This is a genomic window from Luteimonas granuli (assembly GCF_007795095.1).
Lineage (GTDB): Bacteria > Pseudomonadota > Gammaproteobacteria > Xanthomonadales > Xanthomonadaceae > Luteimonas > Luteimonas granuli.
Window position 1 is genome coordinate 283,665 of the sequence record NZ_CP042218.1, and the last position, 114,398, is coordinate 398,062.

The following is a 114,398-nucleotide window of genomic DNA, read 5'->3' on the forward strand; positions in this document are numbered from 1 at the left end:
AAGCCGCGGACCTCGATGCGCTCGCCGTTGGCCAGCGCGCCACCCATCATCTCCAGGAGGGACTTCACCGCAAGGTCGACGTCGTCGGCCTTCAGGTGGCCCTGGCGCTGGGCGAGGATCTCGATGAGTTCGGACTTGGTCATGTGCCCCCTGGCGCCCCCTTGAACAGGCCGGCGGCCCGGCTCCCAGCCGGGCCGCCGCCGGATACTGCGGTCTTACTCGGACTTGCTGTCCAGCTGTTCGCGCAGCAGCGCACCCAGCTTGGTGGTGCCGCTGGAGGCATCGGCCGAAGCACGGTTGTACTCGGCCAGGGTCTCGGCCACCTCGGCCTCGTCCTTCGCCTTGATCGACAGCTGCAGGGTGCGGCCCTTGCGGTCCATGCCCGTGAACTTGGCCTCGATCGAGTCGCCGACCTTCAGGTGCTGGGTGGCGTCGTCGACGCGCTCGTCGGCGATGTCGCGGGCCATGACATAGCCCTCGACGCCGTCGGCAAGCTCGATCACCGCGCCCTTGGCATCGACTTCCTTCACCGTGCCGGTGACCTTCGAGCCGCGCGGGTTGGCGGCCATGAACTGGCCGAAGGGATCCTGTTCCAGCTGCTTGACGCCCAGGCTGATGCGCTCGCGCTCCGGATCCACCGCCAGCACCACGGCCTGCAGGGTGTCGCCCTTCTTCAGTTCGCGGGCCACGTCCTCGCCGCTGGTGTTCCAGCTCATGTCGGACAGGTGGATCAGGCCGTCGATGCCGCCGTCCAGGCCGATGAAGATGCCAAAGTCGGTGATCGACTTGATCTGCCCCTCGACCTTGTCGCCCTTCTTGTGGATGGCCGCGAAGGTCTCCCACGGATTGGACGTGACCTGCTTGATGCCGAGCGAGATGCGGCGGCGCTCTTCGTCCACGTCGAGCACCATGACCTCGATCTCGTCGCCGACCTGCACGACCTTCTGCGGGTTGACGTTCTTGTTGGTCCAGTCCATCTCGGACACGTGCACCAGGCCTTCGACGCCCGGCTCGATCTCGACGAACGCGCCGTAGTCGGTGACGTTGGAGACCTTGCCGAACACGCGGGTGTTGGACGGGTAGCGGCGCGAGATGTTGTCCCACGGATCCTCGCCCAGCTGCTTCAGGCCGAGGCTGACGCGGTTGCGCTCGCGGTCGTACTTGAGCACGCGGACGTCGAGCTCCTGGCCCACTTCCACCACCTCGGACGGATGGCGCACGCGCTTCCAGGCCATGTCGGTGATGTGCAGCAGACCGTCGATGCCGCCGAGGTCCACGAACGCACCGTAGTCGGTGAGGTTCTTGACCACGCCCTTGAGCACCGCGCCCTCGACCAGCTTCTCCATCAGCTGCTCGCGCTCTTCCGAGTGCTCGCTCTCGACCACCGCGCGGCGGGAGACGACCACGTTGTTGCGCTTGCGGTCCAGCTTGATGAGCTTGAATTCCAGCTCCTTGCCTTCCAGGTACACCGGGTCGCGCACCGGGCGCACGTCGACCAGCGAGCCCGGCAGGAAGGCGCGGACGTCCTTGATGTCGACGGTGAAACCGCCCTTGACCTTGCCGCTGATGCGACCGGTGACGGTCTCGTTCTTCTCGAGGGCTTCCTCGAGTTCGTCCCACACCATGGCGCGCTTGGCCTTCTCGCGCGACAGCACGGTCTCGCCGAAGCCGTTCTCGAGCGAGTCGAGCGCGACCTTGACGACGTCGCCCTCGGCGACGTCGATCTCGCCGGCGTCGTTACGGAACTGTTCGATGGGCACGATGCCCTCGGACTTGAGGCCGGCGTTGATGACGACCACGTCGGTGCGCACCTGGACCACGGTGCCGGTGACGATCGCGCCGGGCTTGAGCTTGGCGAGGTCGGCCTGGCTCTGTTCGAACAGTTCTGCGAATGATTCGGTCATGTGAAGTTACTCGGTTGATGAAACAGACCGGGCCGCGCGGCGCGCGGGGGATCCGGTCCACCCGTTGTCGGCGTGCGCGGGATTGCGCCTTGCCGTGAGTGCTGGCTGGAAAGGAAGAATCCGCGCGGCTTGCGCCACGCGGGGCCATCTGCTGCCGGGCCTCAGGCCGCGCGGCCGGGCACCAGGGCCAGGACGCGCGCGACCACGTCGTCGATGCCCTGGCCGGTGGTGTCGATGCGGACGGCCTCGTCGGCCGGCCGCAGGGGCGCCACCGCGCGGCTGGCGTCGCGCGCGTCGCGGGCGAGAATCTCCCGCAGCAGACCGGCCAATGTAACGGAAACTCCCTTGTCCCTCAACTGTTTATAGCGCCTCTCCGCGCGCTCCTCGGCGCTTGCGGTGAGGAAGACCTTCGTCTCCGCGTCCGGAAAGATCACCGTCCCCATGTCGCGGCCATCGGCCACCAGGCCCGGAGCCCGCCGGAAGGCCCGCTGGCGATCCTTCAGCGCCGCGCGCACCTCCGGAATGGCCGCAATGGCCGAAGCGGCGGCGCCGGCGGTCTCGGTGCGCAGTTCGTCGGTGGCATCATGGCCATTGACCAGCACCCGCGGCTCGCCGTCATCGTCGTCGCGGAAGCCGATCCCGGTGTCGAAGGCGCAGCGCACCAGGGCACCGGCGTCGTCGAGGTCGATGCCGGCCCAGCCCGCGGCCACGCCCACCGCGCGGTACAGGGCTCCGGAGTCCAGGTAATGCCAGCCCAGGTGGCGCGCCACCGCGCGGCTGATGGTTCCCTTGCCAGAGCCGGAGGGGCCGTCGATGGTCAATACGGGGATGGCGGCTTCGGTCATGGCGGGCTCCGCGGCGGGGCGTGCATTCTAGCCCGCCGCCGCCCGCAGGCCCATGCAAACACTTGATCCGGAGAGGATTCGCCCGCTAGAATTGCCGGCTTGTTTGCCCCAACCCTTTCTCGAGGTCTGTCATGAAGGTCCTGTCCTCCCTGAAGTCGGCGAAGGCCCGTCACCGCGACTGCAAGGTCGTCCGTCGCCGTGGCAAGGTCTTCGTGATCTGCAAGTCCAACCCGCGCTTCAAGGCGCGCCAGCGCTGAGTCCGGCAGCCCGGAAGGTTGCGCGTGCGACGCACGCGGCAGCCCCCGGGGAACCGCCGCGAAGCCGTCGGAAGGCCGCAGCGATGCGGCCTTCCGCGTTCCGGCGTCCGGCCGCCACCGCGTGACGGCGCACCCGGTTCCGCGCGCCTCGCGCGCCGCTGCGGGCGCGATCTGTTAAAACGCTGCGGCTGCACCCCTGCAGCGACCCGGGGAGACCACGATGCGTCCGTTCCTTGCACTGACCGCCGCCGCCCTGCTCGCCGCCGCGGGAGGCACCAGCGCCGATACGCTGCTCATCGACCGCGTCCAGCAGGAGGCGGGCATGGCGATGCCCGCGCGCGGCCTGTCCATGTCCGAGGTCGAGGCCCGCTTCGGCGCCCCCTCCGAGCGCCTGGATCCGCGCGGCGGCCAGAAGCGCCAGTGGCCGACCATCCACCGCTGGGTCTATCCCGCGTTCACCGTCTACTTCGAGAACAGCCGCGTGATCGACGCGGTCGCCCACCAGGCCTCGCCGGGCGAGACCGGCCCGAAGCCGCCGATCCGCTGAGAACGATGACCCTGCAGAACCTGCGATTCCCCGCGGAGTGGGAACCACAGTCCGCGATCCTGCTGGCGTGGCCGCACGCCGGCACCGACTGGGCGGAGCGCCTGGACGAGGTCGAAGAGACCTACATCGCCCACGTCGCGGCCATCACCCGCTTCCAGCGCGTGCTCGTCTGCGTCGCCGACGACGACGTCGAGGCCTACGCGCGCGCGCGCCTGGCCTCGAACCGGATCGACATGGCGCGGGTCGGCTTCATCACCCTGCCCTACGACGACACCTGGCTGCGCGACACCGGCCCGATCACGCTGGCCGGGGACGGCGGCTTCGAACTGCTGGACTTCCGGTTCACCGGCTGGGGAGGGAAGTTCGAAGCCGGCGAGGACGACCTGCTGGTCCAGCGCCTGCATGACGCTGGAACTTTCCTCAAGAGTTCATTGCAATCCATTGATTTTGCGCTGGAAGGCGGTGCCATCGAAACCGATGGCCAGGGCAGCCTGCTGACCACCTGGCGCTGCCTTCGCGAACGCCACCCGGGCGTTGCCCGGGAGGAGCTCGACCGGCGGCTGCGCGGCTGGCTGCTCCAGGACCGCGTGCTGTGGCTGGAGCACGGCTACCTGCAGGGCGACGATACCGACGCCCACGTCGACACCCTCGCCCGCTTCGCTCCCGGGGACGCCATCGTCTTCCAGGCCTGCGACGACCCGGCCGACCCGCACCACGCCGAACTGGCGGCGATGGCGGCCGAGATCGCGGCGCTCCGCACGACGGATGGCCGGCCCTACCGGCTGTTCCCCCTGCCCTGGCCGGAGCCGATCCTCGATGGAGGCCGTCGGCTGGCCGCGAGCTACGCCAACTATCTCGTCATCAACCATGCGGTGCTGATGCCCTCCTACGACGATCCGGCCGACGACGCGGCCGCCGCCGTGCTGGCCGAAGCCCATCCGGGCCGCGAGATCGTTCAGGTGCCCTGCCGCGCGCTGATCTGGCAGAACGGCAGCCTGCACTGCATCTCCATGCAGCTGCCCGAAGGGCTCATCTGAAGGACAGCGCGAGCGGCCTACAATGGCCGGCTCACTTGCATCGCCGCCACAGGGGGCCCTGCCATGACCAAGAAGACCCTTCCCGTCGCGCTCGTCCAGGAGCGCAACCACGGCAGCGCCGCGGAGAACCTCGAGGTGATCGAGGCCCGCGTGGCCGAGGCCGCGCGCCAGGGCGCGAAGCTGGTCCTGCTGCAGGAGCTGCACAACGGCGCCTACTTCTGCCAGCACGAATGCGTGGACGAGTTCGACCTGGCCGAGACCATCCCCGGGCCGAGCACGGAGCGCCTGGGAGCACTGGCGAAGCAGCACGGCGTGGTCCTGGTCAGCTCGCTGTTCGAGAAGCGCGCCACGGGCCTGTACCACAACACCGCCGTGGTCTTCGACGCCGACGGCTCGACCGCCGGCAGGTACCGCAAGATGCACATCCCCGACGACCCGGGCTTCTACGAGAAGTTCTACTTCACTCCCGGCGACCTGGGCTTCGAGCCGATCGACACCTCGGTCGGTCGCCTCGGCGTGCTGGTGTGCTGGGACCAGTGGTATCCGGAGGCGGCGCGGCTGATGGCCCTGGCCGGCGCCGAGATGCTGCTCTACCCGACCGCCATCGGCTGGGATCCGGACGACGACCAGGCCGAGAAGGACCGCCAGCGCGACGCCTGGATCCTGAGCCACCGCGGCCACGCCGTCGCCAACGGCCTGCCCGTGCTCAGCTGCAACCGCGTCGGCCACGAGCCCTCGCCCCTGGGCGCCTCGGGCATCGACTTCTGGGGCAACAGCCACGTGCTCGGGCCGCAGGGCGAGTTCCTCGCCGAAGCCGGCGGCGACGCCACCGTACTGACCTGCGAAGTCGACCTGGGCCGCAGCGAGCACGTGCGCCGGATCTGGCCGTTCCTGCGCGACCGGCGGATCGATGCCTACGGCGACCTGTTGAGGCGCTATCGCGACTGAGCCCAGCTGACGAACGGTCGGAACGGATCGAACGGTCGTGCTATTTTCCGACCATGTCCAGTCCGACCGTCACCGCCAAGGGCGCCGCGACCCACGAAGCCATCCTCGACCGGGCGTACGAGATCGCCCGCGCCGACGGGCTGGAAGGCCTGTCGATCGCACCGCTGGCGCAGGCGGTGGGCATGTCCAAGAGCGGCGTGTTCGCCCACTTCGGTTCCCGTGAAGGCCTGCAGCTCGCGGTGCTGGAATGCGCCGCGGAGCGCTTCGGTACCGCCGTCCTGATACCCGCGCTCGCCCAGGCGCGCGGCCTTCCGCGGCTGCGCGCGATCATGCACAACTGGTTCGACCAGGTGCGAAGCGATGCCGGTGGCTGCGTGCTGCTGGGCGCCGCGATCGAATTCGACGACCGCGAGGGCTCCGTGCGGGACCGCGTGCTGGCCAACGACCGGCGCTGGCGCGCGGAGCTGCGACGCGCGATTGAACAGGCGGTCGACGCCGGGCACCTGCGCGCCGGCGACAGTGGCCTGTACGCCTTCGAGCTGTACGCCCTTGCGCTGGCCGTGCACCACGACGCCGGCCTCTACGGCTTCGACGCCGCGCAGCGCCAGGGCCTTGCCGCCGTCGAGCGCTGGTTCTCGGCGCACGCCCCCTGACCCACGACCACAGGTGCCCGCCATGGCTACAACCCGGTCAAAAAATAGCACGACCGTTCGTTTCAATGCTGGATTGACCCTGCTCCGCCTCTTGTTCCGCCTTGGCAGCATGGTCAGCCCCGAGCGGACCCTCGAACGCGCCAGCGACCTGTTCTGCACGCCACGACCCGGTTCGCGCCAGCGCGCTGTCCAGGCCCCGACCGGACAGGCGCAGGAAGACCGGCTGGAGCTCGATGGCCGGCGCATCCACACCTATGTCTGGGGCGACCCGCGCACCCGACCCTACGTCCTGTTCGCGCATGGCTGGTCCAGCCACGGCACCCGCTTCCTGCCCTGGGTCCCACACCTGCGCGCGGCCGGCTACGCAGTGGTGGCCTTCGATCAGCCCGCACACGGGCGCACCTGCGGCCAACGCACCAACCTGCCGGAGTTCATCGTTGCGCTGTCGCGGGTGGCGGCGGCGTTCGGGCCCGCGGCGGCGCTGGTCGGGCACTCGCTGGGGGGGCGCGGCAGCGGCGGCGGCCATGGCCCGTGGCCTGGCGGCCGAGCGAGCGGTCCTGATTGCGCCGGCGGCCGATCCGGCGGCCGCGATCGAACGCTTCGCCCGCATGGTCGGCCTGCCGCTGTGGCTGTGCGGACGGATGCTCACGAGGTTCGAGGCCAGGCTCGGCGTGTGCTTCTCGCGCATGCAGGCGCAGCACAACGCGCCGCGGATCGCGCGTCCGGCGCTGATCGTGCACGACCTGGAAGACCGCGAGGTGCCCTGGGAGGAAGGTGAGCGGTATGCACGCTTCTGGCCGGACTCGCGCCTGCTGAGCACGGTCGGGCTGGGGCACAACCGCATCGCCCAGGACGAGGCGGTGATCGCGGCGGTGTTGCGCTTCCTGCGCGGCGAAGCGGTCGGCGAACGCGTGGTGTCGACCCGGGAGCTGCCGTTCGGCATCGCCTGAGGCCACGGCGCGGACTTTTGCCGCGGGGTCGGCGAGCGACTATCCTGCGCCACCGTCGTGGCGCAGCCGTGGCGATCCCGTCCCCGCGCGCAACGAACAGATGACGACCCCACAGGTCCCCGCCCCCGCAAGTCACGAACACCTCGCAGGCCAACCCCACGCCATCGTCGAACGCGACGGCGTGCGCTACACGCTGCTCGGCACCGCCCACGTCTCGCGCGCCAGCGTCGACGCGGTGCAGGCGGCGATCGCCAGCGGGGGCTACGACGCGATCGCGGTCGAACTCGACGAGCAGCGCCTGCAGGCCATGACCGACCCGGACGCGCTCGGACGCCTGGACCTGGTCAAGGTCCTGCGCGAAGGCAAGACGCCCCTGTTCATGGCCAACCTGGCGCTGGCCGCGTACCAGCGCCGGCTGGCCGAGCAGATGGGCGTCGAGCCCGGCGCCGAGCTCAAGGCCGCGGCCGCCGACGCCGCCGCGGCCGGGCTGCCGCTGCAGCTGATCGACCGCGACGTCGGGCTGACCTTCCGTCGCGCCATGCAGCGCCTGGGCTGGTGGGGCCGGGCGAGGGTCAGTGCCAGCCTGCTGATGGGGCTGCTCTCCAGCGACGAGGTCGGAGCCGACGAGATCGAGCGGCTCAAGCAGGGCGACGTGCTGGAAGCGAGCTTCACCGAGTTCGCCGGCCAGACGCCGGAACTCTACGAGGCGATCATCGCCGAGCGCGACCGCTACATGGCGGCGCGCCTGCGCGAGCCGCCCGCCGGCGCGCGCAACGTGCTGGCGGTGGTCGGAGCCGGCCACCTGAAGGGCCTGGCCTCGCACCTGCGCGAAGATCGCGAGGCGCCGGCCGACGTGCGCGAGTCCCTCGAACGGGTGAAACCGAAATCGCGCGTGCCGTGGATGGAGCTGATCATCGGCACGGTGGTGGTCGGTGGCTTCGCCTGGGGCTTCTGGCGGGGCGGGGTCGACGTCGGTGCCGACCTGATGCTGCAGTGGGTGCTGGTCACCGGCGGATTCGGGGCGCTGGGCTGCGCGATCGCCGGCGGGCATCCGCTGAGCATCCTTGCCGCCTTCGTGGCCTCGCCGCTCACGCCGCTGCATCCGGCGCTGGCCTCCGGCACGGTCAGCGCTCTGGTCGAGGCCTGGCTGCGCAAACCGACCTACGCCGACTTCATGGCGCTGCGCGACGACGTCAACAGCGCCCGCGGCTGGTGGCGCAACCGCGTGGCGCGGGTGCTGCTCAATTTCTTCCTCACCAGCCTCGGCACCGCGATCGGCGTGTGGACCGGCGGCCTGAGGATGCTGGGGAAGATCTTCGGCTGAGGGCCGCCGCGTGCCTGTGGGAGCGGCTACAGCCGCGATCGCACTTGCGGGATCGCGCGTCATCGCGGCTGTCGCCGCTCCTGCAGTTTTCTTTGTCAGGCGGTGGCGGGACGCCCTCGCCGCGGCGGGCACGCGCCCTTCGCAGCAGCCGCGACGTGCCGTGCGCCAGGTCGTCGAGCATGGCGTAGATCGTCGGCAGGAACAGCAGGCTGACCGCGGTCGAGAAGGCCAGGCCGCCGGCTACCGCGCGCGCCATCGGCGAGTAGGCCAGGCCGCCCAGCACCACCGTCTGGCTCAGCGAGATCGGGACCATGGCCAGGATCGCCGTACCCATGGTCATCAGGATCGGGCGCAGGCGCTCGCGGCTGCCCTCGACCAGGGCGTCGGTGCGCGACAGCCCGCGGCGGCGCAGGTTGTTGATGTGCTCGACCATCACGATGCCGTTGTTCACCACGACGCCCATCAGCACCAGGATGCCGATGAAGGCCATGATCGTGAACGTCGTTCCGGTAAGCCAGAACAGCCAGAACACGCCGAGGATCGAGAACAGCACGCAGCTCATGATCGCAGACGGGAACAGCAGCGACTCGAACACCGCCGCCATCACGACATAGATCATCACCAGGGCCAGCAGGAAGTTGAACAGCATCTGCTGCATGGCCTGCTGCCCCTCTTCGAAGCCGCTGCCGGAGAAGCTGTGGCCGTAGCCGGCCGGCAGCGACACGGCGGCGAACACCTCCTCCATCGCCTTGCGTGCCTGCTCCATCGTCGCCTCGCCCTCGAGGTTGGCCTGGATGCCGATGGCCGTCTGCCGGTCGTGGCGCGTGATCCGGGTCGCCGAGGGCGACACTTCGAGGTCCACCATGGCCGACAGAGGGACCTGGCGCCCGTCGGGCGAGCGGACCATGAAGCCGGCGACGTCCGCCGGGCCGTACTGCTGGGCGCCGCTGAAGCGCACCCAGACCGGCACTTCCGAATCGCCTCGGCGGTACTCCCGCAGCTGGGTGCCGCGCAGCGCCATCGAGACGAAGGTCGACACCTGCTCGGCGCTGAAGCCGAACGCGGCCGCGCGCTCCCGGTCCACCCGCACCGCCAGCTCGTCGCCGCTGCTGCCCTCGTCCACGCGGACGTCGCGCAGCTCCGGGCGCGCTTCCAGCATCGGCACGACGTCGCCGGCCAGTTCGCGAAGCACCACGGCACTGTCGCCCACCAGCTGCACGCTGACGTTCTGCCCCATGCCGCCACCGCCGCCACCCTGCCCCCCTGAGCCGGAGACGCCGATCTCGGCGCGCGCCGAACGCGGGAGGTCCTTGCTGATCGCCTCGGACAGCGGCTTCAGGTCCGGGATTCCCTCCTCGAAGGTGATCATGGTTCCAGCGTCATTGCCTTCGCTGAAGTACGAATAGATCTGCGTGATGCGGAAGCGCTCGCGGTTCTCCTCGAGGAAGGACTCCACGCGCACGACTTCCTCCGACATCTGCGGCAGCGTGTAGCTGCCCTTCCACTTGTAGTAGAGCTGGATCTCGCCGGCGTCGCCGCCGCCGAACATGTCGAAGGTGGTGCCCTTCATAGGCACCAGGCTCACCGTGATCACCAGCAGGATTCCGGCCACGCTCCAGCCGCGGTTCTCCAGGGTCCAGCGCAGCAGCCGCGCGTAGCGGTCCTGCATGCGGCGGATCACGCCGCCCTTCTCGACCACGGCCGGCGGCGTACGCATGCGCGCCGAAAGCATCGGGATCAGGCTCACCGCCACCAGCCACGAAGCCAGCAGCGACACCGAGATCGTGATCGCGAGCTGGGCCATGAAAATGCTGATGTTGTTGACCTCGCCCAGCAGGTTGGGCAGGAACACGATGCAATGGCAGAGCGTGCCGGCGGACAGCGCGATGGCCACGTGCTTCGTGCCCACCAGCGAGGCCCTGACCGGGTTCCCGGGGTCGCGCTCGCGTTCCTGGTAGATGCTTTCCACCACCACCACCGCGTTGTCGACCAGCATGCCGACCGCAAGCAGCAGGCCCATGAGGCTCAGCACGTTCAGCGTGACGCCGAAGAAGTGCATGAAGCCCAGGGTCATGATGAAACAGATCGGGATCGCCAGGGTCACCATCAGCGTCGACGGCCAGTGGCGCAGGAAGAAGAACAGCACCGCGATCGACAGCAGCAGCCCGATCGCGCCCGCTTCCGCCAGCTCCAGCAGCGAGCTGGTCACCTGCTCGCCCATGTCCTGCAGGATCTTGAACTCGACGCCTTCCAGTCCCGGATCGCCCTTGGCCGCGTCCAGTTCCGCGTGGACGGCACGGGAGACCTCGACGAGGTTGGCATCGCGCTCCTTGAAGATCTCCAGGCCGACCGCGGCCCGGCCGTCCAGGCGGCGTGCGTAGTTGATCCGCTGGGGCTTCATCCTGACCTCGGCGATGTCGCCCACGCGCAGGCCCGAAGGAGCGATCACCAGCCCGCGCAGCTCGTCGAGCGTCGAGAGCTCGCCCTGCGGCTGCACCCTCAGGCGGATGCCGCCGTCCTCGATCATGCCCGCCGACACCGAGAAGTTGACCGTGCGCAGGCGCTCGGCCAGCGTGTTCAGGGCGACGCCATGGGCGTTGAGGCGATCGGGATCGATGGCGATCTCGACCTCGTTCGCCGGCGCGCCGTTGATCTCGACCCGCGCCACGCCAGGCACGCGCTCCAGCCGGCGCTTGAGCAGGCGATCGATCAGGTCGTAGGAGGAGGACATGTCGACGTTGCCGGCCAGGCGCACGCGCAGGATGGCCTCGTCGCTGCTCGACCACTTGAACACGAAGTAGCGCCGGAAGTCGTCGGGCAGCTCGTCGCGGATCGCGTCCAGGCGCTCGCGCGCGTCGGCCGCGGTGATGGCGATGTCGCGCTCCCAGTCGCGGAACTCGAGGAACACGCCCGCGCCGTCGGCCGAGGCCTGGCCGCGCATGCGCTTGATGCCGCTCATCGTGGCCAACGCCTCCTCCGCCGGCCGCAGCAGGTTGCGCTCCACTTCCTCGGGCGTCGAACCCTCGTAGGGGAGTTGCACGAACAGGAAGGGCGCCGAGACGTCCGGCAGCGCCTCCAGGGGCAGCCGGAACGCCGCGATCAGCCCCACCACGACCAGCGACACGAACAGCATCACCGTGGTGACGGGGCGCCGCAGGCTGAACTCGGCGACGGTCATGCCGGCAGGCCCTCGCCGTCACGGTCGCCGGCGGCGGCCAGCCGGGCCCGGCGGCCACGCTCCAGGTACCAGGCATCGCCGCGGCGGTCGAGCAGGTCGTAGACCACCGGGATCACCACCAGCGTGAGCAGGGTCGAGACCAGCAGTCCCCCGATCACGGTGATCGCCATCGGCGAGCGCACCTCCGCACCCTCGCCGAAGGCCAGCGCCAGCGGCATGAAGCCGAACAGGGTGGAGATCGTGGTCATCGCGATCGGCCGCAGGCGCGAGCGCGCGCCCTCGACCAGCGCCTCGCGCTTGGCCACGCCCGCCTCGCGCAGCTGGTTGACCTTGTCGATCAGGATGATCGCGTTCTTCACCACCAGTCCGACCATCAGGATCAGGCCGATGAACACCACCACCGAGATCGTGTTTCCGGTCAGCAACAGGCCCAGCACGGCGCCGACCATGGCCAGCGGGATGGTGAACAGGATCACGAAGGGATGCAGCAGGGACTCGAACTGCGAGGCCATTACCAGGTAGACCATGAAGATCGCCAGACCGAAGGCGAACAGCAGGGAGGACATCGATTCGGCCAGTTCCTCGCCCTGGCCGCCGACGTGCATGCCGATGTCGACCCCGAGCGGATTGGCCGCGACCAGCGCCCGCACCTCGTCGACGGCGGCACCCAGGTCGATCCCGCGCAGGTTGGCCGAAACCACGGCCACCCGGCCCAGGTCGGCGCGGTGGATCTCGCTCGGCCCGGTGGTGGCGACCACGTCGGCGACCGCCGACAGCCGCACCGGGCGCGCAGAGGCGGGGTTCACGATCAGGTCGCGGATGGCGCGCACCGAGTCGCGCTCGGACTCGCGCGCGCGCACCAGGACGTCGATCTTGCGGTCGCGGAAATCGTAGCGGGTGGCGACCTCGCCGCGCACCGAGTTGACCACCGCGTCGGCGATCTGGCGCGTGGTCAGACCCATGGCACCGGCGCGCTCCTGGTCGAACCGGATCCGGACCTCCGGTGCGCCCTGCTCCACCGTCGACTTGACGTCGGCGTAGTTGGGGCTGGAGCGCAGCAGTCCGGCCAGCCGGTTGCCGGCCGCGGCAAGCGCGTCCAGATCGTAGCCGCGCAGTTCGATCTCCAGCGGGCTGGAGAAGCTGAAGAGCGCCGGCCGGCTGAAATCGACCTGCACGCCCGGTTCGACTTCCATGCTGGCGCGCAGCCCCTCGGTCAGCCGCGCCTCGACCGCGTCGCTGCCACCGCCTTCCATCACGATCGAAAGCCGGCCGACGTTCTCGCCGCTGTCGGTCGGGTTCGCGTCCAGGCGCGTGCCGGTGCCGCTGACTCCGAACAGCACCGAGACACCGTCGTCCTCCATGTGCGCCTGCTGCACCCTGCGCATCAGCGCATCGGTCTCGCGCAGCGGCGTGCCCGGCGGCAGGCGCATGGTCATCTCGAAGCGGTCCTGCGCGAGCTGCGGGATCAGGTCGGTGCCGAGCGTCGGCACGATCGCCATGCTCGCGGCGAAGGCCGCCGTGGCCACGCCCAGCACCAGGCCCGGCCGCGCCAGCGCGTTGGGGAGCAGCCGCAGGTAGCCGCGCTCGGCGCGCTCGTAGGGCGCCATCGCCAGCCGGCTGGCAGCGCGCATCGGGCGTCCGACGACCGCCGCGAGCAGGCGCCAGGCCCGGATCGCCACCCAGGCGATCGCGAACACCACCGCACGAACGGCGGCGCCGGCGCCCCGCGCGATCCACGCGAACGGCTTCTGCCAGCGCGATTGCGGCGTCCACCGCGGGTGCGGGGGCTCCTCGGGGAACGCCATCGGCGCCTGGGATTTCAGCGCGCTCAGCATCGGGATGAGGGTCATCGCCACCACCAGCGAGATGCCGACGGCGATCGCGATGGTCAGGGCCTGGTCGCGGAACAGCTGGCCCGCGATGCCCTCGACGAACACCAGCGGCAGGAACACCGCGATGATGGTCAGCGTCGATGCCACCACCGCCATTCCCACCTCGCGGGTGCCGGCGATCGCGGCGTCGAGCACGCCCAGCCCGCGCTCGCGCGCCTTGGCGATGCTCTCCAGCACGACGATCGAGTCGTCCACGACCAGGCCCGTGGCCAGCGCCAGGCCGCCCAGCGACATGACGTTGAGGCTCAGCCCGATCTGGTCCATCACGAAGAAGGTGGTGACGATCGAGACCGGCAGCGAGATGCCGACCACGAAGGTGCTCCAGCCGTTGCGCAGGAACAGGAAGATGATCAGGATCGCCAGCGTGCCGCCGAGCAGCGCGTCGTTGCGCACGTCGGTGATCGCGGCGCGGATGAAGCGCGCCTGGTCGTCCACCATGTCCAGGCGCACGCCCGGCGGCAGCTCCTTCCGGATGCGCTGCAGGCGCGCCTCGACGGCGTCGGCCGTGGCGACGGTATTCGCGTCCCCTTCCTTGTAGATCGCGAGCTCCACCGCCTCGCGCCCGTCGAGGCGGATGATCGCCTCGCGCTCACGGTAGCCCTGGCGCACCTCGGCGACGTCGCCCAGACGCACCGCGCGACCATCGGCGACGGCGCGGTTGGAGGCCGCCGCCGCGCTCTGCGCCGACATCGCCGCGGCCAGCACCGAGGCGTCACCGGACGCGGCCGCGATGCGCGCGACCTCGTCGGCACCGCCGCCGCCCGCGCTCGCCGACTGCGTGGCCACCAGCATGCCGCGGATGTCGTCGATGCTCCCGAACTGGTTGACCGTGCGCACCAGGTAGCGCTGCGTGCCCTGCTCCAGACGGCCGCCGGACAGGTTGATGTTCTCTTCCTTCAGGCGCCGCACCACGGCCTCGCCCGACAGTCCGATGCGCGCCAGCGCCTGCAGGTCGAGGTCCACGTGGATCTCGTCCTCGAGGCCGCCGCCGACCTTGACCGCGGCCACGCCGGTCACCGGCTCCAGTTTCTTCTTGAGGTCGTCGTCGGCGTAGCGGCGCAGCAGCGTGAGCTGGCGGATCGCGTCGCCCCCGCCCTCCTCCGCGCTCAGCGCCAGGCGCATGATCGGCTCGGTGGACGGATTGAAGCGCAGCAGCACCGGCGGCGCGACCTCCAGCGGCAGCGCGAGCGTGTCGAGCTTGTCGCGCACCTCCAGGCCGGCCTGGTCCATGTCCGTGCCCCAGGCGAACTCCAGCACCACGTCGCTCTGGCCCGTGCGCGAGACCGAACGCAGTTTGCGCACGCCCTTGACCACACCCAGCGCCTCCTCGACCGGCTCGCTGACCAGGGTCTCGATTTCCTGCGGCGCGGCGCCGGTGTACTCGGTGCGAACGGTCAGCGTCGGATAGCTGATGTCGGGCAGCAGGCTGACCTTGAGGTTGCCCAGCGCGATCAGGCCGAACAGCAGCAGGCTGACCGTCACCATCGCCACCGTCACCCGGCGGCGCACCGAGAAGCCCACCAGGCCGTCGGCGCGCACGGTGCCATCGCCGTGCGGGAACACGTCGCCCGTTTCCCCCTGGCGGCCGCTCATTGCCGGCTACCGTCGGCCTTGTCGTCGGCCCCCGCATCCGCGACCTCGGCGGGCGCGTCGCCGATCACCTGCACCGCGCTGCCCTCGCGCAGCGCCGCCTTGCCGGCGGTGACCACGCGGTCGCCCTCCGCGAGTCCTTCGCGAACCTCGATGAAGCCGCCGTCCACATAGCCGGTGGTGATGCTGGTGCGCACCGCCGTGCCGTCGCGGACCACGTACACGGCGGCCTCTCCGTCGTCCTCGAGCAGCGCGGCCCGCGGGATCGCCAGCGCCGCGGCGCGACTGTCGTAGTCGATGCGGATGCGCGCGAACATGCCCGGCTGCAGCACGCCGGGCTGCGCCGCACCGCCGTCGGGATCGAAGGCGCAGACCACGCGGAAGGTGCCGCTGCCGGCGTCGACCACCGGCGCGATGCGGTCGACCGTGCCTTCGAACGTGCGTCCGGGCAGCGCGTCCACCTGCATCCGCACCGGCAATCCCTCGCGCAGCGTGGTCAGATCGCGCTCGGGCACGTTGAGCGTGGCCTCCAGGCGCGAGTTGTCGACGATGCGGATGATCGGGGTGTTGATCTGGACGAAGTTGCCGGCCTTGATCGAGCGCGAAGCGACGACCCCGGAGATCGGCGCGGTGACATTGGTGTAAGACAGCTCGAGCTGCGCCAGGCGCCAGGCGGCGCGCGCGTTCTCGAGGTCGTAGCGGAGCTGGTCGTGGTCACCCACGCTGACCATCTGCTGCTTCACCAGTTCGCTGGCGCGGCGGTAGTTGGCCTCGAGCTTCTTCACCTGGGCGTCGATCTGGGCGAGGTTCAGCCGCGCGCGGTCGGGGTCGATGCGTACCAGCACCTGGCCGGCGCGCACCACTTCGCCCTCGACGACCAGCACCTCGAGTGCGACGCCCGAGGTCTTGGCCACCACCTGCGACTCCGCTCGCGCCTCGAGCGAGGCAGTGCCGACGTAGCTGGCGGCCATGGGGCGCGGCTCCGCCGCCACGGCCTCCACGGTGACCGGCGGGGGGCCTTCGTCGCCCTTCTTGGCGGCGCCGTTGTCCGCGCGGCTGCCACAGCCGGCAAGCAGCAACGTGGCCGCAAGGAGTACAAGGGCGGAACCGGCGATGGAACGTCGGACAACAGGTCGGGGTACGGACATGGGAAGGGGGCCAAAATGGTGTGGTAGGAATGTATATCACCGGACCAGCTCGATGAATCCGCCGAAGGTCATGCATGCCAAGGGCAGGGGTGGCCAGACCGGGCCCACGCCCGGGTCCACGCCACGGCCGCCGGATGGCCGGCGGGGCGACCGTTAACAGCGCCCCGCTCCGTCGCTATACTCCGGCGGTGTCCGCGACGGGGAGAAAGTCGCCGGCATCCAGCCTTCCATTCAGATACAGGACGCGGAACACGACATGATGCGACCGTTGCCGATCGCCGCCTGCCTCGCGCTTGCCCTTGCAGCACACGCGCCCGCAGCAACCGCCCAGCAGACCATCACCGGCAACGCCGATACGGGTCGCGGACTCACCTACACCTGCGTGGGCTGCCACGGCATCGAAGGCTACAAGAACGCCTATCCGCACTACCACGTGCCCAAGATCGGCGGGCAGTCGAGCGAATACCTGGTCAACGCGCTCACCGAGTACCGCAACGGCACGCGCAAGCATCCGACCATGGAAGTCCAGGCGCAGAGCTTCTCCGACCAGGACATCGCCGACATCGCCGCCTTCCTCTCGGGCCTGACGCTGTGAGCCGCACCATGAAGACTTCCGTACTCGGCCTGGCCGTGGCGCTTGGCGCCGGCCTCCTCCTCTCCGCCTGCGGCGGCTCGACCACCGAGCCCGGCGTGGCACGCGCGACCACCGTGAACGCACTGCCCGAGGGGCGCATCGCCGAGGGCGAGGCCCGGGCCAACCTCAAGGGCGCGGCCACCGGCCAGTCCTGCATCGACTGCCACGGCGCCGACGGCAACGCCCCCCTCGATCCGACCTACCCCAGGATCGGCGGCCAGTATCGCGACTACCTCGCGCAGTCGCTGCAGTCCTACCGCAGCGGTGAGCGCGACCACGCGCTGATGTCCAACCAGGCGCGCGACCTCGACGACCAGCAGATCGCCGACCTCGCCGCGTACTTCGCGTCGCGCCCGGCGTTGATCCGCGACCTGCACGGCGCCCACAGCATCAACTGAGGCACGCGCCCGCCGGCCACGCCACGAAGCCCGCCCCGCGCGGGCTTCGTGCTTTCCGGCCCGGCACACCCATCCGTCCCTCGCTCAGGCACCCGGCGGTCGAAGGCTGTCCTGGTCCTCCTGCAGACCGGGCTTGAACGGCACGTCCGGCGGCGGACGCGCGCCCGGCGGCTGCTCCTGCAGGTTGGGATCGACGATGCCGCAGGCACCGCCCAGCGCCAGCACGACGGTGACGCAGCGGATCGTCTTGGTGGTCCCCGGGATCGGGATCCGGACCTCGGTAATGCTTCGCCGCACCCATTCTTCCAGCAGGGTTTCGCCAGGCATCCAGAAGCGGTCGAAGGCGGTCGGCTCGTAGTCGTACGGCGGCCGCTTGAGCCAGGTGCCATGGCGATCGATCTTCTCGAAGTCCTCGGTGATCGTCCCCGGCGGAAGGCCCCCGCCGACCGTGCCACCGCCGGCCAGGCGCGGGCTGCCGTCGGCGTTGAACAGACCGGATGCGCCCGGTGTGCCGGCCTGACGCCCGGGCGCGTTGCGCGTGGAATCGCCCCAGTCGTCGCCGGCGCGCGTGCTGGGCAGCGCACCTGGCGGCTGGCCCGGGCGTTCGCTGGCCCCCGGAGCCGCGGCCGCGCTTCGCGCGCCGCCGCCGGCGTCAGGGCGGCCGCCTGGCGTCGATCCGGCCGGCGCTGTCGTCCTTCCCTCGGCCAGCGGCCGGGGCGGAGGCATCGGCACCGCGCGTTCGGGAACCGGGGGCGCGGCGGTGGTCCCGCCGGTTTCGATCACCGGAGGGCTGCGCACCGGCCGGACCGCGACCTCCCCGGATCCGGCCAGTTCCACTCGTCGCGGCGCCACCTCCACGTCCAGCGGCGCGACCTGGGGCGCCGGCACCTCGACGTCGCGGGTTCCGGTCCGGACGGGCGCCCGGGCGGCGGCTGCGTCCTGCAGCTCGATGGCGCGTCGCTGCACCGCAACGTCGGGCGCGGCGGATGCGGGCACCTTCAACGCGGGTTCGCGCGGGGGCGGCACGACGAAGCGACTGTCCGGGACCTCGACTTCGGTGACCTGGAGCACGTCCGGCATCGGCACGGTCGCGGGCGCCGGCTCGGGGAGATCAAGGACCAGTTCGCGCTCGGGCACGGACGGCGGCAGCGCCACGGGCCGCTCGGGCGTGGCGGGAGTTTCGACAGCCACCGGCGGCGCCGGCACCAACCCGGGCCCCGGCGCCGGCGCGGGACTCGCCGTGGGCGTCGCCGGCGCCGCGGGGGCCGGTGGCCGCGGTGATTCCACCGGCGCCCCGGGCGCGCCGCCCCCGCATCGGCGGGCGTACCCTCGCCGATGTACTCGACCTGCAGCACGTGCTCCTCGCCGTCCCGCGCCTCGGCCTGCGGAGCCGGGAAATGGAAGCGTTGCAGCATCAACCACACCATCGCCCCCGCGAACAGCAGGTGCAGCAGCAGGCTGCCGGACGTGGCCGCGATGCGCGCCCAGCGTTCGTCGCTGCTGGCCGGCTGCCCCCCTGGCGCCAGAGGAGGACGAACGCGCGCCAGCGGCCCAGCTCCGCGACGATGCCCGCGGGTGGCGGCGGCATGCGCGCACCGGCGGCCGCGACCAGTTCCGCGGCAGTCGCGCCTGCCACCCCGCCCGGGCGCGCCGCCATGGCCGCGAACCAGTCCCGCCAGCCCGGCGGAAACTCGCCCGGAGGCGGCAGCGGGCGGATCGAACGCCGCCTCCGCCGGTGCAGTGCTTCGATCAGGTCGGCGGAAGAGAACATCCGTCGCGGTCGAAGCGCGCCGTGCGGTCAGGCCGACGCGCGCGGGATATAGGGCGCCGAACCGGTGTCGTGGTCGGTGGCGTCCCGCACCGCGGTCACGCCCGGCACCTGTTCGAGCAGGGTCTTCTCGATGCCCTGCTTGAGGGTGACGTCGGCCATGCCGCAGCCGTGGCAGCCGCCGCCGAAGCGCAGCACCACCACGCCGTCTGCGCTGACCTCCTGCACCGCGACGTGGCCGCCGTGCGAGGCGAGCTGCGGATTGACCACGTGCTCGATGGTCCAGCGCACGCGCTCGACGAGCGACGCCTCGTCATCCGGGCGCACGCCCTTGATGCGCGGTGCACGGATCTGCAGCTGGCCGCCGGTGGCGGCGGCCGCGTAATCGATTTCCGCGCCCTCGAGGAAAGGCACGCTCTCGGCGTCGAGCCAGAGCGTGAAACCCTGGCAGTCCACGGCCCATTCATCGCCGCGCAGCTCATCGGGCGCGGCGAACTCGAGGCGCACGTCTGCCTGCGGGGTGCCGGCGCGCGTCGCCGCGAGGCGCACGCCCATGCCGGGCACGGCCTCGCGTTCGACCAGTTTGCGGAAATGGGCCTGGGCGGAATCGGAGATCTGGATCATGGCGGGTATTCTATCCATCCCGCCCGCCTTTGCCGGCGATGGCCCCCGGCGCCACTGCGGACGACACGCAGCGTTCAGGCCGCCGATGCGCCCAGACCAGGAGCCGACCATGTCCGACCTCATCCCCCTCGCCCGCGCCCACTGCCTGCCGCGCCGGGGCTCGGAACACAGACTGCCCGAAGCGCGCGTGCGCGAGCTGCTGCCGGAGGTGCCGGACTGGACCCTGGCAGAAGAGGGCAAGGCCCTGGTGCGCACATTCCGCTTTCCGGACTACCGGCACACCATGTCGTTCGTGAACGCGCTCGCGCACATGGCCAACCGGGAGGATCACCATCCCGATCTCGGCGTGCACTACGACCGCTGCGAGGTGCGCTGGTCCACGCACGACGTCGGCGGGCTGAGCGAGAACGACTTCATCTGCGCCGCGCGCACCGACGAACTGGCGTCCTGACGGCGCGGACCTTCAGCCGAGCCGGTCCAGCGCGTCGACGAGTTCCGGCGCCAGCGGCGCATTGAGCACGTAAGGCGTGCGCCCGGCGTCGAGCGCGAATTCCAGCGACGCGGCGTGCAGGAACAGACGGCGCAGCCCGACCTTGTCGCGCAGCCGGCGGTTGGCCTCTGCATCCCCGTACTTGTCGTCGCCCGCCACCGCGTGGCCGATGTGCCGCGCATGGACGCGGATCTGGTGGGTGCGGCCGGTCTCGATCCGCACTTCGCAGTACGAATGCCCGCCGCGCCGCTCGAGCACGCGGAAATGGCTGGTGGACGGCTTGCCCCCCGGATCGACCTGCACATGGCGCTCGCCGCCCTGGCGCAGGCCCACGTGCAGCGGGGCCTGCACGGTCATCACGCCGTCGGGCATCCGGCCCAGCAGCAGCGCGAGGTAGCGCTTGCGCAGCCCGGCCCCGCCGTCCTCGCGCATCAGCGCCTGCAGCTCCGAGAGCGCCGAGCGCTTCTTGGCCACCACCATCAGGCCCGAGGTGTCGCGGTCGAGGCGGTGCACCAGCTCCAGCTCCTGGTTGGGCCGCAGCGCGCGCAGGGTCTCGATCACCCCGAAGCTGATCCCGCTGCCGCCGTGGCTGGCGATGCCCGAAGGCTTGTTGATGGCGAGCAGCCGCGCGTCCTCGAACACGACGCTGGCGGCCATGGCCTCCATCAGGCCCGGCGACGGGAGGCCCTTCGCCGCCGGATCCTCGATCTTCACCGGCGGGATACGCACCTCGTCCCCGCCTTCCAGCCGGCGGTCGGCGCGCACCCGGCCCCCGTTCACCCGGACCTGGCCGCTGCGCACGATCTTGTAGACCAGCGAACGCGGCGCACCCTTCAGGTAGCCGAGCAGGAAATTGTCGAGGCGCTGGCCGTCCCGGTCTTCGGCGATGCGGACCAGGCGTACGCCGCCGCCTGCGGGGTTCTTTCCTGGTTCGTTCACGCGGCACTCCTGGGGGCTGTGGCCGGTGCGACGGACGCATCCGGGCCAAATTCTTTTCTGCTACACTCGGCGGGCGAGCCAAGGTCCTGATTTCGCTGGAAGTTCCCCGGCCAAAAGCCGGCCCTCCGCGGGTCCCTCCAGAGCGCGGCCACTGCCCCCGGGGCAGACATGTTAGCGGCTGGACGGCAGGCCCTGTGATCGCCCGGTGCCATGGCACCGGCGCTGAACATGTCCCGCGCGGCGCACAGGCGGGTCCTTTCGAGGGCTCTCCGTGCGACTGCCGGCCCGAAACAACCGAGACACGGAACAAGCGCTCCCGCGGTCCGCCGTGGTGTGCAGCGCTGGAAGCAACCACCGCCGCCAGGCGCTCGCGCGCCGGCGGCAGGCCACATCCAGGCGAAACGCCCCGGCGTTCCGCGTGCGAGAGCGCGCGAGGACGCAACAATGAAGCGCATGCTGATCAATGCGACGCAGGCTGAAGAGCTGCGCGTCGCCATCGTCGATGGCCAGACCCTGTACGACATCGACATCGAGCAACCCTCGAAGGAACAGAAGAAGTCCAACATCTACAAGGGCCGCATCATCCGCATCGAGCCCTCGCTCGAGGCGGCCTTCATCGAATACGGCGCCGACCGCCATGGCTTCCTGCCGCTGAAGGAAATCTCCCGCGACTACTTCGCCGCAGGCGTCGACCACAACAAGGCCGGCATCAAGGAACTGCTGCGCGAGGGCCAGGAAGTCGTGGTCCAGGTGGACAAGGACGAGCGTGGCAACAAGGGCGCCGCCCTGACCACGTTCATCTCGCTGGCCGGCCGCTACATGGTGCTGATGCCGAACTCGCCCACCGCCGGCGGCGTCTCGCGCCGGATCGAGGGCGAGGACCGCGCCGAGCTGAAGAAGGCGATGGACTCGCTCACGATCCCCGACGACATGGGCGTGATCATCCGCACCGCCGGCGTCGGCCGGGACGCCGAAGAGCTGCAGTGGGACCTCGACTACCTGCTCTCGGTCTGGAAGGCCGTGGCCGAGGCCGCGCTCAGCAAGCCCGCGCCCTTCCTGATCTACCAGGAGTCGCGCCTGATCATCCGCGCGCTGCGCGACTACATGCGGGCCGATATCGGCGAGATCCTGGTCGACACCCCGGAGATGTACGCCGAGGCGCGCGAGTTCGTCGAACAGGTGATGCCGCACAACCTGCGCAAGCTCAAGCACTACACCGACGACGTCCCGCTGTTCAACCGCTTCCAGATCGAGTCGCAGATCGAGAACGCCTACGAGCGCACCATCCGCCTGCCCTCGGGCGGCGCGCTGGTGATCGACCAGACCGAGGCCCTGACCGCGGTCGACGTCAACTCGGCGCGCGCCACCAAGGGCGGCGACATCGAGGAAACCGCGTTCCACACCAACCTGGAAGCGGCCGATGAAGTGGCCCGCCAGCTGCGCCTGCGCGACCTCGGCGGCCTGGTGGTGATCGACTTCATCGACATGTCGTCGAACAAGCACCAGCGCGAGGTCGAGAACCGCCTGCAGAGCGCACTCAGGTACGACCGCGCGCGCGTGCAGCTGGGCCGCATCTCGCGCTTCGGGCTGCTGGAGATGAGCCGCCAGCGACTGCGCGCGAGCCTGGGCGAATCCAGCCAGATCGTCTGCCCGCGCTGCGAGGGCCACGGCCGCATGCGCAGCGTCGAGTCGCTGGCGCTGGCGATCATCCGCCTGGCCGAAGAGCACGCGATGAAGGACAACACCGGGCAGGTGCTCGTGCAGGCCCCGGTGGAGATCGCCAACTACCTGCTCAACGAGAAGCGCAGCGCGCTGGGCGAGATCGAGACCCGCCACAAGGCGCCGATCGTGATCGTCGCCGACGAGCAGCTGCACACGCCGCATTACGAAGTCACCCGCCTGCGCGCCAACGAGCTCGACGAGGAAGCTTCGAAGCCGAGCTATCGCCGCGGCACCCCACGCAAGGTCGCCACCATCGCGCTGACCAAGGCCAACCTCAACGTGCCGGCGGCCGCGGTCACCAAGGTCCAGCATGCGCGCCCCGCGCCCGTGCGCGAACCGCGTCCGGAGGCGGCACCCGCGCCGGCACCGGCACCGGCACCCGTCCTCGCGCCGGTCGCGGCGCCCGCCAGCGGCGGCATCGTCGGCTGGCTGAAGGCGCTGTTCGTCGGGCAGCCCGCCGTGGAGGCCGTGAAGCCGGGCGACGCGAAGACGGACGGGCGGCGTCGCGACGAGCGCGGCCAGCGCCAGGAGCGCGACGGCCGCGGCAGCCGCAACGGCGGCCGCGAAGGGGGCCGCCGCGACGGCCGCCGTGGCGGCGGCGGCGAGCAGCAGGTCCAGGCTGGCGGCAGGCAGAAAACGACCGGTCAGCAGGGACAGGCGGCCCAGAGCCAGGGCACCCAGGGCAGCCAGGACTCCCCGGGCGCGACCCAGAAGCCGCCGCGCGAGAAGCCGCAGCGCGAGAAGCGCGGCGAACGCACCGCCGGCGAGCGCGGTGGCCAGGGGCAGGAGCGGCAGCGCCGCGGCGAACAGCCGCAGGCACCTTCGGACAGCCGTGCCGGCAAGCAGCCGGAGGTGGCTGCCGACGCGGCAGCCGCCGCGGTCGCGGCAGCCGCGACCGCCACGACTGCGGTCACGAAGGACGCATCGCCGATCCCGACACAGTCCACTGACCCTGCTGTCACCGGCGAGGTCTCGCGTCCCGCTTCCGGGCCCGCGACGTCCGCCACGGAGGCAGCCGATTCCGGCGCCGATGCCCTCCAGGCGGGTGCGGCCAGCGGCGCCACGCCTGCGGCTTCCGAAGAAGAATCCGGCGAAGGCACGCAGAAGCGCCGTCGCGGCCGTCGCGGCGGCCGTCGCCGCCGTCGCGGCTCCGGAGAGGCCACGAGCACTGACGGCAGCCTGGATCTGGACGCCGACAACACCGCGGATGCCGGCGGGGAGGCGTCCGACGTCCCGGTGGCGCACAGCTCGCAGCCCGAATTCGACTTCGTGGACGACGCTGTGACCACGCAGCCTGACGCCCGGCGGGTGGCCGATGCCCCCGCCGCCGCGCCGGCAGTCGCCCCACAGGCCGTTCCGCCCGCGACTCCGGCAGCGGTCGCGGTCGCGGCCGCATCCGCAACAACATCCAAGGCGGGAGGTGCTGCACGGCAGACGCCGACGGCTGCCGGCATCGAGGGAGAGAGCGCCGTCGCCGCGCCTGCGGAAACGCAGGGTGAGGCCACGACGGCAGCGCTCGCGCCGGACGCCGGGGCGGTGAGGACGACAGCTGCCGAGCCGACCGAGCCGACCGAGCCGACTCCCGAGCCGACTTCCGAGCCCACTTCCGAGCCGACTTCCGAGCCCACTTCCGAGCCCACTTCCGAGCCGACCGCCGAATCGGCCTCCGGGTCGGCCGCCGAGCCCGGAATCGATCCGGTCGAGGAGTCGTCCGCCGCTGCGGGCGCCGAATCACCCGCGGCAGTCGGCTTCCCCGTGGAGCCGGCCGTTTCCGGGCACACGATCGCATCTGCCGCGCCTGCAGCGCCGTTCGAGCCTGCGTCGCCGCAGCCGCGCGGTCTGTTCGACAATCTCGAGCAGCCGGGCCCGGAAGTGGATGCCGGCGAGGTGGACAGCACGCCCGCCGACGCGGCCGCCGACGCAGCCGCCGACGCGGAAGCAGGAACCGACCACAAGGACGACGATCAGGCGCCCTCCGGCGCCTGATCGCGGGCCTCACCCCCGCGCCGTCAGGAAATGGCGTGCGCGGGGTCGGCCATACCGTACTGGCTGGCCAGGCGCGCGAGCGCGATGCTGTCGTGCACCTGCAGCTTTTCGAACAGCCGCGACTTGTGCGTGTTGATGGTCTTGGCACTGAGGCTCAGGCGCCGGGCGATCTCTTCCTGGCGCATGCCCTGGATCAGCAGCATCGCGACTTCGGTTTCGCGCGGCGACAGCGCGTCGAATGGGGACTCGAGGGCGTCCAGGCCCGACAGCGCCAGCGACTGCGCCACCCGGCTGGCCAGGAAGCGGCGACCCGAGGCCACCTCGCGCACCGCGCGCAGCAGTTCCTGGGCGTCGCCCCCCTTGCCGACGTAGCCGGCGGCACCCGCGGAGATCATCCGCTTCGGCATCGGGCCATCCTCGAGCACGGACACCACGATCACCTTCGGTCCGTATTCCCCGCGGACGATGCGCTCGGTCACCTCGAGCCCGCTGACTCCGGGCAGATGCAGGTCGCACAGCACGATGTCGGGCTTCAGCGCGCGGATCTCGGGCAGGGCGTCTTCCCCGCACTCCGCTTCGCCCACGACTTCGATGTCGGCCTGTGCCGACAGGATCATGCGCATCCCGGCGCGTACCAGTGCGTGGTCATCCACCACGTAGACCCTGATGGCCATCCCTGTCCTCCCTTGCGAAGCTGCTGCGTGAGAGCCCGCACCGAGGCTAACCGTGCGGTCCCTGGGCCGCAACAGGGTGTGGCAGGCGGTCCCGGTTGGCCGTGGCGGTCGCTGCCGCGTGTCCCGCAAGCCCGGGAGATACGGGAATCCATGGCGGAAGAGGTGGGATTCGAACCCACGAAAGGTTGCCCTTTGCCGGTTTTCAAGACCGGTGCCTTCAACCGCTCGGCCACTCTTCCGGGTATCTGGCGCGGCGATTTCCTACAGCCATCGGGCGATCATTCCCACGATGGCCGGCGCCGCGGCCCGCGGATTGTCGCACGCCGCGGCGAGGTTGCGCCCGCGCTCAGGCCGCCGCGCTTGCCGTATCGGCCGCCTCGTCGCGGCCGCAGTTCTGGCAGTCCAGGCGCGAGGATTCGATCAGCGGCGGCAGCTTCTCGGCGAGAAAGTCGATGAACACCCGCACCGCCGGCAGCAGTCCGCGCCGCGAGGCGAACACCAGGTGGGCGATGCCCTGCGGAAGGCGCCACTCCGGCAGCACCACTTCCAGGTCACCGTTGCGCACCGCTTCCGAGCACAGGGTTTCGGGCAGCATGGTGATGCCCAGGCCCTGGCGCGCCAGCGCCATCAGCATCGGGAAGTCGCCCCCGGCCACGCGCGGCTTGAGGTCGATGCGGCGCACTTCGCCGTCGGCCCCCTGCAGCTCCCAGCGCTGGCGCACCTCGTCCTCGCTCATGGTCATGGTGCTGTGGTCGTTGAGCTCCTCCGGCGTGGACGGCCGGCCCGCGCGATCGAGATAGGTCGGGCTGGCGACCAGAAGTTCCTGGATCTGGCCGAAGCTGCGCATCACCAGGCTGCCGTCGTCGTCGAGCTTGTTGCGTACGCGGATCGCCACGTCGAAGCCCTCGTTGATGACGTCGACGCGGCGGTTGCTCACGTGCATCTGCACCCGCACCTGCGGGTAGCGGGCGAGGAACTCGGGAAGCAGCTGCGGCATCTGCTGCTGCGCCAGTCCCACCGGCACGCTGGCGCGGACGATGCCGCGGGGCTCGGCGCTCAGGCGGTCCACCACCTCCCGCGCGGCGGCGGCCTCGGCCAGCATGGACTGCGCATGCCGGTACACGCTCTGCCCGACGTCGGTGACCGCGAAGCGACGCGTCGAACGCTGCAGCAGGCGGACGCCGAGTTCGGTCTCCAGTTGGCTGATGCGGCGCGACAGGCGCGACTTCGGGATGCCCATCGCGCGCTCGGCGGCGGCGAATCCGCCGTGGTCCACGACCATGGCGAAGTAGTAGAGATCGTTCAGATCCTGCATGGCGGCACCCTCTTCAGAACAATGAGATGTATTTTATCCCCATTGTCCCGGCCACGCAACGAAAAGGCCTGCGCTACAACAGGTTGCAGCGCACTGGTCTTTCCGAACGCCGGATGCGGTCGGCTCGGCTCAGGAAATCGATTCGGCGCCGCCCATATAGGGGCGCAGCGCTTCGGGCACCGTGATCGAGCCGTCGGCCTGCTGGTAGTTCTCCATCACCGCGACCAGCGCGCGGCCCACGGCCACGCCCGAACCGTTGAGCGTGTGCAGCGGCTCGGGCTTGCCTGTGGCATCGTTGCGCCAGCGCGCCAGCATGCGCCGGGCCTGGAAGTCCCCGCAGTTCGAGCATGACGAGATCTCGCGGTAACTGTCCTGCGAAGGCAGCCAGACCTCGAGGTCCCAGGTCTTGCGCGCGGCGAAACCCATGTCTCCCGAGCACAGCAGCATGCGCCGGTAGGGCAGTCCCAGGCGTTCGAGCACCACCTCCGCGCAGCGGGTCATGCGCTCGTGCTCGGCGTCACTGTCCCCGGGGCGCGTGATCGAGACCAGCTCCACCTTCTCGAACTGGTGCTGGCGGATCATCCCGCGGGTGTCGCGACCATGGCTGCCCGCTTCGGCGCGGAAGCACATCGAATGTGCGGCCATGCGCAACGGCAGGCGCTCCGGTTCGATGATGGCGTCGGCCACGAGATTGGTGAGAGGTACCTCGGCCGTGGGGATGAGGTAGCGCTTCGAGGCCGACTCCCCCTCGCCCACCGTGGTCGAGAACAGATCGTCCTCGAACTTCGGCAGCTGGCCGGTGCCGCGCATCGCGTCGGCGTTGACCAGGACCGGCACGCCCGTTTCCTCGTAGCCGTGCTCGTTGACGTGCAGGTCGAGCATGAACTGCGCCAGCGCGCGATGCAGGCGCGCGAGCTGGCCGCGCAGCACGGTGAAGCGCGCGCCGGAGAGCCTGGCGGCGGCCTCGCCGTCGAGCCAGCCGTGGCGGACGCCAAGGTCGACGTGGTCGCGTACCGGGAAGTCGAACGCGCGCGGCGTGCCCCAGCGGTGCTGCTCGACGTTGGCCGACTCGTCCGCACCCGGCGGAACCGAGTCGTCGGGAATATTGGGAATGCCGAGGGCAAGGGCGTCCAGCTCCGCACGGATGCGTTCCAGCTCGACCTCGGAGGCCTTCAGCGCATCGCCGGATCCGGACACTTCGGCCTTGAGGGCTTCCGCCTTGGCCAGGTTCGCCTCGGCCTGGCCGGAGTCCCCGCTCGCCCTGAGGCGTGCGATCGACCCCATGAGCATGCCGATCTCCTTGCTGTGCGCGTTGCGCAGGCTCTGCAGCTCCTGGGTACGCACCTGCAGCGCCTTGCGCCCGGACTCGAGGCGTTCCAGGGCGGCGGCGTCGAGTTCGAATCCGCGGCTCTCGCGCAGACGACGGGCAAGCGCGGCAGGATCCTGGCGCAGGAGATTGGGGTCGAGCATCGCGTCGCTTCGGGCAGTGGCGGGAGCCGTGATTATCGCGTGTCGCGCCCGGCTTTGCTCCGCGCGCCAGCGATGGAGGAACCGCGGCGGAACGCCCATGGCAGAATCGGGGGCGTCGCGACGACCCTCCCCTTCATGGCAGCCACCTCCACACGCAGTCCTCGTCCCCTTCCCACCCGGCGCGGCTGGTGGCTGGTGGCCGCCGGCGTCCTCGCCGGCCTGGCGATCTTCCTCGTGTTCTGGCTCGGTCAGCGCGGAGCTCCGCAACCGCACCCTGACGATGCCGGGGCACCGGCGGCCGCGGCGCCCGTTTTCCGGCCGCTGCCGGTGCCGCGGGCCCCGGGACCGGGACCAGCCTCGGGACGCGCGCCGGCCGAGGCGTCGAACGCCGCTCCGGCCGCGGTCGACCTGGGAGGTCCTGCAGGGCTGCCTCCGGTCGCGGGTCCGGATCCGCGCGCGGCTCCGCTCCCGCCTCCGGAGGAGTCCGTCGTTCCTTCGTTCAGCCCTCCGGTCCCGATCGCGTCGCCCGGCCCGCGCTATCCGGCACGGGCGCTGCGCCGAGGGGAGTCCGGCGAAGTGCTGCTGCGGGTCCATGTCGATGCGCGCGGCCTCCCGGTGCAGATCGAGGTCGCCTCCAGCAGCGGTTCCAGGGAGCTCGACCGCGCCGCATCGAATGCCGTCCGCCGCTGGCGTTTCCGCCCGGCAACGCAGGGCGGTGAGCCGGTGTCAGGCGTAGTGAACGTACCGGTCACCTTCAACAGCGGACGCTGACCGGCAGGCCCGCACACGCGATCGCCACTCCGTTTGTGTGACGCTCATCGCATCGCAGCCGCGCGCTGGAGGAACAGGCCATGAGCGATCGCGACCGGGACCGCTCCCCGCGGCCCGGGCAGCCGGCTCCACCGCCTCGCGACCCCGGACCCGGAAGCGCCACCCCCTGCTCTGGATCCTGGTGCTGCTGGCCCTGTTGGCCTTCGGCTGGTTCATCTACAACGAGCGCGCCGGGGCCCCGGTTGCCCCGCCCGCACCGCCGATCGGAGTCGGCGACGCTGCCGGCCCCGCGCGCGATGGGCGCAGGCCGAAGCCGGTGGCCTGCGCCAGCGCATCGAAGCCCGGGAACGAGGTCGCGACGTTGGCGACGTCCGCGATCTCCACCTCGCCTCGGGCGACCTGCGCAGCGACCGCGAACGCCATCGCGATGCGGTGATCGCCGCGACTGTCGACGCTGCCGCCGCGCAGCGGTCCCCCTTCGATCAGCATGCCGTCGGGCGTCTCGTCCACGCGCGCACCGAGGGCCGCGAGGCCCGTGGCCATCGCATGGATGCGGTCGGATTCCTTCACCCTGAGTTCTTCCGCGCCACGGATCCGCGTGCGGCCCTCCGCACACGCCGCCGCCACGGCGAACACCGGGAATTCGTCGATCATGTCCGCCACCAGCGCCTCGGGCAGGTCGATCCCCTGCAACGGCGCATGGCGCACCTCCAGGTCCGCGATCGGTCCGCAGGCCCCCGGGCGGCGGCCGGTCTCGCGGATGTCGGCGCCCATCGCGCGCAGCACGTCGAGAAGGCCGGTGCGCCGCGGGTCGACGCCCACCGAGCGCAGCCGCAGCAACGAGCCCGGCACCAGGGTCGCGGCCACGATGAAGAAGGCGGCGGAGGAGAAGTCTCCCGGCACCTCGATGTCGCACGCGCACAGCCGGTGGCCTCCGTCGAGCCTCGCATGCCCCGGCGCGGATTCGACCGGCCAGCCGAAGGCCGCGAGCATGCGTTCGGTGTAGTCGCGGGTCGGTCGGGGCTCGCGCACCCTGGTTGCCCCTTCCGCGTACAGGCCGGCGAGCAGCACGGCGGACTTCACCTGCGCGCTCGCCACCGGCAGTTCGTAGTCGATGCCGCGCAGCGCACGTCCGCCCGCGATGCGCAGCGGCGGTCGCTCGCCGTCATCCGAGTCGATCGCCGCCCCCATCGCACGCAGCGGCGCCATCACCCGCTGCATCGGCCGCTGCGACAGCGACGCGTCGCCGGCGAGCACGCTGTCGAAGCGCTGCCCCGCGAGCAGGCCGGCAAGCAGGCGCATGGCGGTGCCCGAGTTGCCACAGTCGAGCACGCCGGCGGGTGCGCGCAGACCGTCGAGGCCGACGCCGTGGACGATGCGGCGGGTCGGTGCCGGCGCGTCGATCTTCACCCCCATGGCGGTGAAGATCGCCGCCGTGGCGCGCGTGTCCTCGCCTTCGAGGAAGCCGTCGATGCGCGACGTCCCGTCGGCCAGCGCACCCAGCATCACCGCGCGGTGCGAGATCGATTTGTCGCCCGGGACCCTGATCTCGCCGGCAAGTGCCCGGCCCGTCGACGCCAGCCAGTCCATGCGTGCGCCCTGCCCTGCGCTCACGGCACGGCCACCGGGTAGGAACCCAGCACCCGTACCTCGCCTGCGAACGCGTCGATCTCGGCCAGCGCATCCTTCAGCGGCGACTCGTCGGCATGCCCGCCCACCTCGATGAAGAAAGCGTACTGCCACAGCGCGCCGTGCGCCGGCCGCGACTCGATGCGGTCCATGCTGATGCCATGCCGCGCCAGCGGCTCGAGGATGCGGTACAGCGCGCCTGGCTGGTCCCGGATCGACACCAGCAGCGAGGTGCGGTCGTGGCCCGACGGCGGGAAGGCGGCGCGACCGAGCACCAGGAAGCGGGTGGTGTTGTCGTTGCGGTCCTCGATCGGACCGGCGACCACCTTCAGGCCGTAGACCTGGCCCGCGGTCTCGCCGGCGATGGCCGCGGCGTCGTCGGCATTGCGGGCACGGCGTGCGCCCTCGGCGTTGCTCGCCACCGGCAGCCGCTCGGCCAGCGGCAGGTGCTGCCGCAGCCAGTGCTTGCACTGCGCCAGCGACAGCCCGTGCGAGTAGATGCGCTCGATGTCCTCGATGCGCCCGGTGCGCGACATCAGATACTGGTGCACGCGCAGCTCGACCTCGCCGCAGATCATCAGCGGCGAGGTCAGGAACATGTCGAGCGTGGACTGGATCGTACCCTGGCTGGAGTTCTCCACCGGCACCACGCCGAAGTCGGCGGCGCCGGAGGCCACCTCCTCGAACACCTCCTCCACGCTGGCCAGCGGCAGCCCGTGCGCGGAATGTCCGAAGTGCTTCTGCATGGCCTGCTGCGAGAAGGTGCCCTCGGGGCCGAGGTAGCCGACCTTCAGCGGCTCCTGCTGCGCCAGGCAAGCGGACATGATCTCGCGGAACAGCCGCACCAGCACCGCGTCCGAAAGCGGCCCCTGGTTGCGGTCCACCACCCGGCGCAGGACCTGCGCCTCGCGCTCGGGGCGGTAGTAGTCGATGGCGGCGGCAAGCCGACCCTTGGCGCGCCCGACCTGGCGGGCGAACAGGGCGCGCTCGGCGATCAGCGCCTGGATCTCGCGGTCGATGCCGTCGATCTGCGCCCGCACCGCGGCGAGGTCGGGCTTCGCGCCGGCGGCGTCCGTCCGGGACCCGCCAGCTTCACCACCCTGGTCGCCCTCGCGGTCGATGTCGCGGGTGTCAACCATGGCGGCGCTGGAAGTCCCGCATATGGTCCACAAGCGCCTGCACGCCGGCCAGCGGCATCGGGTTGTAGATCGAGGCGCGCATGCCGCCGACCACGCGGTGCCCCTTGAGGCCGACCAGTCCGGCCTCGCGCGCCTCGGCCAGGAAGGGGGCGTCGAGCGCGGGATCGGGCAGGAAGAACGGCACGTTCATGCGCGAGCGCACGGCGGGGTCGACCTCGTTCCGGTACCAGCCACCGGAGCCGTCGATGGCGGCGTACAGCAGCTTCGCCTTCTCGTCGCTGCGGCGCGCGAACTCTTCCACTCCGCCCTCTTCGAGCATCCAGCGGAAGGTCAGCCCTGCCACGTACCAGTTCCAGGTCGGCGGCGTGTTGAGCATGGAGTCGGCGGCCAGCTGCAGGCGGTAGTCGAAGATGTCGGCGCGCGGCTGGCCGGCGCGCTCGAGCAGGTCCCGGCGCACGATCACCACCCCGATGCCGACCGGCCCGAGGTTCTTCTGCGCGCCGGCGTAGATCGCACCGAAGCGCGACACATCGATCGGCTCGGAGGCGATGCTGGAGCTGAAGTCCGCGAACAGCGGCACGTCGCCGGTGTCGGGGAAGGCATGGCCACCGGGCGCCGCCGGTCGGAACTCGACGCCGTGGATGGTCTCGTTGGCGGTGACGTGGACATAGGCCGCTCCGTCGGACAGGCGCCAGGACTCCACCGGCGGGATGCTGCGGTAGCCGTCGTCCTCGCTGCTGGCGGCGACGTTGAGGTCCACGTAGGGCCGCGCCTGCCGCGTCGCGGTCGCACCCCAGTGGCCGGTCAGTACGTAGTCGGCGCGCTGGCCCGGGTCGGCGAAGTTCAACGGCAGCAGCGCCTGCTGGGTGGTGGCGCCACCGGGCAGGAACAGCACCGCGTACTCGGCCGGGATCGACAGCAGTGCGCGCAGGTCGGCCTCGGCTTGCGCCGCGATCTCGATGAACTCCGGTCCCCGGTGGCTGATCTCGACGATCGAGGCGCCGGCGTCGCCGTACTCGAGCATGGTGTCGCGGGCCTGGAGCAGCACGGACTCCGGCAGCATGGCGGGACCGGGGCTGAAATTGTAGGCGCGCGACATGCCATGACCTCGTTGCGTTGGATGGGCGATCCAGTATGCCGCAATGCAGCACCATGACAGCGGGCGCGGGACCGCAGGCGTACGATGGAACGCACCGAACTGGCGAGCCCCGGCCATGTCCCGAACCCGGATCCCCACCCCGCCCGCGGCCGGAATCACCGGCGAATCCGTGTACCGCGACCGCCGCCGGCTGCTGCAGGCGCTGGCGCTCGCGCCGGCGCTGGTCGCGGCCGGCTGCCGCGGCGAGCCTCCGCCGCCGATGGACGTGCCGCGCGCAGCCACCCCGCCGCCCGGCGGTGGCGAGGCGACGGGCTTCGACACCGACGAACCGCTGACCCGCGAGCAGGATGCCACCAGCTACAACAACTTCTACGAGTTCGGCAGCGGAAAGACCGACCCTTCGCGCGCCCGCAAGACGCTGGTGACCTCGCCCTGGTCGGTCGCGGTCTCGGGCGAATGCGCCCGCCCCGGCACGGTGCCGCTGGAGACCCTGCTCAAGGGCCTGGTACCGGAGGAGCGCATCTATCGCATGCGCTGCGTCGAAGGCTGGTCGATGGTGATCCCGTGGCTGGGCGTGCCGCTGGGCCAGGTACTGAAGCGCTTCGAACCGGGCGCGGATGCGAAATTCGTCGCCTTCACCAGCCTGGCCGACCCGCGCCAGATGCCCGGGGTGCGCGTGCCCATCCTCGACTGGCCCTACCGCGAGGGCCTGCGGATCGACGAGGCCATGCATCCGCTCACCCTGCTGGTCACCGGCATGTACGGCAAGCCGCTCCAGCAGCAGAACGGGGCGCCGCTGCGGCTGGTGGTCCCGTGGAAGTACGGCTTCAAGGGCATCAAGTCGATCGTCGCCATCGAGTTCACCCGAAAGGCCCCACGCACCGCCTGGAACGACATGCAGCCGCGCGAGTACGGCTTCTTCGCCAACGTCAACCCGGCCGTGGACCATCCACGCTGGAGCCAGGCCACCGAGCGCCGGATCGCCGGCGACGGCAACCGCCTGTTCGCCGACCGCATTCCGACCCGTCCCTTCAACGGCTACGCAGATCAGGTCGCCGGCCTCTACCGGGGCATGGATCTGGCGCGCTGGTACTGAACATGGCGGCAGGACGCGGCCTCGTCCTGGCCAAGGTCGCGGTGCATGGGGCGGCGATGGCGCCATTGGCCGTGCTGGGCTGGCATGCCTGGCAGGTTGGCAGCGGTGCCGACCTCGATGCGCTGGGCGCGGAGCCGGTGGCGGCCATCGAGCACGAACTCGGGCTGTGGGCGCTGCGGCTGCTGCTGGCCACGCTCGCGATCACCCCGCTGCGACAGCTGCTGCAGCAACCGGTGCTGATACGCTTCCGGCGCATGCTCGGGCTGTACGCCTTCGCCTATGCGAGCCTGCATTTCGCCGCCTACCTGGTGCTCGACCTGCGTGGCTGGTGGACACAGGTGCTGTCGGAGATCGTCGAACGCCCCTACATCACCGTCGGGTTCGCCGCCTGGCTGCTGCTCGTGCCGCTGGCACTGACCTCGACCCGCGGCTGGATGCGGCGGCTGGGCCGCGGCTGGGGGCGGCTGCACCGCCTGGTCCATGTCATCGCCGTGCTGGCGGTGCTTCACTTCTGGTGGGTGGTCAAGTCCGATGTCCGCGAGCCGCTGCTGTACGCGGCGATCCTGGCGGCGCTGCTGGCCTGGCGCCTGGCGTGGCGCAGGCGGCACCGCCCATCCCCATCGCGCGCGAACGCCTCAACCCGTGCCGAACAGCAGCAGTAGCGCCAGCAGGCCGGCCAGGACCACGGCCGCCAACAGCAGCCACGGCAGGCGCATGCCCCTGGCGCGATGGCGCGACTCCGCCGTCGGGGCGCGGACCGTGGCGTCGGCGGCGTGCGGTCTCCCGGAAACGGCCGACGGCGCCTCGAGCACGAAGCGGTGATGCGCGTCGAACACGATCTGGTCGCCCGGCCGCAGCACCGCATCGCGCACCGCCTCGCCATTGACCTGGCTGCCGTCGGCCGATCCGAGGTCCCGCAGCACCACCTGGCCGCGCAGCATCTCCACGCGCGCGTGGCGCTCGGCGAAGGCGGCCTCGTCGATGCGGATGTCCGCCTCGGGCGCGCGCCCGACCAGGCGCGGTCGCTCGAGGGTGAAGCTGCGCCCGTGGTAGCGGCCGCCGACGCCGCGCAACACCACGCGCACGTCTCCGGCCTCCCCGGTGCTGTCGCCGAAACCGGCCGGAGGCTGACGCGGGGGCCGCGGAGCAACCAGACGCATGCCGCTGCCGTCGACGAACACCGCGTCCCCGACCCGCAGCATGGCCATGCGCAGCACCGGCCGGCCGTTGACATGCACGCCGCGCGTGCCTGCGGGGACGGTGAGCCAGACGCCGCGGCGGTCGACGCAGAAGCTGACCATGGGCGATGCGGACACCGGCCCGAGGTCGCCGCCGCCGTCGACGCGTCCCACGCCGTGCACGCCCACGGGAAGCGGATAGTCTTCGCCGCTGGAGTCGAAGCGCAGCCTGAGGGTTTCCATTCGCGGGGAAATCTAGCATGCGTGCCCTTGGATCGCGCGGGCTCCGCACCGAGAATACGCAGCCCTGCCGCCGGAGCACGCCATGTCCGCCATCGACATCCACCACCCGCACCGGCTGCCCATGCCGCGAGCCCGCGCGGTGGCCCAGCAGGTCGCCGACAAGCTCGTCGACCGTTTCGGGGTGGAGTGCCGCTGGAGCGACGATGTGCTGGACTTCAGCCGCGCCGGGGTGGACGGCAGCATCGCGCTGCGCCCTGGCGAGGTGCATGTCACCGCCCGCCTGGGCTTCCTGTTCGCCGCCATGCAGGGGCCGATCGAAGCCGAGATCCGGCGCGTGCTCGGCACGCATTTCGGTTGAGGACGAGGGACGGCCGCGGCGCGGGCACATCTGCGTCTATCCTAAGGGGTGCTCAGGGAAGGGGGAGCGGAACACCATGCTGAAATGGCTGCCAGCGATCGTCGTTGTACTCGTCCTCGGTTCGGCCATGTCCTGGCTCGCGCACGGTCCACTGCGGCGTCGCGACGAGATCCGGGCGGGGATCGCCGCGCTGTCGGCGATGTCCTGGCGCGAATTCATGCACATCGTGCTGGAGGCCATGTCCCGGCGCGGCTTCCACCGTCTGGTCGGCCGCGAGGCCCCGGCCGGTGACAGCGACTACACCCTGGTCCGCAACGGGGAACATTGGCTGCTGTCGGCCAAGCACGGCAGCGCCTTCGTGCTGGGGCGGGCGCCGGTGGACGACCTGGCGGCGGACATGGGCCTCGCCGGCGCCGCGGGCGGACTTCTGCTCACCCAGGGCCGGATCGACGACGAAGCCCGCAAGGCGGCGCGCGGCCGACCGATCGAACTGCTGGACGGGGCCGCGCTGTGGCCGGAGCTCGGCGCCCTGGTGCCAGCGCAGGCCGCGATCCGCGAAGCCTCGGCCCGGCGGGCCCGTACGCTCAGCCTGGGCGGCTGGCTGCTGGCCCTGCCCATCGGCGTCGCGGTATTCGCGCTCATGCCCGAGGCGCCGCCGGCCGGGCCGGTGAAAGCCACGCGGCCGGTTGCCACGCAGCCCGGGGCGGTACCGGATGCGGACCAGACGGTCGCGATGGAAGAACCGGCAGCCCCGATCGAGGAACAGCGCCGCGAACTGGCCAGCACCGTCGCCACCCTGCCGATGGTGACGCGGGCGGCGTGGGCCAGCACCTCGACGCTGGAAGTGGCCGTGGTCGAAACCGGCACCGATCCGATCGATGCGATCTGCCCGCTGGTGGAGCGCTTCCCGGCGCTGGCCTCGTCGCGGATCCAGCTCACGCCACCGCCGGACAGCGGCCGACCGGTCCGCTTCCGTCAGTGCCGCAGCTACTGACGACCCGGCCGCGCCGGCCGCGCCGGCTGTCACCGGACAGTCACCGGACCGACATCACGGGGTCACTGCCGATGGCTGGAATACACCCCGCGGCGGCCCGTGCAGCGCGCTCGATGGCACGCGCGCCGGCTGCCCATCTCTCCCCCTCCTGATTCTCGAGGGGACGCTCCGTTCGAGTGCTGGCCGCCCGCCACGGACGCAGGGGGGATGCCCAGCCGGATTATGCGCGTCCTGCTCCCAGATCCGGCCGCCGGCCATCCATGGCCGGCTCTGGGCATCCCCCCCTGCATCCGCGGCGGGCACGACCTCTGGTCGCGGGCGGGAGGAGGTCTACGCCGACGGCGACGTCGACATCGAAGCGGCCGGATCCTGATGAGCCAGGCTGCTCGCGACCGCTCCTGCTCTTGGTCTTCCCTCCCGAAGCCGCAGAACGGTGGAGCCCGTCCCGCGCACAGGGGGTGTGCGGACAGCCGGCCAGGGATGGCCGGCGGCCGGCCGATGGGAGCAGGACGCGGAGACGGCCGGGGGAGCACACCCCCTGTGCGCGGGACGGGCCGCGCGGATCCCAACGGAGTCCGGAGAAGAACCCTTTTTTCCGTGCGGGAGCATCGATGACAGACACCGTCATCACACTGTCACAAAAACATCATCCAATGTGCGTGCGCCCTCGCGGCATCCCGCCCACACGGAACTCCTGCCATGACCCTCCCCAAGCTGCGCCTCGCCTCGCTCGCGCTCGCTTCTGCGCTGTTCGCCGTCGCCTGCCAGCCTTCCGGAACCGCTCCTGCCGACGGTTCCGCCCCTGCCGACCGCGTGTCCACGCAGGTCTCCGGTGCCGGCGCCTCGTTCATCTATCCGCTGGTCTCCAGGTGGTCGGCCGACTACAACGCCGCCACCGGCATGCAGGTCAACTACCAGTCGATCGGCTCGGGCGGCGGCATCGCCCAGGTCAAGGCCGGCACCGTCGACTTCGGCTCCAGCGACAAGCCGCTGTCCAGCGCCGAACTGGCCGAAGCCGGCCTCGGCCAGTTCCCTTCGGCGATCGGCGGCGTGGTGCCGGTGGTCAACATCGAGGGCCTGGCGCCGGGCGCGCTCAAGCTCACCGGCCCGCTGCTGGCCGACATCTTCCTCGGCAAGGTCACCGCCTGGAATGCGCCGGAAATCGCCGCGGTCAATCCCGGCCTGTCGCTGCCCGAGGGCAAGATCAGCATCGTCCACCGCTCCGACGGCTCCGGCACCAGCTTCAACTTCACCAATTACCTGTCCAAGGTCAGCCCCGACTGGAAGCAGAAGGTCGGCGAAGGCACCTCGGTGTCCTGGCCGCTGGGCGTCGGCGGCAAGGGCAACGAGGGCGTGGCCTCCTACGTGCAGCAGATCAAGGGCGCCATCGGCTACGTCGAGCTTGCCTACGCGCTGCAGAACACCATGCCCTACGCCTCGATGCAGAACGCCGCGGGCAACTTCGTCGAGCCGAGCGCCGAGAGCTTCGCCGCCGCCGCGCGCACCGCGGACTGGGCTTCGGCCAGCGACTTCGACCTGGTGATCACCGACGCCCCGGGCGCCGACTCCTGGCCGATCACGGCCACCAACTTCATGCTGATGCCCAAGCAGCCCAAGGACCCGGCCCGCAGCAAGGCCGCGCTGGAATTCTTCAAGTGGGCGCTGCACAACGGCCAGGACCAGGCCTCCGAGCTGCACTACGTACCGCTGCCGGCCGAACTGGTGGCGCAGGTCGAGGCCTACTGGGCCGCCGAGTTCGAATAAGGCAGCAGGGCCCGCCGCGTGTGCGGCGGGCCGGACTCCAGCCCCGGGAAGCCGATGAGCGCCACCACCCTCCCCGTCCACAGCACTCGGGATCAGCGCGACGCGCGTGCCGACCGCTGGTTCCGATACGCCCTCGGGGCCACCGTCGCCTTCGTGCTGCTGGCGCTGGCCGGCGCCGCGCTGTCGATGCTCTGGGGCGGACGCGAGGCCCTGCAGTCGCAGGGCCTCGCGTTCTTCCTGTCGGCCGAGTGGAACCCGGTCGAGAACCGCTACGGCGCGCTGGCGCCGATCTACGGCACGGTGGTCACCGCGCTCATCGCCATGCTGCTGGCGGTGCCCGTGAGCTTCGGCATCGCCGTCTTCCTGACCGAGGTCGCGCCGCGCTGGATGCGCGGCCCTGTGAGCGCAGCGATCGAACTGCTGGCCGGCATTCCCTCGATCATCTACGGCATGTGGGGGCTGTTCGTGCTGGTACCGGTGATGACCGCGCACGTCACGCCATGGCTCAACGACAACCTGGGCACCCTCCCCGGCCTCGGCATCCTGTTCCAGGGGCCGCCCCTGGGGATCGGCGTGCTCACCGCCGGCCTGGTGCTGGCGATCATGGTGGTGCCCTTCATCACGTCGGTGATGCGCGAGGTGTTCCTCACCGTGCCGACACGGTTGAAGGAATCGGCCTATGCACTGGGCTCGACGAAGTGGGAGGTGTGCTGGGACATCGTCCTGCCCTACACCCGCTCGGCGGTGATCGGCGGCATCTTCCTCGGCCTCGGACGCGCGCTGGGGGAGACCATGGCGGTGGCCTTCGTGGTCGGGAACAGCGTGCGCCTGACGCCCTCGCTGCTCGAGCCCGGCACCACCATCGCCGCGTTGATCGCCAACGACTTCGGCGAAGCCACCGAGACCTATCGTTCGGCGCTCCTGCTGCTCGGCTTCGTGCTGTTCATCGTCACCTTCGTGGTGCTGTCGCTGGCACGTCTGATGCTGGCGCGCCTCGCGCGCAGGGAGGGCAACTGATGGCGATCACCAGGGCCTCCGACGCCGACCGCGCCGCGGACGGCCTGTACCTGCGCCGCCGCCTCACCAACCTGGTGGCGCTGTCGCTGTCATGCGTCGCCGCGGTGATCGGGCTGCTGTTCCTGGCCTGGATCCTGTGGACCCTGGTGTCCAAGGGCATCACCGGCATCGACTGGCAGCTGTTCACCCGCGACACGCCGCCGCCGATGGCCGAGGGCGGACTGCGCAACGCGCTGTTCGGCTCGGCCGTGATCTGCGGAATGGCGATCCTGATCGGTGCGCCGCTGGGCGTCGCCGCCGGCACCTGGCTGGCCGAGTACGGCGCCAACGGCCGCATCGCGACGGTGGTGCGCTTCGTCAACGACATCCTGCTGTCGGCGCCTTCTATCGTGCTGGGCCTGTTCGTCTATACCCTGCTGGTGATGAACACCGGCGGCAGCTTCTCCGCCTTCTCGGGCTCGGTCGCCCTGGCCTTCATCGTGCTGCCGGTGGTGTTGCGCACCACCGACGAGATGCTGCGCCTGGTGCCGGCGCAGATGCGCGAGGCCGCGCTGTCGCTGGGGGTGCCGCAGTGGAAGGTGATCGTGCAGGTGCTGTACCGCAGCGCCTCGGCCGGCATCGTCACCGGCATCCTTCTCTCGCTGGCGCGCATCAGCGGCGAGACCGCACCGCTGCTGTTCACCGCCTTCGGCAACCTGTACTGGAACAGCAACATCATGCAGCCCATGGCCAGCGTGCCGGTGGTGATGTACCAGTTCGCCGGCAGCCCGTACCAGACCTGGCAGGACCTGGCCTGGGCCGGCGCCCTCGTGCTCACCACGTTCGTCCTCCTGATCAGCCTCGGCGCGCGCGCACTGCTGCTGCGCACACGCGTCACCCATGACTGACCCGACCATGTCCCTCCGGAACCCGCCGATGAACCACCCCGCCCCCACCGCCCAGGGACGCGTCACGCTGTCCACGGCGACGCCGCGCCGGGCCACCGAGGCCGCGGCACCGGTGAAACTGTCCGTGCGCGGCCTGGACTTCCACTACGGCAGGTTCCACGCCATCAAGGGCGTGGCCATGGAGATTCCCGAGAAGCGCGTGACCGCGCTGATCGGTCCGTCCGGCTGCGGCAAGTCCACGCTGCTGCGCGTCTTCAACCGCATCTACGCGCTCTATCCGGGCCAGGTCGCCAGCGGCACCATCCTCCTCGACGGCGAGGACATCCTCTCGCCGAAGTATCCGATGAACCGCCTGCGCAGCAAGATCGGCATGGTGTTCCAGAAGCCGGTGCCGTTCCCGATGACCATCTACGAGAACATCGCCTACGCGATCCGCCACCACGAGAAGCTGTCGAAGGCGGAGATGGATGCGCGCGTGGAGTCGGCGCTGCGCCAGGGCGCGCTCTGGGACGAGGTCAAGGACAAGCTCGGGCAGAGCGCGCTGGGCCTGTCCGGCGGCCAGCAGCAGCGCCTGTGCATCGCCCGCGCGGTGGCGTTGAAGCCGGAAGTGCTGCTGCTCGACGAGCCGACATCGGCGCTGGACCCGATCTCGACCAGCCGCATCGAGCAACTGATCGAGGAGCTCAAGCGCGACTACACCATCGTGATCGTCACCCACAACATGCAGCAGGCGGCGCGCGTCTCCGACTACACCGCGTTCATGTACCTTGGCGACCTGATCGAGCACGATACGACCGAGACCATCTTCTCCAACCCCTCGAAGCAGCAGACCGAGGACTACATCACCGGACGGTTCGGATGAACAACCAGCCCAACGATCACATTGTCCGCAGCCACGACGAGGAGCGGCAGCGCCTCATCGGCGAGATCCTGCGCATGGGCGAGCTCGCCGTCGCGCAGCTGGAGGCCGCGCTCGACGTGGTCGAGCGCCGGGACGACCGCGCGGCGGGCCACATCGTCGCCAACGACGAGGCGATCGACCAGCTCGAGCAGGAGGTCAGCCACGACGTCATGAAGCTGTCGCTGCGCGGGCCGCTCGCGCGCGACCTGCGCGAGATCCTCGCCGCGCTGCGCATCGTGTCCGACATCGAGCGCATCGGCGACTACGCCGCCAACATCGCCAAGCGCTCGATCGCGCTCAACCAGGCCCCGGCGCTGCCGGTGGCCGGCGGCCTGCGGCACGTCGGCACCCTGGCCGTGCGCCAGGTGCGGGACGTGCTCGAGGCCTACCGCAACCACGACTCCGAAGCCGCCCAGCAGGTGCGCGACCGCGATGCCGCCCTCGACGCCGAGTACACGCGGCTGTTCCGCGAACTCCTGACCTACATGATGGAGGACGCGCGCGCGATCACCGGCTGTACCCACCTCCTGTTCATGGCCAAGAACCTCGAGCGCATCGGCGACCACGCCACCAACATCGCCGAGAACATCTGGTTCATGGTTCGCGGCGAGGACAACCTGCCGCCGCGCGAGAAGGCCGACGAGACCAACACCCAGGCCTGAGCGCGCCGGCCCCTGAATGCGCTTGGCCGGGCCGCTCCAGGACAGCCCGGCTGCTGCATACTGGCGCTCCCGCGGCCCGCGCCGCATTCGAGGAGAGTGCCAGCATGTCGAAGTCTCCCAGCAAACCCGTCGCCCTCGCCGTGGCCACCGCCCTGGGCAGCCTGGCGCTGTCGGGCTCCGCATTCTCGATGGCCCCGCTCGCCGGCGGCTACATGCTGGCCGCGCAGGACGCCGGCATGGCGCAGGCGGCCGATCCGGCCAGGTCGGGCGAGGGCCGCTGCGGCATGTCGCGCGCCGACACCGATGGCGACGGCCGCATCTCCGCCGAGGAGTTCGCCGCGGCGCATCCGGAGAAGGATCCCTCGTACTTCGCAGGCATGGACACCAACGGCGACGGCTTCGTCGACGGGGATGAACACGAGGCCCACCACGCGGCGAACAGGTCCGACGACGGCGCGAAGGCCGACAAGTCCGACCAGGAAGGCAAGTGCGGCGAAGGCAAGTGCGGTGGCTCCGGCGCCTGCGGCGGCGCCGTCTGAGCCAGCGGTGATCCGGGTGCGCGGCCCCGTGCCGCGCGCCCGCCAGGCATGGGAATCCCACTGCACCCGCGCGCCGTCGGCCTCGGCCTGCGCCGCGCCCTGCTCCCCGCGCTGCGCGCGGCACCGCCGGGAAGCTTCGACTTCCTCGAGGCCGCCCCGGAGAACTGGATCGGCGTCGGCGGCGCGCCGGGCGAGGCCTTCGGCGAGCTCGCCTCCCGCCATCCGCTGGTCTGCCACGGCCTGTCCCTGTCCCTCGGCGGCCCCGCGCCCCTGGACGAGACCTTCCTGCACGCGCTGCGCAGGTTCCTCGACGGGCACCGGGCGGCGGTCTACAGCGAACACCTGAGCGCCTGTGGCGACAGCCTCGGACAGCTTTACGACCTGATGCCCCTGCCGTTCTGCGAGGAGGCCGTCCGCCACGTCGCGGCACGGATCGAGCGCGCACAGGATGTCCTCGGGCGACGCATCGCGGTGGAGAACATCTCCTACTACGCGGAGATTCCGGTGCCGCCTGGCGCGACGCCGCTGACCGAGCTCGAGTTCGTGAACGCGGTGCTCGCCGAGGCCGACTGCGACCTGCTGCTGGACGTCAACAACATCGTGGTCAACGCCACCAACCATGGTTACGACGCCGGGGCCTTCCTGCGCGGCCTGCCGGGCGCGCGCATCGCGTACATCCACGTCGCGGGGCACCGGGACGAGGCGCCGGGCCTGAAGATCGACACCCATGGTGCGGCGGTGGCCGACCCTGTGTGGGCACTGCTCGCGGAGGCGTACGCGCTGTTCGGCCCGCGACCGACGCTGCTGGAGCGCGACTTCTGACTTTCCGCCCTTCGAGACGCTGCTGGGCGAACTCGACGCCGTGCGCGGCCACCTCGCCGCGGCGCCCGCGCACCGGAGCGCGGCGTGAGCGCCGGACCGGGAGCCGGCGACGCGACGGCGGACGACGCGTTGCGCGCAAGCCAGGATGACTTCGCGGCCCATATCCGCGACCCGGAGCGGCATCCGGCGCCCGCCGGCATCGATCCGCGCCGGATGCAGGTCTACCGCGACCTGTTCTTCAACAACGTGTCCCGCCTGCTTGCGGGCAACTTCCCGGTCATCCGGCGCGTCTACGGCTCGCGCTGGCCGGCGCTGGTACGCGACTTCTATCGCGGGCACGGCTGCCGCACGCCGCTGTTCCCCGAACTGCCGCGCGAGTTCCTGCGCTGGCTGGAGGACAGCGGCGGGCGCGAACCCTGGCTGCCCGAACTTGCGCATTACGAATGGGTCGAACTCGCGCTGCAGGTCAGCGAGGCGCGCGCCGACGATGTGCCGCACGATCGCCTCGACGTACCCCGCATGGATGTGGCCGCGGCGCTGCTCGCCGGCCGCCCGCTGCTGTCGCCGCTGGCGTGGCCGCTGGCCTATGCCTGGCCGGTGCACCGCATCGGTCCCGACTTCCTGCCCGAAGAGCCACCAGCCTCGCCGACCCTGGTCCTGCTGCACAGGGGCGCGGACGGCGGCGTGCGGTTCCATGCCCCGAATCCGCTGGCCTGGCGACTGCTCCAGCGTCTGGACGAAGCTCCTTCGCTCAGCGGCCGCGCCCAGCTCGAAGCGCTTGCGGACGAGGCTGGAGCCGCTCCGGACGATGCCTTCATCGCCCGGGGCCTGGACATGCTGCGGAACTGGCATCGCGACGGGATCGTGCCCGGCGTGCGACGCTGAGCGTCCGCCACATGGCGGCGCAGGCCCGCGCGGCGCACTCGGATAGACTAGCCCCGGTGACCATCCAGCCCGCGCCCGTACCCCCCCCGGCGGCCCCCGCCTTCACGCCGATGTCGGCCCGCTTCCGCGGCTACCTTCCCGTGGTGGTAGACGTGGAGACCGGCGGTTTCGACTGGAACCGGCATGCCCTACTGGAAATCGCGGTCCTGCCCATCGACCTCGACGCCGACGGCCGCTACGTGCCCGGCGAAGGCGCCAGCGCCCACCTGGTTCCGGCCCCCGGCACCGAAATCGACCCCAAGTCGCTGCAGATCACCGGCATCGATCTCGGCCATCCTTTCCGCTTCGCGAAGCCCGAGCGCGAGGCGCTGGAGCACGTGTTCGCCGCCGTCCGCGTCGCGGTGCGAAAACATGGCTGCCAGCGCGCGATCCTGGTCGGGCACAACGCGCACTTCGACCTGAACTTCCTCAACGCCGCCGTGGCGCGCAGCGGGCACAAGCGCAATCCCTTCCATCCCTTCAGCGTGTTCGACACGGTGACCATGGCCGGCCTGGCCTATGGGCAGACGGTGCTGGCGCGAGCCGTGCAGGCGGCGGGACTGGAGTGGAACAGCGACGACGCGCATTCGGCCGTCTACGACACCGAACGTACCGCGCAGCTGTTCTGCACGATCGCCAACGCCTGGGGACGGTTCGCGACGCCTCCGGCCTAGAGGCGCTGGCGCACGGCTTCGAACAGGCACACGCCGGCGGCGACCGAGACGTTCAGACTCTCGACGCCCGCCTCGGCCGCGCCCGGCATCGGCAGTGCCACCAACTGATCGCAGTGCTCGCGCGTCAGCCGGCGCAGGCCCTCGCCCTCGCCGCCCAGCACCAGGGCGACGTTGCCGCGCAGATCGATGCCGTACAGCGACGCGCCCGCGTCGCCGGCCAGGCCATAGATCCACACACCGAGCTTCTGCAGCTCGCGCAGCGTGCGCGAGAGGTTGGTCACCCGCACCACCGCGATGCTGTCCGCGGCACCGGCCGAGGTCTTGCGCACGGTGGCATTGACCTGCACCGCCTTGTCCTTCGGGATCACCACCGCGGTCACGCCGGCGGCGGCGGCGCTGCGCAGGCAGGCGCCAAGGTTGTGCGGGTCCTGCACGCCGTCGAGCACCAGCAGCAGGGCGCGGCCCTCAGCGGCCTCGATCAGGCCCGCCAGGTCGTCTTCGTCGTGCGTCTTGGCCGCGGCGTAGCGGGCGACGGCGCCCTGGTGGCGCAGGCCTCCGGCGACGCCGTCCAGCGCCTGCTGCGTGACCCGGCGCACATCGATGCCGCGGCGCCTCGCCTCCTCTTCGATCGACGCCAGCCGCGGGTTCTTCGCACCGGCCTCGACCAGCACCTCGCGGACGTTGTCGGCGTCATGCTCGACGGCGGACGCGACGGCGTTGATGCCGACGATCCACTGGTTCTGCTTGCTGGACATGGTTCCCCGTCAGTATTTCCGCTTGGCGCGCTTGGCCGGCTGCCCGCGCGGCGCGGGCGGCTTCGGCTCCCCGGCGCGGCGCAGGCCTTCCTCCACCAGCCTGAAGTCGATCTTGAGCTCTTCCACGCTGGCCTTCAGCACCACGATGCGCACCCGGTCGCCCAGCCGGTACTCGCGCTCGGAGCGCTGGCCGGTAAGTGTCTTGCGGATGGGATCGAAATGATAGAAGTCGTTGGGCAGCTGGGTCACGTGCACCAGGCCGTTGACCTTGGATTCGTCGAGCTCGACGAACAGGCCGAAACTGGTCACGCCGCTGACCACGCCGTCGAACTCGCGTCCGACGTGTTCTTCCATCCAGGCCGCACGGTAGCGCTCGTCGACCTCGCGCTGGGCCTCGTCGGCGCGGCGCGAACGCTCCGAGCACTGCAGCGACAGCGCCGCCATTTCGTGCGCGGTATAGGTGTACTTCGCCACGTGTCCGCCAGCCAGCGCATGCTTGATCGCGCGGTGCACCAGGAGGTCGGCGTAGCGGCGGATCGGCGAGGTGAAGTGCGCGTAGGCCTCCAGCGCCAGACCGAAGTGGCCGATGTTGTCCGGGGCGTACACCGCCAGCGACTGGCTGCGCAGCAGCACCGACTCGAGCAGCGCGGCGTCGGGGCGGTCGCGCACGGTCTCCAGCAGCTTGCGGAAATCCTTCGGCTGCACCTTCGCCCAGGGCGGAAGGCGCAGCTGGAACTCCTTCAGGAACTCCAGCAGGTCCGCGTACTTGCCCTCCGGCGGGCGGTCGTGGTCGCGGAACGGCGCCGGGATGCCGGTCTCCAGCAGGGCGTGCGCGGCGGCCACGTTGGCCGCGATCATGCATTCCTCGATCAGCTTGTGGGCGTCGTTGCGCTGGATCATGCCCGCCTGGGTGACCTCGCCCTGCGGGCCGAGCACGAAGCGCACCTCGCTGGTCTCGAAATCGATCGCGCCGCGCGCCTGGCGCGCCTTCTCGAACACCTTGTAGAGCTGGTGCAGGCGGCGCACCTGCTCGATCTGCGGGCCGATGAACGCGTGCGCGGCTTCACGGTCGGCGTCGGGGATGCCATCGCCCACGGCGTTCCAGACCTGGGTATAGGTCAGGCGCGCGTGCGAGTTCATCACCGCTTCGTGGAACGCGTAGGACACCAGCTGTCCGCGACGGTCGATCTGCATGTCGCAGGCGAAGCAGAGGCGGTCGACCCTGGGCTTCAGCGAGCAGATGCCGTTGGAGAGCGTCTCCGGCAGCATCGGCACCACGAAGCCGGGGAAATAGACCGAGGTCGCGCGCTTCTGCGACTCCCCGTCCAGCGGCTCGCCCGGGCGCACGTAGTGCGAGACGTCGGCGATCGCCACGATGAGGCGGAAGCCGTCGCGATTGGGTTCGCAGTACACCGCGTCATCGAAGTCCTTGGCGTCCTCGCCGTCGATGGTCACCAGCGGCAGCTTCCGCAGGTCGAGGCGGCGGTCGGCGGTGGCGGAGTCGACGTCCACCGGCACCTCGGCGGCGGCGTCGAGCACCTCGGTCGGGAATTCATGCGGGATGTCGTAGCCGTGGATCGCGGCCTCGACCGCGATCGACGCGGTCAATCTGTCGCCCAGCACCGCGAGCACGCGGCCGATCGGCGGCCGATGGCTGTCGGGCGGGGTCACGATCTCGCAGACCACCAGCTGGCCGTCGCGCGCATCCAGGCGCTCGTCGGTCGGGACCTGCACGTTGCGCTGGATGCGGCGGTCGTCGGGCACCACGTAGCTGATGCCGTGCTCGAGCGCGAAGCGCCCGATCAGGCGGGTGACCCGGCGCTCCAGCACCTCGACGATCACGCCCTCGCGGCGGCCGCGGCGGTCGACCCCGGTGACGCTGCCGAGCACGCGGTCGCCGTGCATGACCTTGCGCATCTCGAACGGCGGCAGGAACAGGTCGTCGCCGACGCCGCTCTCGGGGCGCAGGAAGCCGAAGCCTTCCGGATTGGCGATCACCGTGCCGGGAATCAGGTCCGCGCGCGCCGCGGGCACGAAGCCGCGGCGGCGGTTCTTCAACACCTGGCCGTCGCGCAGCATCGCCGCCAGGCGCTTGTCGAGCGCCGCGGCGCGGTCGGGATCGGTCAGGCCGAGGATCTGCTGCAGGGCCTCGGCGTCCATCGGGCCGTCGGCGTCGGACAGCGCCTGCAGGATCGCCTCGCGGCTGGCAATGGGGTTCTCGTAGCGGCTGGCTTCGCGCTGGGCCTGGGGATCGTCGAAGCCGCGGCGACCGCCCTTGCCCCGTTCCGGTGCCGGGGCGGGCGGCGCGGCTTCCGCGGTGCGCGGCTTCATGGCGCGAAGCAGGCCCGGGTCGGGCATCCACCCAGGTTGCGGGGCGGGCTTTGCCCTGGCCTTGCCGGCCGTGGCCGGGGCTCCCTTGCCAGGCGGCCCGGAGGCACGCTTCGCCTTCTCCGCAGGTGCGGAGCTCTTGCCGCGGCCGCTGCCGCGCTTCCCGGTGGTTTTCGTCATCCGGCGATTGTACGCGCGCGCCGTGGATGGTCCGTGGGCGGCAGCCATCCAGGGCGGAAGCGCCTGCCGCGCGACGCGGACCGTTGACAGAACCGACGCCGCAACGCACCATACGCGCCCACCTGCCCAGGTGGCGGAATTGGTAGACGCACTAGTTTCAGGTACTAGCGGGTAAAACCGTGGAGGTTCGAGTCCTCTCCTGGGCACCAAGGCACACGGCTCCGGCCACCGGAGACCACGAAAACCCGCGCATCAGCGCGGGTTTTCTGTTTTCCGCGCGACGAACGGCAGGGCGTTGTGCGCGTGCGTGGCCGCGATGGCGGCATGCCCGACCGCGACGGAGATCTGGTTGAGCCCGCTGACCACGTCGCCGATGGCGTAGAGCCCGTCCAGTCGCGTCTTCTGGTCACCATCGACGATGATCTCGCCCTCGGGCGTGAGCGCGGCCCCCGCGCGCGCGGCGATGCCGGCGTTGGTGTCGTGGCCCAGGTAGACATACACCGCGTCGAGCACGACGCTGGCCCCGTCGGGCGCGACGTACCGGCAGCGCCGGCCGTCGAACTCGAGCCGGCCGCCGCCGGATTGCCACTCCACCCCGGCGGCGCGCGCCTCCGCGCCGGCGGCACCGCCATCGTCGGCATCCAGCGGCAGCGCGTGGACGGCGGGCGAGTACGCGCGCAGGTACTTCGCGTGCGCACCGATCGCATCGCCCGGCCCGTGCACGCCGATCACCTGGTCGCTGGCCTCGTAGGCGTCGCAGACCGCACACAGGCGCAGCGCACCGCAGGCCACGGCCTCCGGCACCCAGGAAGCATCGGGCAGGCGGTCGCGGAGCCCGGTGGCGAGGATCACCTTCCGCGCGCGCCAGGTGCGTGCGTCGGCACCGACCTCGAAGCCCTCGTCGCAGGGAACGATCCGGTCCACGCTGGCGTCCTCGATGCGGGCATCCACCGAGAACGCCTGCTCGCGCATGCGGCGCAGCAGTTCGGCGCCCGAGACTCCATGCGGAAACCCGGGGCAGTTGTTGCTTTCCGGAATCCACCGCGCGCGGCTGTCACCGGCGTCCAGTACCAGGCAGCTGCGATGGAAGCGGCGCAGGTAGCTGGCCGCGGTCAGTCCCGCCGGCCCGCCGCCGACGACGATCACGTCGATGAGGGCCGACATGCCGTCCGCCTTCAGTCGCCATCTTCGGCGGGTTCCGGCGCGCTCTTGCGCTGCGTGCCGCCCTCGTGCAGCGGCATGGGATTCTTGCGCGTGGGCGACCATGCGTTGCGGTCGCCGGTGCCGTGCGGATAGGGGCGGTCCTCGCGGCCGGGTCGTTCATCCCGGGAGCGTTCTCGATCGGGCATGGCGGCGGTCTCCTGTTCCGTGCCGGACATGCATCCACCCTGCGCCGCGACGGTGCAAGGAGGCGTGATCGCGCGGCGGCGGTGGGACCGCGCCAGGCCGAGGATGCGGTCACGCGACCGCAACGTCCGCGGCGCTAAGACATTCCCTCCGCCACATGCCGAGAGCCGCCATGAGCCGCGACCGCAAGGATCTGCCCGAAGATCCGGACAAGCCCCGCCACGAAGAGACGCCGGGCGAGCGCCGGGAGCGCAAGCACAGGGAGAGCGAGAACCAGGACGAGGCGCTGGAGGAGACCTTCCCGGCCAGCGATCCCACCTCCCCGTTCGTGCCCGCCAAGGCGCCGGACTGAGCCATGGCCGGACGCGTCGTCCCGGCCCTGCTGATCGTGGACATGATCGGGCTGTTCGACTTTCCGACCGCCGACCGCATCGCACCCGCCGCCGTCCGCGCCGCGCGCAGCATCCACGTCCTGCGCAAGCGCTTCCGTGAGCGTGGCTGGCCGGTGATCTACGCCAACGACAACTTCGCGCGATGGAAGTCGGACTTCCGCGAGCTCGTCGCCATGGCCGCGGCCACTGAAGGGGCAGCGCGCGAGATCGCTGCACGACTCGAGCCCGGGCCCGAGGACCACTACCTGCTGAAGCCCAAGCACTCCGCCTTCCTCGCCACTGCACTGCCCGTGCTGCTGGCGAAGCTGGGCGTGCGCCGCCTGCTGGTCACGGGCATGGCGCTGGAAAGCTGCGTGCTCGCCACCGCCATCGACGCCAATGCGCGCGAGTTCGAAGTGGCGGTGGCGCGCGAGGCGGTGGCCGGGCAGCCGGCGCTGCGGCAGAGCACCTTCAGGGTCCTGGAAGGATCGAAGGCGGCGCGGCTGGTCTCCGCCAGCGCCGCGGAGGCCTGGTGCGGAAGGCCGGCGGCGGCCGACGCCTGAGCGCGGCACCCCGGTAGAATCGGCGGTTCCGCTTCCGCGAACGCCTTCATGAACGACCCCGTCCGACCCGCCTTCCACGGCTTCGAACAGATCCCCCTGCGCGAGTACGCCGAGCGCGCCTACCTCGACTACTCGATGTACGTGGTGCTCGACCGTGCCCTGCCCTTCATCGGCGACGGACTGAAGCCGGTGCAGCGGCGGATCATCTACGCGATGAGCGAGCTGGGGCTGAACGCGGCCTCCAAGCCCAAGAAGTCCGCGCGCACCGTCGGCGACGTGATCGGCAAGTTCCATCCGCACGGCGACAGCGCCTGCTACGAGGCCCTGGTGTTGATGGCCCAGCCCTTCAGCTACCGCTACCCGCTGATCGAAGGCCAGGGCAACTTCGGCTCTCCCGACGACCCGAAGTCATTCGCGGCCATGCGCTACACGGAGTCGAAGCTGACGCCGATCGCCGAAGTCCTGCTCGGCGAACTCGCCCACGGCACGGTGGACTGGGCGCCGAACTTCGACGGCACGCTCGAGGAACCGACCTGGCTCCCGGCGCGCCTGCCGCACCTGCTTCTCAACGGCACCACGGGCATCGCCGTGGGCATGGCCACGGACGTGCCGCCGCACAACCTCAACGAGGTGGTCAGCGCCTGCGTGCGCCTGCTGGACGATCCCGACGCCACCGTGGCCGACCTCTGCGAGCACATCCGCGGCCCGGACTACCCCACCGAAGCCGAGATCATCACCCCGGCGGCCGACCTGCGCGCCATGTACGAGAGCGGCCACGGCAGCGTGCGTGCGCGCGCCACCTTCGTGAAGGAGGGCCAGAACATCGTGGTCACCGCGCTGCCCTACCAGGTCAGCCCGGGCAAGGTGATCGAGCAGATCGCGGCGCAGATGCGGGCGAAGAAGCTGCCCTGGCTGGAGGACATCCGCGACGAGTCCGACCACGCCAACCCGGTCCGCGTGGTGCTGATCCCGCGCTCGAACCGGATCGACGCCGGACAGCTCATGGGCCACCTGTTCGCGACCACCGACCTGGAGAAGAGCTACCGGGTCAATCTCAACATCATCGGCCGCGACGGCCGGCCGCAGGTCAAGGACCTGCGCACCCTGCTGCAGGAGTGGCTGTCGTTCCGGGCCGACACGGTCACCCGCCGCCTGCAGCACCGGCTGGACAAGGTCGAGCGCCGGCTGCACCTGCTGGAAGGCCTGCTGGTCGCGTTCCTCAACCTGGACGAGGTGATCCGCATCATCCGCACCGAGGACGAGCCGCGCGCGGTCCTGCAGGCGCGCTTCGCGCTCAGCGACGAGCAGGTCGACTACATCCTCGAGACCCGCCTGCGCCAGCTGGCGCGCCTGGAGGAGATGAAGATCCGTGGCGAGCAGGACGAACTCGACCGCGAACGCGACCAGCTCATCGCCACCCTCGGCAGCAGGGCGAAACTGCGCAAGCTGATCAAGGACGAGCTGCTGGCCGATGCGAAGAAATTCGGCGACGCCCGCCGCTCGCCCCTGGTCGCGCGCGGCGCGGCGCAGGCGCTGGCGGAGACCGACCTGGTGGCCAGCGAACCGGTCACCGTCGTGCTGAGCCAGAAGGGATGGGTGCGGGCGGCCAAGGGCCACGACGTCGACGCCTCGACCCTGTCCTATCGCGAGGGCGACGCGCTGCTGGCCTCGGTGCGCGGCCGCAGCACCCACCAGGTCGCCTTCCTCGACTCGACCGGCCGCGCCTACTCCACGCTCACCCACGGCCTGCCCTCGGCGCGCGGCAACGGCGATCCGCTTACCGGGCGCTTCTCGCCGGCGCCCGGCGCCACCTTCGTGGCCATGGCCACCGGCGAGGCCGACGCGCGCTTCGTGCTGGCCTCGTCGGCCGGCTACGGCTTCGTCACTCGCTTCGAGAACCTGATCGGACGCCAGAAGGCCGGCAAGGCCATGATCAGCCTGCCCGAGGGCGCGCGCGTGCTCCAGCCGGCGCCGGTCGCCAGCGTCGAGGGCGACCGCATCGTGGCCGCGACCAGCGCCGGCCACCTGCTCGCCTTCCCGCTGTCGGAGTTGCCGGAGCTGGACCGTGGCAAGGGCAACAAGATCATCGAGATCCCGAAGGCCAAGCGCGGCACCGAGCGCGTAGTGTCCGTGGCTGCGGTGCCCGAGGGTGGCAGCCTGCTGGTCCATTCGGGCGCGCGCACCATGACCCTGTCCTGGCGCGACCTCGAGGCCTGGCTCGGCGCGCGCGGCAGCCGCGGTGGCCTGCTGCCGCGCGGCTGGCAGAAGGTCGACGCGCTTTCGGTGGAATGATGGAGCCCGGCTTCTGGCACGAGCGCTGGCGCGAGGGCCGCATCGGCTTCCACCAGGCATCGGTCACGCCGCAGCTCGAGCGTCACTGGGACGCGCTGGGGCTGCCGGCCGGCAGCACCGTGTTCGTGCCGCTGTGCGGCAAGAGCCTGGACATGCGCTGGCTGGCGGACCGCGGCCACCGGGTGCTCGGCGTCGAGCTGTCCGACATCGCCGTCCGCGACTTCTTCGCCGGGCAGGGGCTGGTGCCTTCCCTGCAGGAAACGGTGTTCGGCGTGCATCATGCGGCCGGCCCGTTCGAGATCATCGTGGGCGACGCCTTCGCGCTCGACCGCGAGACTCTGGCGGACTGTGCCGGCGTCTTCGACCGGGCCGCGCTGATCGCGCTGCCACCCGACATGCGACGTCGCTATGCCGCCACCACCTGGGCCGCGCTGCCCGGGGGCTGCCGGGGATTGCTCGTGACACTGGAGTATCCGCAGACGGAGAAGGCCGGGCCGCCGTTCGCGGTCGAGGCGGCGGAGGTCGAGGCGCTGTTCGGCGGAGACTGGTCGCCCGTCCTGCTCGAGCGCGCCGACATCCTTCCCGCAGAGCCGCGCTTCATCGACGCCGGCGTCAGTTCGCTGACGACCTCGGTCTGGCGGCTGGAGCGGCACCCCCGGCCCTGACAGCCGGCGCGGAACCCCGGACGCACTGGAATCCGGCCGTCGCGGGGACCGCATTACAATGCGGCGGGGCTTCGGGGGAAACACCATGCTTCGCTGGACCTTGCGGATCGCGCTGCTGTCGGCGGCACTTGCCGTATTCGTGCTGCTGGCCGCCTGGTGCGCGCTGCGCGGGAGCCTGCCGCAGATCGACGGCGAAGCCGCGCTGGCGGGGCTCTCGGCACCGGTCTCCGTATCGCGCGACGCGCTGGGCGTGGTGACGGTCGAGGCCGCCGGAGAAACCGACGCGATGCGCGCGCTGGGCTACGTGCACGCGCAGGAACGCTTTTTCGAGATGGACCTGATGCGGCGGTCCCCGGCCGGCGAACTGTCCGCACTGTTCGGTCCGATGGCGCTCGACGCCGACCGCGCGCACCGCGTGCACCGCATGCGTGCCCGGGCCCGGACGGCGGTCGACGCCGCCTCCGTCGCGGAGCGCGAACTGCTCGCCGCCTATGCGGAAGGCGTCAACGCCGGGCTGGGCGCGCTGCGCGCGCGGCCCTGGGCCTACCTGCTTCTCCGCGCCAGGCCGGAGCCGTGGCGCGCCGAGGATTCGGTGCTGGTCGGGTACGCCATGTACTTCGACCTGCACGACGCGGCCAACGCCCGCGAGCTGGCCCTGTGGAAGATCCGGCCGCACCTGCCCCAATCGCTGTACGCGCTGGTGACGCACCCCGGTTCGGCCTGGGATTCGCCGCTCGTGGGTCCGGCGCTCGGCGATGCGGTGCTGCCCGCGCCGGAGATCCTGGACCTGCGGGCGCTTGCCGCGGCGGGCGACGGGGGCGCCGATCGCCGCTCCGGCCCGACGCCGGTCGAAGCCCTCGAGCCGGCCGCGCCGGGCAGCAACAACTTCGCCGTCGCCGGCAGCCTGACCGCGCACGGTGCGGCGATCGTCGCCGACGACATGCACCTCGGCCTGCGCGCGCCCGGCATCTGGTTCCGGGCACGGCTATCCTATTCCGATCCGCGCGCGCCCGGCGGCCGCATCGATGTCTCCGGCTTCACCCTGCCCGGCCTTCCGGCGGTGATCGTCGGCAGCAACGGCCACGTCGCCTGGGGCTTCACCAACAGCTATGGCGACTACCTGGACTGGGCGCTGGAGCGGCCATGCGCCGTGCGCGGCATCGCCGCGCAGCGGGTCGCAGCCATCGAGCCCCTGGCACCGGCCGGGAAGGCCGCGAACGCCGGAAATCCCGACGACTGCGTCGAACTGGCGGCCCATCGGGAACTGATCGGGGTCGCGGGCGCCGACCCGGTCGAGTTCGTGGTCGAGGAATCCGCCTGGGGGCCGGTGATGCACGAAGCGGACGGCGGCCGCGTGCTGAGCCTGCGCTGGACCGCGCACCTGCCCGGTGCGATCAACCTGGGCCTGCTGTCGCTGTCCCGGGCGGCGGACGTGGAACAGGCGCTGGTGCTCGCCCGGGACATCGCGCTGCCCAGCCAGAACCTGGTGATCGGCGACAGCGGCGGGCGCATCGCGTGGCGCGTGCTGGGCCCGATCCCGCAGCGCGGCGCCTCCTGCGAAGCGCTCGCCCCGGTCGCCACCACGGGCAACGCCGCCTGCGCGCCCTGGGGAATGAGCACGCGCATCGGCCCGACCCTGGCATCGCCCACCGCCGACCGCATCTGGACCGCCAATTCGCGGGTGGTGGATGGCGCGGCGCTCGCCACGATCGGCGACGGTGGCTACGTCAACGGCGCCCGGGGCGCGCAGATCCGCGACGCGCTGCGGGCGGTCGAACGCTTCGACGAGTCCGCCCTGCTCGCCATCCAGCTCGACGACCGGGCCCTGTTCCTGCAGCGCTGGCACGACCTGCTCGGCGAACGCGCCCGGGTCCAGGGAACGCCCGCCCTGACCGCGCTGGCGGAGGCCGGCGCGGACTGGGACGGTCGCGCCTCCATCAACTCCACCGGCTACCGGCTGGTGCGCGCATGGCGACTGGCCGTGAACGAGCGGATCGCCAAGGGCCTGCTGGCACCGGCGCGCGACGCCCTGGGCGAGGAGTTCACGATGCCGGCGCTGCCGCAGCTCGAGGGCGTGGCATGGCCCCTGGTCACGCAGCGTCCCGGGCACCTGTTGCCGGCTGCCCACGCCAGCTGGGACGCGCTGTTCGAGGATGCCGCGGTCCAGGTGCGTGACGGACTCGCAGCGCTGGGTCCGCTCGCCGAACGCAGCTGGGGCGAGGCCAACATCGCGCGTATCTGCCATCCGCTGTCCGCCGCCCTCCCGGGGCGGCTGCGCCGGCACCTCTGCATGCCGGCGGATCCGCTGCCGGGCGATGTCCACATGCCGCGGGTCCAGGCGCCGTCGATGGGCGCGTCGCAGCGGATGGTGGTGGCACCCGGCCGCGAGGCCGATGGCATCATCCACCAGCCCGGCGGCCAGAGCGGCCATCCCCTGTCACCGTTCTGGGGCGCGGGGCACGCGGACTGGGTGCAGGGTCGTCCTTCGCCGTTCCTGCCCGGAGCGGCGGCGCACTCGCTGGTGCTCGCGCCGCGCTGAGCGGCATCATCACCCATTCAGGCCATCCCGGCAGACTGGCCGCACACGCTCTCCGGATCGAGGAAACACGCCCATGGCAATCTTCCGCAGCTCCCGCCTGTCGTTCCTGGTGCTCGGCTTCGCGCTCGCATCGGTCGCCGCGACCTCCAGCGCGCAGACAGTCGGTTACAACACCCGTACCGGCGACGTCTGGGTCGATACACGCCTGGTCGAGATCAACGATTACGGCCGGCGCCACCGGGATCCGTTCATCGACGAGATGCATGGCCACTACGGCGCGCCGCGCCCGCTGCTGGTGGAACTGCTCGACCGCCGCGGCTGGGCGCCCGGCGACGTGTACTTCGCCTGCGCGATGGCGCACGCCCTCGGAATCCCCTGCCTCGACGTGGTCCGCGAATACGACCGCGCCCCGGGCCAGGGCTGGGGCGCGGTCGCGAAGCGGCTCGGCATCAAGCCCGGCTCCGACGCCTTCCACGCACTCAAGCGGGGCCAGGTCGATACCTACGGGCGCTGGGGACACACGGTGGTGATCGATCGCCCGGTCCGCGTCGACTGGTCCACGAGCGGGCCCCGTCGGGGCAAGGCAGGCGAGGGCAAGGCCGGCAAGGGCCCGCAGCGCGACAGTGCCGGCTCAGGCCCCGGCTACCAGGGCAAGCGCGGCGATGCCGGCAAGGCCGCCGGCCAAGGCGACAAGGGCAACGGCGGTCGCGGGAACAAGGGCAAGGATCGCGGCAACAACGGTCGCGGCGGCTGATGCACGCATTGGCCATGCGGCCCCGGCCGCATGCCCGGATCCTGCCGCGCGCCGACCGGATTCAGCGCGCGAGCAGGCGCTCCACGAGCGCGAAGTAGAGTCCCGGCAGCGCCTCGAGGTCCGCGACCGACACGTGTTCGTCGACCTGGTGGATGCTGGCGTTGACCGGTCCCAGTTCGATGCACTGCGTCCCCAGGGGCGCGATGAAGCGGGCATCGGACGTACCACCACCCGTGCTTTCCTCGGGAATCACGCCCAGCGTCCGCGCCACGGCCTCCCTGACGGTCGCGCGCAGTGGCCCCTCGGGCGTGAAAAAGGGTTCCCCGCTGCGATGCCAACGCAGGTCGAAGTCGAGACCGTGGCGCGCCAGCAGGCCCTCGATCTCCGACTCCAGCCGCGACGCGGTCCAGTGCGGGTTGAAGCGCAGGTTGAAGTCCACCCGCAGCTCGCCGGGGATGACGTTGCCGGCACCGGTGCCGGCGGCGACGTTGCTGACCTGCAGGCTGGTGGGCGGGAAGGTTTCGTAGCCCTCGTCCCAGCGCCGCGCCACCAGCTCCGCCAGCGCCGGCAGCGCCCGGTGCACCGGGTTGCGCGCCTTCTCGGGATAGGCAACGTGTCCCTGCACGCCGCGCACCGTGAGCGCCGCCGACAGCGAGCCCCGACGTCCGACCCGGACCAGGTCGCCCAGGCGGCGCGTCGACGAGGGCTCGCCGGTGATGCACCAGTCGATGCGCTGGCCGCGGCGGCGGAACTCCTCGGCCACGCGGCGCACGCCGTCGATGGCGTCGCCCTCTTCGTCGGAGGTCAGCAGCAGCGCCACCGTCCCCGGATGGTCCGGATGCGCGGCCACGAAGCGCTCGAGCGCGACCACGAAGGCCGCGACGCTGCCCTTCATGTCGGCCGCGCCGCGCCCGTACAGCATCCCGCCGCGCTCTTCGGGCACGAAGGGATCACTGGACCAGGCTTCGCGCGGTCCCGGCGGCACGACGTCGGTGTGCCCGAGCAGCAGCAGCACCGGCCCGCCCTCGCCGTGGGTGGCGAGCAGGTTGTCGACCGCGCCGAAGCGCAGCGACTCGCAGGTGAAGCCGGCGCGCAGCAACCGGCCGGCCAGCAGCGCCTGGCAGCCGGCGTCGTCCGGCGTGATCGAGGGCCGCGCGATCAGCGCACACGCCAGTGCCAGCACCTCGCTCATCCGTCGATCCCGAAGCGCTTCTTGAAACCGTTGTCGCTGAAGCCCTGGGTCACGGCACCGTCGTCGGTGACCACCACCGGCCGCCTGAGCAGCTGCGGGTACTCGCGCAGCAGCAGCTTCCACTCCGCGTCCGAGCCCGCGGCCTTGCGGTGGGCGGGCAGCTCGCGCCAGGTCGTCGAAGACCGGTTGACCATCGCCTCGAAGCCGCCCAGCTTGCCGGCCCAGTCCACCAGCGTTTCCGGCGACGGCTTCTCGTCCCGGTAGTCGACGAAGACGTGCCCGACGCCGAAGCGGTCCAGCCACTTCCGCGCCTTCCTGCAGGTGTCGCAGTTCTTCAGCCCGTAGAGCGTCGTCATGCCTGCCTCCCCCGGATCACTGCGCGTGGCCGCGCAGCAGCTCGTTGACCGAGGTCTTGGCGCGCGTGCGCGCATCGACCTGCTTGACGATCACCGCGCAGTACAGCGAATGCGAGCCGTCGGCCGCGGGCAGCGAACCGGCGACCACGACGCTGCCCGGGGGCACCACGCCATAGCCCACCTCGCCGGTCATGCGGTTGTAGATGCGCGTCGACTGGCCCAGGAACACGCCCATGCCGATCACGCTGTGGTGGCCGACGATGACGCCCTCCACCACCTCCGAGCGCGCGCCGATGAAGCAGTGGTCCTCGATGATCGTCGGCGCCGCCTGCAGCGGCTCCAGCACGCCGCCGATGCCGGCGCCGCCGGAGATGTGGCAATGCTTGCCGACCTGGGCGCAGGAACCGACCGTGGCCCAGGTGTCGACCATGGTGCCGGCGCCGATGTACGCGCCGATGTTGACGAAGGACGGCATCAGCACCACGTCGCGGCCGATGTAGCTGCCGCTGCGCGCGATAGCGCCCGGCAGCACGCGCGCGCCGAGCTTGCGGAACGCGGCCTCGTCGAAGTCGGCGAAGCGCATCGGGATCTTGTCCCAGTACGGCGCCGGGTACTGCTCGCCGGCCTCCATTTCCTGCACGCGGAAATAGAGCAGCACGGCCTTCTTCAACCATTCGTTCACGGTCCAGCCACCGTGGCCGTCAGGTTCCGCGACCCGCAGGCGGCCTTCCTCCAGGCCTTCGATCACGCGTTCGACCATGGGACGCGTGGAGCCCTCAAGCTCCTCAGGGGTCAGCGTCGAGCGCCGTTCCCAGGCGCTGTCGATCATCACCGCGAGATCCTGGTCGGGGCCGCGGGGCGTGGCGGGGACGACGGCTTTCCGGGGCGAGCCAAGGACGCCCGGCGCGGGAACCGTCGGCACAGTCGCCGCGGGCGCCCCCGCTCCGGAGCGCGCGATCTTCTTCGCCGCGGCCTTCTTTATCGGGATCTTCTTCGCCGCGCTGCCTGCGCCTGCTTTCGCCGGCGCGGCCTTCTTGGCGACCGCCTTCTTCGCGACTGCCTTCTTCGCGACTGCCTTCGTCGTGGCGGCCTTCGTCGTGGCGGCCTTCGTCGTGGCGGCCTTCTTCGCGACCGCCTTCTTTGCCGCTGGTTTCCTTGTGCTCATCTGCGGGGTTCTCCATCGATCCGTGCCAGCAAGGCCGCGCGCAGGCGTGCGCATGCGGCCTCGTCCAGCGGCTGTTTGTCCTGTCCGGTGACCCGGAACACGTCCTCGGCACGGGCGCCGAAGGTCGCGATGCGGGCATCGTGCACCCGCAGGCCTTCGCTGCGCAGCACGTGCGCGACGTCGGCCAGCAACCCGGGCCGGTCGGTGCAGACCAGGCTCAGCACGGTGGCGCTGTGGTCGGCGCTGGTCGCGAACTCGACCTCCGGGACGATCCTGAAATGGCGCAGATGCCGCGGCTGCGTGCGCATCGCGGGGCGGACGTCATCGATCGGCCCGGCAAGCACCGCGCCCAGCTTGCGCGCCACCGCCTTCGGATCGCAGTCGCCGCGGGCGTCATCGGGCAGCACCTGGAAACTGTCGAACACCGTGTTGCCCGGCCCGTCGAGCGCGCGCGCCTGCTGGATCGCCAGGCCCAGCCGGTCGAGCGTCACCACGATCGCCGCGAACAGCCCGTCGCGGTCGGGGCCGTGCACGAAGACCTCCATCGCCGGGCTGCCGGGGGCCACCAGCCGCGCCCGGACCACCGCCTGCGAACCTGCCTCGCCACTCTCGTGCAGCGCCAGCGCCTGCCAGGCGATCTGCTCGGCGCGCGCGCGCAGGAAGCTGGCCGTCGGGAAGCGATCGAGCAGCGCCACCGCCCTGGCGGCGTCGATGCCATGCCCCGCCAGAAGCGCCAGCGCCGTGCCGCGGGCCTCGGCAATACGCTCGGCGGCGGCCACCGGATTTTCCAGGCCGCGGCGCAGGGCAAGGCGCGTGGCGCTGCGCAGGTCGGCCAGCAACCGGTCCTTCCACGCGTTCCAGAGCTTGGGCGAGGTGCCCGCGATGTCGGCGCAGGTCAGGAGGTACAGATAGTCCAGGCGGTCGCGGTCGGCGACCTCGGTGGCGAAGCGGTGGATCACCGCAGGGTCGGCGATGTCCTGCTTCTGCGCGGTCACCGACATCAGCAGGTGGCGCAGCACCAGCCATTCGACCAGGGCCGTGTCGGCCTCGCCCAGTCCGTGTGCCGCGCAGAACGTGCGCGCGTCCACCGCGCCGAGCTCGGAATGGTCGCCGCCGCGCCCCTTGGCGATGTCGTGGAACAGCCCGGCCAACAGCAGCAGCTCGGGCTTGCGCAGCGTGGGATACACCTCATGCGCCTGGGAAAAGCGCTCGTCGGGCTCACCCGTCGCGAACGCCGCCAGGTTGCGCAGCACGGCCAGCGTGTGCTGGTCCACGGTGTAGACGTGGAACAGATCGAACTGCATCCGCCCCGACACCTGCGCGAAGGCCGGGATCCAGCGTCCCAGCACGCCGAGCCGCGCCATGCGTTCGAGGGTGCGTACCGGCACCGGCCCGCGCAGCAGTTCGAGGAAGCCGGCGCGCTGCTCCGGCGGCGCCGCCGTGTACGCGGGCAGCCCATCCAGCGCCTCGGCCAGCGCGCGCGCGGTGTGTGTATGCAGGCCGCGCAGCTCGCCCAGCCGCGCCCAGGCCGCGAACAGCGCGAACACTTCGCCGATGTCGCCGTGCGGCCAATCGTTGTCGCTGGCGGCGAGGTAGCCGCGACGCAGTTCGAAGCGCTCGTCCACCGGCTCCGGCACCGCGGCGCCATCGAAATGCTCCTCGAAGCGCTGCTGCAGGCGGTCGCCGATCCGGCGCACCACCGCGGCGCTGCGGTAGAAGCCCTGCATCATCTGCTCGACGCCGAGAGTGCGCTCGTCGTCGGCGAAGCCCAGGCGCGCGGCCAGGGCCTTCTGGTGGTCGAATCGCAGGCGGTCCTCGCCGCGGCCCGCCACCAGGTGCAGGCCGTAGCGCAGCCGCCCCAGCGCGCGGCGCTCGCGGTCCAGCGCCGCGGCCTCGTCGGCGCCGACGTGGCCCAGCGCGACCAGCGGCCCGAGCTCGTGGGTGCCGAAGGCGCGACGCGCCATCCAGCCCAGCACCTGGAGGTCGCGCAGCCCCCCGGGACCTTCCTTCAGGTTCGGTTCGAGGTTGTCCGAAGTGTCGCCGAAGCGCGCGTGCCGGCGCTCCTTCTCTCCGGCCTTGGCGATGAAGAAGTCGCGCGCCGGCCAGGCGCGGTCGGGCGCGATCGCACGCGCCAGCGCCAGCGGCGCGTCGTCGTCGGCCACGATCGGCCGCGCCTCCAGCAGCGCGGTCATCACGGTGAGGTCGGCCGCTGCCCCGCTGCACTGTGCGAGCGTCCGTACCGAATGGCTGGCCGGCAGGCCGCAGTCCCACAGCAGCGCGAACAGCCGTGACAGCGCCGCGCCGGCGGTGGCATCGGGCTCTTCCTCCGCCAGCACCAGCAGGTCGATGTCTGAATGCGGGAACAGTTCGCCGCGGCCGTAGCCGCCGACCGCGAACAGCGTCAGGCCGCGGGACGCCGGCACGCAGCGCGTCCACGCCGCGGCCACGATCCCGTCGACTGCGCGCGCGCGCTCGGCCGCCAGGCGGGTGGCATCGGCACCCTGGTCGAAACGCGCGGCCAGGGCTGCGTCCGCAGCGGCCAGCGCCTCGCGCCGCGCCTGCGCCCAGGCCGCGTCGCCGCCGTCGTCCCTGCGGCCAGGCGCGTCGGTGGGCGCGGCCGCGTCCACGTCAGAAATCGTTGTCGTCGCCGGGCAGGCGGGTGAGGATGTCCACGCCGTCGGCGGTCACCGCCACCGTGTGCTCCCACTGCGCCGACAGCTTCCGGTCCTTGGTGACCACGGTCCAGCCATCGGGCAGCAGGCGGGTATGCCGCGCGCCCTCGTTGATCATCGGCTCGATGGTGAAGGTCATGCCCTCCTCCAGCACCAGGCCCTCGCCGGGGCGGCCGTAGTGCAGCACCTGCGGCTCCTCGTGGTACACGCGGCCGATCCCGTGGCCGCAGTACTCGCGGACCACGCTGAAGCGCTCGCTCTCCGCATAGGACTGGATCGCATGGCCGATGTCGCCCAGCGTCGCGCCCGGCTTGACCGCGCGGATGCCGTGGAACATGGCCTCGCGGGTCACTTCCACCAGCCGCTTCGCCATCACCGACGGGGTGCCGACGTAGTACATGCGGCTGGTGTCGCCGTGCCAGCCGTCCTTGATGACGGTGACGTCGATGTTGATGATGTCGCCATCCTTCAGCACCTTGGCCTCGCTCGGGATGCCGTGGCAGATGACGTTGTTGACCGAGATGCAGGTGGCCCGGGGATAGCCTTTGTAGCCGACGTTGGCCGGAGTTGCCTGCTGCGCGTTGACGATGTGCTCGTGACAGAGGCGGTCGAGCTCGCCGGTGCTCACGCCCGGCTTCACGTGCGGGGCGATCATCCGCAGCACCTCGGCGGCCAGTGCGCCGGCGGCGCGCATCTTCTCGATCTCTTCTGGGGTCTTGGGGGTGATCATGCGGCCATTATCGCCGATCCGGCCGCTCCCGCGCCCCGACCTTGCCGCCAAAAGCCGTCCCGGGCTACAATCCGCAGGTTCACGCGCCGGGGCTTCCCGGCCGGAACCGCCCACGACGGGCGCCGCCGTCGAATACACACCTGCCGCGACAGCCCGCCCCGGGGTGTCCGGCGCAGCGGAGGCCCAGGCCCCGTCGCGCCGGATTCGGACGCGGACGCGGCGGGGAGGCCCAACCCCGGAACCCATCGCCCGCCCCGCGCGTGCACGCCGCCCCACCCTTTCCCGGCGGCCGGGTTCCCCACCAGGAGTCACCGCAATGCCCCAGATCACCATGCGCCAGATGCTGGAAGCCGGCGTCCACTTCGGCCACCAGACCCGCTACTGGAACCCCAAGATGGCGCCCTACATCTTCGGCGCCCGCGGCAAGATCCACATCATCAACCTCGAGAAGACCGTCCCGCTGTTCTCGGACGCGATGAACTTCATCTCGGGCATCGCCCAGAAGCGCGGCATGATCCTGTTCGTCGGCACCAAGCGCAGCGCGCGCGAGGCGATCAAGGAAGAGGCCGAGCGCTGCGGCATGCCGTACATGACCCAGCGCTGGCTGGGCGGCACGCTGACCAACTTCCGCACCGTCAAGGGCTCGGTGTCGCGCCTGAAGACGCTCGAGGCCGGCGAGACCGACGGCACCTTCGACAAGCTGGTCAAGCACGAAGTGCTGGGCCTGCGCCGCGAGCGCGAGAAGCTGCTGGCCTCGCTGGGCGGCATCAAGGAAATGAACCGCCTGCCCGACGCCCTGTTCGTGATCGACATCGGCCACGAGGACATCGCGATCAAGGAAGCCAGGAAGCTCGGCATCCCGGTGATCGCCGTGGTCGACACCAACTACGACCCCAACCTGGTCGACTACGCCATCCCCGGTAACGACGACGCCATCCGCGCCGTGCAGCTGTACGCCCGTGCCGCCGCCGACGCCGTGCTCGAGGGCAAGGCCGCCGCGCCGAGCGCCGCGACCGTGCGCGAGGAAGAGTTCACCGAGGCCGCCGATGGCGACAAGCCGCGCCGCGCCCCGGCCCGCAAGAAGGCCGAGGCCGCGGATGCGCAGCCTGCAGCCGAAGCCGGCACCGATGAGGCGAAGGCCGCCGAGTAAGGCGCCCGGCATCGCCTGCCTGAAACGCGGCCGCGCCACCATGCGCGGCCGCGCACTTTGAAAACCCACAGATCCCGAGGTCCCCAATGGAAATCACCGCTTCCCAGGTCAAGGAACTGCGCGAGCGCACCGGCGCCGGCATGATGGAGTGCAAGAAGGCGCTCACCGAGGCCGGTGGCAACATCGACGCCGCCGCCGAGGCGCTGCGCAAGTCCGGTCTGGCCAAGGCCGACAAGAAGGCCGACCGCGTCGCCGCCGAGGGCCGCGTTTCGCTGGCCCAGAAGGGCGACCGCGCCGTCCTGGTCGAGGTCAACTCCGAGACCGACTTCGTCGCCAAGGACGAGAACTTCATGCAGTTCTGCGAGGCCGTGGCCGATGTGGCCGTCGGCGTCGACGACATCGAAGCGCTGAAGGCCGCCGCCCTGGGCGGCCAGACCGTCGAAGAGGCCCGCGCCGCCCTGATCGCCAAGGTCGGCGAGAACGTCCAGGTGCGCCGCATGGTGTCGATGCGGAGCGGCAACACCATCGCCGGATACGTCCACGGCGGCCGCATCGGCGTGCTGGTCGAGCTCGAGGGCGGCGACGCCGAGCTGGCCCGTGGCCTGGCGATGCACGTGGCGGCCATGAACCCGCCGCACAACAAGGCCTCCGACGTCCCCGCCGAGTTCCTGGCCAAGGAGAAGGAGATCGAGCTGGCCAAGATGAGCGACAAGGACAGGGCCAAGCCGGCCGACATCCTCGAGAAGATCATCAGCGGCAAGATCGCCAAGATCGTCAACGAGGTCACCCTGTACGGCCAGCCCTACGTGCTCGACACCGACAGGAGCGTCGAGCAGGTGCTGAAGGCGGCCGGCGCCGAGGTCGTGCGCTTCGAGCGCCTGGCCGTCGGCGAGGGCATCGAGAAGGTGGTCGAGGACTACGCCGCCGAGGTGATGAAGCAGGCCGGCCTGGCCTGAGTCCCCTCCGGTCACCGCCGGACCACGGAAAAAGTCGCGGCATGCCGCGACTTTTTCTTTTCCACATCCTGTAGCCTCGGTCCGTCGCTCCGGCAAACGGCACGGGACATGTCCAGCACTCCGCCCCAGATCGAGTCCGCCCCCGCCCCCGACCCGCCATTGAACCGGGACCTCGAGGCGACGCTCCGGTATTGCCGCGACCTGTTCTCGCCTCCGGCAATCGCGCTGCGGATCATCGAGATGGCGCGGAACCCCGAGACCGACCTGGCGGTGATCGCGCGCACGGTCTCGCTCGATCCGGCCCTGAGCCAGCGCCTGCTGCGGGTGTCCAACTCCTCCCTGTACGCCGGCCGCCGGAAGGTGGAGACGCTGAACCAGGCCATGACCCTGCTGGGCCTGAATGCGACCATGACCCTGGCGCTGGGCTTCTCCCTGGCACGGGACATGCGGGACTCCGCCGGCGAGCGGGCCGCGCTCTGGTGCCGCAGCGTGCTGGGCTCGCTGGCGGCGCGCCTGCTCGGCGTACACGTCCGGATCGACCGGCTCGAGGAGCTGATGCTGGCCGGCCTGCTCCAGGACATCGGCGCGATGGCCCTGCTGAAGGCCATCCCCGAGCGCTACGCCCCCTTGCGCGCGCGGGCTCCGGACAACACGGCGCTGCTGGCGCTCGAGCGCGAGGCCTTCGGCTGCGATCATGCCGAAGTCGGCGCCTGGCTCGCGCGGCAGTGGGAACTGCCGCAGTACCTCCAGGACGCGATCGCGGCGAGCGAGGATCCTTCGGCGGAGGACCCTTTCGCCGCCTGCGTGATCGCGTCCGGCGCCATCGCCGAGCTCTGGCTGGACCGTGCGGGCGGCGCGTCCGAGGCCCGCGCCCGGGCCCTGGTCCAGGCCCTCCCGCTCCATGAAGGCACCACCCTGGACACGGTGCTGGCCGAGATGCACGCCAGTCTGCCGGAGATCAGCACCCTGTTCGAGACACAGATCCCGCACGCCGACCATCTCGACGGCCTCATCGCCGAAGCGCGGGAACTGCTGGTCATGCGCAACCTGCGCATGATCCAGAGCGCGGCCGCGTCCAGGCGCGACGCCGACAAGGCCGCCGAGCACATCCGGAGGCTCGCCGAACAGGCGCGACGCGACCCGCTCACGGGCGTCTACAACCGGCTGGAGATGGACGAAGCGCTGGAACGCGAGTTCGCGCTCGCGCTGGAACTCGGGCAGCCGCTGTCGGTCGCGTTCATCGACCTGGACGAATTCAAGCGCATCAACGACGAGCACGGCCACCTGGTCGGCGACCAGGTCCTGCGCCAGTTCGCGACCAGCCTGCAGGAGATGCTGCGAGCCAATGACATCGTCGCCCGCTACGGCGGCGAGGAGTTCCTGGTGGTGCTCGGCAACTCCGGCCAGGCCGCAGCGACGATGATCCTGCAGCGGATCCTGGAGCAGGTCCGCAGGCTGCCGATGGCCACCGTGGACGACAGGCCGCTGTACGTGACCTTTTCGGCCGGCATCGCGACCCATGACGCCGACACTCGCTTTCCTGACGCCGGCAGCATTCTCCGGGCCGCCGACGAGGCGCTGTACGGAGCGAAGCGCGATGGCCGCAACCGGGTGGGAAGGCGGCCGTCCTGAAGCCGGCCCGCGCGCGCCCCGCTTTCGGCTAGAATTCACGCCGTTTCCGCCGGAGCTTCCCCCATGGCCACCCTCGCCTATCGCCGCATCCTGCTCAAGCTGTCCGGCGAGGCGCTGATGGGCGATGAGGACTACGGCATCGACCCGAAGGTGATCCAGCGCCTGGCCGCGGAGATCATCGAGGCGCAGGCCGCGGGCGCCGAGATCGCGCTCGTGATCGGGGGCGGCAACATCTTCCGCGGCGCGGGCCTCGCCGCCGGCGGCATGGACCGCGTCACCGGCGACCAGATGGGCATGCTGGCCACGGTGATCAACGCGCTGGCCATGCAGGACGCGCTGGAGAAGCTCGGCGCCAAGGTCCGGGTGATGAGCGCGCTCAAGATCAACGACGTCTGCGAGGACTACATCCGCCGGCGCGCGATCCGCCACCTGGAGAAGGGCCGGATCACGATCTTCGCCGCCGGCACCGGCAATCCCTTCTTCACCACCGACTCCGGCGCCGCGCTGCGCGCGATCGAGATCGGTGCCGACCTGCTGCTCAAGGCCACCAAGGTCGACGGCGTCTACGACTCGGATCCGAAGAAGAACCCGGACGCGACGCGCTACGAGCGGCTGACCTACGATGAGGTGATCGGTCGCGACCTGCAGGTGATGGACACCGCCGCCTTCGCCCTGGCACGCGACAGCGACCTGCCCCTGCGCATCTTCGACATGGAACAGCCGGGCCAGCTGCTGCGCATCCTCAAGGGCGAGCCGATCGGAACCCTGGTGCAGGGCCGCGGCTGACGCCGGCTTCGCCTATAATCCGCCGATTGCGAACAGGAGCGGGCAGCCGATGCTCAACGAGATCAAGAAGGACGCGCAGGCGCGCATGGCCAAGAGCGTGGAATCCCTGCGCCACGACCTCACCAAGGTCCGCACCGGCCGCGCCTCCACTGCGCTCGTCGACCACCTCAGGGTCAACTACTACGGCTCCGACATGCCCCTGACCCAGGTCGCCTCGGTGACCGTCAGCGATGCCCGGTCCCTCACCATCACCCCGTGGGAAAAGCAGATGGTCGCCGCGGTCGAGAAGGCGATCCTCGCCTCCGACCTGGGCCTGACGCCGAACACGGCGGGCACCACCATCCGCATCAACCTGCCCGCGCTCACCGAGGAGCGCCGCCGCGAGCTGACCAAACTGGTCCACTCCGAGGGCGAGTCGGCCAAGGTCGCGATCCGCAATATCCGCCGCGACGCCAACCAGCAGGCGAAAGACCTGCTGAAGGAGAAGGCGATCAGCGAGGACGACGAGCGCCGCTTCGAGACCGAGGTCCAGAAGATCACCGACGATGCCATCAAGGACGTCGACGAGGTGGTCAAGGCCAAGGAACAGGAGCTGATGGCGGTCTGACGGCGCCGGCATGAGCGCCCCGTCCACCACGCTCCAGGGCACTCCGCGACACGTCGCCATCATCATGGATGGCAACGGGCGGTGGGCCGCACGCCGCCGCCGGCCGCGCATGATCGGCCACCGCGCCGGCGCGCGCGCGGTCAACCTGTGCATCGACTTCTGCCTCGAGCGCGGCGTTGGCGCACTGACCCTGTTCGCCTTCTCCAGCGAGAACTGGGGGCGCCCTGCGGACGAGGTCGGGGCGCTGATGAAGCTGTTCCTCAACGCGCTGGACCGCGAGGTCGACGAACTGCACCGCCGCGGCGTGCGTGTGCGCTTCATCGGCGAACGCGGCCGCTTCGATGCCGGTATCGTCGCGCGCATGGACGCCGCCGAACGCCTGACGGCTGACAACGCCGGCCTGGCCCTGTCGATCGCCGCAAGCTACGGTGGCCGCCAGGACATCGCCGCCGCGGCCCGCGCCCTGGCCGTCGAGGTCGCCGAGGGCCGGATGCGTCCGCAGGACATCGACGAAACGGCCATGGCCCGGCACATGGCCCTGGCGGACCTTCCGCCACCGGATCTTTTCATCCGCACCGGCGGCGACCTGCGGATCAGCAACTTCCTGCTCTGGCAGCTCGCCTACACCGAGCTCTGGTTCACCGACCTGCTCTGGCCCGACCTCGACGCCGCCACCCTGCAGCGGGCCTTCGACGACTTCGCCGCCCGCGAACGGCGCTTCGGGCTGACCGGCGGCCAGGTGGCCTCCGAACCCACGACGGATACCAACGCTCCATGACCCGGATCAGAGTCCTCGCCGCCCTCGTCATGGCTCCGGCGGCCATCGCCACGGTGCTGCTGCTGCCCACGCCCTGGCTGATGCTGATCACGGCGATCGTGTTCCTGGCCGCCCTGTGGGAGTGGTTCGCGCTGGCCGAAGTCGAGGACTCGCTGGCGCGCAGCGCGCTGCTGGTGCTCAACCTGCTGCTGATGGTGGCCCTGGTCTGGGGCACCGGCGGCACCGGCGCGACCCTGGTGCTGTTCAAGGTCGCAGTGGTGCTGGGCGTGCTGTGGTGGCTGTTGGCCATGCTGTGGCTGGTGCACTTCGACTTCGCCTCCGACCACGACACCAACGGGCGCGTGTACAAGCTCGCGGCCGCCACCTTCGCCGTGGTTCCCGCCTGGTGCGCGATGGCGCTCCTGCACAACGACGGACCGGGCTGGCTGCTGCTGGCCCTGATGGTGGTCTGGGGCACCGACACCGGCGCCTACTTCGCGGGGCGCAGATTCGGCCGGCGCAAACTGGCGCCCCGGATCAGCCCCAACAAGACCGTCGAAGGGCTCGTCGGCGGCACCGCGGTCGGCGTGCTGGTCGCCCTCGTGGGCGCCTGGATCCTCGGCGTGGCGCCGGCGCAGCTGCCGCTCGTCGCCCTGGTGGCCCTGCTTGCCGTGCTGTTCTCGGTCGTCGGCGACCTGTTCGAGAGCCTGCTCAAGCGCCACGTCGGCGCCAAGGACTCGGGCAACCTCATCCCCGGCCACGGCGGCATCATGGACCGTGCCGACAGCGTGCTCGCGGCGCTTCCCGTGTTCGCGCTGGGCAAGATCTGGCTGGGCTTCTGATGCGCCGCGTCGCCGTCCTTGGCGCCACCGGATCGATCGGCAGGTCGGCGCTCGACGTCATCGCACGGCACCCCGGGGCGATGCGCGCCAGCGTGCTCGCGGCCGGGAGCCAGGTCGATGCGCTGCTCGAAGCCTGCCGCCGGCATCGCCCCGACGACGCCGCGATCGCCGACGAGTCCGCCTGGCCGCGCCTGCGTGACGGACTGCGCGACGCCGGCCTGCCCACCCGCGCCCATGCCGGCAAGGATGCCATCGCCGCGCTGGCCGGCGGCGACGGCTGCGACACCGTGGTCGCCGCCATCGTCGGCGCCGCCGGTCTCGACTCGACGCTGGCCGCGGCCCGCGCGGGCAAGCGCCTGCTGCTGGCCAACAAGGAGTCCCTGGTGCTCGCCGGGGAACTGGTGATGGCCACCGCCCGCGACCACGGCGCGCGGGTCATTCCCATCGACAGCGAGCACAACGCGATCTTCCAGTGCCTGCCGCCGGACGGCGCCTGCGACGACGTGCGCCGGCTGGTGCTGACCGCCTCGGGCGGGCCATTCCGCGGCCGCGACCGCGCCTCACTCGCCGACGTGACCCCCGCCCAGGCCGTGGCCCACCCGAAGTGGTCGATGGGCCCGAAGATCTCGGTGGACTCGGCCACGCTGATGAACAAGGGTCTGGAAGTGATCGAGGCCCACCACCTGTTCGGACTGCCGGCGGCACGCATCGACGTCCTGGTGCACCCGCAGAGCCTTGTGCACTCGCTGGTCGAGTTCGTCGACGGCTCCACCCTTGCGCAGTTGGGCCTGCCGGACATGCGGACCGCGCTCGCGGTTGGCCTGGGCTGGCCGCGGCGCATCGAGTCCGGCGTCGGCGGCCTGGACCTGCTGGCCCAGAGCAGGCTCGATTTCGAAGCGCCCGACACCGATGCCTTCCCGTGCCTGGCGCTGGCCTTCGGTGCGCTGGAGGCCGGCGGCACCGCGCCCGCGGTGCTCAATGCCGCGAACGAGGAGGCGGTTTCAGCCTTCCTTCAGGGCCGGATCGCTTTCCTGTCCATTCCCGCGCTGGTCGAAGACGCGCTGGCGGCGCTGCCGGCGCGCCCGGCCGCGTCGCTGGAGGCGCTGCGCGAAGCGGACGCGCTCGCCCGCGACACGACCCGCCGCGCCCTCGCCCGCTACGCCCGTTGACGAGCACGCAATGGCTGATTTCCTCGGTTCAGTGTGGTGGATGATCGTCAGCCTCGGCGTGCTGGTGACCTTCCACGAATTCGGCCACTTCTGGGTCGCGCGGCGAAGCGGCGTGAAGGTCCTGCGTTTTTCCGTGGGCTTCGGTCGGCCGCTGTGGAAGCGCGTGGGCCGCGACGGCACCGAATACGTGGTCGCGGCACTGCCGCTGGGCGGCTATGTGCGCATGCTCGACGAGCGCGAGGGCGACGTCGCCGCGTCCGACCTGCATTCGACCTTCAACCGCAAGCCGGTCTGGCAGCGGATCGCGATCGTGGCCGCGGGCCCGGCCGCCAACCTGCTGCTGTGCGTGGCCCTGCTGTGGGCGATGTTCGTGATCGGCCGCCCCGACTACCAGCCGATCCTGGGCCAGGTGCAGGGCATCGCGGCCGAATCCGGCCTGGCCCGTGGCGACACCCTGCTGGCGGTCGGGGGCCGTCCGACCCCGACCTGGAGCGAGGTCGCGACTGCGCTGGCGACCGCGGCCATCGACCGTTCCGACACCGAGGTCCGTCTGCGGACCGCCCAGGGCCACGAAGCGACGCGCATCCTGCGCCTGTCCAGGCTCCCGGACGAACTCGGGGCGCGGCAGGTCCTGCCGGCGATCGGCCTGGCGCCGCAAGCCTTCATGCTGCCGGCCGTGGTGGGTCGGGTGCGCGAGGACAGCGCGGCCTGGGGCGTGCTGGCCGAAGGCGACCGCATCACCGCCGTGGACGGCACCGCGGTGCATGCCTTCTCCGACATCGGGCCGCTGGTACAGGAACTCGGCGTGCGCGGCGGCGGCATGGTCGAGGTCGACCGCGACGGCGAACGCCTGGCGCTGCCCGTCACGCCGATGCTGACCGGAGCCGACGGCCGCGAGCCCTTCTGGGCGCTGGGGATCGAGCCCGACACATCGCGGACCGCAGTCCATGACGCCACCCTCCGCCACGGCCCCCTGGCCGCGGTCCCGGCCGCGCTCACCGAAACCTGGCGCCTGACCCGCGACACCGTCGGCATGGTGTCGCGCATGGTCAGCGGACGCGCTTCGGTGGAAAACGTCTCCGGACCGATCACCATCGCCCGCTATGCCAACGCCTCCGCCGGACTCGGGCCGGCCTGGTTCCTGAACTTCCTGGCCCTGCTTTCGCTGAGCCTGGCGATCATCAACCTGCTGCCGATCCCGATCTTGGACGGCGGTCACCTGTTGTATTACCTTATCGAGTTGCTCAAGGGCAGCCCCTTGAGCGAGCGCGCCATGGCCGCTGGGCAGTATGTCGGCCTGGCCATGCTCGCGGGCCTGATGGGCCTGGCGTTCTACAACGACATCCTGCAACTGGTGCGCTGACGCCCGCATGTGCGACCGCCGGACCCATCGCCCCGCCCCACGACACGCCAGACCCGGACGCCCTTGATGACGCGACTCCCGAACCGCCGCCTGCTCGCCATCGCCCTCGCCTCGACGCTCGCCGCGCCGGCCTGGGCCCAGCAGCCGGTCGACCCGATGGCCGCCTTTGGCATCGCGCCCCAGCCCGCCGCACCCGCCCCCGGGGCCTTCACGGTCTCCGACATCCGCGTGGACGGCCTGCAGCGCATCGGCGCCGGCACGGTGTTCACCTACCTGCCGATCGAGCGCGGCGACACGATCGACGCCAGCCGCGTCGGCGACGCGATCCGCGCCCTGTACGCCACCGGCTTCTTCGAGGACGTCCGCGTCGGACGCCAGGGCGACATCCTGGTGGTCGAGGTCACCGAGCGTCCGGCCATCAACAAGCTCACGCTGACCGGCAACAAGGACATCAAGACCGAGGACCTGACCAAGGGCCTGCGCGACATCGGCCTGGCCGAGGGCGAGACCTTCGACCGCCTGGCGCTCGACCGCGTCACCCAGGAACTCACCCGCCAGTACAACAACCGCGGCAAGTACAACGTCGAGATCACGCCGACGGTGTCGCCGCTGGACCGCAACCGCGTCGACGTCGCGATCAAGGTCGACGAGGGCAAGGCCGCGAAGATCCGCCACATCAACCTGATCGGCAACGACACCTTCGATGACGAGACCCTGACCGACACTTGGGAGTCGGGCGTGAGCAACTGGCTGAGCTGGTACCGCCGCGACGACCAGTATTCGCGCGAGAAGCTCGAGGGCGACCGCGAGAAGCTGCGCAACTTCTACCTCGACCGCGGCTACATCGACTTCAGCGAGGACGGCATCCAGGTCGCGATCAGCCCGGACAAGCGCGACATGTACATCACCGCCGGCCTCACCGAGGGCGAGGTGTACACCGTCGAATCGGTCGAGGTCACCGGCGACACCATCCTCCCCAAGGAGGACGTCGAACGACTGGTGCTGCTGCAGCCCGGCATGACCTTCTCCCGTGCCCTGCTGGAGTTCACCTCCGACCAGATCGCCGCCACCCTGAGCAACATCGGCTACGCCTTCGCCCAGGTCAACGTGATCCCGGACGTGGATCGCGACGAGCGCAAGGTGGCGATCACCCTGCAGGTCGTACCTGGGCCGCGCGTCTCGGTGCGCCGCATCGTGTTCAAGGGCAACGCCCGCACCGCCGACGAGGTCATGCGCCGGGAGATGCGCCAGTTCGAGGGCTCCTGGTACTCGCAGGCGGCGATCGACCGCTCCAAGGTGCGCCTGCAGCGCCTCGGCTTCTTCGAGCCGGGAAGCGTCAACGTCGAGAGCCGCCCCGTGCCCGGAAGCAACGACCAGGTCGACGTCGAATTCAGCGTCGCCGAAACCACGTCGGGCAGCTTCATGTTCGGACTGGGCTATTCGCAGCTCAGCGGCATGACCACCTCGGTGCAGCTGTCGCAGAACAACTTCCTCGGCAGTGGCAACCGGATCGCGATCGAGGCCCAGCGCAACGTCTACCTGCAGCGCTACTCGTTCTCGTACATGAACCCGTACTTCAGCGACAACGGCCTGTCGCTGGGCTACAACCTGTGGTGGCGCGAGTTCGACAACTCCGAGTTCAACACCGCGCAGTATTCGTCGACCAGCCGCGCCGGGCAGATGGTGCTCGGCATCCCGATCAGCGAGCACGACACCATCTCGGCGATGTTCGGCATCGACAGCAACCAGATCTTCGCCTTCCGGGGAAGCTCGCCGCAGTCGATCGTCGACTACATCGACGTGATCGGCCAGCGCACCTTCCACGCCTGGCGCGGGGAGGTGTCCTGGGCCCGCGACACCCGCAACGATTTCCTGCAGCCCACGCGCGGCACCCTGCAGCGCGTCTCCGCCGAGGTTTCGCTGCCCGGTTCGACCGCCGAGTACTACAAGCTCAACTACGAGTTCTCGAAGTACTGGCCGATCTCGCGCGCACTGGTGCTCAACACGCGCGTCGAGCTGGGCTATGGCGACAGCTATGGCGGCGCGCGTCGCGGCATCGTCTATGACCCCTACATCCCCGCCGACCAGAACGCGCCGCCGACCGGCGACCCGGTCCCGCGCGAGGCGGTGGCCGACGGCCTGCCGTTCTTCGAGAACTTCTACGCCGGCGGCGCACGCTCGGTGCGCGGCTTCCGCGACAACACGCTGGGTCCGCGCGAGCTCGCGTTTGGCAGCACCTACATGCAGGTGATCGGCGGCGCGGTGAAGACCGTGGGTTCGCTGGAGATGTTCTTCCCCACCCTGCTCGACTCGCCGGCCGCGCGCATCTCGGCCTTCGTCGACTTCGGCAACGTGTTCAAGGACATCGACGCCTTCGATGCCGGCGAGCTCCGCGCCTCGGGCGGCATCGCACTGATGTGGCGCGCCCCTGTCGGACCCATTTCCATCAGCTACTCCTACCCGCTCCGCAAGGAGGAGGGGGACGAGCTCGAGCGCCTGCAGTTCACCTTCGGCGGCGCGTTCTAGCCGCTGCGGGGCGCAGGTCATGGCATCCACCACGCATACGGCGGCGGCCCTGGCCGAGCGCTTCGGCCTCGCCCTGCGCGGCGACGGCGCCACGGCGATCGACTCGGTGGCCACGCTGTCCGGAGCCGGCGCCCGGCAGCTCTCCTTCCTCGCCAATCCGCGCTACCGCGGCCAGCTGGCCGGTTCGGCAGCGGGAGTGGTGGTGGTGCGCGAGGCCGATGCCGAGGGCCTCGACCGCACCCTGCTGGTGGCGCGCGACCCCTACGTCGCATTCGCGAAGATCGCTGCGCTGTTCGATCCGCCGCGGGTGGCCAGCCCCGGCGTGCACGCTTCGGCCGTTGTCGACGCCAGCGCGGAGGTCGATCCGGCCGCCGAGGTGGGCGCCTTCGCGTGCATCGGCGCCCGCGCCCGCGTCGCCGCGGGCGCGATCATCGGCCCCGGCTGCATCGTCGGCGAAGACTGCATGGTCGGCGCCGGAAGCCACCTGGTCGCGCGCGTGACCCTGGTGCGCCGCGTGCGCCTGGGCGAGCGGGTGCTGGTCCATCCGGGCGCCGTGCTCGGCGCCGACGGCTTCGGCCTGGCGATGGACGGCGGGCGCTGGATCAAGGTGCCGCAGCAGGGCGGCGTGGTGGTCGGCGACGACTGCGAGATCGGCGCCAACACCACCATCGACCGCGGAGCCATCGAAGACACCGTGCTCGAGGAGGATGTGCGCCTCGACAACCAGATCCAGATCGGCCACAACGTGCGCATCGGCGCGCACACGGCCATGGCCGGCTGCGTCGCGGTGGCGGGCAGCGCGGTGATCGGGCGCTACTGCCTGATCGGCGGCGCCGCGGGCATCGTCGGCCACATCCGGATCTGCGACCGTGTCGTCGTCCAGGCGATGTCGCTGGTCACCAGTTCGATCGAGGTGCCGGGAGAGTACTCTTCCGGCACCCCGTTGATGGACGCCCGGAGCTGGCGCAGGAGCGCAGCCCGGTTCAGGCAACTCGACGCGCTCGCCCGCCAGGTGCAGGCGCTCGGCAAGGAGAAGACATGACCGACGCCAAGCTGGCATTCCCGATCAGCGTGGAGGGCATCAGGAGAATGCTGCCGCACCGCTACCCCTTCCTGCTGCTCGACCGCGTGGTGGAGTACGACGAAGACGCGAAGCGCGTGCTCGCCTACAAGAACGTCACCGCCAACGAGGCCTATTTCCAGGGTCATTTCCCCGACCGCCCCGTGATGCCCGGAGTGCTGGTGGTCGAGGCCATGGCCCAGGCCGGCGGAGTGTTGACCCAGCTTTCGCGCGGCGGTGCCACGCCGGGCGGCCGCCTGTCCTACCTGGTCAAGGTCGACAACGCGCGCTTCGCGAACATGGTGGTGCCCGGCGACCGCCTCGACATCGAGGTCACGATCAAGCGCCTGATCCGCAACATGACGCTCTACTGCGGCGTCGCCAGCGTCGACGGCAGCCAGGTCGCCAGCGCCGACATCCTCTGCGCCGAGGTCGATGCCTGACATGGCCGCGGCGATCCACGCCAGCGCCGTCGTCGACCCGTCGGCCCGCATCGGCGAAGGCGCCAGCGTCGGCGCCTTCAGCTGGATAGGCCCCGACGTCGAGATCGGGGCCGGCACACGCATCGGGCCGCACTGCAGCGTGCACGGCCCGACCCGCATCGGCCGCGACAACCACATCCACGGCCACGCCGCGATCGGCGGGGAACCGCAGGACAAGAAATTCCGCGGAGAGCGGGTGAGCCTGGAGATCGGCGACCGCAACGTCATCCGCGAGTTCACCACCATCAACCGCGGCACCGGCGGCGGCGGCGGCGTCACCCGCATCGGCAGCGACAACTGGCTGCTGGCCTATGCCCACGTGGCCCACGACTGCATGGTCGGGAACCACTGCATCTTCTCCAACAACGCCACGCTGGCCGGCCACGTGGTGGTGGGCGACCACGTGATCCTGAGCGGCTTCGCCGGCATCCACCAGTTCTGCCGGATCGGCGACCACGCCTTCATCGGCATGGGCGCGCTGGTCAACGGCGACGTGCCGCCGTTCCTGATGGTGGCGCAGGAGGGCTACGGCCGGCCGCGCGGGATCAACGTCGAGGGGCTCAAGCGCCGCGGCTTCGACCAGGAGCGCATCGCCGCCATACGCCGCGCGTACCGGGCGGTGTACATGTCCGGCGACGCGCTGGGCGAGGCGCGCAGGGCGCTCTCGGCGCTGGCGGCCGACAGCGACGACGTGCGACTGATGCTCGAGTTCATCGAGGGCGGCGAACGGCCGCTGCTGCGGTGACCGGCGGCGGCCCGCGCTTCGCGCTGGTCGCCGGCGAAGCCTCCGGCGACCTTCTCGGCGCCGGCCTGGTCGAGCGCCTGCGTGAACGCCATCCGGACGCCGAGTTCGCCGGAGTCGGCGGCGACGCCATGCGCGCGGCCGGCATGGAGACCTGGCACGACGCCGGAGAACTGGCGGTGATGGGCCTGTCGGAAGTGCTGGTCCACCTGCCGCGCCTGCTGCGCCTGCGCCGCGGCCTGCTGCGCCGCATCCTCGACTGGAAGCCCGATGCCTTCATCGGCATCGACGCGCCGGATTTCAACCTCGGCCTCGAACGCCGGCTCAAGGCCCGCGGCCTGTGCACGGTGCACTACGTCAGTCCCTCGGTCTGGGCCTGGCGCCAGGGCCGGGCATCGAAGATCGGCCGCAGCGTCGACCGCGTGCTCTGCCTGTTCCCGATGGAGCCGCCGATCTACGCGCGCCACGGCGTGGATGCGCGCTTCGTCGGCCATCCGATGGCCGACGCGATGCCGCTCAACCCCGACCGGCGCGGCGCACGCGCGGCGCTGGGCGTGGACCAGGATGCCCCCATACTGGCGGTGCTGCCGGGCTCGCGGCTGGGCGAGATCGAGCGCCTGGGGCCTGCCTTCCTGCAGGCCGCCGCCCTGGTCGCCGAGCGCGTCCCCGGTCTCGAAGTGCTGGTGCCGGCGGCGAACGCGGCCTGCCGCGAGGCGCTGGAGCGGCTGCTGCCGGCGCCCGGCGCCACCGCACCGCAGCTGCGCCTGCTCGACGGTTCGGCGCGCACGACGATGGTGGCCTCGGATGTGGTCCTGCTGGCGTCGGGCACGGCCACCCTTGAAGCCATGTTGGCCAAGCGTCCGATGGTGGTCGGCTACCGGATCTCGCCCACCACCCACGCCATCGTCAAGGGACTGGGCCTGCTCAAGGTCGACCGCTACGCCCTGCCCAACGTGCTCGCCGGCGAGACCATCGCTCCCGAACTGATGCAGGATGACTGCACTCCCTTGAAGCTGGCGGACGCCGTGCTGGCCTGGTTCTCCGACCCGCCCGCGGTGGAGGCGCTGGAGCCGCGCTACCGCGCGCTGCACATGGAGCTGCGTCGCGACGCCTCGCGCGAGGCCGCCGCGGCGGTGTCCGAACTCCTGGATCCACGGCACCTCGCGGCGGCGGCCGGGGACGCAGCACCATGAGGCAGCGCCCGCCCCTCTCCGGCCTGCGCGCGCGACCGGCCCCGCGCGACGTGCCGCTGGCGTCCACGCTCGTGGCCGGCATCGACGAAGCGGGCCGCGGCCCGCTGGCGGGCCCGGTGGTGGTCGCCGCCGTGGTCTTCGACCCGGAGCGCCCGCGCATCAACGGCCTCGACGATTCCAAGCAGCTCGCGCCCGCACGCCGCGAAGCGCTGTACGAGCGGATCGTCGAACGCGCCCTGGCCTGGCACGTGGTCGCGATCGACGCCGCCGAGATCGACCGCATCAACATTCACCAGGCGACGATGCTCGGGATGCGCCGGGCCATGGAAGCGGTCGCCCACGTCGCCGGCCTGGCGCGCATCGACGGCAACGCGATCCCGCCCGGGCTGCCGTGTGCCGCCGAGGCCTGGGTCAACGGCGACGCCCGCGACCGCAGCATCGCCGCCGCGTCCATCCTCGCGAAGGTCACGCGCGACCGTGCGATGGTGGAGCTGCACGCGCAGTACCCGGCCTACGGCTTCGACGGCCACAAGGGCTACAGCACGCCGGCCCACCTGGCGGCGCTGCGCGCGCACGGGCCCTGCCCGCAGCACCGGAGGAGCTTCGCGCCGGTGCGCGAGGCGGAGGCGCCGGACCTGTTCGCCGGCCTGCCGCAGCCGGCCTGAGCGGCGCTCGCGCGCGGCCCGGCTGTCAAGCCTTGTCCGCGCGGTGGCCGGCCCCTAACCTGCCTGTTGCACCTGCGGCCCCGCGATGTCCCGACGCTTCGTCCACCTGACCCTCCACAGCGAGTATTCGCTCGCCGACTCGACGATCCGCATCCCGGACCTCGTCAGGCGCTGCGTGGCCCTGGGCCAGCCTTCGGTGGCGGTGACCGACCGCAACAACCTGTTCTCGCTGGTGAAGTTCTTCCGCGCCGCGGAGGGCGCGGGCATCAAGCCGATCGCAGGTGCCGACATCAGCCTGGCCGAAGGCGACGAGGCGCCCTTCACCCTCACCCTGCTCTGCCGCGACCACGCCGGATACCTGTCGCTGTCGCGGCTGCTCACCCGCGCCTGGATGGAAGGCCAGCGCCACGACGGCGTGGTGGTGCGGCCGGAATGGCTGCGCGACGATCACGCGGGCCTGTTCGCGCTGGCGGGGCGGCAGTCGCCCGCCGGCCGCCTGGTCGCGGCCGGCCGCCACGACCAGGCCGAAGCCTGGCTGCGCGACTGGCGCGGCGTGTTCGACGACGGCCTGTATCTGGCGCTGGCGCGCTGCGGCTTCGGCGACGAGGCCGCGTTCAACGCCTTCGCGCTGCAGGCCTCGTCCATCTGCGCGGTGCCGGTGGTGGCCGGCAACGAGGTGCGCTTCATCGACCGGGAGGGCTTCGATGCGCACGAGGCGCGGGTCTGCATCGCCTCGGGCCGCGTGCTGGACGACCCGCGACGCCCGCGCGACTACACCGCCGAGCAGTACCTGAAGTCGGGCCGGGAGATGGCGGAACTGTTCGCAGATGCCCCCGACGCCATCGACAACGCGGTCGCGCTCGCGCAGCGCTGCAACCTCGAACTGCGCCTTGGCACCTACCACCTGCCGGCGTTCCCGGTACCGGCCGAGCACACCCTCGATTCGTGGATCCGCAGCGAGGCCCGCGACGGCCTCGCGCGCCGGCTCGAGCACGCTCCGCTCGCCGCCGGCCACGACCGCGCCAGCTACGCAGCGCGGCTGGAAACCGAGCTCGACGTCATCATCCGGATGGGCTTTCCCGGCTATTTCCTGATCGTCTCCGACTTCATCCGCTGGGCGAAGGAGCACGGCATCCCCGTGGGGCCGGGCCGTGGTTCCGGCGCAGGCTCGCTGGTGGCCTGGGCGCTGGAGATCACCGACCTCGATCCCCTCCCCTACGACCTGCTGTTCGAGCGCTTCCTCAACCCGGAACGCGTGTCGATGCCCGACTTCGACATCGACTTCTGCATGGACCGCCGCGACGAGGTGATCGACTACGTCGCGCGCAAGTACGGCCGCGACCGCGTCAGCCAGATCATCACCTACGGCACCATGGCCGCGAAGGCGGTGATCCGCGACGCCGGGCGCGCGCTCGGCTATCCCTTCGGCCTGGTCGACGGCATCGCCAAGCTGGTGCCGATGACGCTGGGCGTGTCGCTGTCCGACGCGCTGGGCCGCACCGACAAGTCGAAGGACGAGGCCTGGCGCTCGGACGAGCTGATCGCGCGCTACGGCGACGAGGACGACGTCCGCGACCTGGTCGACCTCGCCCTGCAGCTCGAGAACCTGACCCGCAACGCCGGCAAGCACGCCGGCGGCGTGGTCATCGCGCCCTCGCCGCTGTCCGACTTCTGCCCGCTGTTCGCCGAACACGATGGCGAGGGCCAGGGCCGCAATCCGGTGACCCAGTTCGACAAGGACGACGTCGAGGCGATCGGACTGGTGAAGTTCGACTTCCTCGGCCTGCGTACGCTCACCATCATCGACTGGGCGGTGAAGGCGGTGAACCGGCGACTGGCGGAACAGGCCTCATCCGGCGGAGCCGCCCCCTTCCCTGTCGAGGCGGGAGAAAACTCTCCGGCGGGACTGGACATCTCGAAGCTGCCCCTGGACGACGCGAGGACATACGAGCTGTTCGCGCGAGGCGACACGGTGGCGGTGTTCCAGTTCGAATCACGCGGCATGCGCGAACTGCTCAAGCGCGCGAAGCCCGACCGCTTCGACGACCTGATCGCGCTCGTCTCGCTGTACCGCCCGGGCCCCATGGACCTGATCCCGGACTTCATCGAGCGCAAGCATGGGCGCGCGGAGGTCGAGTACCCGCATCCGCTGCTGGAACCGGTGCTGGCGCCGACCTATGGCGTGGTGGTGTACCAGGAACAGGTGATGCAGACCGCCCAGATCCTGGCGGGTTACTCGCTGGGCGGCGCCGACCTGCTGCGCCGCGCCATGGGCAAGAAGAAGGTCGAGGAGATGGCGCGCGAGCGCGCCAAGTTCGAAGCCGGCGCGCTGGAGACGCACGGCATCGAACCCCGTGTCTCCGGGCCGGTCTTCGACCTGCTGGAGAAGTTCGCGGGCTACGGCTTCAACAAGTCGCACGCCGCCGCCTATGCGCTGGTCTCCTACCAGACCGCCTGGCTGAAAGCGCATTACCCGGCCGAATTCATGGCCGCGGTGCTGTCGAGCGACATGGACAGCACCGACAAGGTGGTCGGCTTCCTGGCCGAAGCGCGCGAACTGGGCCTGGACGTGCTGCCGCCGGACGTCAACCACTCCGCCTTCATGTTCGAGGCCATCGACCCCGGCACCCTGCGCTACGGCCTGGGCGCGGTGAAGGGCGTGGGCCAGGGCGCCTGCGAGGCGATCTCCGCCGAGCGCGCCCGGGGCGGGGCCTACGTCGACCTGATGGACTTCTGCCGCCGCAACGAGTCCGCGCGCCTGAACCGGCGGACGCTCGAGGCCCTGGTCAACGCCGGCGCGCTGGACGCGCTGGGTCGCAACCGGGCGTCTCTGATGCTGCAGCTCCCTGAAGTGATCCGGGCGACCGAGCAGCTCGCGCGCGAACGCGAGGCCGGCCAGGCTTCGCTGTTCGGCGGCTTCGCCGAACCCGCCGCCGCGGCCGCGCAGATCACCCTGCCCGAGGTGGCGGAATGGCCTCTGGCGCAGAAGCTCGCCGGCGAGCGCGAGACGCTGGGCCACTACCTGAGCGGCCATCCGCTGGATCCCTGGCGCGACGAACTCAAGGCCCTGGTCGGGACCGACCTCGGCCAGCTCGACGCACTCTGGGAGTCGGCGTCGTCGGCGCGCAAGGGCGGCAACGGCGAGGGCGGCCGCGGCGGCTGGCGGCAGGAGGTCACCGCGGTCGTCGCCGGCCAGGTCATGGGCGTGCGCAAGCGCGGCGAATCCCAGGCCTTCGTGCAGTTGGAGGACGGCCGCGGGCGCATCGAGTGCGCCTTCTTTTCCGAGGCCTGGATGGAGCATGCCACCTTGCTGGCGGGCAACCGCATCGTGATTGTCGAGGGCGGCCTGCGCGAGGACGAGTTCAGCGGCGGCTTCTCGCTGCGCGCGCGCCGGGCCTGGGACTTCCACCAGGTCTGCGAGCAGGCCGCGCAGCGCCTGTCGCTGCGCCTGGACCTGGCGGTCCCGGGCCTGCTGCCGCGCATCGAGCAGCTGCTGGCCACGCATCGCCCTGGCACCACGCCGCTGCGGATGGACCTGCTGCTCCCGGCGGGCGCCGCGGGCAGCCTGGACCTCGACGGAGCGCACGCGGTGCGCGTCGACCCGGACCTCCTCGGCCTGCTGCGCGTGGAACCCGGCGTGCGCGCCGTGCACGTGGCCATGGGCGCCCGTCCCTGGGCCGGCTGACCTCATCCCCGCCCGCCACGCCCCGGTCACCTGGCGCGGCGGCAGGCGGGTCGTTCCGGCGGCTCCCGCAGGGGGAGTCGGCTAGACTGGTCGCTTTCCCGACCGCGGTCCGTCGATGAATCCCAACTACCTCGATTTCGAACAGCCCATCGCCGACCTTGAGGCGAAGATCCAGGACCTGCGCCAGGCCAGCTCCGGGCCAGCCGTCAACATCGACGCGGAACTGCGCACGCTCCGGGACAAGCTGCGGCTGCGCACCGCGCAGATCTTCCGCGACCTGACGCCCTGGCAGGTCTCCCAGCTCGCCCGCCATCCGGCGCGGCCGTACACCAACGACTACATCCGCTACATCTGCGACGAATTCCAGGAACTCGCCGGCGACCGCGCCTATTCCGACGACGCCGCGATCGTCGGCGGCATCGGCCGCATCAACGGCCGCAGCGTGATGATCATCGGCCACCAGAAGGGCCGCGACACCAAGTCCAAGGTGCGCCGCAACTTCGGCATGCCGCGCCCCGAGGGCTACCGCAAGGCGCTGCGCCTGATGAAGATGGCCGAGCGCTTCCGGCTGCCGCTCTTCACCTTCATCGACACCCCGGGCGCCTATCCCGGCATCGGCGCCGAGGAGCGCGGCCAGTCCGAGGCCATCGCCCGCAACCTGATGGAAATGGCGGAGCTGCGCACGCCGATCGTGTGCACGGTGATCGGCGAGGGCGGCTCCGGCGGAGCGCTGGCGATCGGCGTCGGCGACCGCACGGTCATGCTGGAATACAGCACCTACTCGGTGATCTCGCCCGAGGGCTGCGCCTCGATCCTGTGGAAGGACGCCGGCAAGGCCCGCGATGCCGCCGAGCAGCTGGGCCTGACCGCCAAGCGCCTGCTGGGCCTGGGCCTGGTGGACAAGCTGGTGCGCGAGCCCATCGGAGGCGCGCACCGCAACCCGAAGCAGATGGCACTGCGCCTGAAGGCGGTGCTGGTCAACGAGCTCGATGCGCTCGAAGGCCTGCCGGTCGACGCGCTGCTCGAGAAGCGCTACCGGCGCCTGCGCGGCTACGGGGCGTACGAAGCCGCCTGAGCGCGTCGCCGCGGCGGCGACGCGGACTGATCGCATAGACTCGCCCTGCCGGCAATCCGCCGGCAAGGGGGAGGACACTGGATGATCATCAAGCGTATCGACGTGCTTTCGGCCGCGAAGATCGGCGGCATCATCGCCGCGGCCATCGGCCTGCTGGCAGGCATCTTCATGTTCCTGTTCAGCAGCCTCTTCGGAAGCATGCTGGGCAACGAGGGGGGCATGTTCGCCGCGATCGGAGGCTTCATGGGGATGATCCTCCTGCCGGTCATCTACGGCATCTTCGGCTTCATCGGCGGCGCGATCCAGGCCTTCATCTACAACGTGGCGGCCGGCTTCGTCGGCGGCATCCGCATCGGAACCGAGTGAGGTCCGACGCACGGCGCGGCGGTCCCGCCGCGCCGTGCGCCCGCCCACCATGGACCACGACCTGCCCGACGCGCTGTTCGCACTTCCCGACGAGGGCGCCGGCAGCGGCATCGTCGTCGCACTGAGCGGCGGGCTGGATTCGACCGTCCTGCTGCACCGCCTTGCCGCGCTGCCTCCGGTCCGCGAGCGCGGACTGCGCGCGCTGCACGTCCACCACGGGCTGCATCCGGATGCCGATGCCTGGGTCCTGCACTGCCGCGCGCTGTGCGATGCGCTCGACGTGCCGCTGGCGGTCTGCCGGGTGGCGGTGGACTGCGGCAGCGGCCTGGGGCTGGAGGCGGCGGCGCGGGCGGCGCGGCACGGGGCCTTCGCCGGGGCGCTCGGCGAGGGCGAGGTCCTCGCCCTCGCCCACCACCGCGACGACCAGGCCGAAACCTTCCTGCTGCGCGCGCTGCGCGCCTCGGGGCCCGAGGGCCTGGCGGCGATGCGGCCCTGGCGGCGGTTCGCGCACGGCTGGATGTGGCGGCCGTTGCTGGCCCAGCCGCGAACGCGCCTGGAGGCCTGGGCGCGCGCCCGGAACATGCAATGGATCGAGGATCCGGCGAACGCCGACCCGGTGCACGACCGCAGCTTCCTGCGCACGCGCCTGCTGCCGCTGATGCGCGAACGATGGCCGATGGCCGATGCCGCGCTGGCGCGCAGCGCGACGCTGTGCGCGGAGGCGGCCGACCGGCTCGCGGCCGAGGATGCGCTGGCGCTGGATGCGATGCTGTCCCCGGCCGCAGCGGACGATGGGGCCGGCGGACGAGGCCTGGCGATCGCCCACCTCCGGGCGCTGCCGCCCGCGCACCGCGCACGCATGCTCCGCGCCTGGATCCGGCGGCTCGGACTCGCCCCCCTGCCGGCTTCCGGCGTCGAGGCCATCGTCCGCCTGCTCGACGCGCGCACCGACGGCGCGCCCGGGTACCGCTGGGCCGACGCCTGCGTCCGTGCGTGGCGCGGCCACCTGTACGCCCTGCCGCTGCAGGCGCTTGTCCCACTGCCGCCGGACTGGTCCCGGACCTGGGATGGCCGCGCACCGCTGGACCTGCCCGGGGGCGGCAGGCTCGCGCTGGAAGGCGCCGGCTCCTTCGAGCGTCCGCTGCGCGTCCACGCCCGTCGGGGCGGCGAGCGCATGCGCATGCCCGGGCGCCTCCATACGCACGCGCTCAAGCATCTGCTGCAGGATGCGGGCGTCCCGCCGTGGCAGCGGGGGCGGATGCCGCTGCTGTCCTCCAGCGAAGGCACCCTGCTGGCGGCCGGCGACCGGCTGCTCGCCGCACCGCTGCACGACTGGCTGCAAGCGCAGGGTGCCAGGCTCTGCTGGCGGGACTTGGCGTAGACTTGCGGGCATGTCCCGCACGCCCGAACCCTCCGGAAACACCTCCCCGGTCGCCGACTTCGAAACCTCGCTCGACGCCCTCGAGCAGCTCGTCGAGAAGATGGAACACGGCGACATGAGCCTGGAAGACTCGCTCGCCGCCTACGAGCGCGGCGTCGGCCTGTACCGCCGCTGCCAGCAGGCGCTGGAAGAGGCCGAGCTGCGCGTGCGCCTGCTCACCGACCCGCAGCAGCCCGACGCCGCCGCGCCCTTCCCGGCCAGCGGCGACGATGCCTGACGCCATCGGCGCGGGCACCGCGGCGCGGCTCGAGGCCTGGCGCCGCCGCATCGACGGCGTGCTCGAGGCAGCGCTGTCCGCCCATCCCGCCGCCGAACGGCGCCTGGGCGAAGCCATGCGCCACGCACTGCTGCTCGGCGGCAAGCGCATGCGCCCGCTGCTGGCCTATGCCACCGGCACCGCGTTCGGAGCCGACGAGACCGTGCTCGATGCGCCCGCCGCCGCGATCGAACTCGTCCACGCCTACTCGCTGGTCCACGACGACCTGCCGGCCATGGACGACGACGCGCTGCGACGCGGCCAGCCCACCGTGCACGTCGCCTTCGACGAGGCCACGGCGATCCTTGCCGGCGACGGGCTGCAGGCGCTGGCCTTCGCGATCCTCGCCGACGCCGGCTGCAGCGACGCTGCACGGGTTGCGATGCTCCGCGAGCTGGCGCACGCCGCCGGCGCCGGCGGCATGTGCGGGGGCCAGGCGCTCGACCTCGCCGCCACCGGCAACGGTACTGCCTCCGGCCTCGAGGCGCTCGAACGCCTGCACGCGCTGAAGACCGGCGCCCTGATCCGCGCCGCGGTGCGGATGGGGGCGATCGCGGCCGGTGCGGGCGACGCCGAGCGCCGGCGCCTGGACGCCTATGCCGACGCGCTGGGCCTGGCCTTCCAGATCCGCGACGACCTGCTGGACGTCGAAGGCGAAAGCGCGACGCTCGGCAAGACCCCGGGCAAGGACGCCGCCCAGGGCAAGGCGACCTTCCCCGCGCTGATCGGCGCCGAGGCCTCGCGCGCGCGGCTCGCGGCCCTGGCGGCGGAGATGGACGCGGCGCTGGCGCCGTTCGGCCCGCGCGCCGACGCGCTGGCCGCCCTGGGCGCGCTGGCGATCCGTCGCTCCCACTGAAGCTGGCGGTTCCGTCCGCGGTTTGGCGTATGTTCCCGGACGCAGGCCAGAGGCACGGGACATCGAGTGAGGGGAAGGTCAGGGAAAAGGCTGGGGGGCGCGATCGATACCGCCATGGCGGTTGCCGGCCTCGCCTTCATGAACGCATGGGCGGTGATCGAGCGCGCCTACCGCCGCCCGCTGGGCTGGCTGTCGCGTCGCTTGCGCTTCGGCTTCTACCCGCTGCTGGCGGTGGCGATGCTGGGCTGGCTGGCCTGGGACGCGCAGCACGCGCGCGCGCTCGACGCCGCCGAGGACGCGGTCTTCGACCAGATCATCGGCTGGCGCCCGATCGAACCGGTGCCGAGCGGGCGCACCGTGGTGGTCGCCATCGACGACTGCTCCATCGACTGGTACCGCGCCCGGGGCGAGGGCGGCTGGCCCTGGAGCCGCGAGCGGCATGCCGACCTACTCGACGCGCTCGACCGCGCCGGCGTGCGCGCGGTGGGCATCGACATCCTGTTCGCGGACCGCGCGCCCGCCGACCCCGCGGGCGATGCCCTGCTCGAGGCGGTGGCCGACGCCGGCGACGGCCGCTTCGTGTTCGCTGCCAGCCGGCTGCACGCCGGTTCCGACGCCCTGTCCGCGCAGCATGCGGCCGAGGTCCCGGGTGCCTTTCCCCTCGCCGCCGATGCCGCAGGGCCCGGCCCGCGCGTTGCGCTGCTGCAGCCCTACGGCAAGGCCATGGCCAGCCACTCGGGCCTGGTGAACATCGGGCGCGGCCGGGACGGGCTGCTCCGCGATGTGCATCTGTACCAGGCCGTGGGCGACTGGGCCCTTCCCGGCCTCGCCCTGCGCGTGGCGCAGGCCGCCGGCGCCGACACCGCCGCCGCGGTGGCCGCCCGCGGCGGTGCGCTGCGCATCGACTGGCGGCAGCGCTCGCAGCTTCCCTATGCCAGTGCGGCCGACGTCATCGAGGGCCGGCCGGTGTGTGGCAGGGTGCTGCCGCCGCTGGACGGCGTGGTGGCACTGGTCGGCCACGCCGCCGCCGGCATCAACGACAGCAAGCCCACGCCGGTCGACATGGCCATGCCTGGCGTGGCCATCCTCGCGGAGGCGGTGGAGGCCCTGGTCGATCACGGCTGGATCCGGATGCCGCCGGGCTGGCTCAAGTACGCGCTGGCTTCGATCCTGGTGCTGCTGTCCTGCCTCGTCTTCTGGCGGGGCGAACCGCACCAGGACGTGGATCCGGTGTTCTTCGGCCTGAACCTCGCGCTGGGCGCGGTGGCGTTCGCCGGCCTGACCTTCCTGGGCTGGTTCATCGACATCTTCGCCAGCCTTGCCTACGGCGCGCTGTGCTTCGGGCTGTGCCGCGGCTACGCCGCCGTGCAACGCGCGCACGCGGCCGGCAACGCGGACTACCGGCACGACTACGACCCCGACGCGCGGCCCTGGCTGCTGCTGGCGCGGCTGCGCTTCGAGGCCGACCCTTCGCTGACGCCCCGGCAGGCGCTGCGCGCGCGCCGTGAGTATCGCCGCCGGCTGCGCAGGTTCGTGCACGCCAGCGACCGCATGGTGATGATCGAGGGCGTGGTCGAGCGCAAGCACTGGCTGGCGGCGCTGCTCGACGACCTGGTGCTGCTCACCTGGTCGGGTGCGAGCGAGGCCGAGGTGCGCGAACGGGCCAAGCATGACCTCGACGCGCTGCACGCGATGCTCGACGCAAGCGGCGAGCGCCTGGAGGGCCGCGCCCGCGTGCTGGCCTGCGTCGATGCCAGCGCCATCGGCGACCCGGAGGGCGGCCGCGACGGCCGCCGTCTGCGCCTGCGTGCCCTGCTCGGCCAGGACCTCGACCGCCTCCCCCACTGGCCGCTGTCCGCGGACAACCCCCTTTCATCCATGCGTCCCGCCCCCGAGGAAGGAACCCCATGAACACCCATGTCCGATGCCTGGCCATCCCGGCCCTGCTCGCGCTGGCCGGCGCCACCGCCGGCGCCCCGGCCCGCGCCGCGGAGCTGCCCGCCATGGTCCACAAACCCGGGGTCGAAGTGCGCGAAGCGCCGGACCTCCGGTCGACCTCGATCGCGACCCTCGCCCGGGATGCCCGCGTCGGCATCAGTGCACAGCAGGGCCTCTGGTACCGGCTGGCTCTGGAAGACGGCCGCAGCGGCTACGTGCGCGTCAACGAAGTGCGCATGCTGCATGCCGCCGAGGAAACGTCCGAGGCTGGCCGTCGGGCGGTATTCCAGGGCACCGCTGGCCGCGGGCGGGTCACCGAGACCGCGACCGTGCGCGGCATCGACGCCAGCGACCTCGCCGGCGGCCGCCACGACGCCGCCGGCCTGGCGCGCATGGAGTCCCACCGTGTCGACGCCGCCACCGCCGCCGACCATGCCGGACTCCGTGGCTGGCAGGCGCGCAGCGTACCGCTGCCCGGCGAAGCGGAGGAGCTCGACACTTCCGGCAGCCAGGCCACCCAGGCCGAGAAGCGCAGCGGGCTGGCGGCCGCGCGCGGCCTGCTTTCGAAGCTGGGCGGGGATCCGGTCGGGGCTTCGCTTGGCGCCCGGGTGGCCGATCGCGCGATCGGAAAGTCCGACCGGGAAATCGCGGAGGAGGAACTCGCCCTGGGTCCCGCCGTCGCCGGTCGGGTGCTCGGCGTGGCGCCATTGTGGGACGACGACGACGCCCAGGCCCGCGTCAACCTGGTCGGCCGCTGGCTGGCCTCGCAGACCTCGCGCCCCGGCCTGCCCTGGACTTTCGGCGTCATCGACGACGGCGAGATCAACGCCTTCGCCGCGCCCGGCGGCTACGTGCTGCTGACCCGCGGCCTGTACGAGCTCCTGGCCGACGACGCCGAGCTGGCGGCGGTGATCGCCCACGAACTCGGCCACGTGGTCCAGCGCGACCATTTCGAGGTCATCCGTAAGCAGCAGGTGCGCGAGGCCGGCAAGGACGCGGTGCTGTCCCGGGTCAGCGCGCCGGGTCCGGCGGCATATGCGAAGGACCACGTGGACCGCCATGGTGCCGCGGTGCTGCTGACCGGCCTCGACCGCGAGGCCGAGTACCGCGCCGACGCCACAGCCGGCGTGTACCTGGAGCGCGCCGGCTTCGATCCGCTCGCGTTCTATTCCGTGCTGCAGAAGATGGCTTCGCTGGGCACCCGTCCGGCCCGCCTCGCTCGGCTCTACCGCACGCACCCGCCCCTGGACGCCCGGATGGACCGGCTGGACGCCGGGGCACCGCCCGGCGACCGCCGGCGCTGAGCGCGCAGGGCGCCGGCAGGCCTTCCTGCCATGCCGGCGCCCCGGTCCGACGCCTTACCCGATCAGCCGCAGGCTCAGCGGATAGCGGTAATCCCTGCCATTCCACGCCCTGACCACGGCGACCACGCTGCACACCAGCCACACGATCGCTATCAGCACGTAGACGGCCAGGAGCAGCAGACCGGCGGGCAGCGTCAGGATCACCCCCAGCCCCAGCGTCAACACCGTGGCGCCGACCAGCGCGATGCCGATCGCCGTGGCCACGCAGGCATAGATGAACATGCTGAGGTTGAAATTCATCGCCTCGCGCGCGTGCGTGGCGATGAAGGCGGACTCGTCGCGTTTGACGAGGTAGACGATGCCGGCACCCAGTACGCCGGCCACGCCGGCGATCCAGCTGGTGCACAGGGCGAGCACCAGGGCGGCCAGGTGGGCCATGGCGGCCCACTGGCGCTCGGAAGGCGTGGTGACGGAGGAAGGCACGGGATCGTCCATCGGGTCCTATTTCACCAGGCGGATCGCGAAGGGATAGCGGTAGGCCTCGCCCTTGTTGGCGGCCAGGGCGGCGATGATGCTGAAGATGATGCAGACGATCCAGAGAAGGAAATTGAGCAGCGCCCCGATCAGGATCACCGACAGCACGATGCCGATCACGTAGCCGATCAGCAGGGTGATCTGGAAATTCAGTGCTTCCCTGGACTGGTCGACCAGATAGCCCTTGTCCGACTTGTCCTTGTGGATCAGCCATACGATCAGCGGAACGATGAAGCCGAGGATGATCCCCGACAGATGGGTCAGCATCGCGATGGTGCGATCGTCCTGGCTGGCCTGGCTGGTGTTCGGAATGGTCTCGCTCATCTTCTTTCCCCCGTGTTGTCGGATGGTTGCGGATGACGGCGCCGCACTGCCCCATACCGGGCCGCCAGGGCGAAGCATATACGTCAATCGCGACCGGCAACCGTCATCCCGCCGACCAGGATCGACCCGGTGCGGATGTGCGAGCGGAGATCGACGTCGCTGCCCACGGCCTCGATGGCCATGAACATGTCGCGCAGGTTGCCGGCCACGGTGATGCCGTCGACCGGGTGCGCGATCGCACCGCCTTCGACCAGGAAGCCGCTGGCACCGCGCGAATAGTCGCCGGTCACGGTGTTCACGCCCTGCCCCATCAGCCGGGTCACCACCAGGCCGCGGTCCATGCCGCGCAGCAGCGCGTCGAAGTCGCCGGCGTTGGCCGCGACTTCCAGGTTGTGCACGCCGCCGGCATTGGCCGTGGTCTCCAGGCCGAGCCGGCGCGCCGAGTAGTTGCCGAGCACGTAGCGCTGCAGCACGCCCCCCTCCACCAGCGCCGACTCGCGGGTCGCCACGCCCTCCGCGTCGAACCAGGCCGAACGCAAGCCGCGTCGGAGAAACGGGCGCTCGCGGATCGCGAACCAGTCGGGGAACAGCGGCGTGCCCGCGGCATCGATCAGGAAGCTGGCGCCGCGGTACAGCGCGCCGCCCGACACCGCTGCCAGCAGGTGGCCCACCAGCGAGCGCGCGACCTCGGCGCTGAACAGCACCGGATAGCGGCCGGTCGCGAGCGGCACCGGATCCAGGCGCGAGACCGCCCGCGCAGCCGCCCGCCGCCCGATCGCCGCGGCAGGCTCCAGGTCGTCCGGCGCCAGCGCATGGCTGTACCACCCGTCGCGCTGCATGTCCTCGCCGCGGCCGGCGATCAGCGCGCAGGAGAGGCTGTGGTGGCTGGCGCGTTCGCTGCCGACGAAGCCGTGCGAGTTCGCGTACACCGACAGAGAGGTGCCGCTGGAGACGCCGGCGCCGTCGGAATTGCCGATCCGGGCGTCGGCGTCGCGCCCGGCCTGCTCCGCCGCCAGCGCCAGCGACAGGGCGTCCTGCGCCTCCAGCGCCCAGGGATGCCAGGCGTCGAAGTCGCGCGGCTCGCGCGCCATGAGCTCCGCGTCCGCCAGACCGGCGGCGGCATCGTCCTCGGTATGCCGGGCGATCGCACAGGCCTGCCCGACGGTCGCGGCCAGGCTCTCCTCGCGCAGGTCGGCGGTGCGGGCGCTGCCCTTGCGCTGGCCGAAATAGACCGTGACGGCGATGCCGCGGTCGCGGGTGGACTCGACCGACTCGACCTCGCCCATGCGCACATTGACCTCCAGGCCACGGTCCTCGCTGCAGGCGACCTCGGCCTGGGTCGCGCCCGCGGCCCGGCAGCGGTCCAGCAGCTCCGCGGCGATGCCTTCCAGCCGCGCCAGGCGCTCGCGGCTGTCGTCGTTGGCGGGGGCGGATGCGTGGATCCGGTCGGTGATGGCGGTGGTCAATGCCTTATCCTTCTGGTTCTTTGACGGCTTCAACGGGCGGCTGGGACGACATGCGCGGCAGGGACGAAGAAAGCGGCGAGTACCTCGGCCCGAGCCGCAGCGCGCAGCGTCGCGAAGCGCTGGACGTGCTGGAGCTGGCGAAACAGCTGGTGGAGCTCGACCCGGGCCGGCTGGCGAAACTGCCGCTGGGCGAACACCTGCTGCCCTTCATCGCACAGGCGCGGCGCATCGGTTCGCACATCGCGCGCAAGCGCGAGACCGCGTTCCTGGCCAAGCAACTGCGCCGCGAGGACGAAGAGGCGCTGGACGAGCTGCGCGATGCGCTCGACGCCGGTGGCGAGGCCGCGCGCCTGGACACCGCCCTGCTGCACCGCGCCGAAGGCTGGCGCGAGCGCCTGCTGGGCGAGGACGGCGCTCCCGCGCTTTCGGCCCTGCTTGACGAGTTTCCGGGCGCCGACAGCCAGCGCCTTCGCCAACTGGTCCGCAACGCGCTGGCCGAGCGCAAGGCCGGCAAGCCGCCGCGCGCCTTCCGCGAGCTGTACCGCGAGATCCGCGCCCTGCTCGACGCAGTGCCCCCTTCCGACGAGACCGGCGAAGGCGCCTGACGCACCACGGTCGCTGCGGCCGCAGCCCGTTCGCACGGGGGAGCTCACGCGCGGGTGCCGCCGACGGTGATCGCCTCGATCAGCAGCGAAGGCTGACCCACGCCCACCGGCACGCTCTGGCCGTCCTTGCCGCAGGTGCCCACTCCTTCGTCCAGCGCCATGTCGTGCCCGACCATGCGCACCTTCTGCATGGTTTCCGGACCGCTGCCGATGAGCGTCGCGCCCTTCACCGGCGCGGTCACCCTGCCGTCCTCGATCAGGTAGGCCTCGGTGGCGGAGAACACGTACTTGCCGCTGGTGATGTCGACCTGGCCGCCGCCGAAGTTGACCGCGTACAGGCCCTTCTTCACCGAGCGGATCATGTCGGCGGGATCGTCCTTGCCCGCAAGCATGTACGTGTTGGTCATGCGCGGCATGACCAGATGCGCGAAGGATTCGCGGCGGCCGTTGCCGGTCGGCGCCACCCCCATCAGGCGTGCGTTGAGCGTGTCCTGCATGTAGCCGGTGAGCACGCCGTCCTCGATCAGCGTCGTGCACTGCGTGGGCGTGCCCTCGTCGTCGACGTTGAGCGAACCGCGGCGACCCCCGAGCGTGCCGTCGTCGACGATGGTCACGCCCGGTGCGGCCACGCGCTGGCCCATGCGCCCGGCGTAGGTGCTGGTGCCCTTGCGGTTGAAGTCGCCCTCCAGGCCATGGCCGACGGCCTCGTGCAGCAGGACGCCGGGCCAGCCGCTGCCCAGCACCACCGGCATCACGCCGGCCGGCGCGTCGACGGCCTCGAGGTTCACCAGTGCCTGGCGCAGGGCCTCACGCGCGAACCGTTCCGGGCGGCCGTCGCCGAGCAGTTCGGAATACAGGTAGCGCCCGCCATAGCCGGCATGGCCGCTCTCGCGCCGGCCGCCCTGCTCCACGATCACCTGGATGTTGAGCCGCACCAGCGGCCGCACATCGCCGGCGACCACGCCGTCCGAACGCGCCACGAAGATGGTGTCGACGCCCCCGGACAGGTTCACCGTCACCTGCTTGACCCGTGGGTCGGCGGCGCGCAGCAGGCGATCGACCCGGCGCAGCGCCTCGACCTTGGCGTCGTCGGCCATCCCGTCCACCGGATCCTCGGCCGGATACAGCGCGCGCGCACCCGCCGGCACCAGCGCCTGCACCCGGTGCTCGGTACCGCTGCGCGCGATCGCCCGCGCCGAACCCGCGGCCGAAAGCAGCGATTCGACGTTGATGTCGTCTGCATAGGCGAAGCCGGTCTTCTCGCCGCTGATCGCACGCACGCCCACGCCCTGTTCGATCGAGTGCGCGCCGTCGCGGACGATGCCGTCCTCCACCGTCCAGCTTTCGCGCCGTGCGTGCTGGAAATAGATGTCGCCGAAATCGACGCCCGGGCCCAGCAGCGTGCCGAAGGCGCGCTCCAGGCCGGCGCTGTCGAGGCCCGCGGGCAGCAGCAGGCGGGATTCGGCGATGGCGAGGGCCTGGGTCATGTCGGATTCCTGCGAAAGTCGTCTGTATGAAGGTGCGGGCGGCGCCAGCGCGATCAAGGCTCGGGCGGGGCAGCCTGCGGTTCACGCCCTTCCACCACCACCCTGGGGTCCTTCCACGGGCCGGTGACGTGGTAACTGCGGGCACCCACGCGACCGAGCGGCCGCTCGAGCACGGCGTTGGCCACCGCCCCCACGGCTGCGCCCACCGGCCCGGCGGTGAGCGCGCCGACAGCGGTCAGCAGGCCGCCGGTGCGCGGGAAGACGTCGATCACCTGGTCGTAGGTCTGGGCGCGCAGGTCGGCGCTGCCGCCGATGTGGATCTCGGCCGCCGGACCGTCGATCACCAGGCCTTCGCCATGCGCCATGCCATCGGCGAACACCACCCGGCCGTCGATGCGGTTGAATGCGAATCCGCGGCTGAAGAAATCGCGGAAGTCGAGCATCAGCCGGCGCGGCAGTTCGGCCACGCTGAGCAGGCCGAGCACGCGGCCGGCACCCGGCTCGACCTCGACCAGGCGGCCGTCGGCGAGCGCCAGCTCCAGGCTGCCTTCCAGTTCGCCAAGCCGGAATCCGGCCGGCGAACCGGGCCAGGTGCCCTCGAAGCGCGCGATGCCGCTGCCGCCGTCGATGCGGCCCCCCATGCCCAGCCCGGCCATGAGGCCGCCGATATCCCGGCTGTCCGCCGCGACCCGCATCCGGGTGCGCGCCTGCGCGCCGCGGCCGGTCCAGGCGCCGTCGACGTCGATCGACTGCGCCGGCGAGCGCAGTTGCATCGACTCCACCCGCATGCCGTCGCGGGTCGGTCGCGTGCGCAGCTCGAGCCGGCCCAGCGGAGCATCCGCGACCTGCAGCGCCTCGACCACGATCGCCAGCGGCGGGATGGAGGCGGGATCGATGTCCGGATCCTGATCCGGAGTGCCGGTGTCCGGACCGGTAGCGTCGGCGCCCGGACCGTCGCCGGCGGCGCTGCGCCAGTACAGCCGCTGCAGCCGAGCGGACAGGGTGCCACGCCCGCCCTGCGGCAGGCTGAGCGTCCCCGCCAGCGCCGCGCCCTCCAGGGTCACGCCGATCGCGCCGGCGCGCGGAAGGGCGGTCACACGGGTGTCGGGGAAGACCCCGCCGAGCAGCTGCAGGCGGTCGGCGACCAGGTCGATTCCCTGCAGCGCCAGACCGTCGCCATCGCCCTGCGCTCCGCCGCTGAACAGTCCCGCCCATTCGATCGCATCCAGCACCGGCGTCCGCCCCGTGATCCGCAGGCCGGATGCCGGTGGTGCCGCCTGCGCACGGTCGCTGCCGAGCACGGCCAGCACTCCGGTGCGGCCGCCGCGGCTGCGCGCGCGCAGCGCCATCCGCTCGCCCAGCACCACGTCCACGTCGTCCGCGCCCAGCGGAAGCTTGAGGTCGATGCGCGCGGCGAGCGGCTCGTGCAGTGGCTTGCCCAGCGGTTCGGGCAGCGCCAGCCTGGTGCCGACCAGGTCCGAGCGCAGCTGCAGCAGGCCGCCGGCACCATCGCCGCCGGCCTCCTCGGGCAGCCCGAGGGTCACGGCCCAGGCCGAACGTCCCTCGAGGCGCTCACCCAGCCAGGCCAGCTCCGGCACGCGTGACGCCAGCTCCGAAGGTGCCAGGCTGGCCTCCAGCTCGGCCTCGAACGCCATGCCGCGCGCCTCCACGTGCGGCGCCCCGGCGCGCAGTGCGAGCCGCGCGGGCCGGCCCTCGCGACGGACCCGCAGCCCTTCGGCCGCGAACCCGTGATGGTCGTAGCGCAGCAGGCCGCGCACGTCGTCGAAGTCCAGGTCCCAGCGCTTCTCCGCCAGGCGCGCGCCTTCCAGTTCCACCGTGCCGCCCACCCGCATGGCCTCGCCGCCGCTGCCAAGCGGCAGGACCAGCGCGAACGTGCCACGCACCGGCCCCGAACCCGACAGGCCGTCGAAGATCTCCTTGCGCCCCTCGCGCAACGGACTTTCGCGGAGCAGGGCCAGCACCTGCCCGGCGTCGGCGCGGCCCGCGACCTCCGCCGAGACCCGCAGCGGCCCCTCGCCGAAATCGGCGATCCCCGCGCGCAGCGCACCGATCGGCACGCCCGCGAGGCGCGCACGCCCCGACAGGGTGAATCCGGCGGCGACGAAGTCGACATCGCCTTCCAGGTCCTCGGCCGCGGGCCAGCCCGGATCGAAGCGTATGACCCCGTCCTCGATCCGCGCCGATGCATGGAACAGGCCCGCGCCCGCGCCGCCGTCCGGGGAAGGATGGAACGGCCAGTCGTCGAGATCGCCAGAGACCACCGCGCGGCCGTCCAGCACACGACCGTCGACCAGCGCCTCGTCCAGCCACTCCACCGCCTGTTCCGGCATCTGGTGACGGATCCAGAACCGCTTCGCCACCGGAACCCGGGCCTCGTCCAGCTCGGCCACCAGGTCGATCCGGGGACGGCTGCCGTCGCCCTGGAATTCCAGGCCGCCGCGGACGCTGGCGCCATAGCCCTCGCCGTCGACCCGCAGCCCGGGCGTGTGGACATGCCAACCGCTCCCGGCGCGCCAGGCGGCGATGTCGCCACGCAGGCGCACCGCGTGCGCAGGCGGCCCGAAGCCGACCGGCCAGTCGACGCGGGCGACGGCCGCGGGATCCGCCGTGAACACCAGGCCCGACGCGTCGCCGCGCAGGGCACCGGAAAATCCGGCCAGGCCCGGCGCATCGCCCACCGGTGTGAAGCCGACGCCCTCGATCCTCGCGCCGGCGCGCAGGGCGCCGTTCGCGTCGCCGGCCAGCTCCACGTCGTGGAGCACACCCTTCGGCCGGGCTTCGCGCAGCCACCGCGCCAGACCCGCCGGCAGCGACGGCGACAGCGCCACCAGCGGCAGCAGCGCTCCGAGATCGATGCGTTCGGCCACCAGGGCACGATGGGCACCGCCCGCGACCACCAGCCCATCGAACTGCTGCCCGTCGTCGCCCAGACGCAGCCGGGACACATCGAAGCGCCAGCCCTGTTCCGCCGCCGCCCAGCGCGCATCCACCTCGAGCCGGCCGACGTCCAGCTCCGGCGCCGGCCCGGGGGCATCCGTCCCGCCGCGCAGACGCAGCCCGTCGAGCCCGGCGCGCACGGTGACCGACTGCGTCCTGTATCCGCGCAGGACCGCCCATGCCTGGATCCGGCCCGTGCCCGCCGCCGGGCCGATGCCGCCGGCGCGCAGCGCAGACCAGGCCGACAGGTCGGCGCGGCGCAGCGCCATCCATACGCGGGCGTCGCCGCTGGGGCGGTCGAGCTCGGCCGTGATGTCGAGCGGCGAACTTTCCGGACGCATCCATGCACGCGCCGCGGCGCGCACCCGGTCGCCGTCCACGCGCAGGCGGACATCCACCGCGGCCACGTCCAGTTCGATTCCCAGCGCGGGCGCCCGCACGCCGAGCCGGCCGTCCACCACCTGGAGTTCGCCCAGGCCTTCCAGCGCCGCGAACGGGTCGCCCCCGGACTGCGCTTCACCTGGAAGTCCGCGCACCTGCCAGCGGCCGTTGTCGTCGCGTTCCAGCACCAGTTCGAGCCCGCGCAGGCGCAGCTCGGTGAACGAACGACCGGGCAGCAGGCCCGCATACTGCGCCACCAGCACCTCGGCCTCGCCGATCGGGATCGCGTCCCTGCCCTCGCCGATGCGCAGCCCGTCCAGACGCAGCAGCGGCCCGCGCCGCGTCCAGGCCGTTTCCAGCCGATCGAAGGACACCGGCCGGCCGGCGCGTTCGCCCAGCCAGGCCGCGATCCGCTCGGGATGGCGTTCGGCCAGGGGCAGCAGCTGGCTGGTGATGCCCGCGCCGAGCGCCATCAGCACCAGGCCGACGGCCAGCACGTACCAGGCGCCACGCCGCGCGCGACGCAGGCCGCGGCGGAACCGGCCTGCCATCAACCGTCCGCGCGCCGGGCGCGTGATTCAGAGCAGGACGACATCGAACTGCTCCTGCAGGTACTGCTCGTCGGCCTGGAAGCGGACGGACTTGCCGAGGAACTCCTCCAGCTCCGCCACCGCCGCCGACTCCTCCTCGGTGATCCGCGCCACCACCTTGGGCGAGGCGATCACCAGCAGGCGCTCGGCGTCGAACTGGCGCACCGCGCGCACCACTTCGCGGAACACCTCGTAGGTCACCGTCTCCGCGGTCTTCAGGGTGCCGCGGCCGCCGCACTCGTGGCAGGTCTCGCTGAGCTGCCGCTCCAGGCTCTCGACCGTGCGCTTGCGCGTCATCTCCACCAGGCCGAGCGGCGAGAAATCGTAGACCGTGGTCCTGGCATGGTCGCGCGCCAGCGACTTCTCCAGCGTCCGCAGCACCTGGCGGCGGTGCTCCGGGTCGGTCATGTCGATGAAGTCGATGATGATGATGCCGCCCAGGTTGCGCAGCCGGAGCTGTCGCGCCACCGCCTGCGCGGCCTCGAGGTTGGTGCGGTACACCGTTTCCTCGAGGTTGCGCTGGCCCAGGAAGGAGCCGGTGTTGACGTCGACCGTGGTCATGGCCTCGGTCTGGTCGATCACCAGATAGCCGCCGGACTTGAGCGGCACTTCCTTCTCCAGCGCGCGTCCGATCTCGTCCTCGACGCCGTACAGGTCGAACACCGGCCGCGCGCCGGTGTAATGCTCGATCTTCTCGTCCAGGCCGGGCATGTACTGCGCGGCGAAGGCCTTCAGGCGGTCGCAGGTCTCGCGCGAGTCGACCTTGACCTTCTCCACGTCCCGGCGCATCAGGTCGCGGACCGCACGCATCGGCAGGGTAAGGTCCTCGTAGACACAGGAGCCCACGCGGGCCTCGGCCACCCTGCGCTCCACCAGGGTCCAGGCGCGCGCCAGGTAGGCGACGTCCTCGGCCAGCGCGTCCTCCGGCTGGCCCTCCGCGTTGGTGCGCACGATGTAGCCGTGGCCGCCCGCGGTCGCGAGCTGCCCGACCAGGGACTTCAGGCGCTGGCGCTCGGACTCGTCCTCGATCCGCGCCGACACCCCGACCACCTTCGACTGCGGCAGCAGCACCAGGTAGCGCGACGGAATGCTGATCTGGGTGGTCAGGCGCGCGCCCTTGCTGCCGATCGGATCCTTGACCACCTGGACCACGACTTCCTGGCCGTCGCGCAGCAGCTCGCCGATCGGCGGCGTCGGCGGGGGTGCGGCCGGGGCGGGGCCGGCGCCCGGCTCCTCCATCGTCAGGCCCTCGGCGCGCCCGGGGCGAAGCACATCATTGGCGTGCAGGAAGGCCGCGCGTTCGAGGCCGATGTCGACGAATGCCGCCTGCATGCCGGGCATCACCCGCTGCACCCGGCCCTTGTAGATGTTGCCGACCACCCCGCGGCTCCAGCCACGCTCGATGTGCAGCTCCTGGAGCATGCCGTTCTCGACCACGGCCACCCGGGTCTCGCGCGGAGTGACGTTGACCAGGATCTCCTCGCTCATGCGCCCCCGCCCGAGCGCGGCGTGCGCGCATGGATGCCGAAGCCGCGCAGCAGCCCCGCGGTCTCGTGCAGCGGCAGGCCCATGACGCCCGAATAGCTCCCGGCGATGCGGCCGATGAAGCGCTCGGCGCCGCCCTGGATGGCGTACGCGCCCGCGCGGCCCATGGGTTCGCCGCTGGCGACGTAGTCGGCGATGTCGTCGTCGGACAGCGTCGCGAAGACCACGTCCGTGGCCACCGTCGCCGACTCCTCGCGCCCCGCCGAAACCACCGACACCGCGGTCAGCACCCGGTGCGTGCGGCCCGAAAGGCGCCGCAGCATCGCCTCCGCCTGTGCGGCGTCCGCCGGCTTGCCGAAGACTTCGTCGTCCAGCACCACCTCGGTGTCCGAGCCCAGCACCACGGCGCCGGGCACGGCGACCACGCGCAGCAGGCCCGCCCCGGCCTTCTCGCGGGCAACGCGCGCGACGTAGCCTTCCGGCGATTCGCCCGGCGCGCGCAGCTCGGGCACGTCGACGTCGAGCAGGCCGAAGTCGACTCCGAGCCGGGCCAGCAGCGCGCGCCGGCGCGGGGATTTCGAGGCAAGGTGCAGCATCCGGGAAGGATACCGTGCCCGTCGCGCGTCAACCGTGCGACCCTTCCCGCAACCCGTTCCGGCTCACGGCCCGTTCACCGCACCATGCCAACCCTCCCCTGTCCGATTCCGGAGACCACGATGACCCCGATCCTCCAGCGCCCGGCATCCGCCGCCATCCTCTCGCTCCTCCTCGCCTTCGGGAGCCCCACCATGACCGCCTCCGCACAGCCCGCCAACGACCGGGCCAGCATCGACGGCACCCTGCTCTCGGTGTCGGTCAGCGGCGAAGCCAGCCGCGTTCCCGACATCGCCAGTGCCTCGGCAGGCGTGGTGACCCAGGCCGCCGATGCCGGCACGGCCATGCGCGAGAACGCCGCGCGGATGACCCGGGTGATGGCCGCGATCCGTGCCGCGGGCGTCGCCGAGCGGGACATCCAGACCAGCGGCATCAGCGTCCACCCGACCTGGCGCCACGTCCAGGACGAGGAGCCCCGGATCTCGGGCTACAGCGCCAGCAACACCGTGAGCCTGAAGGTGCGCGACATCGGCAGGCTTGGAGAAGTCCTCGACGCGCTGGTCGCCAGCGGTGCCAACAACGTCAATGGACCGAGCTTCGGCATCGACCAGCCCGAAGCGGTCTACGACGAGGCGCGCCGCAAGGCCCTGGAGCAGGCGCGAGGCCGCGCCGACATGTACGCACAGGCCCTCGACCTGCGCGTGCGCCGGATCGTCAGCATCAGCGAAGGTGGCGGCATGCGACCGCCGCAGCCGCTGTACGCCATGCGCGCGATGGCCATGGACGCCGAATCGACGCCGGTGGCGCCGGGCGAGAACACGCTCTCGGCCAACCTCGACGTGGTGTTCGAACTGGGGCGCTGAGGGCCCGGCTCAGGCGCGATGGTAGGGGTGGTTGGCCAGCATCGCCGCGGCGCGGTAGAGCTGTTCGGCCAGCACCAGCCGGACCAGCATGTGCGGCAGGGTCAGCGGACCGAGCGACCAGGTTTCGTCGGCGCGGGCCAGCACCTCCTCGGCGTGGCCCTCGGGCCCGCCGACCAGGAAGGCGAGGTCGCGGCCCTGGCCGCGCCAGTACTCCAGACGCGCCGACAGCTCCTCCGAATCCCAGGCACGGCCGCGCCCGTCCAGCGCCACCACATGCACGTCGCGCGGCAGCGCGGCGAGTACGCGCCGACCTTCGTCCTGCGTCGCGCGCGTGGCGTCGCGACCCTTGCCGCGCAGACCGGGCGCGATCTCCACCAGCTCCAGCGGCAGCCAGTGCGACAGGCGCTTGCGGTACTCGGCGAAGCCTTCGGCGACCCAGCCGGGCGGCCGCTCGCCGACGGCGACCAGGCGCGCCTTCACCGCAGCAGCTCAGCCCGCGTCGCGGGGGGCCAGGTCGTGGGCGCCGGCGGCGGCGCGCGCATCGGCCCCGTCGTCTGCCGGAGGCTGGTCGCCGACCGTCCACAGCCGCTCCAGGGCGTAGAACTCGCGCACCCGCGGCAGCATCACGTGCACGACCACGTCGCCCAGGTCGACCAGCACCCACTCCGCTTCGCGCTCGCCCTCGACGCCGAGCGGCTGGCAGTCCAGGCGCTTGGCGAACTTGACCACCTCGTCGGCGATCGACTTCACATGGCGGGTGGACGTACCCGAAGCGATCACCATGTGGTCGCAGACGCTGGTCTTGCCGCGAACGTCGATCTCGACGACGTCGACCGCCTTGATCTCGGCGACGGCGTCGAGCACCGTCGACAGCAACACGTCCACCGGCGGCGGCGGATTGGGCAGGCAGGTCTTGATGACTTGGGCTTGGCTGGTCAAGGGCATCGTGCTCGTGGGTGTAGGGGCGATTATAGCCGCGGGCCGATCAGGGCTCCGTATATCCATACAGTCGACAGTCGCGGATGAAACCGGCCACCGGCACAGGGAGCATCGCCTCCCAGTCGCCTCCCGCGGCGATCCGCCGGCGCAGTTCGGTCGAGGATTCCGGACGCAGCCGTGGCAGATCCAGTACCGCGAAGCCGCCGGCAGGCGAGTCCACGAGCGCCCGGGGCGCCCGGCGCCGGCCATCGAGTTCGCGCTGCACCTCCGGCGCGCGCCGCGCGATGTCGGCCTCGTCCAGAGGCACGCCGGGCCGGGCCACCGCGAGCACGTGTCCATGGGCGAAGAGGCGGCGCCAGTCGTGCCAGGTGTCGAGCTGCATGAGCGAGTCGCCTCCCACCACCCAGGCGATGGGCCGGCGCGGCCCCTCCTGCGCGCGCAGCAGGCGCAGGGTCTCGACGCTGTACGACGGCCCGTCGCGCTCGAGCTCGCGGGCATCGACGCGCAGCCCGGCCTCACCGGCGATCGCGAGCTCCAGCATCCTCACCCGCTGTGCGGCCGTGGCGTGGGTCGCGGTCTTGTGCGGGGGATCCGCGGCCGGCAACAGGGCGACTTCCGCGGCGAGCGCGTCGCGCACCGCACGCGCCACCGCCAGGTGTCCCAGATGGACCGGATCGAAGCTGCCGCCGTAGCAGGCCAGCAGGTTCATGCCGCCAGCAGCGGCACCGCGCGCGGATCGGCCACCGCCAGCAGCAGGCGCTCCAGCAGCAGCCATTCGTCGCCGTCGCCACGGCCCTTGGCGATCCGGTCGACCTCGCCCGCGACCGCCACGAACCGCTCCCAGCGCGCCGCCGGATGGCGATCGAGGGCGCGGCGGTACGCGGCCTCCTTCGCATCCCATATCCGCTGCGCCTTGAGCTCGGCGCCGAGGTTGCCGCCGCGCGCCTTGACCCGCGCCAGCGCAGCGGTGCGCTGCAGCTCCATCACCACCATGCCCATCAGCGCCGGCACCGCCTCGCCCTCGGCGCGCAGCCCGGCGAGCATGCGCACGGCCTGCGCCCCCTGGCCATTGAGCGCGGCATCGACCAGGCGGAACACGTCATAGCGGGCGGCATCGGCCACCAGGGCCTGCATCCGCGCGGCGTCCAGGGTTCCGCCTCCGGCGAGCAACGCCAGCTTGTCGATCTCCTGTGCGGCGGCCAGCAGGTTGCCCTCGACGCGCTCCATCAGCAGTTGCACGGCATCACGCTCTGCACGGACGCCCCGCCGGCGCAGGCGCGCCTCCAGCCAGTCCTGAAGCTCATGCGGCTTGACCGGCCAGGCCACGGCGATCGCGCCGGCGGCCGCCACCGCCTCGCTCCACTTTCCGCCATGCTTCCGGCTCCATTCGCCGCCGGTGATCAGCAGGCAGATATCCGGCGGCGGCTGCGCGCAATAGTCGACGATCACTTCGCCGCCCTGCTTGCCGGGCTTCGAGGTCGGCAGGCGGACCTCGATCAGCCGCCGCGCCGAGAACAGTCCCGGCGCGCGCAGGCTGGCCTCAAGGCCGTCCCAGTCGATGTCCCGGCCCTCGACCTCGAACACCTCGCGCTCGGCATACCCCTGGGCGCGGGCCTCGGCGCGGATGGCGTCGGCACACTCGAGCACGCGCAGCAGCTCGGCACCGGCGACCAGGTACACCGGTGCGAGCGGGCCACGGGAGAGGCCACCGGCGAGCTGTTCGGGCGTGAGTTCGCGGGCCATGCCGGCGCGGCGTCAGCCGCCCGCCGGCGGCGAGGCGTCCGCTTCCCTGCTGCGGGTCACCGCATCGATCCGGCGCAGTACCGCCGCCGCCATTTCGCGCTGGAGCTCGCGCGCCAGCATCTCGCGCTCGCTCTCGGAGCCGGCCGAATTCTCCGGCAGCGAGACATAGTCGCGGGACAGCTCGATCACCTGCTCCGGCACCAGCTCCTGGCCGTCGCCGTCCTCGAACGTGAACACCGCCGCGTAGCGCAGGGTGAACTCCTGCGCGCGGCCGAACTGGTCGACGCTGATCGCCTGGGAATCCCAGCGCTCGGACAGCACCCGGAGCACCGCCACGCCCTCGCTGCCGCGTTCGGCGACCGTGAAGCCGCCGCGCTCGAGCGAACGGGTGAGCGACTGCGCCAGCGGGCTGTAGGGATCACTGGCGATCACCTGCACGCCGTCGAGCTCCGGCGGCAGCGTCAGCGGCGCGCGCAGATGGAAGCCGCAGGCGGACAGGGCCAGCGCGAGCAGCACCGGAACGGCGACGCGGAGACGTGGACGGATCATGCCGGAAGTCTGGACGAGGCCTCGCCGCCCGACAAGGTGCGCGGCGGCCCTCACGCCGCCACCACGTTCACGATCCTTCCCGGCACCACGATCACCTTCCGCACGGCGAGACCCTCGAGCACCCTGGCCACCGCCGGCTCCGCCAGTGCGCGGGCCTCGATCGCCTCGCGCGTGGCATCGGCGGCCACTTCGATGGTTGCACGCAGCTTGCCGTTCACCTGGACCGCGAGCGTCACCGCGTCGCGCACCAGGGCCGCGGGGTCGACGACCGGGAACGGCACATCGTCCACCACCTGCTCGGCATGGCCCAGCAGCTGCCAGAGCGCATGGCTGGCATGCGGCGTCACAGGGTTGAGCATCAGCACCATGGCCTCGAGCGCCTCGTGGCGCACGGCGCGGCCGGCGTCGCTGGCGTCGTCGAACTTCGCCACGTGGTTGAGCAGCTCCATCAGCGCCGCGATCGCGGTATTGAAGCTGTGGCGGCGGCCGTAGTCGTCGCCCACCTTCTGGATGGTCTCGTGGACGTGGCGGCGCAGCGTCCTCTGCCCGCCGTCGAGCGCGAAGCGGGTCGGGCTGGCGGGGCCGTCCCGCCCGTTGCCGAGGCCTGCCGCGTGGTCCTGCACCAGGCGCCAGAAGCGACGCAGGAAGCGCGCCATGCCCTCGACTCCGGCCTCGTTCCACTCCAGCGACAGCGTCGGCGGCGAGGCGAACATGGAGAACAGGCGCACGGTGTCGGCGCCGTAGCGGTCGACCATGACCTGGGGGTCGACACCATTGTTCTTCGACTTCGACATCTTCTCGATGCCGCCGACCCGGACCGGCTGGCCGTCGGCCGCGAGGCGTGCGCCGGTGATGCGGCCGCGTTCGTCGCGCTCGACCTCGACGTCGGCGGGATTGAACCACTCCTTCGCCCCGTTGGCGTCCTCGCGGTAATAGGTGTCGGCCACGACCATGCCCTGGGTGAGCAGGTTGATCGCGGGCTCGTCGCTGTCCACCAGGCCCTGGTCGCGCAGGAGCCGGTGATAGAAACGGAAGTACAGCAGGTGCAGGATCGCGTGCTCGATCCCCCCGATGTACTGGTCGACCGGCGTCCAGTACTTCGCGCGCCCGTCGACCATGTCGGCGGCGCCCGGCGAGGTGTAGCGGGCGTAGTACCAGCTCGATTCCATGAAGGTGTCGAAGGTGTCGGTCTCGCGCTCGGCGGCTCCGCCGCACTGCGGACAGGAGGTCTTCCGCCATTCGGGGTCGGCCTTGATCGGCGACTGCACCACGCCCGAGGCGAAGGCTTCGGCCACGTCCTCCGGCAGCACCACGGGCAGCTGGTCCTCGGGCACCGGCACCGCCCCGCAGGCGTCGCAGTAGACCACCGGGATCGGACAGCCCCAGTAGCGCTGGCGGCTCACGCCCCAGTCGCGCAGGCGGAAGTTGACCCTGCGGCGGCCGATGCCCTCGGCCTCGAAGCGCTCCGCCAGCGCGGCCATGGCGGTGTCGTAGTCCATGCCGCTGTACTCGCCGGATGCGACCAGCACACCGCGCTCGGTGTATGCGCCGACGCTGCGGATCGATTCGAAGTAGTCGCGGACCACGGCCACCGCCGCGGACATCTCGTAGGCGTCGATCGAACCTCCGGCGAGCGCGGCCTGGAAGGGATCGGTGTCGTGGGCGACGTCGCTGACGACCTCGCGCAGCGCGTCGGCGACCGCCGGCGGCACGATCACGGGCCGCACCGGCAGGCCGTAGGCCTTGGCGAATTCCCAGTCGCGCTGGTCGTGCGCCGGCACAGCCATCACGGCACCGGTGCCGTAGCCCATCAGCACGAAATTGGCGACGTAGATGGGAACGTCCTCGCCGGTGACGGGATGGATCGCCCACAGGCCGGTGGCCATGCCGCGCTTTTCCTGGGTCTCCAGCTCGGCCTCGGACACGCCGCCGCGGCGCAGCTCATCGATGAACGCGGCGAGCTTCATGTCCTCCTGCGCCGCCTTCAGCGCCAGCGGGTGTTCGGCGGCGATGCTGATGAAGGTCACGCCCATCAGTGTGTCCGGACGGGTGGTGTAGACGCTCAGCGGCTCGTCCTCGCCGTCGACGCGGAAATTGATCTCGAGGCCCTCGCTGCGGCCGATCCAGTTGCGCTGCATGGTCTTGACCGGTTCCGGCCAGCCGGGCAGCGCGTCCAGACCGTCGAGCAGCTCCTGGGCGTAGTCGGTGATGCGCAGGAACCACTGCGGGATCTCGCGCTTCTCCACCAGCGCGCCCGAACGCCAGCCGCGGCCGTCGATGACCTGTTCGTTGGCCAGCACCGTCTGGTCGATCGGGTCCCAGTTCACCACCGCGTTGCGGCGGTAGGCCAGGCCTTTCTTCATCAGGCGGGTGAACATGCGCTGTTCGTGGACGTAGTAGTCCGGGCTGCAGGTGGCGAACTCACGTGACCAGTCGATGCCGTAGCCCAGCATCTTCAGCTGGCCGCGCATGTGGTCGATGTTGGCGTACGTCCACTTCGCCGGCGCGGTGCGGTTCCTGATCGCCGCGTTCTCGGCCGGAAGGCCGAAGGCGTCCCAGCCCATGGGCTGCAGCACGTTGTGGCCGGTCATGCGCTTGTGGCGGCTGATGACGTCGCCGATGGTGTAGTTGCGCACGTGGCCCATGTGCAGCGCGCCCGACGGGTACGGCAGCATCGACAGGCAGAAGTACTTCGGTCGCGCGTCGTCCTCGGAGACCTCCCATGCGCGCGTGCGCTCCCAGTAGCCCTGGGCCGCACGTTCGACATCGGCGGGACGGTAGGAGGCGGGATCAGGCGTCTGGACGGGATCGGACACGTGGGGATGGCCAGCGGAAAGGGACCCCCAAGCCTACCGCAGCAGGCACGGCACGGCGACGCATCGCTCTGTCGGGTCAGGCAAACGACCGCAATCGCGTGATGCATGCGATCCGGCGAGCCCGGCCGGCGGCGATCAGGAGCCGGCCCGCGCGCCGCCGCTCCAGCCCACGCAGGCAAGCCAAACGAACCAGCAGGCGAAGGCCGCGCGCTGGGACAGCGCCGCCGGCAGCGCGTCACCGGCCAGCCATGCCAGCGCGAACACCGCGGCGCCGGCCGCGGAATGGCCGAGCACCGCCGGCAGCCGTCGTACGCGCAGCGCGGAAAACGACAGCGCGGCGGCTGCCGCGGTGAACGCGACGACCCACAGCCCCCAGGCGACGCCGTGCAGGCGCCCGGCGCCGTTGTCCGGACCGGACGCCTCCAGCGGCCAGATCCCCTGCGCCGCGAACGCCAGCGCGGCCAGGAGTGCGATCGTCCATCCCAGCCGCGCGGACAGCCTCGCTCCCGCTCCAAGGGCGCTGCGCCGTCGCAGCACCACCAGACCGGCCAGCAGCCCCGGCATCACGTAGGCCAGCAGGTTGAACAGGGTGGCGCGCGGCACGCCTTCCGCTCCCGGCAGCGCGACCGGATGCCTGAGCTGGTCGTAGCCGTCGAGCGCGGCGCCGAAGCCCCCCAGTGCAAGCAGGAAGCACGCGCCCGCCGCCAGGCCCGCCAGGCGCACGCCACGCGCGCGCCACAGTTCCGATCGTTCCGTCATCCGCGCCGTGTCCTGTCGAGGACGGGCATCGTCGCGCCCCGGGCTTGCAAACGGCAAGCGCTGGCACAATCTCGCCTCCAACGCATACCGGATCGAGCCATGCCCACCGAACACGCCACGCCGCACGTCTTCGACGCCACCGCCGACACCTTCGAAGCCGGGGTCCTCGACCGTTCGCTGCAGGTGCCGGTCCTGATCGATTTCTGGGCGGAGTGGTGCGGACCCTGCAAGACCCTCGGCCCGATCCTCGAGAAGCTCGCCGCGGAATACAACGGTGCCTTCGTGCTGGCGAAGATCGACGTCGACCGCGAACAGCAGCTTGCCGGCGCCTTCCAGATCCGCTCCATCCCCACCGTCATCCTGGTGCGGGACGGCCAGCCGGTGGACGGATTCCCCGGCGCGATGCCGGAAGGCCAGCTGCGCGAGTTCCTGGCCGGGCACGGCATCGTTCCCGCCGAGGCCCCGGCGACACCGGCGGACACCGGACCGGCGCCGCCGACCGATCCCCACGCCGAAGTCCAGCGCCTGCGCCAGGAATCCGAAGCCGCGCCCGAAGATGACGGTCTCAGGCTCGACCTCGCCCTGGCACTGCTGGCCACCGGCGCTACCGGAGAGGCCGGCCGCCTGCTCGACGCCCTGCCCGCGAACCTCGCCACCGACGACCGCGCGCTGCGCGCGCGCGCCGCCCTCGGCTTTGCCGCGCTGCTCCCCGACGCGCCGCAGGAGGCCGCACTCGAGGCGGCGCTGGCCGCCGACCCGGCCGATCTGCGCGCCCGCCATCTGCTCGGCGCCCGGCACATGGTCGCCGGTCGCCACGAGGCCGCGCTGGAAGAGTTCATGGAGATGCTGCGCCGCGATCGCGGCTTCGACGACGGCCTGCCGCGCAGGGCGCTGATCGAGGCCTTCCGCGTGATCGACGATGACGGGCTGGTGTCGCGCTACCGCAGGCAGATGTCGTCCCTGCTGCTTTCGTGAGCAGCGTCACGGGGTTGGCAATCCCCTTCATCCGCTGCCCACGCCCCGCGGCTATGCTCGTCCGGGGCTCAGGGGGGCCGGGATGACGCAATACCAGGCAAGCCACGACGACGAGCGATTGCCGGAGATCGCCGGCTACCGCATCGTCCGCGCCGTGGGCGCCGGCGGCATGTCCACCGTCTACGTCGGCGAGCAGCTCTCGCTGCGGCGCGAGGTGGCGATCAAGGTGATGCTGGCCGAGGTCCTGGGCGACGAGGTCAGCCGCCGTCGTTTCGAGAACGAGGCGCGCACCATCGCCCGCCTCGACCACCCCAACATCGTCGGGATCCACGACGTCGGCCGCACCCGCGACGGACTGCCCTACTACTCGATGCCCTATCTGGCCCGCGGCCATCTCGGCCAGCGCGACCTGCGCGGCAGGGAGCCCGAGGTGCGGAAGATCCTGCGCGGCGTGCTCTCGGCGCTGCAGTATGCGCACTCGCGCGGCATCGTGCATCGCGACGTCAAGGCCGAGAACGTGCTCTTCGACGACAGCGGCCGGCCGCTGCTGGCCGACTTCGGCATCGCGCTGCGCCGCGGCTACGGCTCGCGGGTGACCACCGCCGGCCTTGCGGTCGGCAGTACCGCCTACATGCCGCCCGAGCAGGCCCGCGGCGAGGGCGTGGACGCCCGCGCCGATCTGTACAGCGTCGGCGTGCTGGCCTGGGAGATGCTGGTCGGCAGCCTTCCCTACAACGCCGCCGACGCACTGTCGATGGCGGTGATGCACGTGCAGGACCCGATCCCCCGACTGCCGCGCCGGCTGCGCCACTGGCAGCAGTTCATCGACCGCGCGCTCGCCAAGTCGCCGGGGCGCCGCTTCGCCGACGCCGGGCAGATGCTGGACGCGCTCGAGCGCATACCGGCCGCCGGCCGCGTTACCGCGGGCGCCCTGCTCCACGACTTCGCCGTCCGCGTGCGCGCCCTGCCGGTCGCGGGCTGGGCAGCGGTGGCCGTGTTGGCGGCGGGTGCCGTCGTCGCCGCCGGGGTCTACCTGGACCAGCGGGGAAGCGCGCCGGAGTTCTATCGCTCCGCCTCGTCGCGGGACGGGACGCCAGGCTCCGGGGCGAACGGTGCCGGGCTGGCGACACGCCCTGCACCGGTGACGGGCAGCCCGGACGATGCGCTGCTCCGGGCCGCCCCCGCGTCCGATGCCGAGCGCTGGCTGGTCGAAGCCGAGCGCCAGATGCGCGCGGCCAAGCTGACCTCTCCCGCCGGCGACAACGCCTATACCAGCCTGCTCAACGCCTGGCAGGCCGACGCCAGCCACCTGCGCCTGGCACCGGCCATCGACGGGTTGATCGACGCGCTCGGCGCCCGGGCCGCGCGCGATTTCGCCTCGGGTCGCGGCGATGCCGCGCGCATCGGTGTGATGCAGGCCAGCCAGCTGGCGGCGCGGACCTCCCGCGCCGACGGCGCGGCACTGGCCGCGCTCAGGACCCGCATGCAGGAGGTCATCGCCGCGGACGTGCAGCGCTCCGCGGCCCGCTACGACCGCGCCGCGGCACTGCACGCCGTCGACGCCGCACGGCGCATGGGCCTGGCCACGGCAAGGGTCGCGGCGCTGGAGAAGAGCGCACGCGCCATCCCCGGCCCCGGCGACCGCCTCGGCGGCACGGGTCTGGAGATGATCCTGGTGCAGCACGGCGACATGCGCCTGGGGGCGATGCGCCGCCTGGTCACCCGCGACGAGTTCGCCGCCTTCGCGGACGCCACCGGCCGCGCGCCGGCGCGCTGCCGCGAACGCGCCTCACTGCTCCGCGTGCTGGCGCCACGCAGCTGGCGCGCGCCGGGCTTCGACCAGGACGGCGGCGGTCCGGTGGTCTGCGTATCCTGGGAGGACGCCAGCGCCTACGCCGGATGGCTTGGCCAGCGGGACGGCGTGCGCTACCGCCTGGCCACCGCTTCGGAATGGAGCCGCCTGCCCGCGGTCGGCGGAGAACGGCCGCTGGCGGAATGGAGCATCGACTGCGCCGGCAGTTGCACGCAGCGGGTCACCAGCGGTTCCAGCTGGCGCGGGGAGAACGCCCCCGGCTCCGCGGCCCGCGATGCGGGACGCGGATTCGACGACGTCGGCTTCCGCCTGGTGCGCGACCTGGGCAGCTGAGCGCGCTCAGGCGCTCGAGCCTCCCCGGCTTCCACCCCGGCCGCGGCCGCCACGGCCCCGTCCTCCCGGCGCTTTCGGTCCGGCATGCGCATGCGCCGCGGCGGGCTGGGCCTTGCCGTGTCCGCCCTGGCGGTGCCCCGGCTTGCCCGGTGCGCGCCTGGGACGCTGCTCACCGGCACGCTGGTCGCCCGCCGTCTTCGGGGCGCCGCGGCGCTGCCCGCCGCCCGGACGCTGGCCCCGGCCGCCCTGCGGCGGCATCGGCGCGTCCAGTCGGATCGGCCGGCTGGGCTCGTAACCGGCCACCACGTCCATCCGGATCTCGGCCTTGAGCATCTTCTGGATCTGGTTGAGCAGCGCGCCCTCTTCCGGCGACACCAGCGACAGCGCCTCGCCGCTCGCACCCGCGCGGCCGGTGCGGCCGATGCGATGCACGTAGTCCTCGGCCACCATCGGCAGGTCGTGGTTGATCACCAGCGGCAGGTTGGGAATGTCCAGCCCGCGCGCGGCCACGTCGGTCGCGACCAGGATCCGGGCGCGTCCGGCCTTGAACGCATCCAGCGCCTTCTGGCGCTGCGCCTGGCTCTTGTTGCCGTGGATGGCCACCGCCGGCAGGCCGGACTTCTCCAGCTGCTCGGCCAGACGGTTGCAGCCGTGCTTGGTCTTGCCGAACACCAGCACCTGGTCGGTGTGGCGCGCGGACAGGATGTCGACCAGCAGGTCGCGCTTGCTGGCGGCGTCGACCGGGTGCGCGCGGTGCACGATGGTCTCGGCGATGGTGTTCTGCGCGGCCACTTCCACCAGCCGCGGCTTGCGCAGGTGCTCGACCGCGAGTGCCTTGATGCGGTCCTCGAAGGTGGCCGAGAACAGCAGCGTCTGCCGCTCCTTGGGCACCCGCGCCAGGATCCGCTTCATCTGCGGCAGGAAGCCCATGTCGAGCATGCGGTCGGCCTCGTCGAGCACGAGCACCTCGACGGCGTCCAGCTTGGCGTGGCCCGCGTCCATGTGGTCGAGGAGCCGCCCCGGACAGGCGACGAGGATGTCGACGCCGCGGCGCAGGTTCTCGATCTGCGGCTGCAGGCCGGCGCCACCGAAGATCGTGGTGACGTTCATGCGCAGGTGGCGGCCGTATTCCTTGAGGCTGTCGGCGACCTGCACCGCCAGCTCGCGCGTGGGCACCAGCACCAGGGCGCGCGGCTTGCGCGGGCCCTTGGGCGGGGTTTCCTTCGACAGGCGCTGCAGCATCGGCAGGCCGAAGGCGGCGGTCTTGCCGGTACCGGTCTGGGCGGCGCCCAGCAGGTCCTGGCCGTCGAGCACCAGCGGGATCGCCTGGGCCTGGATCGGGGTGGGAACGGTGTAACCGCTCGAATCGAGCGCGCGCAGCAGCGCGGACGAGAGCCCGAGGCTCTCGAAGGTCCGGGTGTCGGACATGGATTGGAACTCCTGGTTCGCGGCTTGCCCGGCGCTCTCCGTGATCCGCGCGGCGGGCAATGGATTTGACGGCGATCGGAGGTTCCGGGCCGTGTCTGCGCGACGAGAGACGTGCGGGAGTTAAAGGGCCGGCGCCGCGTTGCGGGACCTGGCCTGGCAATGACCGGATAACGGACTGCCGTGCGCCAACCCTCGCATGATACGGGAACGGAGATGAATGTGCCTGGCGGAGTTCCCGCGGGCGGGCGGCATGACCTTCCACACTGCGGCGCCCGGCCGGCCGGGGCGTAGATTCTGACGCTGGCCGCGCGGGGCGTGGCCGGCCTTCCCTCTTCCATGCCCGCCGGGCGGAGTCCACCGTGAGCCAAGTTTCCCGATACGCACCCAGGTTCCTGCTGCTGTCGCTGGCGGTCGCCGCCGCCGTGGCCGGCTGCCAGCGTGATGCCACCACCACAGCGGTGAACGGCGACGCCGCTCCCGCCCCGGCCTTCACCCTCGACGAATCCGCGCTGCCCCGCGTGAACCGCTTCCAGGCCAGCGACTTCGACGCCGCCGGCAACGCCTGCGCCGACTTCGGCAAGTACGTGAACGGCACCTGGCTCGCCGCTAATCCGGTTCCGGGCGACCGGACCTCCTGGGGCGCGTTCGAGATGCTCGACGAGCGTTCACAGGCGATCCAGCGCCAGTTGGCCGAGCACGCCGCGGCCAGCCACGGTGCCACCGGCGTCGAGAAGATCGTCGGCGACATCTGGGCCACCGGCCTGGACGCCGCGGCGATCAACGCCCAGGGCATCGCGCCGCTGGAATCCGAACTCGCCGCCATCGCCGCGCTCGACGCGCCGGCGAAGATCGCCGACTACGTGCGCACGAGCGCCGCGAAGGGCCAGTTCACCGTGTTCGGCTTCGGCCCCGAAGCCGATTTCATGGATTCGTCCATGAACATCGCCTACGCCTTCCAGGGCGGCCTGGGCCTGCCGGACCGGACCTACTATTTCGACGCCGACAAGAAGGACAAGCTCGAGGCCTACCAGGCGCACGTCGCGAAGGTGCTGGAACTGTCCGGCGTGCCGGCGGCCGATGCCGCGAAGCAGGCCGCCGACGTGGTCGCGTTCGAAACGCGCCTGGCCAAGGTGTCGAAGTCGAGCGAGGAGATGTCGCGCGACGTGAGCCTCTACTACAACCCGGTGAGCCCGGCCGACGCCGACAGGCTGGCACCGAACTTCCCGTGGACGAAGTTCTTCGAATCGCAGGGCCTGCAGGCGCCGGAGATGTTCTCGCTGGCGATCCCGGATTTCCACGCCGAGGTCAGCACCATGATCGCCGACGTGCCGGCGGCCAGCTGGCAGTCGTACCTGCGTTTCCACACCGTCGACAGCGCCTCGCCCTTCCTCGCCGACGCCTTCGCCGAGGAGCACTTCAACTTCTATTCGAAGACCCTGCGCGGCCAGAAGGAGATCAAGGAGCGCGGGAAGCGCGTGCTCGACACCATCACCCGCCAGACGGGCGAGGCCCTGGGCCAGATGTACGTCGACGTGGCCTTTTCGCCCGAGGCCAAGGAACGCATGGAGACCCTGGTCGCCAACCTCGGCGAGGCGCTGAAGGTCCGCATCGAGAACCTCGACTGGATGTCGGACGAGACCAAGGCGAAGGCCATGGAGAAATGGGCCAGCTTCACCCCCAAGATCGGCTATCCCGACAAGTGGCGCGACTGGTCGGGCCTGGCCACCTCGCGCGACAGCTACATCGGCAACGTGCTGGCCGCCAACGAGTTCAACTACAAGTGGCAGCTCGGCAAGATCGGCAAACCGGTCGACAGGACCGAGTGGGCGATGCCGCCGCAGATGGTCAACGCCTACTACAACCCGCTGCAGAACGAGATCGTGTTCCCGGCGGCGATCCTGCAGCCGCCGTTCTTCGACGCCAACGCCGACGATCCGCTCAACTACGGCGGCATCGGTGCGGTGATCGGCCACGAGATGACCCATGGCTACGACGACCAGGGCAGC

Annotated in this window: 97 protein-coding genes, 2 tRNA genes and 4 pseudogenes (2 of these 103 cut by a window edge); 61 read left to right on the top strand and 42 right to left on the bottom strand. The window is 71.3% G+C overall.

Annotated features, from left to right (window positions below):
* From FPZ22_RS01300 to cmk, 3 genes are all read right to left on the bottom strand, one after another.
* Positions 1-143, bottom strand: the 5' end (the start) of a protein-coding gene (locus FPZ22_RS01300) for an integration host factor subunit beta (protein ID WP_144889555.1). 160 nt of this gene lie to the left of the window's left edge; 143 of the gene's 303 nt are visible here — the first part of the coding sequence; it begins with the start codon at positions 141-143; its stop codon lies off the left edge, out of view.
* A gap of 72 nt (positions 144-215) precedes the next feature.
* Complete coding sequence (rpsA, locus tag FPZ22_RS01305; protein ID WP_144889557.1) at positions 216-1,904, bottom strand: 30S ribosomal protein S1; 1,689 nt, start codon at positions 1,902-1,904, stop codon at positions 216-218.
* A gap of 161 nt (positions 1,905-2,065) precedes the next feature.
* Positions 2,066-2,749: a (d)CMP kinase gene (gene cmk / locus FPZ22_RS01310; protein ID WP_144889560.1), complete on the bottom strand. Its 684-nt coding sequence runs from the start codon at positions 2,747-2,749 to the stop codon at positions 2,066-2,068.
* Positions 2,750-2,880: 131 nt separating this feature from the next.
* Here cmk and ykgO point away from each other — a divergent pair, with 131 nt between their 5' ends.
* The 5 genes from ykgO to FPZ22_RS01335 all read left to right on the top strand — a co-directional run bounded on the left by ykgO (position 2,881) and on the right by FPZ22_RS01335 (position 6,191).
* Positions 2,881-3,006 carry a type B 50S ribosomal protein L36 gene (ykgO, locus tag FPZ22_RS01315; protein ID WP_010342887.1) on the top strand — a complete coding sequence of 42 codons (126 nt, stop codon included), beginning with the start codon at positions 2,881-2,883 and terminating at the stop codon, positions 3,004-3,006.
* A gap of 220 nt (positions 3,007-3,226) precedes the next feature.
* Positions 3,227-3,553 carry a hypothetical protein gene (locus tag FPZ22_RS01320; protein ID WP_144889562.1) on the top strand — a complete coding sequence of 109 codons (327 nt, stop codon included), beginning with the start codon at positions 3,227-3,229 and terminating at the stop codon, positions 3,551-3,553.
* A 5-nt stretch (positions 3,554-3,558) separates the two neighbouring features.
* Positions 3,559-4,590, top strand: a complete 1,032-nt coding sequence (locus tag FPZ22_RS01325) for an agmatine deiminase family protein (RefSeq protein WP_144889564.1) — start codon at positions 3,559-3,561, stop codon at positions 4,588-4,590.
* Positions 4,591-4,653: 63 nt separating this feature from the next.
* Positions 4,654-5,538, top strand: coding sequence for a carbon-nitrogen hydrolase (locus tag FPZ22_RS01330; protein WP_144889566.1), 885 nt, complete (start codon positions 4,654-4,656; stop codon positions 5,536-5,538).
* A 53-nt stretch (positions 5,539-5,591) separates the two neighbouring features.
* Complete coding sequence (locus FPZ22_RS01335; RefSeq protein ID WP_144889568.1) at positions 5,592-6,191, top strand: TetR/AcrR family transcriptional regulator; 600 nt, start codon at positions 5,592-5,594, stop codon at positions 6,189-6,191.
* Between the two features lie 37 nt (positions 6,192-6,228).
* Here FPZ22_RS01335 and FPZ22_RS13885 read toward each other — a convergent pair whose 3' ends face one another.
* Entirely contained in the window at positions 6,229-6,492 is a 264-nt protein-coding gene (locus FPZ22_RS13885) for a hypothetical protein (protein WP_246121119.1), read from the bottom strand.
* 27 nt (positions 6,493-6,519) lie between these two features.
* Here FPZ22_RS13885 and FPZ22_RS14345 point away from each other — a divergent pair, with 27 nt between their 5' ends.
* The 3 genes from FPZ22_RS14345 (at position 6,520) to FPZ22_RS01345 (ending at position 8,465) form a co-directional block, all read left to right on the top strand.
* Positions 6,520-6,969 carry a hypothetical protein gene (locus tag FPZ22_RS14345; RefSeq protein ID WP_425463028.1) on the top strand — a complete coding sequence of 150 codons (450 nt, stop codon included), beginning with the start codon at positions 6,520-6,522 and terminating at the stop codon, positions 6,967-6,969.
* Complete coding sequence (locus FPZ22_RS14350; protein WP_425463010.1) at positions 6,926-7,141, top strand: alpha/beta fold hydrolase family protein; 216 nt, start codon at positions 6,926-6,928, stop codon at positions 7,139-7,141. Before FPZ22_RS14345 ends, FPZ22_RS14350 begins: the two co-directional genes overlap by 44 nt.
* 100 nt (positions 7,142-7,241) lie before the next feature.
* On the top strand, positions 7,242-8,465 hold the full coding sequence (locus FPZ22_RS01345; RefSeq protein WP_144889570.1) for a TraB/GumN family protein: 1,224 nt from the start codon (positions 7,242-7,244) through the stop codon (positions 8,463-8,465).
* A 106-nt stretch (positions 8,466-8,571) separates the two neighbouring features.
* Here FPZ22_RS01345 and FPZ22_RS01350 read toward each other — a convergent pair.
* From FPZ22_RS01350 to FPZ22_RS01360, 3 genes and pseudogenes are all read right to left on the bottom strand, one after another.
* A pseudogene (locus tag FPZ22_RS01350) lies at positions 8,572-11,643 on the bottom strand (efflux RND transporter permease subunit); the annotation flags it as partial.
* A complete protein-coding gene (locus tag FPZ22_RS01355; protein WP_144889574.1) occupies positions 11,640-15,128 on the bottom strand; it encodes an efflux RND transporter permease subunit in 3,489 nt (1,162 codons plus the stop codon). The gene FPZ22_RS01355 and the pseudogene FPZ22_RS01350, both read right to left, overlap by 4 nt.
* Entirely contained in the window at positions 15,125-16,273 is a 1,149-nt protein-coding gene (locus tag FPZ22_RS01360) for an efflux RND transporter periplasmic adaptor subunit (RefSeq protein ID WP_144889576.1), read from the bottom strand. The genes FPZ22_RS01355 and FPZ22_RS01360 overlap by 4 nt, the downstream gene beginning before the upstream one ends.
* A gap of 259 nt (positions 16,274-16,532) precedes the next feature.
* On the opposite strand from FPZ22_RS01360, the gene FPZ22_RS01365 reads away from it, so the two are divergent.
* Complete coding sequence (locus FPZ22_RS01365; protein ID WP_144893820.1) at positions 16,533-16,868, top strand: c-type cytochrome; 336 nt, start codon at positions 16,533-16,535, stop codon at positions 16,866-16,868.
* 8 nt (positions 16,869-16,876) lie between these two features.
* Positions 16,877-17,305, top strand: a complete 429-nt coding sequence (locus FPZ22_RS01370) for a c-type cytochrome (protein WP_144889578.1) — start codon at positions 16,877-16,879, stop codon at positions 17,303-17,305.
* An 84-nt stretch (positions 17,306-17,389) separates the two neighbouring features.
* On the opposite strand, the gene FPZ22_RS01375 is transcribed toward FPZ22_RS01370, so the two are convergent.
* Complete coding sequence (locus FPZ22_RS01375; protein ID WP_144889580.1) at positions 17,390-18,496, bottom strand: hypothetical protein; 1,107 nt, start codon at positions 18,494-18,496, stop codon at positions 17,390-17,392.
* Between the two features lie 607 nt (positions 18,497-19,103).
* Positions 19,104-19,697 carry an NfuA family Fe-S biogenesis protein gene (locus FPZ22_RS01380; RefSeq protein WP_144889582.1) on the bottom strand — a complete coding sequence of 198 codons (594 nt, stop codon included), beginning with the start codon at positions 19,695-19,697 and terminating at the stop codon, positions 19,104-19,106.
* A 109-nt stretch (positions 19,698-19,806) separates the two neighbouring features.
* Here FPZ22_RS01380 and FPZ22_RS01385 point away from each other — a divergent pair, with 109 nt between their 5' ends.
* Positions 19,807-20,148, top strand: a complete 342-nt coding sequence (locus FPZ22_RS01385; RefSeq protein WP_144889584.1) for a 4a-hydroxytetrahydrobiopterin dehydratase — start codon at positions 19,807-19,809, stop codon at positions 20,146-20,148.
* A 12-nt stretch (positions 20,149-20,160) separates the two neighbouring features.
* Here the strand turns inward: FPZ22_RS01385 and FPZ22_RS01390 are convergent, their stop codons facing one another.
* The gene (locus tag FPZ22_RS01390) at positions 20,161-21,126 is read right to left on the bottom strand and encodes an RluA family pseudouridine synthase (protein ID WP_144889587.1); all 966 of its coding nucleotides are present in this window, start codon (positions 21,124-21,126) and stop codon (positions 20,161-20,163) included.
* A gap of 444 nt (positions 21,127-21,570) precedes the next feature.
* Between FPZ22_RS01390 and FPZ22_RS01395 the strand changes: the two genes are divergently transcribed.
* Entirely contained in the window at positions 21,571-24,834 is a 3,264-nt protein-coding gene (locus tag FPZ22_RS01395; RefSeq protein WP_144889589.1) for an Rne/Rng family ribonuclease, read from the top strand.
* Between the two features lie 23 nt (positions 24,835-24,857).
* On the opposite strand, the gene FPZ22_RS01400 is transcribed toward FPZ22_RS01395, so the two are convergent.
* The 4 genes from FPZ22_RS01400 to serS all read right to left on the bottom strand — a co-directional run bounded on the left by FPZ22_RS01400 (position 24,858) and on the right by serS (position 28,293).
* On the bottom strand, positions 24,858-25,508 hold the full coding sequence (locus tag FPZ22_RS01400; protein WP_144889591.1) for a response regulator: 651 nt from the start codon (positions 25,506-25,508) through the stop codon (positions 24,858-24,860).
* Positions 25,509-25,659: 151 nt separating this feature from the next.
* Positions 25,660-25,747: transfer RNA gene (locus tag FPZ22_RS01405), tRNA-Ser, on the bottom strand.
* Positions 25,748-25,854: 107 nt separating this feature from the next.
* On the bottom strand, positions 25,855-26,823 hold the full coding sequence (locus tag FPZ22_RS01410) for a LysR family transcriptional regulator (protein WP_144889593.1): 969 nt from the start codon (positions 26,821-26,823) through the stop codon (positions 25,855-25,857).
* Between the two features lie 129 nt (positions 26,824-26,952).
* Entirely contained in the window at positions 26,953-28,293 is a 1,341-nt protein-coding gene (serS, locus tag FPZ22_RS01415) for a serine--tRNA ligase (RefSeq protein WP_144889595.1), read from the bottom strand.
* 576 nt (positions 28,294-28,869) lie between these two features.
* On the opposite strand from serS, the gene FPZ22_RS13900 reads away from it, so the two are divergent.
* Positions 28,870-29,064, top strand: coding sequence for an energy transducer TonB (locus FPZ22_RS13900; protein WP_246120841.1), 195 nt, complete (start codon positions 28,870-28,872; stop codon positions 29,062-29,064).
* A gap of 303 nt (positions 29,065-29,367) precedes the next feature.
* Here FPZ22_RS13900 and aroA read toward each other — a convergent pair.
* From aroA to serC, 3 genes and pseudogenes are all read right to left on the bottom strand, one after another.
* Positions 29,368-30,654 (bottom strand): annotated as a pseudogene (aroA, locus tag FPZ22_RS01425) (3-phosphoshikimate 1-carboxyvinyltransferase); the annotation flags it as partial.
* A gap of 20 nt (positions 30,655-30,674) precedes the next feature.
* Positions 30,675-31,832, bottom strand: a complete 1,158-nt coding sequence (gene pheA, locus FPZ22_RS01430) for a prephenate dehydratase (RefSeq protein WP_144889598.1) — start codon at positions 31,830-31,832, stop codon at positions 30,675-30,677.
* Positions 31,825-32,931 carry a 3-phosphoserine/phosphohydroxythreonine transaminase gene (serC, locus tag FPZ22_RS01435; protein ID WP_144889600.1) on the bottom strand — a complete coding sequence of 369 codons (1,107 nt, stop codon included), beginning with the start codon at positions 32,929-32,931 and terminating at the stop codon, positions 31,825-31,827. The genes pheA and serC overlap by 8 nt, the downstream gene beginning before the upstream one ends.
* A 115-nt stretch (positions 32,932-33,046) precedes the next feature.
* On the opposite strand from serC, the gene msrP reads away from it, so the two are divergent.
* Together msrP and FPZ22_RS01445 are read left to right on the top strand one after the other, a co-directional pair.
* Positions 33,047-34,027, top strand: a complete 981-nt coding sequence (msrP, locus tag FPZ22_RS01440; RefSeq protein ID WP_144889602.1) for a protein-methionine-sulfoxide reductase catalytic subunit MsrP — start codon at positions 33,047-33,049, stop codon at positions 34,025-34,027.
* A gap of 2 nt (positions 34,028-34,029) precedes the next feature.
* Complete coding sequence (locus FPZ22_RS01445) at positions 34,030-34,689, top strand: protein-methionine-sulfoxide reductase heme-binding subunit MsrQ (RefSeq protein WP_144889604.1); 660 nt, start codon at positions 34,030-34,032, stop codon at positions 34,687-34,689.
* Here the strand turns inward: FPZ22_RS01445 and FPZ22_RS01450 are convergent.
* Positions 34,663-35,448, bottom strand: a complete 786-nt coding sequence (locus FPZ22_RS01450; protein WP_144889606.1) for an FHA domain-containing protein — start codon at positions 35,446-35,448, stop codon at positions 34,663-34,665. The genes FPZ22_RS01445 and FPZ22_RS01450 overlap by 27 nt on opposite strands.
* 82 nt (positions 35,449-35,530) lie before the next feature.
* Here FPZ22_RS01450 and FPZ22_RS01455 point away from each other — a divergent pair, with 82 nt between their 5' ends.
* The 11 genes and pseudogenes from FPZ22_RS01455 to rnt all read left to right on the top strand — a co-directional run bounded on the left by FPZ22_RS01455 (position 35,531) and on the right by rnt (position 44,990).
* The gene (locus FPZ22_RS01455) at positions 35,531-35,806 is read left to right on the top strand and encodes a polyhydroxyalkanoic acid system family protein (RefSeq protein WP_144889608.1); all 276 of its coding nucleotides are present in this window, start codon (positions 35,531-35,533) and stop codon (positions 35,804-35,806) included.
* Between the two features lie 76 nt (positions 35,807-35,882).
* Positions 35,883-36,800, top strand: coding sequence for a restriction endonuclease (locus FPZ22_RS01460; protein WP_168198893.1), 918 nt, complete (start codon positions 35,883-35,885; stop codon positions 36,798-36,800).
* A gap of 699 nt (positions 36,801-37,499) precedes the next feature.
* Entirely contained in the window at positions 37,500-38,564 is a 1,065-nt protein-coding gene (gene pstS / locus FPZ22_RS01465) for a phosphate ABC transporter substrate-binding protein PstS (RefSeq protein ID WP_144889612.1), read from the top strand.
* A 54-nt stretch (positions 38,565-38,618) separates the two neighbouring features.
* Complete coding sequence (pstC, locus tag FPZ22_RS01470) at positions 38,619-39,581, top strand: phosphate ABC transporter permease subunit PstC (RefSeq protein ID WP_144889614.1); 963 nt, start codon at positions 38,619-38,621, stop codon at positions 39,579-39,581.
* Positions 39,581-40,468 (top strand): phosphate ABC transporter permease PstA, encoded by an 888-nt coding sequence (gene pstA, locus FPZ22_RS01475; protein ID WP_144889616.1) that lies wholly within the window; start codon positions 39,581-39,583, stop codon positions 40,466-40,468. Before pstC ends, pstA begins: the two co-directional genes overlap by 1 nt.
* Positions 40,469-40,496: 28 nt before the next feature.
* Complete coding sequence (gene pstB / locus FPZ22_RS01480) at positions 40,497-41,330, top strand: phosphate ABC transporter ATP-binding protein PstB (protein ID WP_144889618.1); 834 nt, start codon at positions 40,497-40,499, stop codon at positions 41,328-41,330.
* Positions 41,327-42,031 carry a phosphate signaling complex protein PhoU gene (phoU, locus tag FPZ22_RS01485; protein ID WP_144889620.1) on the top strand — a complete coding sequence of 235 codons (705 nt, stop codon included), beginning with the start codon at positions 41,327-41,329 and terminating at the stop codon, positions 42,029-42,031. Before pstB ends, phoU begins: the two co-directional genes overlap by 4 nt.
* Positions 42,032-42,135: 104 nt before the next feature.
* Positions 42,136-42,570 carry a hypothetical protein gene (locus FPZ22_RS01490; RefSeq protein WP_144889621.1) on the top strand — a complete coding sequence of 145 codons (435 nt, stop codon included), beginning with the start codon at positions 42,136-42,138 and terminating at the stop codon, positions 42,568-42,570.
* Positions 42,571-42,618: 48 nt separating this feature from the next.
* Positions 42,619-43,480, top strand: a pseudogene (locus tag FPZ22_RS01495) (HvfB family MNIO-type RiPP peptide maturase).
* A complete protein-coding gene (locus FPZ22_RS01500; protein WP_210412686.1) occupies positions 43,477-44,277 on the top strand; it encodes an HvfC family RiPP maturation protein in 801 nt (266 codons plus the stop codon). The pseudogene FPZ22_RS01495 and the gene FPZ22_RS01500 overlap by 4 nt, the downstream one beginning before the upstream one ends.
* 110 nt (positions 44,278-44,387) lie before the next feature.
* On the top strand, positions 44,388-44,990 hold the full coding sequence (gene rnt, locus FPZ22_RS01505) for a ribonuclease T (RefSeq protein ID WP_246120967.1): 603 nt from the start codon (positions 44,388-44,390) through the stop codon (positions 44,988-44,990).
* Here rnt and rlmB read toward each other — a convergent pair.
* Positions 44,987-45,745 (bottom strand): 23S rRNA (guanosine(2251)-2'-O)-methyltransferase RlmB, encoded by a 759-nt coding sequence (gene rlmB, locus FPZ22_RS01510; RefSeq protein ID WP_144889625.1) that lies wholly within the window; start codon positions 45,743-45,745, stop codon positions 44,987-44,989. The genes rnt and rlmB overlap by 4 nt on opposite strands.
* Positions 45,746-45,754: 9 nt before the next feature.
* A complete protein-coding gene (gene rnr / locus FPZ22_RS01515) occupies positions 45,755-48,253 on the bottom strand; it encodes a ribonuclease R (protein ID WP_144889627.1) in 2,499 nt (832 codons plus the stop codon).
* A gap of 124 nt (positions 48,254-48,377) precedes the next feature.
* Between rnr and FPZ22_RS01520 the strand changes: the two genes are divergently transcribed.
* A tRNA-Leu gene (locus FPZ22_RS01520) sits at positions 48,378-48,462 on the top strand.
* 43 nt (positions 48,463-48,505) lie between these two features.
* Here the strand turns inward: FPZ22_RS01520 and FPZ22_RS01525 are convergent.
* On the bottom strand, positions 48,506-49,417 hold the full coding sequence (locus tag FPZ22_RS01525; RefSeq protein ID WP_144889629.1) for an NAD(P)/FAD-dependent oxidoreductase: 912 nt from the start codon (positions 49,415-49,417) through the stop codon (positions 48,506-48,508).
* 11 nt (positions 49,418-49,428) lie between these two features.
* A complete protein-coding gene (locus FPZ22_RS13505) occupies positions 49,429-49,602 on the bottom strand; it encodes a hypothetical protein (RefSeq protein WP_168198895.1) in 174 nt (57 codons plus the stop codon).
* A 170-nt stretch (positions 49,603-49,772) separates the two neighbouring features.
* On the opposite strand from FPZ22_RS13505, the gene FPZ22_RS01530 reads away from it, so the two are divergent.
* From FPZ22_RS01530 to FPZ22_RS01555, 6 genes are all read left to right on the top strand, one after another.
* Positions 49,773-49,952: a hypothetical protein gene (locus tag FPZ22_RS01530; RefSeq protein WP_144889631.1), complete on the top strand. Its 180-nt coding sequence runs from the start codon at positions 49,773-49,775 to the stop codon at positions 49,950-49,952.
* A 3-nt stretch (positions 49,953-49,955) separates the two neighbouring features.
* Complete coding sequence (locus FPZ22_RS01535; RefSeq protein ID WP_144889633.1) at positions 49,956-50,534, top strand: cysteine hydrolase family protein; 579 nt, start codon at positions 49,956-49,958, stop codon at positions 50,532-50,534.
* Positions 50,535-50,582: 48 nt separating this feature from the next.
* Positions 50,583-52,826 carry a DNA topoisomerase IV subunit A gene (gene parC, locus FPZ22_RS01540; RefSeq protein ID WP_144889635.1) on the top strand — a complete coding sequence of 748 codons (2,244 nt, stop codon included), beginning with the start codon at positions 50,583-50,585 and terminating at the stop codon, positions 52,824-52,826.
* Positions 52,826-53,491, top strand: coding sequence for a thiopurine S-methyltransferase (locus FPZ22_RS01545; RefSeq protein ID WP_144893826.1), 666 nt, complete (start codon positions 52,826-52,828; stop codon positions 53,489-53,491). Before parC ends, FPZ22_RS01545 begins: the two co-directional genes overlap by 1 nt.
* Before the next feature lie 85 nt (positions 53,492-53,576).
* Positions 53,577-56,030: a penicillin acylase family protein gene (locus tag FPZ22_RS01550; RefSeq protein WP_210412687.1), complete on the top strand. Its 2,454-nt coding sequence runs from the start codon at positions 53,577-53,579 to the stop codon at positions 56,028-56,030.
* A gap of 73 nt (positions 56,031-56,103) precedes the next feature.
* Positions 56,104-56,784: a hypothetical protein gene (locus FPZ22_RS01555; protein WP_144889637.1), complete on the top strand. Its 681-nt coding sequence runs from the start codon at positions 56,104-56,106 to the stop codon at positions 56,782-56,784.
* Positions 56,785-56,845: 61 nt separating this feature from the next.
* Here the strand turns inward: FPZ22_RS01555 and dapE are convergent, their stop codons facing one another.
* From dapE to map, 5 genes are read right to left on the bottom strand one after another with little or no spacing between them, the layout of a single operon-like run.
* Positions 56,846-57,976 carry a succinyl-diaminopimelate desuccinylase gene (dapE, locus tag FPZ22_RS01560; RefSeq protein ID WP_144889639.1) on the bottom strand — a complete coding sequence of 377 codons (1,131 nt, stop codon included), beginning with the start codon at positions 57,974-57,976 and terminating at the stop codon, positions 56,846-56,848.
* A complete protein-coding gene (locus FPZ22_RS01565) occupies positions 57,973-58,332 on the bottom strand; it encodes a Spx/MgsR family RNA polymerase-binding regulatory protein (RefSeq protein WP_144889641.1) in 360 nt (119 codons plus the stop codon). Before FPZ22_RS01565 ends, dapE begins: the two co-directional genes overlap by 4 nt.
* Positions 58,333-58,348: 16 nt before the next feature.
* Complete coding sequence (dapD, locus tag FPZ22_RS01570; protein ID WP_144889643.1) at positions 58,349-59,497, bottom strand: 2,3,4,5-tetrahydropyridine-2,6-dicarboxylate N-succinyltransferase; 1,149 nt, start codon at positions 59,495-59,497, stop codon at positions 58,349-58,351.
* Positions 59,494-62,124 carry a [protein-PII] uridylyltransferase gene (gene glnD, locus FPZ22_RS01575; RefSeq protein ID WP_144889644.1) on the bottom strand — a complete coding sequence of 877 codons (2,631 nt, stop codon included), beginning with the start codon at positions 62,122-62,124 and terminating at the stop codon, positions 59,494-59,496. The genes dapD and glnD overlap by 4 nt, the downstream gene beginning before the upstream one ends.
* A 1-nt stretch (position 62,125) precedes the next feature.
* Positions 62,126-62,899: a type I methionyl aminopeptidase gene (gene map / locus FPZ22_RS01580; protein WP_144889646.1), complete on the bottom strand. Its 774-nt coding sequence runs from the start codon at positions 62,897-62,899 to the stop codon at positions 62,126-62,128.
* Positions 62,900-63,215: 316 nt separating this feature from the next.
* Between map and rpsB the strand changes: the two genes are divergently transcribed.
* From rpsB to FPZ22_RS01695, 23 genes and pseudogenes are all read left to right on the top strand, one after another.
* Positions 63,216-64,049 carry a 30S ribosomal protein S2 gene (gene rpsB, locus FPZ22_RS01585; RefSeq protein ID WP_144889648.1) on the top strand — a complete coding sequence of 278 codons (834 nt, stop codon included), beginning with the start codon at positions 63,216-63,218 and terminating at the stop codon, positions 64,047-64,049.
* 86 nt (positions 64,050-64,135) lie between these two features.
* On the top strand, positions 64,136-65,005 hold the full coding sequence (tsf, locus tag FPZ22_RS01590) for a translation elongation factor Ts (protein ID WP_144889650.1): 870 nt from the start codon (positions 64,136-64,138) through the stop codon (positions 65,003-65,005).
* Between the two features lie 159 nt (positions 65,006-65,164).
* Positions 65,165-66,637, top strand: coding sequence for a GGDEF domain-containing protein (locus tag FPZ22_RS01595; protein WP_144893830.1), 1,473 nt, complete (start codon positions 65,165-65,167; stop codon positions 66,635-66,637).
* A 63-nt stretch (positions 66,638-66,700) separates the two neighbouring features.
* Complete coding sequence (gene pyrH / locus FPZ22_RS01600; RefSeq protein WP_144889652.1) at positions 66,701-67,423, top strand: UMP kinase; 723 nt, start codon at positions 66,701-66,703, stop codon at positions 67,421-67,423.
* A gap of 49 nt (positions 67,424-67,472) precedes the next feature.
* Positions 67,473-68,030: a ribosome recycling factor gene (gene frr, locus FPZ22_RS01605; protein ID WP_144889654.1), complete on the top strand. Its 558-nt coding sequence runs from the start codon at positions 67,473-67,475 to the stop codon at positions 68,028-68,030.
* A 10-nt stretch (positions 68,031-68,040) separates the two neighbouring features.
* Positions 68,041-68,808 (top strand): polyprenyl diphosphate synthase, encoded by a 768-nt coding sequence (gene uppS, locus FPZ22_RS01610; RefSeq protein WP_144889656.1) that lies wholly within the window; start codon positions 68,041-68,043, stop codon positions 68,806-68,808.
* Positions 68,805-69,629 (top strand): phosphatidate cytidylyltransferase, encoded by an 825-nt coding sequence (locus tag FPZ22_RS01615; protein ID WP_144889658.1) that lies wholly within the window; start codon positions 68,805-68,807, stop codon positions 69,627-69,629. The genes uppS and FPZ22_RS01615 overlap by 4 nt, the downstream gene beginning before the upstream one ends.
* Positions 69,614-70,798: a 1-deoxy-D-xylulose-5-phosphate reductoisomerase gene (locus tag FPZ22_RS01620; RefSeq protein ID WP_144893833.1), complete on the top strand. Its 1,185-nt coding sequence runs from the start codon at positions 69,614-69,616 to the stop codon at positions 70,796-70,798. The genes FPZ22_RS01615 and FPZ22_RS01620 overlap by 16 nt, the downstream gene beginning before the upstream one ends.
* 10 nt (positions 70,799-70,808) lie before the next feature.
* Complete coding sequence (gene rseP, locus FPZ22_RS01625; protein ID WP_144889660.1) at positions 70,809-72,161, top strand: RIP metalloprotease RseP; 1,353 nt, start codon at positions 70,809-70,811, stop codon at positions 72,159-72,161.
* A 156-nt stretch (positions 72,162-72,317) separates the two neighbouring features.
* Positions 72,318-74,687 (top strand): outer membrane protein assembly factor BamA, encoded by a 2,370-nt coding sequence (bamA, locus tag FPZ22_RS01630; protein WP_425463029.1) that lies wholly within the window; start codon positions 72,318-72,320, stop codon positions 74,685-74,687.
* A gap of 19 nt (positions 74,688-74,706) precedes the next feature.
* Positions 74,707-75,729 carry a UDP-3-O-(3-hydroxymyristoyl)glucosamine N-acyltransferase gene (gene lpxD, locus FPZ22_RS01635; protein WP_144889664.1) on the top strand — a complete coding sequence of 341 codons (1,023 nt, stop codon included), beginning with the start codon at positions 74,707-74,709 and terminating at the stop codon, positions 75,727-75,729.
* The gene (gene fabZ, locus FPZ22_RS01640; RefSeq protein WP_144889666.1) at positions 75,726-76,190 is read left to right on the top strand and encodes a 3-hydroxyacyl-ACP dehydratase FabZ; all 465 of its coding nucleotides are present in this window, start codon (positions 75,726-75,728) and stop codon (positions 76,188-76,190) included. Before lpxD ends, fabZ begins: the two co-directional genes overlap by 4 nt.
* Positions 76,183-76,974: an acyl-ACP--UDP-N-acetylglucosamine O-acyltransferase gene (gene lpxA / locus FPZ22_RS01645; RefSeq protein WP_144889668.1), complete on the top strand. Its 792-nt coding sequence runs from the start codon at positions 76,183-76,185 to the stop codon at positions 76,972-76,974. Before fabZ ends, lpxA begins: the two co-directional genes overlap by 8 nt.
* Positions 76,971-78,164, top strand: a complete 1,194-nt coding sequence (lpxB, locus tag FPZ22_RS01650) for a lipid-A-disaccharide synthase (protein ID WP_144889670.1) — start codon at positions 76,971-76,973, stop codon at positions 78,162-78,164. The genes lpxA and lpxB overlap by 4 nt, the downstream gene beginning before the upstream one ends.
* Positions 78,161-78,787, top strand: a pseudogene (locus FPZ22_RS01655) (ribonuclease HII); the annotation flags it as partial. The gene lpxB and the pseudogene FPZ22_RS01655, both read left to right, overlap by 4 nt.
* Positions 78,788-78,914: 127 nt before the next feature.
* A complete protein-coding gene (gene dnaE / locus FPZ22_RS01660; RefSeq protein WP_144889673.1) occupies positions 78,915-82,514 on the top strand; it encodes a DNA polymerase III subunit alpha in 3,600 nt (1,199 codons plus the stop codon).
* Between the two features lie 115 nt (positions 82,515-82,629).
* Positions 82,630-83,589, top strand: a complete 960-nt coding sequence (locus tag FPZ22_RS01665) for an acetyl-CoA carboxylase carboxyltransferase subunit alpha (protein ID WP_144889675.1) — start codon at positions 82,630-82,632, stop codon at positions 83,587-83,589.
* An 81-nt stretch (positions 83,590-83,670) separates the two neighbouring features.
* Positions 83,671-83,955 (top strand): hypothetical protein, encoded by a 285-nt coding sequence (locus FPZ22_RS01670; protein WP_144889676.1) that lies wholly within the window; start codon positions 83,671-83,673, stop codon positions 83,953-83,955.
* Positions 83,956-84,004: 49 nt separating this feature from the next.
* Positions 84,005-85,336: a tRNA lysidine(34) synthetase TilS gene (gene tilS, locus FPZ22_RS01675; protein WP_144893835.1), complete on the top strand. Its 1,332-nt coding sequence runs from the start codon at positions 84,005-84,007 to the stop codon at positions 85,334-85,336.
* A 10-nt stretch (positions 85,337-85,346) separates the two neighbouring features.
* Positions 85,347-85,613 (top strand): exodeoxyribonuclease VII small subunit, encoded by a 267-nt coding sequence (locus FPZ22_RS01680; protein ID WP_144889678.1) that lies wholly within the window; start codon positions 85,347-85,349, stop codon positions 85,611-85,613.
* Positions 85,606-86,508, top strand: coding sequence for a farnesyl diphosphate synthase (locus FPZ22_RS01685; RefSeq protein ID WP_144889680.1), 903 nt, complete (start codon positions 85,606-85,608; stop codon positions 86,506-86,508). The genes FPZ22_RS01680 and FPZ22_RS01685 overlap by 8 nt, the downstream gene beginning before the upstream one ends.
* A 114-nt stretch (positions 86,509-86,622) precedes the next feature.
* On the top strand, positions 86,623-88,419 hold the full coding sequence (locus FPZ22_RS01690; protein WP_144889682.1) for a CHASE2 domain-containing protein: 1,797 nt from the start codon (positions 86,623-86,625) through the stop codon (positions 88,417-88,419).
* The gene (locus tag FPZ22_RS01695; RefSeq protein ID WP_144889684.1) at positions 88,416-89,750 is read left to right on the top strand and encodes a M48 family metalloprotease; all 1,335 of its coding nucleotides are present in this window, start codon (positions 88,416-88,418) and stop codon (positions 89,748-89,750) included. The genes FPZ22_RS01690 and FPZ22_RS01695 overlap by 4 nt, the downstream gene beginning before the upstream one ends.
* A 54-nt stretch (positions 89,751-89,804) precedes the next feature.
* On the opposite strand, the gene FPZ22_RS01700 is transcribed toward FPZ22_RS01695, so the two are convergent.
* The 3 genes from FPZ22_RS01700 to pmbA form a co-directional block, all read right to left on the bottom strand.
* Complete coding sequence (locus tag FPZ22_RS01700; RefSeq protein ID WP_168198897.1) at positions 89,805-90,233, bottom strand: DUF4870 domain-containing protein; 429 nt, start codon at positions 90,231-90,233, stop codon at positions 89,805-89,807.
* A gap of 18 nt (positions 90,234-90,251) precedes the next feature.
* Entirely contained in the window at positions 90,252-90,608 is a 357-nt protein-coding gene (locus FPZ22_RS01705) for a DUF4870 domain-containing protein (protein WP_144889688.1), read from the bottom strand.
* Between the two features lie 83 nt (positions 90,609-90,691).
* Positions 90,692-92,050 carry a metalloprotease PmbA gene (gene pmbA, locus FPZ22_RS01710; protein WP_144893837.1) on the bottom strand — a complete coding sequence of 453 codons (1,359 nt, stop codon included), beginning with the start codon at positions 92,048-92,050 and terminating at the stop codon, positions 90,692-90,694.
* Positions 92,051-92,124: 74 nt separating this feature from the next.
* On the opposite strand from pmbA, the gene yjgA reads away from it, so the two are divergent.
* On the top strand, positions 92,125-92,679 hold the full coding sequence (gene yjgA / locus FPZ22_RS01715; RefSeq protein ID WP_144893839.1) for a ribosome biogenesis factor YjgA: 555 nt from the start codon (positions 92,125-92,127) through the stop codon (positions 92,677-92,679).
* A 44-nt stretch (positions 92,680-92,723) separates the two neighbouring features.
* Here the strand turns inward: yjgA and tldD are convergent, their stop codons facing one another.
* From tldD to FPZ22_RS01735, 4 genes are read right to left on the bottom strand one after another with little or no spacing between them, the layout of a single operon-like run.
* Positions 92,724-94,166, bottom strand: coding sequence for a metalloprotease TldD (gene tldD, locus FPZ22_RS01720; protein WP_144889690.1), 1,443 nt, complete (start codon positions 94,164-94,166; stop codon positions 92,724-92,726).
* A 53-nt stretch (positions 94,167-94,219) separates the two neighbouring features.
* On the bottom strand, positions 94,220-98,056 hold the full coding sequence (locus FPZ22_RS01725; RefSeq protein ID WP_144889692.1) for a YhdP family protein: 3,837 nt from the start codon (positions 98,054-98,056) through the stop codon (positions 94,220-94,222).
* 27 nt (positions 98,057-98,083) lie between these two features.
* Positions 98,084-99,583: a ribonuclease G gene (gene rng, locus FPZ22_RS01730; protein ID WP_144889694.1), complete on the bottom strand. Its 1,500-nt coding sequence runs from the start codon at positions 99,581-99,583 to the stop codon at positions 98,084-98,086.
* On the bottom strand, positions 99,580-100,176 hold the full coding sequence (locus FPZ22_RS01735) for a Maf family protein (RefSeq protein WP_144889696.1): 597 nt from the start codon (positions 100,174-100,176) through the stop codon (positions 99,580-99,582). Before FPZ22_RS01735 ends, rng begins: the two co-directional genes overlap by 4 nt.
* Positions 100,177-100,296: 120 nt before the next feature.
* Here FPZ22_RS01735 and FPZ22_RS01740 point away from each other — a divergent pair, with 120 nt between their 5' ends.
* The gene (locus tag FPZ22_RS01740; protein WP_144889698.1) at positions 100,297-101,037 is read left to right on the top strand and encodes an SIMPL domain-containing protein; all 741 of its coding nucleotides are present in this window, start codon (positions 100,297-100,299) and stop codon (positions 101,035-101,037) included.
* Positions 101,038-101,046: 9 nt separating this feature from the next.
* Here FPZ22_RS01740 and rlmH read toward each other — a convergent pair whose 3' ends face one another.
* From rlmH to FPZ22_RS01775, 7 genes are all read right to left on the bottom strand, one after another.
* Positions 101,047-101,517, bottom strand: coding sequence for a 23S rRNA (pseudouridine(1915)-N(3))-methyltransferase RlmH (rlmH, locus tag FPZ22_RS01745; RefSeq protein ID WP_144889700.1), 471 nt, complete (start codon positions 101,515-101,517; stop codon positions 101,047-101,049).
* Between the two features lie 9 nt (positions 101,518-101,526).
* Positions 101,527-101,976 (bottom strand): ribosome silencing factor, encoded by a 450-nt coding sequence (rsfS, locus tag FPZ22_RS01750; protein WP_144889702.1) that lies wholly within the window; start codon positions 101,974-101,976, stop codon positions 101,527-101,529.
* A gap of 46 nt (positions 101,977-102,022) precedes the next feature.
* Positions 102,023-102,685 (bottom strand): nicotinate-nucleotide adenylyltransferase, encoded by a 663-nt coding sequence (nadD, locus tag FPZ22_RS01755; RefSeq protein ID WP_144889704.1) that lies wholly within the window; start codon positions 102,683-102,685, stop codon positions 102,023-102,025.
* Positions 102,682-103,719, bottom strand: a complete 1,038-nt coding sequence (holA, locus tag FPZ22_RS01760) for a DNA polymerase III subunit delta (protein WP_144889706.1) — start codon at positions 103,717-103,719, stop codon at positions 102,682-102,684. Before holA ends, nadD begins: the two co-directional genes overlap by 4 nt.
* Before the next feature lie 12 nt (positions 103,720-103,731).
* Positions 103,732-104,268 (bottom strand): LPS-assembly lipoprotein LptE, encoded by a 537-nt coding sequence (locus tag FPZ22_RS01765; RefSeq protein ID WP_144889707.1) that lies wholly within the window; start codon positions 104,266-104,268, stop codon positions 103,732-103,734.
* Between the two features lie 50 nt (positions 104,269-104,318).
* Positions 104,319-107,084 (bottom strand): leucine--tRNA ligase, encoded by a 2,766-nt coding sequence (gene leuS, locus FPZ22_RS01770; protein WP_144889709.1) that lies wholly within the window; start codon positions 107,082-107,084, stop codon positions 104,319-104,321.
* Between the two features lie 135 nt (positions 107,085-107,219).
* Positions 107,220-107,843, bottom strand: coding sequence for a DUF998 domain-containing protein (locus FPZ22_RS01775; RefSeq protein ID WP_144889711.1), 624 nt, complete (start codon positions 107,841-107,843; stop codon positions 107,220-107,222).
* A gap of 99 nt (positions 107,844-107,942) precedes the next feature.
* Between FPZ22_RS01775 and trxA the strand changes: the two genes are divergently transcribed.
* Both trxA and FPZ22_RS01785 read left to right on the top strand, forming a co-directional pair.
* Entirely contained in the window at positions 107,943-108,818 is an 876-nt protein-coding gene (gene trxA, locus FPZ22_RS01780; protein ID WP_144889713.1) for a thioredoxin, read from the top strand.
* Positions 108,819-108,900: 82 nt separating this feature from the next.
* The gene (locus FPZ22_RS01785; protein ID WP_168198898.1) at positions 108,901-110,964 is read left to right on the top strand and encodes a bifunctional serine/threonine-protein kinase/formylglycine-generating enzyme family protein; all 2,064 of its coding nucleotides are present in this window, start codon (positions 108,901-108,903) and stop codon (positions 110,962-110,964) included.
* Between the two features lie 6 nt (positions 110,965-110,970).
* On the opposite strand, the gene FPZ22_RS01790 is transcribed toward FPZ22_RS01785, so the two are convergent.
* Entirely contained in the window at positions 110,971-112,392 is a 1,422-nt protein-coding gene (locus FPZ22_RS01790; RefSeq protein ID WP_144889717.1) for a DEAD/DEAH box helicase, read from the bottom strand.
* A gap of 392 nt (positions 112,393-112,784) precedes the next feature.
* On the opposite strand from FPZ22_RS01790, the gene FPZ22_RS01795 reads away from it, so the two are divergent.
* Positions 112,785-114,398: the 5' portion of a M13 family metallopeptidase gene (locus tag FPZ22_RS01795; protein ID WP_168199012.1), read on the top strand. Its footprint extends 459 nt past the window's final position; the window shows 1,614 of its 2,073 coding nt (coding positions 1-1,614); it begins with the start codon at positions 112,785-112,787; the stop codon falls past the right edge of the window.

Bases quoted from the DNA above. Each gene is read 5' to 3' on its own strand.
- FPZ22_RS13505 (WP_168198895.1), bottom strand. From the start codon at position 49,602: ATGCCCGATCGAGAACGCTCCCGGGATGAACGACCCGGCCGCGAGGAC.
- FPZ22_RS01685 (WP_144889680.1), top strand. From the start codon at position 85,606: ATGCCTGACGCCATCGGCGCGGGCACCGCGGCGCGGCTCGAGGCCTGG.
- FPZ22_RS01535 (WP_144889633.1), top strand. From the start codon at position 49,956: ATGGCCGGACGCGTCGTCCCGGCCCTGCTGATCGTGGACATGATCGGG.
- FPZ22_RS01735 (WP_144889696.1), bottom strand. From the start codon at position 100,176: ATGCTGCACCTTGCCTCGAAATCCCCGCGCCGGCGCGCGCTGCTGGCC.
- pstB (WP_144889618.1), top strand. From the start codon at position 40,497: ATGAACCACCCCGCCCCCACCGCCCAGGGACGCGTCACGCTGTCCACG.
- dapD (WP_144889643.1), bottom strand. From the start codon at position 59,497: ATGAGCACAAGGAAACCAGCGGCAAAGAAGGCGGTCGCGAAGAAGGCC.
- FPZ22_RS01335 (WP_144889568.1), top strand. From the start codon at position 5,592: ATGTCCAGTCCGACCGTCACCGCCAAGGGCGCCGCGACCCACGAAGCC.
- cmk (WP_144889560.1), bottom strand. From the start codon at position 2,749: ATGACCGAAGCCGCCATCCCCGTATTGACCATCGACGGCCCCTCCGGC.
- dapE (WP_144889639.1), bottom strand. From the start codon at position 57,976: ATGAGCGAGGTGCTGGCACTGGCGTGTGCGCTGATCGCGCGGCCCTCG.
- FPZ22_RS01355 (WP_144889574.1), bottom strand. From the start codon at position 15,128: ATGAGCGGCCGCCAGGGGGAAACGGGCGACGTGTTCCCGCACGGCGAT.
- rlmB (WP_144889625.1), bottom strand. From the start codon at position 45,745: ATGTCCAGCAAGCAGAACCAGTGGATCGTCGGCATCAACGCCGTCGCG.
- lpxA (WP_144889668.1), top strand. From the start codon at position 76,183: ATGCCTGACATGGCCGCGGCGATCCACGCCAGCGCCGTCGTCGACCCG.
- rnt (WP_246120967.1), top strand. From the start codon at position 44,388: ATGTCGGCCCGCTTCCGCGGCTACCTTCCCGTGGTGGTAGACGTGGAG.
- FPZ22_RS01680 (WP_144889678.1), top strand. From the start codon at position 85,347: ATGTCCCGCACGCCCGAACCCTCCGGAAACACCTCCCCGGTCGCCGAC.
- FPZ22_RS01370 (WP_144889578.1), top strand. From the start codon at position 16,877: ATGAAGACTTCCGTACTCGGCCTGGCCGTGGCGCTTGGCGCCGGCCTC.
- rpsA (WP_144889557.1), bottom strand. From the start codon at position 1,904: ATGACCGAATCATTCGCAGAACTGTTCGAACAGAGCCAGGCCGACCTC.
- rpsB (WP_144889648.1), top strand. From the start codon at position 63,216: ATGCCCCAGATCACCATGCGCCAGATGCTGGAAGCCGGCGTCCACTTC.
- FPZ22_RS01725 (WP_144889692.1), bottom strand. From the start codon at position 98,056: ATGGCAGGCCGGTTCCGCCGCGGCCTGCGTCGCGCGCGGCGTGGCGCC.
- nadD (WP_144889704.1), bottom strand. From the start codon at position 102,685: ATGAACCTGCTGGCCTGCTACGGCGGCAGCTTCGATCCGGTCCATCTG.
- FPZ22_RS01460 (WP_168198893.1), top strand. From the start codon at position 35,883: ATGCTGAAATGGCTGCCAGCGATCGTCGTTGTACTCGTCCTCGGTTCG.
- phoU (WP_144889620.1), top strand. From the start codon at position 41,327: ATGAACAACCAGCCCAACGATCACATTGTCCGCAGCCACGACGAGGAG.
- tldD (WP_144889690.1), bottom strand. From the start codon at position 94,166: ATGACCCAGGCCCTCGCCATCGCCGAATCCCGCCTGCTGCTGCCCGCG.
- FPZ22_RS01550 (WP_210412687.1), top strand. From the start codon at position 53,577: ATGCTTCGCTGGACCTTGCGGATCGCGCTGCTGTCGGCGGCACTTGCC.
- FPZ22_RS01785 (WP_168198898.1), top strand. From the start codon at position 108,901: ATGACGCAATACCAGGCAAGCCACGACGACGAGCGATTGCCGGAGATC.
- FPZ22_RS01455 (WP_144889608.1), top strand. From the start codon at position 35,531: ATGTCCGCCATCGACATCCACCACCCGCACCGGCTGCCCATGCCGCGA.
- ykgO (WP_010342887.1), top strand. From the start codon at position 2,881: ATGAAGGTCCTGTCCTCCCTGAAGTCGGCGAAGGCCCGTCACCGCGAC.
- FPZ22_RS01765 (WP_144889707.1), bottom strand. From the start codon at position 104,268: ATGATCCGTCCACGTCTCCGCGTCGCCGTTCCGGTGCTGCTCGCGCTG.
- parC (WP_144889635.1), top strand. From the start codon at position 50,583: ATGAACGACCCCGTCCGACCCGCCTTCCACGGCTTCGAACAGATCCCC.
- pstC (WP_144889614.1), top strand. From the start codon at position 38,619: ATGAGCGCCACCACCCTCCCCGTCCACAGCACTCGGGATCAGCGCGAC.
- FPZ22_RS01525 (WP_144889629.1), bottom strand. From the start codon at position 49,417: ATGTCGGCCCTCATCGACGTGATCGTCGTCGGCGGCGGGCCGGCGGGA.
- dnaE (WP_144889673.1), top strand. From the start codon at position 78,915: ATGTCCCGACGCTTCGTCCACCTGACCCTCCACAGCGAGTATTCGCTC.
- fabZ (WP_144889666.1), top strand. From the start codon at position 75,726: ATGACCGACGCCAAGCTGGCATTCCCGATCAGCGTGGAGGGCATCAGG.
- serC (WP_144889600.1), bottom strand. From the start codon at position 32,931: ATGTCGCGCGCCTACAATTTCAGCCCCGGTCCCGCCATGCTGCCGGAG.
- FPZ22_RS01530 (WP_144889631.1), top strand. From the start codon at position 49,773: ATGAGCCGCGACCGCAAGGATCTGCCCGAAGATCCGGACAAGCCCCGC.
- FPZ22_RS01445 (WP_144889604.1), top strand. From the start codon at position 34,030: ATGGCGGCAGGACGCGGCCTCGTCCTGGCCAAGGTCGCGGTGCATGGG.
- FPZ22_RS01740 (WP_144889698.1), top strand. From the start codon at position 100,297: ATGACCCCGATCCTCCAGCGCCCGGCATCCGCCGCCATCCTCTCGCTC.
- FPZ22_RS01400 (WP_144889591.1), bottom strand. From the start codon at position 25,508: ATGGCCATCAGGGTCTACGTGGTGGATGACCACGCACTGGTACGCGCC.
- FPZ22_RS01380 (WP_144889582.1), bottom strand. From the start codon at position 19,697: ATGATCCAGATCTCCGATTCCGCCCAGGCCCATTTCCGCAAACTGGTC.
- FPZ22_RS01775 (WP_144889711.1), bottom strand. From the start codon at position 107,843: ATGACGGAACGATCGGAACTGTGGCGCGCGCGTGGCGTGCGCCTGGCG.
- FPZ22_RS01365 (WP_144893820.1), top strand. From the start codon at position 16,533: ATGCGACCGTTGCCGATCGCCGCCTGCCTCGCGCTTGCCCTTGCAGCA.
- FPZ22_RS01345 (WP_144889570.1), top strand. From the start codon at position 7,242: ATGACGACCCCACAGGTCCCCGCCCCCGCAAGTCACGAACACCTCGCA.
- bamA (WP_425463029.1), top strand. From the start codon at position 72,318: ATGGCCGCCTTTGGCATCGCGCCCCAGCCCGCCGCACCCGCCCCCGGG.
- FPZ22_RS01450 (WP_144889606.1), bottom strand. From the start codon at position 35,448: ATGGAAACCCTCAGGCTGCGCTTCGACTCCAGCGGCGAAGACTATCCG.
- tsf (WP_144889650.1), top strand. From the start codon at position 64,136: ATGGAAATCACCGCTTCCCAGGTCAAGGAACTGCGCGAGCGCACCGGC.
- FPZ22_RS01410 (WP_144889593.1), bottom strand. From the start codon at position 26,823: ATGCAGGATCTGAACGATCTCTACTACTTCGCCATGGTCGTGGACCAC.
- rng (WP_144889694.1), bottom strand. From the start codon at position 99,583: ATGAGCGAGGAGATCCTGGTCAACGTCACTCCGCGCGAGACCCGGGTG.
- holA (WP_144889706.1), bottom strand. From the start codon at position 103,719: ATGGCCCGCGAACTCACGCCCGAACAGCTCGCCGGTGGCCTCTCCCGT.
- uppS (WP_144889656.1), top strand. From the start codon at position 68,041: ATGAGCGCCCCGTCCACCACGCTCCAGGGCACTCCGCGACACGTCGCC.
- yjgA (WP_144893839.1), top strand. From the start codon at position 92,125: ATGCGCGGCAGGGACGAAGAAAGCGGCGAGTACCTCGGCCCGAGCCGC.
- FPZ22_RS01665 (WP_144889675.1), top strand. From the start codon at position 82,630: ATGAATCCCAACTACCTCGATTTCGAACAGCCCATCGCCGACCTTGAG.
- FPZ22_RS01705 (WP_144889688.1), bottom strand. From the start codon at position 90,608: ATGAGCGAGACCATTCCGAACACCAGCCAGGCCAGCCAGGACGATCGC.
- frr (WP_144889654.1), top strand. From the start codon at position 67,473: ATGCTCAACGAGATCAAGAAGGACGCGCAGGCGCGCATGGCCAAGAGC.
- rnr (WP_144889627.1), bottom strand. From the start codon at position 48,253: ATGACGAAAACCACCGGGAAGCGCGGCAGCGGCCGCGGCAAGAGCTCC.
- map (WP_144889646.1), bottom strand. From the start codon at position 62,899: ATGATCACCCCCAAGACCCCAGAAGAGATCGAGAAGATGCGCGCCGCC.
- lpxD (WP_144889664.1), top strand. From the start codon at position 74,707: ATGGCATCCACCACGCATACGGCGGCGGCCCTGGCCGAGCGCTTCGGC.
- FPZ22_RS01385 (WP_144889584.1), top strand. From the start codon at position 19,807: ATGTCCGACCTCATCCCCCTCGCCCGCGCCCACTGCCTGCCGCGCCGG.
- FPZ22_RS01325 (WP_144889564.1), top strand. From the start codon at position 3,559: ATGACCCTGCAGAACCTGCGATTCCCCGCGGAGTGGGAACCACAGTCC.
- FPZ22_RS01555 (WP_144889637.1), top strand. From the start codon at position 56,104: ATGGCAATCTTCCGCAGCTCCCGCCTGTCGTTCCTGGTGCTCGGCTTC.
- FPZ22_RS01690 (WP_144889682.1), top strand. From the start codon at position 86,623: ATGGCGGTTGCCGGCCTCGCCTTCATGAACGCATGGGCGGTGATCGAG.
- FPZ22_RS01545 (WP_144893826.1), top strand. From the start codon at position 52,826: ATGGAGCCCGGCTTCTGGCACGAGCGCTGGCGCGAGGGCCGCATCGGC.
- FPZ22_RS01330 (WP_144889566.1), top strand. From the start codon at position 4,654: ATGACCAAGAAGACCCTTCCCGTCGCGCTCGTCCAGGAGCGCAACCAC.
- FPZ22_RS01565 (WP_144889641.1), bottom strand. From the start codon at position 58,332: ATGACGACGCTCTACGGGCTGAAGAACTGCGACACCTGCAGGAAGGCG.
- pyrH (WP_144889652.1), top strand. From the start codon at position 66,701: ATGGCCACCCTCGCCTATCGCCGCATCCTGCTCAAGCTGTCCGGCGAG.
- trxA (WP_144889713.1), top strand. From the start codon at position 107,943: ATGCCCACCGAACACGCCACGCCGCACGTCTTCGACGCCACCGCCGAC.
- FPZ22_RS01320 (WP_144889562.1), top strand. From the start codon at position 3,227: ATGCGTCCGTTCCTTGCACTGACCGCCGCCGCCCTGCTCGCCGCCGCG.
- FPZ22_RS01360 (WP_144889576.1), bottom strand. From the start codon at position 16,273: ATGTCCGTACCCCGACCTGTTGTCCGACGTTCCATCGCCGGTTCCGCC.
- rseP (WP_144889660.1), top strand. From the start codon at position 70,809: ATGGCTGATTTCCTCGGTTCAGTGTGGTGGATGATCGTCAGCCTCGGC.
- FPZ22_RS01695 (WP_144889684.1), top strand. From the start codon at position 88,416: ATGAACACCCATGTCCGATGCCTGGCCATCCCGGCCCTGCTCGCGCTG.
- tilS (WP_144893835.1), top strand. From the start codon at position 84,005: ATGGACCACGACCTGCCCGACGCGCTGTTCGCACTTCCCGACGAGGGC.
- FPZ22_RS13885 (WP_246121119.1), bottom strand. From the start codon at position 6,492: ATGCGCGAACAGGACGTAGGGTCGGGTGCGCGGGTCGCCCCAGACATA.
- msrP (WP_144889602.1), top strand. From the start codon at position 33,047: ATGTCCCGAACCCGGATCCCCACCCCGCCCGCGGCCGGAATCACCGGC.
- serS (WP_144889595.1), bottom strand. From the start codon at position 28,293: ATGCTCGACCCCAATCTCCTGCGCCAGGATCCTGCCGCGCTTGCCCGT.
- pheA (WP_144889598.1), bottom strand. From the start codon at position 31,832: ATGGTTGACACCCGCGACATCGACCGCGAGGGCGACCAGGGTGGTGAA.
- FPZ22_RS01395 (WP_144889589.1), top strand. From the start codon at position 21,571: ATGAAGCGCATGCTGATCAATGCGACGCAGGCTGAAGAGCTGCGCGTC.
- pstS (WP_144889612.1), top strand. From the start codon at position 37,500: ATGACCCTCCCCAAGCTGCGCCTCGCCTCGCTCGCGCTCGCTTCTGCG.
- FPZ22_RS01670 (WP_144889676.1), top strand. From the start codon at position 83,671: ATGATCATCAAGCGTATCGACGTGCTTTCGGCCGCGAAGATCGGCGGC.
- FPZ22_RS01615 (WP_144889658.1), top strand. From the start codon at position 68,805: ATGACCCGGATCAGAGTCCTCGCCGCCCTCGTCATGGCTCCGGCGGCC.
- FPZ22_RS01490 (WP_144889621.1), top strand. From the start codon at position 42,136: ATGTCGAAGTCTCCCAGCAAACCCGTCGCCCTCGCCGTGGCCACCGCC.
- FPZ22_RS01790 (WP_144889717.1), bottom strand. From the start codon at position 112,392: ATGTCCGACACCCGGACCTTCGAGAGCCTCGGGCTCTCGTCCGCGCTG.
- pstA (WP_144889616.1), top strand. From the start codon at position 39,581: ATGGCGATCACCAGGGCCTCCGACGCCGACCGCGCCGCGGACGGCCTG.